This window comes from Nitrosopumilus sp. S4, from assembly GCF_054515835.1.
This window is the reverse complement of sequence record NZ_CM137258.1, coordinates 1,526,426-1,640,377: the sequence shown is the minus strand read 5'-3', so window position 1 is coordinate 1,640,377 and position 113,952 is coordinate 1,526,426. Positions and strand designations below refer to the sequence as shown.

The 113,952-nt window shown below is 32.8% G+C and carries 141 protein-coding genes and 4 tRNA genes (2 of these 145 only partly in view); 99 read left to right on the top strand and 46 right to left on the bottom strand.

The features are described from left to right. A protein-coding gene (locus ACX119_RS09850) for a copper resistance CopC/CopD family protein (protein ID WP_459351064.1) crosses the window boundary here: on the bottom strand, positions 1–542 show its 5' portion. It extends 2,239 nt beyond the left edge of the window; only the first 542 of its 2,781 coding nucleotides appear in the window; its start codon is at positions 540–542; its stop codon lies off the left edge, out of view. A gap of 93 nt (positions 543–635) precedes the next feature. On the opposite strand from ACX119_RS09850, the gene ACX119_RS09845 reads away from it, so the two are divergent. Next, positions 636–1,274, top strand: a complete 639-nt coding sequence (locus tag ACX119_RS09845) for a hypothetical protein (protein WP_459351063.1) — start codon at positions 636–638, stop codon at positions 1,272–1,274. Positions 1,275–1,287: 13 nt separating this feature from the next. Here ACX119_RS09845 and ACX119_RS09840 read toward each other — a convergent pair whose 3' ends face one another. Both ACX119_RS09840 and ACX119_RS09835 read right to left on the bottom strand, forming a co-directional pair. Continuing rightward, a complete protein-coding gene (locus tag ACX119_RS09840) occupies positions 1,288–2,148 on the bottom strand; it encodes a PEFG-CTERM sorting domain-containing protein (RefSeq protein ID WP_459351062.1) in 861 nt (286 codons plus the stop codon). A gap of 57 nt (positions 2,149–2,205) precedes the next feature. Continuing rightward, entirely contained in the window at positions 2,206–3,021 is an 816-nt protein-coding gene (locus tag ACX119_RS09835) for a CFI-box-CTERM domain-containing protein (protein WP_459351061.1), read from the bottom strand. Between the two features lie 114 nt (positions 3,022–3,135). Here ACX119_RS09835 and ACX119_RS09830 point away from each other — a divergent pair, with 114 nt between their 5' ends. The 7 genes from ACX119_RS09830 to ACX119_RS09800 all read left to right on the top strand — a co-directional run bounded on the left by ACX119_RS09830 (position 3,136) and on the right by ACX119_RS09800 (position 10,242). Next, complete coding sequence (locus ACX119_RS09830; protein WP_459351060.1) at positions 3,136–4,833, top strand: peptidase; 1,698 nt, start codon at positions 3,136–3,138, stop codon at positions 4,831–4,833. A 30-nt stretch (positions 4,834–4,863) separates the two neighbouring features. Then, entirely contained in the window at positions 4,864–5,070 is a 207-nt protein-coding gene (locus tag ACX119_RS09825; protein WP_297594429.1) for a hypothetical protein, read from the top strand. Next, complete coding sequence (locus ACX119_RS09820; protein WP_459351059.1) at positions 5,027–6,619, top strand: peptidase; 1,593 nt, start codon at positions 5,027–5,029, stop codon at positions 6,617–6,619. The genes ACX119_RS09825 and ACX119_RS09820 overlap by 44 nt, the downstream gene beginning before the upstream one ends. Positions 6,620–6,630: 11 nt before the next feature. Continuing rightward, complete coding sequence (locus ACX119_RS09815) at positions 6,631–7,917, top strand: peptidase (RefSeq protein ID WP_459351058.1); 1,287 nt, start codon at positions 6,631–6,633, stop codon at positions 7,915–7,917. Positions 7,918–8,043: 126 nt separating this feature from the next. Continuing rightward, the gene (locus ACX119_RS09810; RefSeq protein WP_459351057.1) at positions 8,044–8,802 is read left to right on the top strand and encodes a rhomboid family intramembrane serine protease; all 759 of its coding nucleotides are present in this window, start codon (positions 8,044–8,046) and stop codon (positions 8,800–8,802) included. Positions 8,803–8,835: 33 nt separating this feature from the next. Next, the gene (locus tag ACX119_RS09805) at positions 8,836–9,012 is read left to right on the top strand and encodes a tautomerase family protein (protein ID WP_297594436.1); all 177 of its coding nucleotides are present in this window, start codon (positions 8,836–8,838) and stop codon (positions 9,010–9,012) included. Positions 9,013–9,444: 432 nt separating this feature from the next. Next, positions 9,445–10,242: a carbon-nitrogen hydrolase family protein gene (locus ACX119_RS09800; RefSeq protein WP_459351056.1), complete on the top strand. Its 798-nt coding sequence runs from the start codon at positions 9,445–9,447 to the stop codon at positions 10,240–10,242. Here ACX119_RS09800 and ACX119_RS09795 read toward each other — a convergent pair. Then, complete coding sequence (locus tag ACX119_RS09795; protein WP_459351055.1) at positions 10,235–10,702, bottom strand: DNA topoisomerase; 468 nt, start codon at positions 10,700–10,702, stop codon at positions 10,235–10,237. The two genes, ACX119_RS09800 and ACX119_RS09795, sit on opposite strands and share 8 nt — an antisense overlap. A gap of 56 nt (positions 10,703–10,758) precedes the next feature. Between ACX119_RS09795 and ACX119_RS09790 the strand changes: the two genes are divergently transcribed. The 9 genes from ACX119_RS09790 (at position 10,759) to ACX119_RS09750 (ending at position 19,912) form a co-directional block, all read left to right on the top strand. Continuing rightward, positions 10,759–11,913, top strand: a complete 1,155-nt coding sequence (locus ACX119_RS09790; RefSeq protein WP_459351054.1) for a thiolase domain-containing protein — start codon at positions 10,759–10,761, stop codon at positions 11,911–11,913. A gap of 1 nt (position 11,914) precedes the next feature. Beyond that, on the top strand, positions 11,915–12,283 hold the full coding sequence (locus tag ACX119_RS09785; protein WP_459351053.1) for a Zn-ribbon domain-containing OB-fold protein: 369 nt from the start codon (positions 11,915–11,917) through the stop codon (positions 12,281–12,283). A 70-nt stretch (positions 12,284–12,353) separates the two neighbouring features. Next, positions 12,354–12,515, top strand: coding sequence for a hypothetical protein (locus ACX119_RS09780; protein ID WP_297594443.1), 162 nt, complete (start codon positions 12,354–12,356; stop codon positions 12,513–12,515). 145 nt (positions 12,516–12,660) lie between these two features. Further along, a complete protein-coding gene (gene nrdD / locus ACX119_RS09775; protein ID WP_459351052.1) occupies positions 12,661–14,754 on the top strand; it encodes an anaerobic ribonucleoside-triphosphate reductase in 2,094 nt (697 codons plus the stop codon). 215 nt (positions 14,755–14,969) lie between these two features. Then, complete coding sequence (locus ACX119_RS09770) at positions 14,970–17,621, top strand: adenosylcobalamin-dependent ribonucleoside-diphosphate reductase (protein ID WP_459351051.1); 2,652 nt, start codon at positions 14,970–14,972, stop codon at positions 17,619–17,621. Positions 17,622–17,666: 45 nt separating this feature from the next. Then, positions 17,667–18,785, top strand: a complete 1,119-nt coding sequence (locus tag ACX119_RS09765; protein WP_459351050.1) for a hypothetical protein — start codon at positions 17,667–17,669, stop codon at positions 18,783–18,785. A gap of 1 nt (position 18,786) precedes the next feature. After that, positions 18,787–19,455 carry a ribosome biogenesis protein gene (locus tag ACX119_RS09760; RefSeq protein ID WP_459351049.1) on the top strand — a complete coding sequence of 223 codons (669 nt, stop codon included), beginning with the start codon at positions 18,787–18,789 and terminating at the stop codon, positions 19,453–19,455. A gap of 22 nt (positions 19,456–19,477) precedes the next feature. After that, a tRNA-Gly gene (locus ACX119_RS09755) sits at positions 19,478–19,551 on the top strand. An 88-nt stretch (positions 19,552–19,639) separates the two neighbouring features. Continuing rightward, entirely contained in the window at positions 19,640–19,912 is a 273-nt protein-coding gene (locus tag ACX119_RS09750) for a ribonuclease P protein component 4 (RefSeq protein WP_459352032.1), read from the top strand. A 95-nt stretch (positions 19,913–20,007) separates the two neighbouring features. Here the strand turns inward: ACX119_RS09750 and ACX119_RS09745 are convergent, their stop codons facing one another. Further along, positions 20,008–20,541: an Lrp/AsnC ligand binding domain-containing protein gene (locus ACX119_RS09745; protein ID WP_459351048.1), complete on the bottom strand. Its 534-nt coding sequence runs from the start codon at positions 20,539–20,541 to the stop codon at positions 20,008–20,010. A 420-nt stretch (positions 20,542–20,961) separates the two neighbouring features. Between ACX119_RS09745 and ACX119_RS09740 the strand changes: the two genes are divergently transcribed. Beyond that, complete coding sequence (locus ACX119_RS09740; RefSeq protein ID WP_459351047.1) at positions 20,962–21,297, top strand: winged helix-turn-helix domain-containing protein; 336 nt, start codon at positions 20,962–20,964, stop codon at positions 21,295–21,297. Here ACX119_RS09740 and ACX119_RS09735 read toward each other — a convergent pair. Then, the gene (locus tag ACX119_RS09735; RefSeq protein WP_459352031.1) at positions 21,274–21,618 is read right to left on the bottom strand and encodes a hypothetical protein; all 345 of its coding nucleotides are present in this window, start codon (positions 21,616–21,618) and stop codon (positions 21,274–21,276) included. The two genes, ACX119_RS09740 and ACX119_RS09735, sit on opposite strands and share 24 nt — an antisense overlap. 318 nt (positions 21,619–21,936) lie before the next feature. Between ACX119_RS09735 and ACX119_RS09730 the strand changes: the two genes are divergently transcribed. From ACX119_RS09730 to ACX119_RS09700, 7 genes are all read left to right on the top strand, one after another. Further along, complete coding sequence (locus ACX119_RS09730; protein ID WP_459351046.1) at positions 21,937–22,128, top strand: hypothetical protein; 192 nt, start codon at positions 21,937–21,939, stop codon at positions 22,126–22,128. 245 nt (positions 22,129–22,373) lie between these two features. Next, entirely contained in the window at positions 22,374–22,538 is a 165-nt protein-coding gene (locus tag ACX119_RS09725) for a DUF1059 domain-containing protein (RefSeq protein ID WP_459351045.1), read from the top strand. Between the two features lie 138 nt (positions 22,539–22,676). Next, positions 22,677–23,162, top strand: coding sequence for a cupredoxin domain-containing protein (locus tag ACX119_RS09720; RefSeq protein WP_459351044.1), 486 nt, complete (start codon positions 22,677–22,679; stop codon positions 23,160–23,162). Positions 23,163–23,341: 179 nt separating this feature from the next. Further along, positions 23,342–23,794, top strand: a complete 453-nt coding sequence (locus ACX119_RS09715) for a 30S ribosomal protein S19e (RefSeq protein ID WP_459351043.1) — start codon at positions 23,342–23,344, stop codon at positions 23,792–23,794. A 7-nt stretch (positions 23,795–23,801) separates the two neighbouring features. After that, positions 23,802–24,083: a DNA-binding protein gene (locus ACX119_RS09710; protein WP_459351042.1), complete on the top strand. Its 282-nt coding sequence runs from the start codon at positions 23,802–23,804 to the stop codon at positions 24,081–24,083. 38 nt (positions 24,084–24,121) lie between these two features. Beyond that, complete coding sequence (locus ACX119_RS09705) at positions 24,122–25,198, top strand: zinc-binding dehydrogenase (protein WP_459351041.1); 1,077 nt, start codon at positions 24,122–24,124, stop codon at positions 25,196–25,198. A 7-nt stretch (positions 25,199–25,205) separates the two neighbouring features. Beyond that, the gene (locus ACX119_RS09700) at positions 25,206–26,063 is read left to right on the top strand and encodes an HpcH/HpaI aldolase/citrate lyase family protein (protein ID WP_459351040.1); all 858 of its coding nucleotides are present in this window, start codon (positions 25,206–25,208) and stop codon (positions 26,061–26,063) included. A gap of 14 nt (positions 26,064–26,077) precedes the next feature. Here ACX119_RS09700 and ACX119_RS09695 read toward each other — a convergent pair whose 3' ends face one another. After that, positions 26,078–26,689, bottom strand: a complete 612-nt coding sequence (locus ACX119_RS09695) for a transcriptional regulator (RefSeq protein ID WP_459351039.1) — start codon at positions 26,687–26,689, stop codon at positions 26,078–26,080. Between the two features lie 57 nt (positions 26,690–26,746). Here ACX119_RS09695 and ACX119_RS09690 point away from each other — a divergent pair, with 57 nt between their 5' ends. The 12 genes from ACX119_RS09690 (at position 26,747) to ACX119_RS09635 (ending at position 33,720) form a co-directional block, all read left to right on the top strand. Continuing rightward, positions 26,747–27,097 carry a response regulator gene (locus ACX119_RS09690; protein ID WP_459351038.1) on the top strand — a complete coding sequence of 117 codons (351 nt, stop codon included), beginning with the start codon at positions 26,747–26,749 and terminating at the stop codon, positions 27,095–27,097. A gap of 65 nt (positions 27,098–27,162) precedes the next feature. Then, entirely contained in the window at positions 27,163–27,306 is a 144-nt protein-coding gene (locus ACX119_RS09685; RefSeq protein WP_459351037.1) for a hypothetical protein, read from the top strand. A gap of 66 nt (positions 27,307–27,372) precedes the next feature. Then, positions 27,373–28,077, top strand: coding sequence for a tetratricopeptide repeat protein (locus tag ACX119_RS09680; RefSeq protein WP_459351036.1), 705 nt, complete (start codon positions 27,373–27,375; stop codon positions 28,075–28,077). 59 nt (positions 28,078–28,136) lie between these two features. Further along, positions 28,137–28,721 carry a riboflavin synthase gene (locus ACX119_RS09675; RefSeq protein ID WP_459351035.1) on the top strand — a complete coding sequence of 195 codons (585 nt, stop codon included), beginning with the start codon at positions 28,137–28,139 and terminating at the stop codon, positions 28,719–28,721. 78 nt (positions 28,722–28,799) lie between these two features. Further along, positions 28,800–29,465: a 3,4-dihydroxy-2-butanone-4-phosphate synthase gene (ribB, locus tag ACX119_RS09670; RefSeq protein ID WP_459351034.1), complete on the top strand. Its 666-nt coding sequence runs from the start codon at positions 28,800–28,802 to the stop codon at positions 29,463–29,465. A gap of 2 nt (positions 29,466–29,467) precedes the next feature. Continuing rightward, positions 29,468–29,884 (top strand): 6,7-dimethyl-8-ribityllumazine synthase, encoded by a 417-nt coding sequence (gene ribH, locus ACX119_RS09665; protein WP_297594485.1) that lies wholly within the window; start codon positions 29,468–29,470, stop codon positions 29,882–29,884. After that, a complete protein-coding gene (locus tag ACX119_RS09660; RefSeq protein ID WP_459351033.1) occupies positions 29,881–30,633 on the top strand; it encodes a GTP cyclohydrolase IIa in 753 nt (250 codons plus the stop codon). Before ribH ends, ACX119_RS09660 begins: the two co-directional genes overlap by 4 nt. Continuing rightward, entirely contained in the window at positions 30,627–31,817 is a 1,191-nt protein-coding gene (locus tag ACX119_RS09655) for an amidohydrolase family protein (protein ID WP_459351032.1), read from the top strand. The genes ACX119_RS09660 and ACX119_RS09655 overlap by 7 nt, the downstream gene beginning before the upstream one ends. After that, positions 31,804–32,460: a 2,5-diamino-6-(ribosylamino)-4(3H)-pyrimidinone 5'-phosphate reductase gene (locus ACX119_RS09650; RefSeq protein ID WP_459351031.1), complete on the top strand. Its 657-nt coding sequence runs from the start codon at positions 31,804–31,806 to the stop codon at positions 32,458–32,460. Before ACX119_RS09655 ends, ACX119_RS09650 begins: the two co-directional genes overlap by 14 nt. A 36-nt stretch (positions 32,461–32,496) precedes the next feature. Continuing rightward, complete coding sequence (locus ACX119_RS09645) at positions 32,497–32,754, top strand: hypothetical protein (protein WP_459351030.1); 258 nt, start codon at positions 32,497–32,499, stop codon at positions 32,752–32,754. Positions 32,755–32,851: 97 nt separating this feature from the next. After that, positions 32,852–33,409, top strand: a complete 558-nt coding sequence (locus tag ACX119_RS09640) for a hemerythrin domain-containing protein (protein WP_459351029.1) — start codon at positions 32,852–32,854, stop codon at positions 33,407–33,409. A gap of 2 nt (positions 33,410–33,411) precedes the next feature. Then, positions 33,412–33,720 (top strand): hypothetical protein, encoded by a 309-nt coding sequence (locus ACX119_RS09635; RefSeq protein ID WP_459351028.1) that lies wholly within the window; start codon positions 33,412–33,414, stop codon positions 33,718–33,720. Between the two features lie 52 nt (positions 33,721–33,772). Here ACX119_RS09635 and ACX119_RS09630 read toward each other — a convergent pair whose 3' ends face one another. From ACX119_RS09630 to ACX119_RS09610, 5 genes are all read right to left on the bottom strand, one after another. Beyond that, complete coding sequence (locus tag ACX119_RS09630) at positions 33,773–35,104, bottom strand: NAD-dependent succinate-semialdehyde dehydrogenase (protein ID WP_459352030.1); 1,332 nt, start codon at positions 35,102–35,104, stop codon at positions 33,773–33,775. A 161-nt stretch (positions 35,105–35,265) separates the two neighbouring features. Continuing rightward, complete coding sequence (locus ACX119_RS09625) at positions 35,266–35,781, bottom strand: transcription factor (RefSeq protein WP_297594501.1); 516 nt, start codon at positions 35,779–35,781, stop codon at positions 35,266–35,268. 26 nt (positions 35,782–35,807) lie between these two features. Next, positions 35,808–36,341, bottom strand: a complete 534-nt coding sequence (locus ACX119_RS09620) for a tRNA (cytidine(56)-2'-O)-methyltransferase (protein ID WP_459351027.1) — start codon at positions 36,339–36,341, stop codon at positions 35,808–35,810. Beyond that, positions 36,331–37,449, bottom strand: coding sequence for a GTPase HflX (hflX, locus tag ACX119_RS09615; RefSeq protein WP_459351026.1), 1,119 nt, complete (start codon positions 37,447–37,449; stop codon positions 36,331–36,333). The genes ACX119_RS09620 and hflX overlap by 11 nt, the downstream gene beginning before the upstream one ends. Positions 37,450–37,494: 45 nt before the next feature. Then, positions 37,495–38,535, bottom strand: a complete 1,041-nt coding sequence (locus ACX119_RS09610) for a PhoU domain-containing protein (RefSeq protein ID WP_459351025.1) — start codon at positions 38,533–38,535, stop codon at positions 37,495–37,497. A 90-nt stretch (positions 38,536–38,625) separates the two neighbouring features. Here ACX119_RS09610 and ACX119_RS09605 point away from each other — a divergent pair, with 90 nt between their 5' ends. The 9 genes from ACX119_RS09605 (at position 38,626) to ACX119_RS09565 (ending at position 44,026) form a co-directional block, all read left to right on the top strand. Next, complete coding sequence (locus ACX119_RS09605; RefSeq protein WP_459351024.1) at positions 38,626–39,099, top strand: PUA domain-containing protein; 474 nt, start codon at positions 38,626–38,628, stop codon at positions 39,097–39,099. After that, positions 39,096–39,437, top strand: a complete 342-nt coding sequence (locus ACX119_RS09600) for a nascent polypeptide-associated complex protein (RefSeq protein ID WP_459351023.1) — start codon at positions 39,096–39,098, stop codon at positions 39,435–39,437. Before ACX119_RS09605 ends, ACX119_RS09600 begins: the two co-directional genes overlap by 4 nt. 83 nt (positions 39,438–39,520) lie before the next feature. Further along, positions 39,521–39,847 carry a phage head-tail connector protein gene (locus ACX119_RS09595; RefSeq protein ID WP_459351022.1) on the top strand — a complete coding sequence of 109 codons (327 nt, stop codon included), beginning with the start codon at positions 39,521–39,523 and terminating at the stop codon, positions 39,845–39,847. Between the two features lie 105 nt (positions 39,848–39,952). Then, a complete protein-coding gene (locus ACX119_RS09590; protein WP_459352029.1) occupies positions 39,953–40,531 on the top strand; it encodes a RuvC family protein in 579 nt (192 codons plus the stop codon). 334 nt (positions 40,532–40,865) lie between these two features. Continuing rightward, entirely contained in the window at positions 40,866–41,336 is a 471-nt protein-coding gene (locus ACX119_RS09585; RefSeq protein WP_459351021.1) for a hypothetical protein, read from the top strand. A 17-nt stretch (positions 41,337–41,353) separates the two neighbouring features. Continuing rightward, on the top strand, positions 41,354–41,695 hold the full coding sequence (locus tag ACX119_RS09580) for a proteasome assembly chaperone 4 (RefSeq protein ID WP_459351020.1): 342 nt from the start codon (positions 41,354–41,356) through the stop codon (positions 41,693–41,695). Beyond that, entirely contained in the window at positions 41,688–43,019 is a 1,332-nt protein-coding gene (locus ACX119_RS09575; RefSeq protein WP_459351019.1) for a UbiD family decarboxylase, read from the top strand. The genes ACX119_RS09580 and ACX119_RS09575 overlap by 8 nt, the downstream gene beginning before the upstream one ends. Positions 43,020–43,073: 54 nt before the next feature. Next, positions 43,074–43,559, top strand: a complete 486-nt coding sequence (locus tag ACX119_RS09570; protein ID WP_459351018.1) for an acyl-CoA thioesterase — start codon at positions 43,074–43,076, stop codon at positions 43,557–43,559. 53 nt (positions 43,560–43,612) lie between these two features. Beyond that, complete coding sequence (locus ACX119_RS09565) at positions 43,613–44,026, top strand: hypothetical protein (RefSeq protein WP_459351017.1); 414 nt, start codon at positions 43,613–43,615, stop codon at positions 44,024–44,026. Between the two features lie 216 nt (positions 44,027–44,242). Here the strand turns inward: ACX119_RS09565 and ACX119_RS09560 are convergent, their stop codons facing one another. From ACX119_RS09560 to ACX119_RS09550, 3 genes are all read right to left on the bottom strand, one after another. Further along, entirely contained in the window at positions 44,243–44,464 is a 222-nt protein-coding gene (locus tag ACX119_RS09560) for a hypothetical protein (RefSeq protein WP_459351016.1), read from the bottom strand. A 162-nt stretch (positions 44,465–44,626) separates the two neighbouring features. Then, positions 44,627–45,310 (bottom strand): hypothetical protein, encoded by a 684-nt coding sequence (locus ACX119_RS09555; RefSeq protein WP_459351015.1) that lies wholly within the window; start codon positions 45,308–45,310, stop codon positions 44,627–44,629. A 5-nt stretch (positions 45,311–45,315) separates the two neighbouring features. Continuing rightward, on the bottom strand, positions 45,316–45,690 hold the full coding sequence (locus ACX119_RS09550; RefSeq protein ID WP_459351014.1) for a hypothetical protein: 375 nt from the start codon (positions 45,688–45,690) through the stop codon (positions 45,316–45,318). A gap of 97 nt (positions 45,691–45,787) precedes the next feature. Between ACX119_RS09550 and ACX119_RS09545 the strand changes: the two genes are divergently transcribed. Next, a complete protein-coding gene (locus ACX119_RS09545; RefSeq protein WP_459351013.1) occupies positions 45,788–47,461 on the top strand; it encodes a DUF5679 domain-containing protein in 1,674 nt (557 codons plus the stop codon). Between the two features lie 19 nt (positions 47,462–47,480). Here the strand turns inward: ACX119_RS09545 and ACX119_RS09540 are convergent, their stop codons facing one another. Together ACX119_RS09540 and ACX119_RS09535 are read right to left on the bottom strand one after the other, a co-directional pair. Further along, complete coding sequence (locus ACX119_RS09540) at positions 47,481–47,954, bottom strand: hypothetical protein (RefSeq protein WP_459351012.1); 474 nt, start codon at positions 47,952–47,954, stop codon at positions 47,481–47,483. A gap of 73 nt (positions 47,955–48,027) precedes the next feature. Next, positions 48,028–48,183 carry a hypothetical protein gene (locus ACX119_RS09535; protein ID WP_459351011.1) on the bottom strand — a complete coding sequence of 52 codons (156 nt, stop codon included), beginning with the start codon at positions 48,181–48,183 and terminating at the stop codon, positions 48,028–48,030. Between the two features lie 89 nt (positions 48,184–48,272). Here ACX119_RS09535 and ACX119_RS09530 point away from each other — a divergent pair, with 89 nt between their 5' ends. Further along, on the top strand, positions 48,273–48,482 hold the full coding sequence (locus ACX119_RS09530) for a hypothetical protein (RefSeq protein WP_459351010.1): 210 nt from the start codon (positions 48,273–48,275) through the stop codon (positions 48,480–48,482). Here ACX119_RS09530 and cyoE read toward each other — a convergent pair. The 3 genes from cyoE to asd form a co-directional block, all read right to left on the bottom strand. After that, on the bottom strand, positions 48,477–49,406 hold the full coding sequence (gene cyoE, locus ACX119_RS09525) for a heme o synthase (RefSeq protein WP_459351009.1): 930 nt from the start codon (positions 49,404–49,406) through the stop codon (positions 48,477–48,479). The genes ACX119_RS09530 and cyoE overlap by 6 nt on opposite strands. A gap of 2 nt (positions 49,407–49,408) precedes the next feature. Beyond that, positions 49,409–49,711, bottom strand: a complete 303-nt coding sequence (locus tag ACX119_RS09520) for an Lrp/AsnC family transcriptional regulator (RefSeq protein WP_459351008.1) — start codon at positions 49,709–49,711, stop codon at positions 49,409–49,411. A gap of 235 nt (positions 49,712–49,946) precedes the next feature. Next, positions 49,947–51,023, bottom strand: coding sequence for an aspartate-semialdehyde dehydrogenase (asd, locus tag ACX119_RS09515; RefSeq protein ID WP_459351007.1), 1,077 nt, complete (start codon positions 51,021–51,023; stop codon positions 49,947–49,949). Between the two features lie 84 nt (positions 51,024–51,107). Between asd and ACX119_RS09510 the strand changes: the two genes are divergently transcribed. The 5 genes from ACX119_RS09510 to ACX119_RS09490 are packed head-to-tail and all read left to right on the top strand — an operon-like array spanning position 51,108 to position 55,290. Further along, positions 51,108–52,187: a pyridoxal phosphate-dependent aminotransferase gene (locus tag ACX119_RS09510; RefSeq protein WP_459351006.1), complete on the top strand. Its 1,080-nt coding sequence runs from the start codon at positions 51,108–51,110 to the stop codon at positions 52,185–52,187. Continuing rightward, on the top strand, positions 52,184–53,023 hold the full coding sequence (locus ACX119_RS09505; RefSeq protein WP_459351005.1) for a cobyric acid synthase: 840 nt from the start codon (positions 52,184–52,186) through the stop codon (positions 53,021–53,023). The genes ACX119_RS09510 and ACX119_RS09505 overlap by 4 nt, the downstream gene beginning before the upstream one ends. Then, positions 53,020–53,991, top strand: coding sequence for a cobalamin biosynthesis protein (locus ACX119_RS09500; protein WP_459351004.1), 972 nt, complete (start codon positions 53,020–53,022; stop codon positions 53,989–53,991). Before ACX119_RS09505 ends, ACX119_RS09500 begins: the two co-directional genes overlap by 4 nt. Further along, positions 53,984–54,709 (top strand): adenosylcobinamide-GDP ribazoletransferase, encoded by a 726-nt coding sequence (gene cobS, locus ACX119_RS09495; RefSeq protein WP_459351003.1) that lies wholly within the window; start codon positions 53,984–53,986, stop codon positions 54,707–54,709. The genes ACX119_RS09500 and cobS overlap by 8 nt, the downstream gene beginning before the upstream one ends. Further along, the gene (locus ACX119_RS09490) at positions 54,706–55,290 is read left to right on the top strand and encodes an NTP transferase domain-containing protein (protein ID WP_459351002.1); all 585 of its coding nucleotides are present in this window, start codon (positions 54,706–54,708) and stop codon (positions 55,288–55,290) included. Before cobS ends, ACX119_RS09490 begins: the two co-directional genes overlap by 4 nt. Here the strand turns inward: ACX119_RS09490 and ACX119_RS09485 are convergent. Beyond that, positions 55,273–55,470, bottom strand: a complete 198-nt coding sequence (locus ACX119_RS09485) for a 30S ribosomal protein S27e (protein WP_459351001.1) — start codon at positions 55,468–55,470, stop codon at positions 55,273–55,275. The genes ACX119_RS09490 and ACX119_RS09485 overlap by 18 nt on opposite strands. Continuing rightward, positions 55,467–55,748, bottom strand: coding sequence for a 50S ribosomal protein L44e (locus tag ACX119_RS09480; RefSeq protein WP_297593571.1), 282 nt, complete (start codon positions 55,746–55,748; stop codon positions 55,467–55,469). Before ACX119_RS09480 ends, ACX119_RS09485 begins: the two co-directional genes overlap by 4 nt. Before the next feature lie 118 nt (positions 55,749–55,866). Here ACX119_RS09480 and ACX119_RS09475 point away from each other — a divergent pair, with 118 nt between their 5' ends. The 6 genes from ACX119_RS09475 to ACX119_RS09450 all read left to right on the top strand — a co-directional run bounded on the left by ACX119_RS09475 (position 55,867) and on the right by ACX119_RS09450 (position 62,645). Then, positions 55,867–57,582 (top strand): adenine deaminase, encoded by a 1,716-nt coding sequence (locus ACX119_RS09475; protein ID WP_459352028.1) that lies wholly within the window; start codon positions 55,867–55,869, stop codon positions 57,580–57,582. Positions 57,583–57,626: 44 nt separating this feature from the next. Then, positions 57,627–59,249, top strand: coding sequence for a thermosome subunit beta (thsB, locus tag ACX119_RS09470; RefSeq protein WP_459351000.1), 1,623 nt, complete (start codon positions 57,627–57,629; stop codon positions 59,247–59,249). Between the two features lie 39 nt (positions 59,250–59,288). Then, positions 59,289–60,152, top strand: coding sequence for an ROK family protein (locus tag ACX119_RS09465; protein ID WP_459350999.1), 864 nt, complete (start codon positions 59,289–59,291; stop codon positions 60,150–60,152). 122 nt (positions 60,153–60,274) lie between these two features. After that, the gene (locus tag ACX119_RS09460; protein WP_459350998.1) at positions 60,275–60,880 is read left to right on the top strand and encodes a hypothetical protein; all 606 of its coding nucleotides are present in this window, start codon (positions 60,275–60,277) and stop codon (positions 60,878–60,880) included. A 95-nt stretch (positions 60,881–60,975) separates the two neighbouring features. Beyond that, complete coding sequence (mtnA, locus tag ACX119_RS09455) at positions 60,976–61,968, top strand: S-methyl-5-thioribose-1-phosphate isomerase (protein ID WP_459352027.1); 993 nt, start codon at positions 60,976–60,978, stop codon at positions 61,966–61,968. A gap of 38 nt (positions 61,969–62,006) precedes the next feature. Beyond that, positions 62,007–62,645: a PqqD family peptide modification chaperone gene (locus ACX119_RS09450; protein WP_459350997.1), complete on the top strand. Its 639-nt coding sequence runs from the start codon at positions 62,007–62,009 to the stop codon at positions 62,643–62,645. Positions 62,646–62,647: 2 nt separating this feature from the next. Here the strand turns inward: ACX119_RS09450 and ACX119_RS09445 are convergent, their stop codons facing one another. After that, entirely contained in the window at positions 62,648–63,295 is a 648-nt protein-coding gene (locus tag ACX119_RS09445) for an SDR family NAD(P)-dependent oxidoreductase (RefSeq protein ID WP_459350996.1), read from the bottom strand. Between the two features lie 145 nt (positions 63,296–63,440). Between ACX119_RS09445 and ACX119_RS09440 the strand changes: the two genes are divergently transcribed. Then, positions 63,441–64,292: a cadherin-like domain-containing protein gene (locus tag ACX119_RS09440; protein WP_459350995.1), complete on the top strand. Its 852-nt coding sequence runs from the start codon at positions 63,441–63,443 to the stop codon at positions 64,290–64,292. Between the two features lie 208 nt (positions 64,293–64,500). Further along, positions 64,501–65,124 carry a hypothetical protein gene (locus tag ACX119_RS09435; RefSeq protein ID WP_459350994.1) on the top strand — a complete coding sequence of 208 codons (624 nt, stop codon included), beginning with the start codon at positions 64,501–64,503 and terminating at the stop codon, positions 65,122–65,124. A gap of 42 nt (positions 65,125–65,166) precedes the next feature. Here ACX119_RS09435 and ACX119_RS09430 read toward each other — a convergent pair whose 3' ends face one another. Further along, a complete protein-coding gene (locus ACX119_RS09430; RefSeq protein ID WP_459350993.1) occupies positions 65,167–65,406 on the bottom strand; it encodes a hypothetical protein in 240 nt (79 codons plus the stop codon). Positions 65,407–65,524: 118 nt separating this feature from the next. Here ACX119_RS09430 and ACX119_RS09425 point away from each other — a divergent pair, with 118 nt between their 5' ends. Then, positions 65,525–66,118 (top strand): hypothetical protein, encoded by a 594-nt coding sequence (locus ACX119_RS09425; protein WP_459350992.1) that lies wholly within the window; start codon positions 65,525–65,527, stop codon positions 66,116–66,118. On the opposite strand, the gene ACX119_RS09420 is transcribed toward ACX119_RS09425, so the two are convergent. Then, positions 66,082–66,573 (bottom strand): hypothetical protein, encoded by a 492-nt coding sequence (locus ACX119_RS09420; protein ID WP_459350991.1) that lies wholly within the window; start codon positions 66,571–66,573, stop codon positions 66,082–66,084. The genes ACX119_RS09425 and ACX119_RS09420 overlap by 37 nt on opposite strands. A gap of 40 nt (positions 66,574–66,613) precedes the next feature. Beyond that, a tRNA-Arg gene (locus ACX119_RS09415) sits at positions 66,614–66,688 on the bottom strand. Between the two features lie 44 nt (positions 66,689–66,732). Between ACX119_RS09415 and ACX119_RS09410 the strand changes: the two genes are divergently transcribed. Then, a complete protein-coding gene (locus ACX119_RS09410) occupies positions 66,733–67,914 on the top strand; it encodes an aminotransferase class I/II-fold pyridoxal phosphate-dependent enzyme (RefSeq protein WP_459350990.1) in 1,182 nt (393 codons plus the stop codon). On the opposite strand, the gene ACX119_RS09405 is transcribed toward ACX119_RS09410, so the two are convergent. The 3 genes from ACX119_RS09405 to npdG all read right to left on the bottom strand — a co-directional run bounded on the left by ACX119_RS09405 (position 67,898) and on the right by npdG (position 69,207). Next, positions 67,898–68,299 (bottom strand): pyridoxamine 5'-phosphate oxidase family protein, encoded by a 402-nt coding sequence (locus tag ACX119_RS09405; protein WP_459350989.1) that lies wholly within the window; start codon positions 68,297–68,299, stop codon positions 67,898–67,900. The genes ACX119_RS09410 and ACX119_RS09405 overlap by 17 nt on opposite strands. Beyond that, positions 68,283–68,450 (bottom strand): hypothetical protein, encoded by a 168-nt coding sequence (locus ACX119_RS09400; protein WP_459350988.1) that lies wholly within the window; start codon positions 68,448–68,450, stop codon positions 68,283–68,285. The genes ACX119_RS09405 and ACX119_RS09400 overlap by 17 nt, the downstream gene beginning before the upstream one ends. A gap of 85 nt (positions 68,451–68,535) precedes the next feature. Then, positions 68,536–69,207 carry an NADPH-dependent F420 reductase gene (gene npdG, locus ACX119_RS09395; protein ID WP_459350987.1) on the bottom strand — a complete coding sequence of 224 codons (672 nt, stop codon included), beginning with the start codon at positions 69,205–69,207 and terminating at the stop codon, positions 68,536–68,538. 50 nt (positions 69,208–69,257) lie between these two features. Between npdG and ACX119_RS09390 the strand changes: the two genes are divergently transcribed. Genes ACX119_RS09390 through ACX119_RS09365 form a run of 6 tightly spaced genes read left to right on the top strand, consistent with a single transcriptional unit; the run spans position 69,258 to position 73,626 of the window. Continuing rightward, on the top strand, positions 69,258–69,881 hold the full coding sequence (locus tag ACX119_RS09390) for a histidine phosphatase family protein (protein ID WP_459350986.1): 624 nt from the start codon (positions 69,258–69,260) through the stop codon (positions 69,879–69,881). Positions 69,882–69,937: 56 nt separating this feature from the next. Continuing rightward, positions 69,938–70,198: a heme transporter CcmC gene (locus ACX119_RS09385; RefSeq protein ID WP_459350985.1), complete on the top strand. Its 261-nt coding sequence runs from the start codon at positions 69,938–69,940 to the stop codon at positions 70,196–70,198. A gap of 2 nt (positions 70,199–70,200) precedes the next feature. After that, the gene (locus ACX119_RS09380; RefSeq protein WP_297593607.1) at positions 70,201–70,629 is read left to right on the top strand and encodes a cupredoxin domain-containing protein; all 429 of its coding nucleotides are present in this window, start codon (positions 70,201–70,203) and stop codon (positions 70,627–70,629) included. Between the two features lie 49 nt (positions 70,630–70,678). After that, on the top strand, positions 70,679–72,205 hold the full coding sequence (locus tag ACX119_RS09375) for a cytochrome c oxidase subunit I (protein WP_459350984.1): 1,527 nt from the start codon (positions 70,679–70,681) through the stop codon (positions 72,203–72,205). Positions 72,206–72,217: 12 nt separating this feature from the next. Next, positions 72,218–73,180: a plastocyanin/azurin family copper-binding protein gene (locus tag ACX119_RS09370; RefSeq protein WP_459350983.1), complete on the top strand. Its 963-nt coding sequence runs from the start codon at positions 72,218–72,220 to the stop codon at positions 73,178–73,180. A gap of 2 nt (positions 73,181–73,182) precedes the next feature. Further along, a complete protein-coding gene (locus ACX119_RS09365; protein ID WP_459350982.1) occupies positions 73,183–73,626 on the top strand; it encodes a COX15/CtaA family protein in 444 nt (147 codons plus the stop codon). On the opposite strand, the gene ACX119_RS09360 is transcribed toward ACX119_RS09365, so the two are convergent. Continuing rightward, positions 73,616–74,134 (bottom strand): hypothetical protein, encoded by a 519-nt coding sequence (locus tag ACX119_RS09360; RefSeq protein ID WP_459350981.1) that lies wholly within the window; start codon positions 74,132–74,134, stop codon positions 73,616–73,618. The two genes, ACX119_RS09365 and ACX119_RS09360, sit on opposite strands and share 11 nt — an antisense overlap. A gap of 96 nt (positions 74,135–74,230) precedes the next feature. Between ACX119_RS09360 and ACX119_RS09355 the strand changes: the two genes are divergently transcribed. The 3 genes from ACX119_RS09355 to ACX119_RS09345 all read left to right on the top strand — a co-directional run bounded on the left by ACX119_RS09355 (position 74,231) and on the right by ACX119_RS09345 (position 76,328). Beyond that, positions 74,231–74,833 carry an SRPBCC family protein gene (locus ACX119_RS09355; protein ID WP_459350980.1) on the top strand — a complete coding sequence of 201 codons (603 nt, stop codon included), beginning with the start codon at positions 74,231–74,233 and terminating at the stop codon, positions 74,831–74,833. 59 nt (positions 74,834–74,892) lie between these two features. Beyond that, positions 74,893–74,966: transfer RNA gene (locus ACX119_RS09350), tRNA-Lys, on the top strand. A gap of 105 nt (positions 74,967–75,071) precedes the next feature. Continuing rightward, positions 75,072–76,328, top strand: coding sequence for a hypothetical protein (locus ACX119_RS09345; RefSeq protein ID WP_459350979.1), 1,257 nt, complete (start codon positions 75,072–75,074; stop codon positions 76,326–76,328). Here ACX119_RS09345 and ACX119_RS09340 read toward each other — a convergent pair. Next, a complete protein-coding gene (locus tag ACX119_RS09340; RefSeq protein ID WP_459350978.1) occupies positions 76,325–77,368 on the bottom strand; it encodes a hypothetical protein in 1,044 nt (347 codons plus the stop codon). The two genes, ACX119_RS09345 and ACX119_RS09340, sit on opposite strands and share 4 nt — an antisense overlap. 88 nt (positions 77,369–77,456) lie before the next feature. Between ACX119_RS09340 and ACX119_RS09335 the strand changes: the two genes are divergently transcribed. From ACX119_RS09335 to ACX119_RS09320, 4 genes are all read left to right on the top strand, one after another. Further along, complete coding sequence (locus ACX119_RS09335) at positions 77,457–77,621, top strand: hypothetical protein (RefSeq protein ID WP_459350977.1); 165 nt, start codon at positions 77,457–77,459, stop codon at positions 77,619–77,621. Beyond that, positions 77,618–79,828 carry a primase C-terminal domain-containing protein gene (locus tag ACX119_RS09330; RefSeq protein ID WP_459350976.1) on the top strand — a complete coding sequence of 737 codons (2,211 nt, stop codon included), beginning with the start codon at positions 77,618–77,620 and terminating at the stop codon, positions 79,826–79,828. Before ACX119_RS09335 ends, ACX119_RS09330 begins: the two co-directional genes overlap by 4 nt. A 27-nt stretch (positions 79,829–79,855) precedes the next feature. Continuing rightward, positions 79,856–80,197 (top strand): DeoR family transcriptional regulator, encoded by a 342-nt coding sequence (locus ACX119_RS09325; protein WP_459350975.1) that lies wholly within the window; start codon positions 79,856–79,858, stop codon positions 80,195–80,197. Between the two features lie 148 nt (positions 80,198–80,345). Beyond that, positions 80,346–80,891, top strand: a complete 546-nt coding sequence (locus ACX119_RS09320) for a TBP family protein (protein WP_459350974.1) — start codon at positions 80,346–80,348, stop codon at positions 80,889–80,891. Here the strand turns inward: ACX119_RS09320 and ACX119_RS09315 are convergent. The 6 genes from ACX119_RS09315 to ACX119_RS09290 all read right to left on the bottom strand — a co-directional run bounded on the left by ACX119_RS09315 (position 80,888) and on the right by ACX119_RS09290 (position 89,953). Continuing rightward, on the bottom strand, positions 80,888–82,141 hold the full coding sequence (locus tag ACX119_RS09315) for a restriction endonuclease subunit S (protein WP_459350973.1): 1,254 nt from the start codon (positions 82,139–82,141) through the stop codon (positions 80,888–80,890). The genes ACX119_RS09320 and ACX119_RS09315 overlap by 4 nt on opposite strands. Next, positions 82,128–83,612 carry a class I SAM-dependent DNA methyltransferase gene (locus ACX119_RS09310; protein ID WP_459350972.1) on the bottom strand — a complete coding sequence of 495 codons (1,485 nt, stop codon included), beginning with the start codon at positions 83,610–83,612 and terminating at the stop codon, positions 82,128–82,130. The genes ACX119_RS09315 and ACX119_RS09310 overlap by 14 nt, the downstream gene beginning before the upstream one ends. Next, positions 83,602–85,044, bottom strand: a complete 1,443-nt coding sequence (locus tag ACX119_RS09305; protein WP_459350971.1) for a restriction endonuclease subunit S — start codon at positions 85,042–85,044, stop codon at positions 83,602–83,604. The genes ACX119_RS09310 and ACX119_RS09305 overlap by 11 nt, the downstream gene beginning before the upstream one ends. Further along, positions 85,041–87,779, bottom strand: a complete 2,739-nt coding sequence (locus ACX119_RS09300; protein WP_459350970.1) for a type I restriction endonuclease subunit R — start codon at positions 87,777–87,779, stop codon at positions 85,041–85,043. The genes ACX119_RS09305 and ACX119_RS09300 overlap by 4 nt, the downstream gene beginning before the upstream one ends. A 37-nt stretch (positions 87,780–87,816) precedes the next feature. Beyond that, on the bottom strand, positions 87,817–89,220 hold the full coding sequence (locus ACX119_RS09295) for an MBL fold metallo-hydrolase (protein ID WP_459350969.1): 1,404 nt from the start codon (positions 89,218–89,220) through the stop codon (positions 87,817–87,819). 172 nt (positions 89,221–89,392) lie between these two features. Next, positions 89,393–89,953 (bottom strand): HD domain-containing protein, encoded by a 561-nt coding sequence (locus tag ACX119_RS09290; protein ID WP_459350968.1) that lies wholly within the window; start codon positions 89,951–89,953, stop codon positions 89,393–89,395. A gap of 68 nt (positions 89,954–90,021) precedes the next feature. On the opposite strand from ACX119_RS09290, the gene ACX119_RS09285 reads away from it, so the two are divergent. From ACX119_RS09285 to ACX119_RS09265, 5 genes are all read left to right on the top strand, one after another. After that, positions 90,022–90,297 (top strand): hypothetical protein, encoded by a 276-nt coding sequence (locus tag ACX119_RS09285; protein ID WP_459350967.1) that lies wholly within the window; start codon positions 90,022–90,024, stop codon positions 90,295–90,297. A 51-nt stretch (positions 90,298–90,348) separates the two neighbouring features. Then, positions 90,349–91,752 carry a DNA-methyltransferase gene (locus ACX119_RS09280; protein WP_459350966.1) on the top strand — a complete coding sequence of 468 codons (1,404 nt, stop codon included), beginning with the start codon at positions 90,349–90,351 and terminating at the stop codon, positions 91,750–91,752. Between the two features lie 41 nt (positions 91,753–91,793). Further along, the gene (locus tag ACX119_RS09275; protein ID WP_459350965.1) at positions 91,794–92,618 is read left to right on the top strand and encodes a DNA methyltransferase; all 825 of its coding nucleotides are present in this window, start codon (positions 91,794–91,796) and stop codon (positions 92,616–92,618) included. A 44-nt stretch (positions 92,619–92,662) separates the two neighbouring features. Next, on the top strand, positions 92,663–94,321 hold the full coding sequence (locus tag ACX119_RS09270) for a DGQHR domain-containing protein (protein WP_459350964.1): 1,659 nt from the start codon (positions 92,663–92,665) through the stop codon (positions 94,319–94,321). A gap of 86 nt (positions 94,322–94,407) precedes the next feature. Beyond that, positions 94,408–94,596, top strand: coding sequence for a hypothetical protein (locus ACX119_RS09265; protein WP_459350963.1), 189 nt, complete (start codon positions 94,408–94,410; stop codon positions 94,594–94,596). 145 nt (positions 94,597–94,741) lie between these two features. On the opposite strand, the gene ACX119_RS09260 is transcribed toward ACX119_RS09265, so the two are convergent. Beyond that, on the bottom strand, positions 94,742–95,113 hold the full coding sequence (locus tag ACX119_RS09260) for a response regulator (RefSeq protein WP_459350962.1): 372 nt from the start codon (positions 95,111–95,113) through the stop codon (positions 94,742–94,744). A 178-nt stretch (positions 95,114–95,291) separates the two neighbouring features. On the opposite strand from ACX119_RS09260, the gene ACX119_RS09255 reads away from it, so the two are divergent. Then, a complete protein-coding gene (locus tag ACX119_RS09255; RefSeq protein WP_459350961.1) occupies positions 95,292–97,088 on the top strand; it encodes a sensor histidine kinase in 1,797 nt (598 codons plus the stop codon). On the opposite strand, the gene ACX119_RS09250 is transcribed toward ACX119_RS09255, so the two are convergent. The 3 genes from ACX119_RS09250 to ACX119_RS09240 are packed head-to-tail and all read right to left on the bottom strand — an operon-like array spanning position 97,089 to position 98,800. Further along, on the bottom strand, positions 97,089–97,646 hold the full coding sequence (locus tag ACX119_RS09250; protein WP_459350960.1) for a class I SAM-dependent methyltransferase: 558 nt from the start codon (positions 97,644–97,646) through the stop codon (positions 97,089–97,091). 38 nt (positions 97,647–97,684) lie between these two features. Beyond that, positions 97,685–97,846: a hypothetical protein gene (locus ACX119_RS09245; protein ID WP_459350959.1), complete on the bottom strand. Its 162-nt coding sequence runs from the start codon at positions 97,844–97,846 to the stop codon at positions 97,685–97,687. 39 nt (positions 97,847–97,885) lie between these two features. Then, positions 97,886–98,800, bottom strand: a complete 915-nt coding sequence (locus tag ACX119_RS09240) for a branched-chain amino acid transaminase (protein ID WP_459350958.1) — start codon at positions 98,798–98,800, stop codon at positions 97,886–97,888. Between the two features lie 99 nt (positions 98,801–98,899). Here ACX119_RS09240 and ACX119_RS09235 point away from each other — a divergent pair, with 99 nt between their 5' ends. Next, on the top strand, positions 98,900–99,106 hold the full coding sequence (locus ACX119_RS09235) for a hypothetical protein (RefSeq protein WP_459350957.1): 207 nt from the start codon (positions 98,900–98,902) through the stop codon (positions 99,104–99,106). 149 nt (positions 99,107–99,255) lie between these two features. Here ACX119_RS09235 and ACX119_RS09230 read toward each other — a convergent pair whose 3' ends face one another. Continuing rightward, positions 99,256–100,671 carry an amino acid kinase family protein gene (locus ACX119_RS09230; protein ID WP_459350956.1) on the bottom strand — a complete coding sequence of 472 codons (1,416 nt, stop codon included), beginning with the start codon at positions 100,669–100,671 and terminating at the stop codon, positions 99,256–99,258. A gap of 30 nt (positions 100,672–100,701) precedes the next feature. Beyond that, positions 100,702–101,727, bottom strand: coding sequence for a glycosyltransferase (locus tag ACX119_RS09225; protein ID WP_459350955.1), 1,026 nt, complete (start codon positions 101,725–101,727; stop codon positions 100,702–100,704). Between the two features lie 80 nt (positions 101,728–101,807). On the opposite strand from ACX119_RS09225, the gene ACX119_RS09220 reads away from it, so the two are divergent. After that, a tRNA-Val gene (locus tag ACX119_RS09220) sits at positions 101,808–101,882 on the top strand. Positions 101,883–101,992: 110 nt separating this feature from the next. Further along, the gene (locus ACX119_RS09215) at positions 101,993–103,090 is read left to right on the top strand and encodes a trypsin-like serine protease (RefSeq protein WP_459350954.1); all 1,098 of its coding nucleotides are present in this window, start codon (positions 101,993–101,995) and stop codon (positions 103,088–103,090) included. Positions 103,091–103,339: 249 nt separating this feature from the next. On the opposite strand, the gene ACX119_RS09210 is transcribed toward ACX119_RS09215, so the two are convergent. Then, complete coding sequence (locus ACX119_RS09210) at positions 103,340–104,365, bottom strand: hypothetical protein (protein ID WP_459350953.1); 1,026 nt, start codon at positions 104,363–104,365, stop codon at positions 103,340–103,342. Between the two features lie 311 nt (positions 104,366–104,676). Between ACX119_RS09210 and ACX119_RS09205 the strand changes: the two genes are divergently transcribed. Beyond that, the gene (locus ACX119_RS09205; protein ID WP_459350952.1) at positions 104,677–104,967 is read left to right on the top strand and encodes a hypothetical protein; all 291 of its coding nucleotides are present in this window, start codon (positions 104,677–104,679) and stop codon (positions 104,965–104,967) included. A gap of 178 nt (positions 104,968–105,145) precedes the next feature. Here ACX119_RS09205 and ACX119_RS09200 read toward each other — a convergent pair whose 3' ends face one another. Then, positions 105,146–105,295 carry a hypothetical protein gene (locus ACX119_RS09200; protein WP_459350951.1) on the bottom strand — a complete coding sequence of 50 codons (150 nt, stop codon included), beginning with the start codon at positions 105,293–105,295 and terminating at the stop codon, positions 105,146–105,148. Between the two features lie 334 nt (positions 105,296–105,629). Here ACX119_RS09200 and ACX119_RS09195 point away from each other — a divergent pair, with 334 nt between their 5' ends. The 7 genes from ACX119_RS09195 (at position 105,630) to ACX119_RS09165 (ending at position 109,049) form a co-directional block, all read left to right on the top strand. Beyond that, complete coding sequence (locus ACX119_RS09195; RefSeq protein WP_459350950.1) at positions 105,630–106,430, top strand: helix-turn-helix transcriptional regulator; 801 nt, start codon at positions 105,630–105,632, stop codon at positions 106,428–106,430. A 67-nt stretch (positions 106,431–106,497) separates the two neighbouring features. Next, positions 106,498–106,860: a DUF6659 family protein gene (locus ACX119_RS09190; RefSeq protein ID WP_459350949.1), complete on the top strand. Its 363-nt coding sequence runs from the start codon at positions 106,498–106,500 to the stop codon at positions 106,858–106,860. A 56-nt stretch (positions 106,861–106,916) separates the two neighbouring features. After that, complete coding sequence (locus ACX119_RS09185) at positions 106,917–107,903, top strand: cytochrome c biogenesis CcdA family protein (RefSeq protein ID WP_459350948.1); 987 nt, start codon at positions 106,917–106,919, stop codon at positions 107,901–107,903. Then, positions 107,900–108,037: a YHS domain-containing protein gene (locus tag ACX119_RS09180; protein ID WP_459350947.1), complete on the top strand. Its 138-nt coding sequence runs from the start codon at positions 107,900–107,902 to the stop codon at positions 108,035–108,037. The genes ACX119_RS09185 and ACX119_RS09180 overlap by 4 nt, the downstream gene beginning before the upstream one ends. Continuing rightward, the gene (locus ACX119_RS09175; protein ID WP_459350946.1) at positions 108,034–108,258 is read left to right on the top strand and encodes a glutaredoxin family protein; all 225 of its coding nucleotides are present in this window, start codon (positions 108,034–108,036) and stop codon (positions 108,256–108,258) included. Before ACX119_RS09180 ends, ACX119_RS09175 begins: the two co-directional genes overlap by 4 nt. A 40-nt stretch (positions 108,259–108,298) precedes the next feature. Beyond that, complete coding sequence (locus ACX119_RS09170) at positions 108,299–108,550, top strand: hypothetical protein (RefSeq protein WP_459350945.1); 252 nt, start codon at positions 108,299–108,301, stop codon at positions 108,548–108,550. A 40-nt stretch (positions 108,551–108,590) separates the two neighbouring features. Continuing rightward, complete coding sequence (locus ACX119_RS09165; protein ID WP_459350944.1) at positions 108,591–109,049, top strand: hypothetical protein; 459 nt, start codon at positions 108,591–108,593, stop codon at positions 109,047–109,049. On the opposite strand, the gene ACX119_RS09160 is transcribed toward ACX119_RS09165, so the two are convergent. Beyond that, positions 109,035–109,916 (bottom strand): radical SAM protein, encoded by an 882-nt coding sequence (locus ACX119_RS09160; protein WP_459350943.1) that lies wholly within the window; start codon positions 109,914–109,916, stop codon positions 109,035–109,037. The two genes, ACX119_RS09165 and ACX119_RS09160, sit on opposite strands and share 15 nt — an antisense overlap. Before the next feature lie 102 nt (positions 109,917–110,018). On the opposite strand from ACX119_RS09160, the gene ACX119_RS09155 reads away from it, so the two are divergent. The 6 genes from ACX119_RS09155 to ACX119_RS09130 form a co-directional block, all read left to right on the top strand. Continuing rightward, positions 110,019–110,321, top strand: a complete 303-nt coding sequence (locus tag ACX119_RS09155) for an ArsR/SmtB family transcription factor (RefSeq protein ID WP_459350942.1) — start codon at positions 110,019–110,021, stop codon at positions 110,319–110,321. Between the two features lie 25 nt (positions 110,322–110,346). Continuing rightward, positions 110,347–110,631 carry a hypothetical protein gene (locus tag ACX119_RS09150; RefSeq protein ID WP_459350941.1) on the top strand — a complete coding sequence of 95 codons (285 nt, stop codon included), beginning with the start codon at positions 110,347–110,349 and terminating at the stop codon, positions 110,629–110,631. Positions 110,632–110,666: 35 nt separating this feature from the next. Next, the gene (locus tag ACX119_RS09145) at positions 110,667–111,110 is read left to right on the top strand and encodes a hypothetical protein (protein WP_459350940.1); all 444 of its coding nucleotides are present in this window, start codon (positions 110,667–110,669) and stop codon (positions 111,108–111,110) included. Then, positions 111,100–111,456, top strand: coding sequence for a reverse transcriptase-like protein (locus tag ACX119_RS09140; RefSeq protein WP_459350939.1), 357 nt, complete (start codon positions 111,100–111,102; stop codon positions 111,454–111,456). The genes ACX119_RS09145 and ACX119_RS09140 overlap by 11 nt, the downstream gene beginning before the upstream one ends. A 66-nt stretch (positions 111,457–111,522) precedes the next feature. After that, entirely contained in the window at positions 111,523–113,619 is a 2,097-nt protein-coding gene (locus ACX119_RS09135; RefSeq protein WP_459350938.1) for a 4-hydroxybutyrate--CoA ligase, read from the top strand. A gap of 72 nt (positions 113,620–113,691) precedes the next feature. Beyond that, positions 113,692–113,952 carry the beginning of a 4-hydroxyphenylacetate 3-hydroxylase family protein gene (locus ACX119_RS09130; RefSeq protein ID WP_459350937.1) on the top strand. It continues 1,266 nt past the right edge of the window, so only the first 261 of its 1,527 coding nucleotides appear in the window; its start codon is at positions 113,692–113,694; the stop codon falls past the right edge of the window.

Genomic DNA, 113,952 nt, shown 5'->3' with positions numbered 1-113,952 from the left:
TCTATCTTGTTAATCTCTTCTCTAATTAGCTGCTTGTTTTGTGTTCCCCAAATTAATAATGAGGCAATCACTGCACCCAAAACAATGGTCTGTCCTACAAGACCTGGATATCTAGCACCCGCTTCTGGTAAAAATATCAATTCAGTAGGACTCTCTTTTCCAAGTAAGTCTGAAGAAATTACTACGTCTCCTACTGCAAACAAGAATGCATTAGGAACCAAATGACCATCAACTTTTGATAATACTTTGCTTGTTACAGTGTAAACTCCATCTTGTAATGGTGGAGTTGTTACGATTAGCGATTCTTCTCCTTGATAATATTTTGTGTCTTTGTTATCAATTTGATTTCCATCACTGTCGATAACTTTTAGCGTGCTAAACTCTATCTCAACTGGTTCTGAAAAGAAAACAATAACTTTTGTAGTTCCTGCTGGAGCATTTGATTCTAAACTGGGAATTGTTTCTAGTGTAAATGGATGTGCTGCTGCAAAAGGAATTGAAATTGATGAAAAAATTAGTAAAATTAAAAGAAATTTCATCATTTGATCTTCTGAGCACTAATGATAATTTAAACAGTTTTCATCTATTCGTTATTTGTACCAATTCACGTAAAGATAATAACGTGTAAACTCCATATGGTTATAGTGAAGATAGCACTTTTTGGATTTATTGCAATATTATTCTCAATAGGAATGATTGTACCTTCGTTTGCACATACAACAGTAGAGGTTGATAAATATCACATTGAAGTTGGATGGGGACTTGAACCTCCTGTTGTTGGAATTAGAAATGATATTGTTTTTAAAATAACTGAAGCCGGAGATACTGAAGGATCGCGAAAAGGTGTAACTAGTGCTTTTAAGAATTTAGAGGCTACAGTTGTTTTTGGTGGAGTTACAAAAATAATTGATGTAAGCGGTGATCCAAGACCAGGTTATTATTTTTCACCTATAATTCCAACTAAAACTGGTACATATTTTATGGATTTGAAAGGTGAAATTGCTGGAATTCCCATTGATGTAGAAATTCCAATTGAAGATGTAGAAAGCAAATCTGTTTTAAATTTTCCACCTCAAAGCAGTGAAAGCTCTGGTGATATTGCTGCACTAAAAAATGCAATATCTGGAATACAAAAAGATGTTACACAACTAAAGTCTGGTGAGATGACTGTAACATCTGATGGTGGTGCAGCATACGACTTTGCAATATTTGGTTTATCAATTGCAGCAGCAGCTATAATCTTGGCAATAATTGCTCTAGTAAAAAGAAAATAGAAAAGAGGAATTCCTAAAATCTTGGAACGACTCTAGATTTTGCAGTTACTGCGACAATGCTTATGATTGCAACAGCTAGTATCATCATTGCAATTGTACCAAATTCTGGAACAACGTTTGAGAATACTACTACTTCACCAATTGGTCCTGTCTTAGGATCATTAACACCATAACCTTGGAAGGTAATAGTGATGTTTACTGGATCAGAAGAAGCTAGTGCTGCTGTTTTGTGCATGCCTTTTCCATCGTGATGATGAGCACCTTTGTCATTTAGAACTTCTTTACCATTTTGTTTAACCATAATGTCGTGGTTAACATGTTCTTTAGAATCGAAAGTGATGTTAATTTCCATCATTTCGCCTTTAGTTGGTGCTGAAGTCCAAACTGAAACTTTAGTGCCATCAGATAACATTCCGGTAGCTGCTGCTGGACCTTCCATGTTCACCATTTTACCGTCACCGTTACCTTTTTCAGCTCCTACTTCTTGTACTATGATCAAACCTTGCATCCATGGATGAACCATACAGAAATAAGGAATTTCACCTACTGTCTCTGGAGAATATTCAAATGAATTTCCTGCCATTAACAGTCCTGTATCAAATTCTCCTGTTGGACCGCCTTCTGCAGTACCTGCTGTATAGGTATGAGCTGCAGTGTCAGTATTTGCCATGATTACTTTGCCACCAACATCAACAGTTGCAGTACTTGGAATGTAACATCCATCTGCAGTGTCCTCACATCCTGGAGCTCCAGAACCTGCTGCTGGTACAATTGTAACCTCTGAATGATCTGCGAAAGCAGCTGGTGTCATTGCGACCATACCTGCTGCAATAGCAAATAGTACGAAGAAAGAGCTAATTGCTTTAGTCTTCATTAAACATACTCCCTCTTCGGATACATAAAAACCTCACTGGAAATATCAAAATTAGAATTAATTTTTTCTAAATTGGTACAACTTTACAATTCCAAACACTGGAATTCCAATATACATTCCAATATTTAGTAAAACTATAGAGATTCCATATCCGAGCATTTCTTGCTCTGTATCAATATCTACATAATTTAGTAGAGATAATGATGATAACATTGGGGTTAGAGTCATTTTCATAATTTCTTTGAAAAATGGATTTTCTCTCTCAAAGTCTGCAACACTTGGTGAGAATGAGTAATACAGTTGATTGAATCCTGTCATAAATGCTGCACCTGATTTAGTTTTAAGAACTGTGTTGTCTCTGAGTTCTCTTAATTGTTGAACCCGTGGTGATAATTCAGAGCCAAATGTTGCTGTTGCAATCAAACAACCTCCATTTTCTTCATTTGTTTCATTATTGGGTGGTGTTGGTTGAGCATGTGCTTCACCTACTGCAATATCAAATGAAACTGTTTCAGGTGGAATTGGTTGGAATAATATTCCCTCTACTCCAACATTCATTGAATATACTCCGTCACCACGGTTAAAATCAATTGGAATTTTTACTTCACCTTCTGATGTATGAATTAACTGAGTTGGTCCAAAAACAGTTTCACCATCTTTTGAAACTACAACTGAATAATCAATATGTACTTGTGTTTTTTGTGTTTGAGGATTGATAAAATCAATATTTATTTTTGTTTGAGTATTTGGCTCGATTGGATCATATGTTAATTTAACATCAAGGGTTCCTTTGTCAGTTGACATAGTTTGTGATTCTGCAAAAGCTGGAATTAGTAATAGTGGAATTAATAATAATGCAAAAATAACTTTCATGATTTAATTTTTCGACTCAACAATAAAAATTCTACTCTATTTACTCACAAAAAAAATTATCATGCTTAGAAATGCTATGCCAGCTTTAAATATGGATTTTACTCACTTTATTTATTGTACAACAAGTTTTTCCTGCTAATTGCTATAGCTGGTATTTTTACAATTCCAGCAATTATTCCTGATGCATTTGCACATGGTCTTGGTGGAGATCAAGCAGAACCATTGAGTTTTGGAGGAATGGAAGTTACAGTTCGTACTGATTTGACTCCGTCAGATATCACAATTGGCGATATTGATGATGTAAATATGAAAATTAGATTCTTTGATACATTAACTGACACCACTTTAGAAAAAGTAACTTACAGAATTGAAGTTTGGCGCAGTGGAGAATTGCTAGCACGTAATCTATTCTATGATATGGATGGAAGACTAGATGTAGAAATTCGTCCAAAAGCTGATTGTACAAAGGATGAATTGTGGAAATGCACAATTTATGGTGGTTCTGAGCATGTAAGTGCACCTGGTGCATTATTTGTTCAAGGGGAATCATGTAATGATAATAACTTAGATACTTGTGCACGTCCAACAATTACAGGCCCTATTTTTGACCAAGGTGGATTATATAATATTCGAGTAGATATTGAGGCAGCAACTAGTCCTAAAGTAGTACTTGCAAATCGTCTCAGCTATGATACATTTGTAAGCATTGCACAAGAACAAGACTTTTTTATTCAAACTGCAAATGCTGAAGAAATTCCAATTACTGTAAAAACATACTATGATGAAGTAAAAAACTTTGAATTTGATACTAATGATAACTCCATTAATTTCGACATGCCTTTTGATTGGAATCCAGATTATGTTAATTTAGTTCAAGTAGTACATGAAGAAGTTCGAGTTCCAAAATCATTTGTACCATATGCAGAAGGAAAACAATTCAAAGGATATGTTAATGGAGTTGAAATTGATCAACGAGCTTTACTTAATGATCCATATTCTTATGATGATACAAATGTAATTCATTTTCTAGTAACTAAAAATGAATTACAAAAAATTAATGATTCACTAGGTCCTGCAAATCACGGTAGTGGTATTATGGAATTAAAATTGGTTCCATTAGATGAAGCTTCCAAGAGTTCTACAGAATTCTATCTAGTTGATTCAAAAACCTTTGAGCAAGTTCCAACTACAGTAAATATTTCATGGGATGGAAAATATGGTGCTAATCAAGAAATTCCATTTGAATTTACTTTCTTTAATGAAAACGGTGGATTGATTAAAGATGTCAGATATGGATATGCAGTTTTAGATTCTAATGATAAAGAAATTGCTAGAAATATTGGCACTGATACAGTTAGTCCCGGAATTGTTTCTATTGAAGGACTCGACATTCAAAGAATTTTTGTTCCATCAGAAGGTCAAATTAGAATTGATGTTTGGGTTTATGGAACAGGTTTAGATTATAATCCAAAATATGCAGGTATTGGATCTGCTATAATTGAAGTTGGTCCTGGTAGTATAATGACAACACAAAAAGAGCAAATACCATCATGGATTAAAAACAATGCAGGCTGGTGGGCTGATGGCTCTATAGATGATTCATCCTTTGTTCAAGGAATACAATACTTGATCAAAGAAGGAATAATGAAGATTCCACCAACTACACAAGGTACAGGTTTAGCTTCAAATGAAATACCATCATGGATTAAAAACAATGCAGGCTGGTGGGCTGATGGCTCTATAGATGATTCATCCTTTGTTCAAGGAATACAATACTTGATCAAAGAAGGAATAATGAAGATACAGTCATAGATTTTTAAATAAATTCTGTAAAGAGAAATCATGAAAGACATCAATGATATCATGCCAAAAATTCCTAACATGAGATGGGGAGCTTTGATGAATAAAGCACCAACTAATGATAAAGTTGAAGAAATGAACAAAATCTTTCCAAGTAATGGCAAATGGCACACTGTATTTGAAGAAAAAGATAGAATAACCATTGATGGAAAAGAAGTACGAAAAAAAGATCCAACCAAGTGGACATAGATTGAAATTTTATCTACTAGCTGTAGTTTTGATTTTTTCATTAATGTTTGTAGTAAATCTTGCATATGGACATGGTGTTGGAAGTGAAACATTTCCTCCAGTAGAACTTGATGGAAAACTAGTTACTCTAGAAGTCTCTTCTTCACAAAGTGATCCTGAAACTAATGATGATCAACAAGTCTCAATTTCATTAATTGATTTTGAATCTAAAATTACTCTAAGAGATGTTACATTTTTAATAAAATCAGAGCGTGGTGAAAAATTTCTTTTTGACCGTGAATTCAAAGCTGATAATGGGTTTATAGTTTTTAATTTTGTATCAGAAGATACTGATTCAATTATAGTTGAAGAAGAGAGTGGTAGTAATTTTTTTGGATCATTAATAGGTCTTGAAAGCAGAATGGTTCATGTCAAAGGACCTAAACTTAGTGAGGGTGGTTTATACAAATTTGATATTAAAATACTAACTGCTGATGGGTATTCAAAGAAATTAGAAAAACCTCTTGAATTTAATGCCGGAATTTCTATTGCTCAAACTACAAGGCATAATTTTGTGGATCCTAACTTTGGAGAACAAAATATCAATGTAATTACATACTATGATGAGATTTCAGATTTTAATTATAATCCAAACAAAAAAGAGATCAGCTACTCTATGCCTTTTGACTGGAGCATATCTAACATTAATCAAACATCAGTTGTTCATCAAGAACTAATAATCCCAAAAAACTTTGGTGACTTGTTAGTATCTGGATTTATTATGCATGTTAATGGGATACAATTATCTCAAGACATTGTCAATATTGATGATTTTTTCTCTGATGGAAGAATTGTTCATTTTATTATTTATCAAAAAGAGTTGATGAATGTTTTTGAAAGAAATACCATAGATGGCAAAATGAATTTTGTAATAACACCAGATCAACAAAAAACTCATTTAAGCTCAGTAACTGATAACGGTCAATTTAGAATTCTTGTTTCTTGGGAGCCAGAAGATCTAAAACCAAATGCTAATGCTAAAATTATTTTTGATATTACAGATATCTTCTTGAAAAATAAGCCTATATCTACAAACTATAAATTCACAATTACTCAAAATGACAAAGTAATTTTTGAACAAAACGGAGTTAGCACTGATTCTAAAGATGATCATAATGTAGTTGATGTAATGATTCCTGCAGATATTACTGGAATTGTATATCTTAATTTTGAAAACTTGGATGGAAATGAACGTGCAAGAACTTCCATTCCAATAGTAATTGATAGAGTCACAAGTAATGAAATTATAATTCCTGATTGGATTAGAAATAATGCATTGTGGTGGTCTGATGAACAAATTGATGATGTCACCTTTATTCAAGGAATTGAGTACTTGATTAAAAATAAAATAATTGTAATTCCTGAAACTCAAAAAGAGACAACAGAGTTACAATCAATTCCACCATGGATTAAAAACAATGCAGGCTGGTGGGCAGACGGTCAAATTGATGATGAAACATTTGTTCAGGGACTGGAATTTTTAATACAAAAAGGAATTATTCGTGTATGAAGGGTGATTGTTTGAAAATTGAACAAAATTACTTGAAAAGTAAATATCTGGATTTGAAAATATTATCAATTCATTCTAGAAATATTCCAACTACAATTATCTTACTTGGATTTTTCTTTATTTCTTTTTTGGTTTCAGAAACATTTGCAGATGTTTATGTTCCTTTACACGAATATCTTGGATACTTTGATGCCAATGGAATCTATACTGTAGTTGGAAATGTTAAAAATCAAAATGACTTTGCAGTAATTCCAATCATTACTGTAAATGTAATTGACGATTCACAAACAATCTCAAAAACCATTCAACATGTTCCGTTGGCATCTGGTAAAGAAATTCCATTTAAGATAAAATTTCCTGAACTGCAGGGAAATACACCCATATTGGAAAATCCAAGAATAACATATCAAAAAACTATAACAAATGATATTCCAATTCAAGTACTTTATGATGAAACTCTGATTAAGCATAAAGATGGACACATCACTGGAAGAATTCAAAATACTGGAGATAATACAATATTCTATCCAAAAATCTATGCGGTAGTACATGGATATGAAAATGTTCTAGATATTGCCCAGAACATTGAATTTATTGAAAAAATTGAACCTAATGAAATAATTGATTTCTTAATGTATCCTGATCCTGCAATTATAGATGATGTGTTCTACTATAGCTGTTTTGCACCAGTTGATACTACTGTAATTCCAGTAACTGCCAAGAAAAATGATGGATACTTTGATTTTAGATATGATTCTGGGGCTTGGTATTCAGCAGCCAAATTTAGTGATGATGGTACTACACTAACCATGCGTGGATACAACAGCTATCCACTTGATACTTATGCAAACTTTGAGTTTCCACCAATCTCTGGCCAAGAAAAATTTGAAGTAACAATTAATGATAAACCAATAGAGTTTATCCAAAGTATAGATGAGATGGGTCAGTGGCATGTAGCCTTTAATGTTGGACCTCAATCTCAAGGAATTTTAAAAATTACAGGATTTGAGAAGGGATTACCACCAAATATTTCTGATATTCCACAATTTATCAAAACCAATGCTCAATGGTGGGCAACAAATCAAATCTCAGACTCAGAATTTCTAGAAGGCATTGATTTTTTGTTTGAAAAACAAATCATTTCTCTTCCACAGCAGAAAATTGTTTCAGAATCTCAATGGACAATTCCACAATGGGTAAAAATTACTTCTCAATGGTGGAGTGAGGACAAAATCTCAGATGATGAGTTTCTAAATATGATTGAAAATCTTGTTAAAAGAAATATTCTTGTAATTTAATTGGTAGATTTGACTAATGACCATGTTATAATGAATAACTAATACGAAGAATCTTAATTTTTAACCTCTTTTTTATTTTTTTTAAAATAATCTTATTATACAAATTTCATTCTAGCTAAATGAGCAATGCTTCCATTAAGAGATGAAAATCCACACCCACCAGGATTCAAACCAAAAGTAACTATTGGATTAATGATAATTAATGTTACAATATTTTTGTATGAAATTGCTTTTACTGGGCAATTCTGGGAATTTTCTAATACACAAGCTGCGTTGATGTTTTTTGAGTGGGGTGCAGTTCCAAGCTGCATTACTGGCTTTTCATCTATGATTCAACCAGGAATCTCATGTCCTGACACTCCGTATTTTTCATTACTTAGTTCAATGTTCATGCATGGTGGTCTGATGCATTTGGGAGGTAACATGTTGTTTTTGTGGATTTTCGGTGATAACATTGAACTAAAGTTTGGTAAAGCAAAATTTCTTTTAATTTATCTTGCATGGGGAGCTGGTGCAGGGTTAGCTCACATTGTAATTGATCCAACAAGTTCTATCCCTGCAGTTGGCGCATCAGGAGCAATATCTGGAGTACTTGGAGCATACTTGGCAATATTCCCTAGAGTTCGAATTACCACTTTTCTTATGTTAGGCTTTTTCTGGAGAATGATGCATATTCAGGCAAAATGGTTCTTGCCATTTTGGTTGGTCTTCCAAAATCTATTGCCATTTTTCATTGGTGGCTTTGGTGTTGCAGGAGGCGGTGTAGCATATATGGCACACATTGGAGGATTTGCAATTGGATTTGCAACAGGATATCTATACAAAAAAACACACAGTTCTGAATATACATACGGTACAAGATATGGATACAGACCAGATTATTGAAAGAATAAATCACTGAGCCTGTTTGATTTTCTTATGCCATTGATTACAGTATCGATGTATCCTGGAAGAACACAGGAACAAAAAGATGAGTATGCAAAAGCAATTACAGAATCAGCAGTTAAGATTCTAAATACAAAAGAGAGTCACGTTATTGTTGTTTTTGAAGACAATCCAAAAGAGAACTGGTTCTTAGCTGGAAAACAATTGTAGAGTAGAATATCTACATCTAGTTTTTTATTATTTTGATAAAGAAGATTGGGCTAAAGTGCCCAATCCCTGGACGATGGTAAACTAGCAGATGACTCACTAAAGTAATACCACTAATTGTTTTGTATTTTTGTATAAAAGAGAATAGTAGGAATCATCAGTATGATCTAAATACTAAATTACAAAATCTTACTTAATTGGAACTCTCACCAATCAACTAATCGTTGCTGGTCTTAAGTTCCATGTTTACTTAATACTTTAGACATTTTTTCAAAATGAAAATTATTGACTGGAATAATTCCCCCAGTCTGGGCTGACATACACACTATGGTCGGTTTAAAATTCATTCAATGAATTTGCATAATAAGAAAATGGTACATTTAGTGGTTGTACCAATGGTTTATCCTTTTATTCTCAATTACTTTATCTCTTTTCATGAATGTAGCAGTTGTGCAATTCAAGGCATCAACTAACAAAGAAAACAATCTCAAAAAAATAATCTTGTATATTCAAAAAGCAGCCTCAAAGAATGCTACACTATGTGCATTCCCAGAATTTATGATGTTTTACACAAATTCCACTCAAACACCAAAGCAGCTTGCAAGCCTAGCTGAAACAATTAGTGGTAATTTTGTTTCAGCAATTGCAAATACTGCCAAAGAAAATAAAATTCAAGTTGTGGGATCATTTTATGAGAAGAGCAAGAAAAAAGATCGTGTGTATGACACTTCATTTGTAATTGACAAGTCTGGTAAAGTTATCTCTACGTATAGAAAAATTCATCTCTATGATGCGCTAGGATTTCGAGAATCAGACAAAATGACATCAGGCTCAAAGATTGCAAAACCAGTAAAGACTTCGCTAGGAAAAACTGGAATGATGATCTGCTATGATCTTAGATTTCCAGAGATGTCACGATCACTTGCATTAGCTGGTGCTGAAGTATTAATTGCACCTTCTGCATGGGTACAAGGCAACATGAAAGAAGAACATTGGATTACAATTAACAAAACACGTGCTATTGAGAATGGTTGCTATGTAATTGCACCAGATCAAGTTGGAAATATTTACTGTGGAAGAAGTCTTGTAGTTGATCCATATGGCAAGATCCTACTTGATATGAAAAAGAAACAAGGAATTGGTTATGTCAAAATTGATCTTAACAAAGTAAAGCAAACACGCAAAGTCTTACCTCTACTGAAAAACAGAAGAGCAAGCGTATATTCTATTTAGTAGTCTTTGGCTTTCTGCTCTCACAACTAAAGTTTGAGCACTGCTTTGTCCATTTCTGATTTCTTGAATATCTAAAAATCACCATTGGCCACATACATACCTCACATGGCTTCTTTGTGGCCCTAAGTCTAGCCTTTTGTAATAATGGAGATGATGCTTTGCAACCACCATAAAAGTTAGAACAACCCATGAACCGCTTTCGTGTAGTTCTAGATCTAATCACCATCAATTCTCCTAATTTGCATTGAGGACATGGAACCAGTCCATTTTTTGGAGAATTTGTTCCAAGTATCATGTATTTTTTGTCTCTTGAGGACCATGAGAGATACCCATTAATGTCCAAATACTGAATGATCTCTTTTTTGAAGACACTAGTTTTTGACTTTGACTTTTTTACAGTATGCCTAATTGTACTCTTTTTGATCTGTACAGTTTGTAGACTAGATTTCCTTGATGGCATTTTCACTGATGCTTTTACTAAAACAATTTTTATAGGGATTCGGGTCAGCGACATTTGTGGAAAAGGTTTGTGTTCTTGGCGCAGGTAGCACCAAATATGGAAAATTAAATGAAAGCATTGCCGATATTACTACTCAAGCATCAGTTTCAGCCATAGAAAGTGCTGGAATCTCTCCAAAAGATGTCAAAGCATCTTACATCTCAAACGTCTTTGGGGTAGCTGACAAACAGGTACATCTTGGACCTGTCTTAATGAGTAGATTAGGAATTCCTGATAAACCATCATTAACAATAGAATCTGCATGTGGAAGTGGCTCTGTATCATTTAGAGAAGCATATGCCAACGTTGCAGCAGGATTTTACGATTGTCTTTTAGTTACTGGAGTTGAAAAAGTAACTCATACAGGAACTGAATGGACTACAACTTACTTTGCATATTGTTCAGACTTTTTCTATGAAGGTCAAGCCGGTGCATCATTTCCAGGCTTGTTTGCATCTATGGCAAGAGCTTACTTGACAGAGTTTGATGCAACTGAAGAAGACTTTGCAGCAGTTGCAGTAAAGAATCATGATAATGGTTTTCTAAATCCTAAAGCTCACATGCAAAAGAAAATTACAATTGATGATGTAATGAAGTCTGCAGTAGTTGCTAGTCCTCTAAAACTTTATGACTGCTGTCCATTCTCTGATGGGGCAAGTTCTGTTATTCTCTGCTCTGAAAAGTTTGCAAAAGAACATGGTGGTGATTACATTGAAGTTATTGGTTCTGGTCGTGGTGGTTCACCTGCTGCATTGCAAGGACGTGAACACATGACAACAATTCCTAGTACAAAGATTGCAGCAGAAGCTGCATACAAAATGGCAGGAATCACTGCAAAAGATGTTGACTTTGCAGAAGTACATGATTGTTTTACAATTGCAGAAGTAGTTGATACTGAAGACTTAGGATTCTTTGATAAAGGACAAGGCATTCAAGCTGTTCGTGAGGGTAGAACAAAATTAAATTCTGATATTTCAATTAATCCATCAGGTGGTCTTAAATCAAAAGGACATCCAATTGGAGCAACAGGCGTTGGACAAGTAGTAGAAGTATTTGATCAACTAACTGGAAGAGCAGGTGAAAGAACTGTTAAAGATGCAAAGGTTGGTTTAACGCATAACTTTGGTGCAACCGGTGCAAGTTGTGCAGTTCATGTTTTCCAAAGTGTATAAAATGACTATTGAAGAACAACTTATCCAACATGCTAAAGAAGGTAAACTACTAGTTCACAAATGTACTGAATGTGGTTACCTTCATTTATCGACTGCCTATTATTGCCTAAAGTGCGGAAGCAAGGGATTTGAGGATGTTCTATTAGATGGTACAGGCACAATTGCCACTTATACCATTATTACAGTGGCTCCTGCAGGCTTTGAAAAATTCACACCATATGCCTTTGTTGTCCTAAAATTAGACCAGTCTGATTTGAGAATCTCTGGATTTATGGCAGGCATTGCAACTCCAGCAGATCTTCCAGTTGGAACAAAAGCCAGAATTGCTGGTTTTGAAGATAACTGTGGAATCATAATTAAAAAGCAGTAAAATTATTTGCTTGATTAATTAAAAAAATTCAAAATCGATTCTTAATTATTTTGTAAATCTGATCATTTTCATGTCAGTTGAAGTAACATGTGGAAAGTGTGGAGAAAAGATCACAAACATGAAGATGTTGAAATCTCTCAAAGATGTAATGAATCCTTATAGTGGGAAGTGTCCTTCTTGTGGACAGAAACTTTCAACGTCCGAGTTTTCACTTGATGTACAAGAAAATTGATCTTAAACTTTGAAATTTAATTAAGAATTTGAAAATCAAGTTTCTGATCTAAAAATCTTTGTTTTGAAATTACAAAATTGATCTAAAAAGACTCTGAAATGATCTAGTCATAAGTCTTATTTACTCGTTATTTTTTAAGTGATTCATGGAATTAGCCGAAGAAATCTCTGAACCAAAGAGAAGCGGCATCTTACAGTCTACATCAAAACGTGTCAGAATGATCTTTTCTGTCATGGCAAGTCCTAATAGAATCGATATCCTTCGAATCCTAAATTCCAAAGGACCATTGACCTATTCTGAGCTAAAATCATTAGCTGGATTCAAGTCCAAAAAAGAGAGTGGAAAATTTGCATACCATCTGAGAAAATTATTAAGACAATCCCTTGTTGCACTTAACAAATCTGAAAGACGTTACACAATTACAAATCTAGGAAAATTAGTTTTGAGTTTAGCAAGACAAATTGAAGAAAGATCAATTATTGAAAGTGGAAAGATGTATGTTAGAACATCACATGAATCAATTGAAGAATTTAATTCTCATAAAATTATTCAGTCGCTAGTTCGTGAAGGAAGCTTACCACTAGAACTAGCACAAAAAATTACTGAAGAAGTTGAAAATAGAATTTACAAATATCAGACTACATATCTTACAGGCTCACTAATTCGAGAAATGGTTAATTCTGTTCTTCTTGAGCACGGCCATGAGGAATATAGGAACAAACTTGCACGCCTAGGCCTGCCTGTTTATGACGTTCAAGAGATGATCTCAAACTTGGACAATGTCGACAATGGGGCTGAAGGTCTCTTGTTTAACACTGGACAGCGAGTATTTGCTGAACACTTGTTGACAAACATACTTCCAAAAGACGTAGCAGATTCTCATCTCTCTGGTGACTTGCACATTACTAATCCTGGAATTTGGTCTATGATTCCTGATACAATATTTGTTAACATTAAAGAATTAATTGAAGATGGAATTGATCTTGGTGGAAAATATCTTGATGTCTCAAGAATTTCTTCATCAAAACAACTTGATGAACTTACAACTGCATTATCTATTGCTATATCTCTTCTATCAAAGGAAGCATCACAAGAAATTGTGCTTGATGGATTAACTGCATTGTTTACAAAACATTCAAAGTCTCTTCCAGAACTCGAACAAAAATTAACTGATGCATTTGCAACAGCATCTACAACTTCAAAATATAACAAAACAAGTACAATTGTTTCAATTAGATTGCAATTAGGTACTGATAATAAAATAATTAATTCGATTATTAATGCATACAAAAATTACGTAAAGATTACTCCAATACCAAAGATTGGTTTGATAATTGATCATGACAAAGGAAAGATTACTGATGTTTCTGAATCAACTGCTGAAATTATTTCATTAGGTGGTAAGGTGATGTTTGCTAAAGGACAAACATCTAGCTTAGGTGTAACAAATGGATCAACAAAGACTACTAGCCCACTTTCAATTACATTACAATCCGTTTCAATTAATCTTCCTAGACTTGCATTTGAATCAAACAAAGATGAAACTTACTTTAGAGCAAGACTTGCATTACTAATGAAACCAGCACTATCTTCAATGGCATTAAGAAAGAAAGAGATCTCAGATCTTACAAGAAGAGGATTAAATCCAATACTTGCAAAGAATACACAATACATGCAAAGGAGTTCTGTATCCCTTGTTGTAAATTTGGTTGGACTAAAAGAAGCAGTCTTTAACATATTGGGATTCCAAGATAACAAAGAAGGCCGAGATATACTACACAAAGTCATTGAAACTGCAGTAGATGTTGGTGCCAAAAAAGGCAAGGAATTAGGTGATCCTGTGGCTATTTGCATGACTGAAACAGAAGGCTCTGTTCGTTTTGCTTCACTTGATGGAGAGAAATATGGCAAAAATTCCTCTCTGAATTCAATGGATGCTGACTATTATTCCCAAGGTGTGGTGATTAATTCATCTGAGATTTCTGATTTTACTGCAAAAAGTGAGCCTATTTCTGAATGCAACAAACTATCAAAGTTGCTTAATGGTGGCTTACTTGTAACATTGGATATTGACAAAGATGCAAAGCCTGAAGAAATCAAAAAATCAATCGAAAAGGCATCAGAACTTACAGCATCTTTCAAGCCTGTTAAGAAAATATCAATATGTGGTGAGTGTGGATTCAAAGAAGAATTATTTGAAGACAAGTGTCCAAAGTGCAAGTCACCATATGTTGTCTGAAATTCGTAAATGAAAAACTAGTAACGATCATTTCTTAAAACATTTAGATCATTATCCGTTCCGGCGATCATCGTCGTCTACCATGAATGTTATGCCAGTATGAAGTTCATAGTAGTGGTGTTAAAAAAATTGACTCTTTAATGGGTCAAGATCAAAACTTTTCGAGCACACAAGTTATATCCGCATCTTTCTTACCCATTGCGGGGAGATTATAATTGGATAATTCACAAATAGAAAATACCATCAATGAGATCCGTAAGCGCAGTGGCGCAGTAACGGCTTTCAATAAGAATAAAATTTCAAATGCCATCTTTAGGGCATTGGCTGCCACCTCTAAAGCCGACCGTGGTCTAGCCGATCAACTAGCAGGAAAAGTTGTTGATAAATTAGTAGAACAGGGATTTACTAGTTCTCGAACACCTACAGTTGAGGACATTCAAGATATTGTAGAGTCTACTTTAATTGATAGTGGAAATAGCGATATTGCCAAAGCCTATATCGTTTACAGACATGAGAGAAGAAAATTAAGAGATGAGAAGAAGAAGGTCTTAAATCTAAAAAATCTAGATCCAGTTTCTAAGAAATTTGATTTGAACTGCCTTAGAGTTCTAGCATCAAGATATCTTTTCAGAAATGGCAAAAATGAAATCATTGAATCTCCTACTCAGATGTTTGAAAGAGTTGCAATTCTAGTTGGAATAGGTGATATTCTTTATGATGCACAGCTATTTGACAAATCTGGAAATACTAAACAAGATGTAGAAGAAGCAAAATCTTATCTTGAGAAATTAGATGCCTTTGATTACAAATTCAAAGTAGGATCTTATTTCTTTAACAAGTGGCATTTTAGATCACTAATCAATCACTATGTCACACTTGCAGAAAAAGGTCAAATGAAGGTAAGCTTCAAAGATCTACTGACACTACTTGCAGCAAAGAAACTAGATAGTTATGAAGATAAAATAACTGAGTATCTTGAATTGATGACTGCACAAGACTTCCTACCAAATTCACCAACAATGATGAATGCAGGAGGAAGATTGGGACAACTATCCGCATGCTTTGTCTTAGGAATGGAAGATGGCATGGAGCAGATTATGAAGTCCACATCAGATGCAGCATTGATCTTCAAATCAGGCGGCGGTGTAGGAATAAACTACTCTGATTTGCGTGAAGAAGGTGATATTGTTGCCTCAACTTCTGGTGTTGCCTCAGGTCCGGTATCTTTTATGAACATCATCAATACCGTAACTGAAGTTGTAAAACAAGGAGGAAAAAGACGTGGTGCTAACATGGGAATCATTGAAGCATGGCATCCTGATGTTGAGAAATTCATTACAAACAAAACTGAACCAGGAATCCTAGAGAACTTTAACGTAAGTGTAGGAATCTGGGAAGACTTTTGGCATGCATTGGTAAACACCACTGATGGAAACTATGTCTTACGTAGTCCACGTGATAAAAAACCAGTCAAAGAAATCAATGCACACCAACTAATTGATCTAATTGCACTATCTGCATGGAAGAGTGCTGAGCCTGGTTTGATCTTCTTTGATCAAATTAACAAATACAATGTATTTGCCAAAGCTAGACAAGCACCACTAAGAGCTACAAACCCATGTGGTGAGCAAAGTCTCTATCCATACGAATCTTGTAATCTAGGCTCTATCAACTTGGTAAATCTTGTAAAACGCCAAGCAGATGGAAGTTATGAATTTGATTGGCAAAGATATGAAGAAACAATCAGAAAGACAACAAGATTCCTTGATAACATCATTGATGTAAACAACTATCCAGTACCAGAAATTAGTGTTGCATCAAAAGAATCCAGAAGAATTGGATTGGGTGTTATGGGAGTTGCAGATCTTCTATACAAATTAAGAATTCCATACAACTCAAAAGAAGGTTATGAGCTACAATCAAAACTCTCTGAAGCATTAACCTACTATTCAATGGAAGAAAGTGTTGCACTTGCAAAATCTAGAGGTGAATTCCCACTTTGTTCCAAGACTGAATATCCTGAAGGAAAGATTCCAGTTGCTGGATATTACGAGAAACCAAAAGAAGCTCACTCCTATGAATGGGATGCATTAATTGATAAAATCCAAAAGTATGGAATAAGAAATGTTTTGACAACTACAGTTGCTCCAACAGGAACACTGTCCATGATAGCAGACTGCTCAAATGGAATGGAACCTGCATTTGCTCTTGTATTTGAGAAGCGAGTAACAGTTGGAAGATTCTTCTATACCAACAAAATTGTTGAAGAAGTCCTAAAAGAAGAAGGCCTTTACAATGATGAGATTCTTGCAAAGATTGCAGATAACTATGGCTCCTTGAAAGGAATTCCTGAAATTCCTCAATGGATGCAAGATGTCTTTGTAACTGCAATGGATATTCATTGGGCTGATCATCTCATGGCTCAAGGTGTATGGCAAGACTGGATTGGAAATGCAATTGCAAAAACAATCAACATGCCATATGATGTAACAGCAGAAGATGTAAAATCTGCATATCTGCTAGCACATGAAATAGGACTAAAAGGAATTACCGTTTATCGTGACGGTTCAAGACACAAACAAGTACTTCACATGACAAGTGAAAATGCAGAGAAGACATTTGATGTAACCCCAAGTGAATATATCACTGAATATATCACTAGAAAAATTACAAATCCATACGTCAAATCTCAAGTCAATGCAGCACTTGCAATTAAAGTTCATGACGAAGAAATCAAATCAGAACCTCAGAAGGTAGAAGATATTCCCGAAGATCGTCTATGTCCAACATGCAAAAACAGCCTTGTCTTTGTAGAAGGATGCAGTATCTGTATTGAATGCGGATACAGTGGTTGTACTTCTGGATAATCACAGAATCACAACTTTTTTACTTCCTTTTCATTTTGAATCCGTGTGGTAAAGAAAGTTCTAGGCATAGCCGTAGGCATAGCAGTAATTATTGCAATAGCAGCTGCAGTTTTAGTCATTCCTAATTCCGAAATCATTACTCAAAAAACTAATGAAAAAATTGGTCTAGTAATTAATACTCCTACTCAATCTACATCATTACAACAACTAGACCAAGTCTTCACTGATGCATCAACTACTGGCATAGGTCGAAGCAATGTGTATCTTTTCTGGAACATTATAGAGCCTCAGCGTGGAGAATTTGATTGGAGTCAATCTGATATTATGATGGGATTAAATGAAAAAAATAATCTAAAAGTCACTTTGTTTTTCTCAGTTATCAATGGAGAAACACTTGGTCCATTTCCTAATTGGATTGGAAAACCATCAATTAATGCAATAGGTGAAGATAGACTAGTCGATGCACTTGATGCAATTTTATCTAGATATCACATTATTGATTCAGTAATTATTGCAGGAGAAACAGAATCCCAATTTAGATACTATGAACAAAATATTCCCGTTTACAAGAAATTCTTTACAGGAGTTTATGAGAAAATAAAGGATATACACCCAGATGTGAAATTTGGAAACTCCTTTGCCTTGCACCACACAATTAACAAAGACCTTTCAAGTATTGTGCAAGAATTAGCAATAGGTGATTTTGTTGCATTTTCATATTTTCCAGTTGATAGTCTAAATGATATTATAAAATCACCACAGGAAGCAAAAGATGATCTAAATCAAATATTTGAGATTGTTCCGGATAAAAAAATAGCATTGTTTGAGATTAGTTGGAGCACCTCTGATTTTGTTGGAGGAAGTGAAGAATCTCAGAGTGATTTTATGCAAAAATTATTCGAGTTCTACTCTGAAAATGAATCAAACATTGAATTTATGACTTGGTATAGGCAGTATGATAGACCAGAGAATACATGCGTATCATCACAAGAAGATATTGGTGATAAAAAAATTGAGGTTGGTGGTGGTTCAGGTTTAGGAAGTAGTGAATATGTTATTGAGAGATTGAACCATTACATTTGTCATGCAGGACTAGTTGATGTTAATGGAAATCAAAAATCAGGATGGAATGAATTTAAAAATCAAGTAGAACTGATCAATTAAGATGCTTTCTTTAATTCTAGCTGAATCTTCTCTTGAAACAATTCCAAATGAGATGAAAGATCATCCTTCAGTAATATCTCATGAAAGAAAACTTGGAAAAGACTATTCAGAAATTCTATTAGATAATTCTTGGCACTATGCTGCAATGAAAGGAATTGAAAATGAAATTAAAAGAGGAAGACCAGACCTTGTCCACTTTTCAATTTTAGAGGCTACAACAATTCCTCTTTACTATGAAAATAAAATTAAAATTTTCATTCACACCATAAATGATAAAGTAATTTCTGTTGGAGAAAATGTTCACATTCCAAAATCATATCATAGATTTGAAGGTCTTTTTGAAAAATTATTCTTGGAGAAAAAAATTATTGTTAATGACAAAGAATTGCTGTCAATTCAAGATCAATCTTTTTCTGAACTAGTTAATCAACTCAATCCATCAAAAGTTATAGGATTATCTACTACGGGAAAACCCAGTTCATTTGAAAAAATTAGTACTACATTAGAGAATAACTCATGTATTGTAATTGGAGGTTTTCAGAAAGGACATTTCTCTGATTCAATCAAAAACAAATTCACTGATCTATTTTCTGTAGGAGAAACATCACTTGAAGCTCATGTTGTTGTAGCTAGAATGCTTTACGAGTATGAAAAAACCATTTTTATGTAGGTCCAGAAATTTGCAATCTGTTGCAGTCATAGTATAGCCTGGTTAGTATTCGGGGTTTCCAACCCTGTGACGCGGGTTCGAATCCCGCTGACTGCATTTTATTCATACTAATGAGAAGCAATTTTTAGGTCTACAAGGTATCATTATTGTGAAACCATCAATTAGAAAAATTGCTATGGAGAGAATGCAAATTCTAATCGATAATGCAATTTCAAATGCATCTAAAGATCCTCAATTATCTCAGCGTCAAGCTTCCCTTGCAAGAAGAATTAGCTCAAAACACAAAATTAGAATGCCATATCAGCTTAGGATGGTTTACTGCAAAAAATGCAAGTCCTTTATTGCACCTGGAATAAATTCAAGAATCCGACTAGGAAGAGCATCTGTCAAGTCGATCAGAATCACATGTAATTTGTGTGGGCATACTTATCGCAAAATAATACCTCAATCATCTTAATGTAGAAAAAACTACAAAAAAACAATCCCAAATATTTGAACTAGAATTGCTATTATTGCAAAAATAATAATTTTAATTCCTAAACCCAGAAGATTTCAACTATCTGCTTCTTGTTCGTTAATTATGGTTAGAGTCATACTTGATTTAATGTGAGGAATAGATCTTATAGCTTTGGTGATGATATTTTCTAGGGTTTTATCATCTGGGGCTTCTATTTTACAAATTACATCATAGAATCCAAACACTACATCTGCTTCTTTTACTTCTGGTATGTGACTTAGATTCTTCAGTGTTGGAAATTCTTCCCCTTTATCACAATGAATAACAACATATGCTTGAGATTCGTTTCTTCCTAGCATCATTCCAATTAGCTTCTCAGATGTCTGAAACAATTCTCCTGATTCTGAGCGAGTCAAAGTTACTGTGGAATGAATTTTTGGCATCTTTCTAATTACACCTGTAACAATTTCCTGAATTTTTTCCTCTGTTTGGGTTTCAATTTGAACAATAATGTCGTATAGTCCTAGTGTTCCGTGAACCTCTTTTACAGAATCAATTTTTTTTAGTGATGCAATCACTTCTTTTTCAGAACCTAAATCACAATTCATCATAACGTAGGCTTTTGCCATTTTTACTTGACACATCCATAAACAGGCTCAAAATATGGTCTGAAAACCATGCTAGTATAATGTGAAATTAGAATAAAAGATTTTTTTAAAAATACTGATGAAAAAACATCATTTTCAAATTTATTCACAAAAAACCATTTTTTTTGCATATCATCTATTTTTCGCGTTTTGGTTTAGAGTGTGCTTTTATCATGTGTTTTTTGGTTCTCTCAGGATCAGTGAACTCCATATTGCAAATTGAACACTTGTTCGAAAATGTAGTTTCTCTCTTTAAGATATTTTTTACCCTGATTTTATTAAAGGATAATTTGGGCTTCATATTTGATTGAGAAATTTTTTGATTATAAGGAGTTGCTTAACATTGTTAATCAACCATCAATTTGTAAAAATAGTTAAAGGTTCATAATATGAATAGTATTATTGACCCCCTCTAAAAAATATAGAGATCGAATCTATATTGTTAAAGACATCATTCTTACTTTATCTGAGTATGGACAACTTAATCAGACTTCACTGTTTAGCTTTTGTGGATTAAATATTTCAAAACATAAGCAGATATTAGATAATTTAGAACTAAATGAAATAATTGAAAGAAAAGAAATTGCTGATGGAAAAAGAACAATTACGTTATTCAAAGTGACAAACAAGGGGATGGATTTTTGTCATGAGATCTTAGAACCATATGAAAATCTTTTTCCAAGAAGTGGTAAATCGTCTGACTCTTCATTGAATTTAGGATGTCTTTTCTTCATCTAAGTTATATTTTGATGAGATGTCTTTATCCAAATCTTCTCGCTTTTTCAAATAATTTGCATACCTTTTGTTCCAATTTGAAAGAGATCTAAATTGCTGCACGCCAGTTATCAACCAAATACCTGAAGTAACTAAAACTACTGCCAAGAAAACCATTAACAGTATTGCAAAATCGTTCTCATTTTCAACTAAATGAAAAAATTTTGGATGTGTAACTAGATACAGAGAGATCCCTATTGCAAGAGGGGCTAAAATTAGTGCTGAGAATGACACTCCGAGCATTAATCCTCTAAGTTGTTGAATTTTTTCAATAAATAGATCCATTGAGCTTAGAATGTTATTTTCCAGATCAGTCAAAGGATCTTACCTCAAAATCTTTTAGAAAATACTTTGCCATATCTATTGAATTGTTTTTAAAAATATAATTTTTATAATTTACCAAATCCCTTAACATATTCTCAATTCATAGATAGTATATAGCAAATACTTAACATTGTTAATCCATTTTTATAAAAAATCATCTTTCATGTGCTTTATGAGAAAAAAAGAAGATTCTGATGAAGAAAATATTGTTAATAGAAAAAATGATGACTGGTGGAGATTAGAAAAATTTCAGATAGGAAGGAGTAGATTTCCGTAACCATGACATTTTGCTGCAAAGGGGTTTGTGACGGAATAAAAGCAGATTCAATTCCAAATATTTCTCGTTATCAATCTGGTCAAAAGAGATGTTCTTTATGTGCAATTTTTTTGAATACTTCTGATTTAGGATGTCCATGCTGTGGTGCACGACTTAGAACAAAATCTAGGAATAGACGTGTGTATGAAGAATAAAATGTCATTAACATTGTTAAGCATGTTCTAAATATTAAATAAATAATTATAAAATAATGCAGAAGCAGACTACTCCAAAAGGGAATGAACGACTAACAAGATTACAATTCAGTTTTCTAGTTTTCATTTACTGCCATTAGACACTTGGTAATTCCCAAAATTGCTTCTGCAGAATTAATTTTACTAAGATTTTTAGCTAACAATGTTAACTGAAGTATATTAGAGATAAATTTAATCAAAAATTAGTGGTAAAATTAAGATGTAATGATTACGGGTTTGAATGTGACTTTGTCGCTGAAGGGGAAATTGAGCGAGTTATTGAAAACTTTGGTCAACACACCGAAGAAGAACATGGAATTGATTACTCAAAAGAAGCAATAATGCATGTAATTCTAAGAAAAACCAACTGAAATTGATTCAATATGAAAACAAAGCATGATGAAAAGTATAGATTTTATTATAAATATTTTTTTCAATTCCAATTTGAATTTCTCAAAGCTTAACATTGTTAATTATTGTATATATTCATCAAATAGCTTCTTTGAATATTGAAAAGTAAACAGAAAAATAAATCAAAATTATCTAAAGGTAATTTAATTTCTATATGCGTGATAACCGTTATTGCAGTATTTTTAGTATTTTATGTATTGAATTCATTTGTCCCAGTAAATTCTGAATCTGTTGTTTTTTCTCCTCCTTCTAACATATTTTTAAAAGCCGTAAAATCATCCCAAGGAGATTATTTTTATCAGTCAACTATAGGAGGTAAAACAGTTCCTTCTGTTCAAGGTAATTCACCATCAATTCAAGTATCAAAAGGAAATCTTGTTCAGATTCATTTGATAAATGAGGAAAAAAATGAATTTGGTTTGCCTTCCAAACACAATTTGAATATTGATGAATTTAATGTTCATACAAAAGATCTAGGATATTTTCAAAGTGAGTCTATTACATTTTTGGCAGATAAAACTGGCTCTTTTGAATATTATTCCTCTATTCACCCCAACATGAAGGGCATTATCGTTGTAGATTGAGAAATTGATTTTGATAATAATTCCACAAAATAAAGAATATTTTATTAATTTACAAAGATTCGATTTCATGCCCAAACTCTAAAAAAATCATAGATCGACTATTTTGCGTTGAGTTATGTTTAAGAAACTAGACTGAATACCTCAATGATTTATAAGACGATTCTCGATTTTTTGAGTTCATGGCAAAGGTTTACGACGTTCCAGCAGACGTATTGATTGGAAAATTAGCTGCAATTCTAAAGAATGAAGATATTCCAGCTCCTAATTGGATTCCATTTGTTAAAAGCGGAGCTCATGCTGAAAAACCACCACAAGACAGAGATTGGTGGTATACTAGATGTGCATCATTAATGAGAAAAATTTACCTTAACGGACCTATTGGAGTAAATGAATTAAGAAATGAATATGGTGGCGGTAAACCATCTGGTTATGGAGCAGCCCATCATAGAGATGCAGGCGGTGCAATTATCAGAAACGCAATTCATGGATTAGAAAAATTAGGTTACATTGAGCAAGTTGAGAAGAAAGGACGTATCGTTTCAAAACAAGGAATGCAAAAACTTGATAGACTTGCAACAGAAATTCTTAAAGAACTAATCGTTGAAAATCCTCAATTGAAAGTATACACATAGATTCAAAATGAGTTTTCCTGAACCTGACGAATTACCTCAAAGTAAACAAGATAATGAAGTAGCAGCACAAAAAGAACAAATTCTAAAACAAATTCTTTCACCAGAAGCACGGATGAGACTAAACAATATCAAAATGGTAAAAGCTGAACTGTGTGAATTAGTTGAACAATATTTGATCGGAATGGCAACTCAGGGTAAAATTAGAGGTCAGCTAAACGACGATCAATTAAAGCAAATATTACTTTCAATTCAACAACCAAAACGCGATTTTAAGATAAACAGAGTCTAAATCTAAAATTTAATTATGGGTAAGATCTGGGGTTAGTCATGAAAGCAGTAGTATACAATGAATATGCACCAGATGATAATTATGCTAAAATCCTCAAAGTCCAGGATATAGATGAACCAAAACCAAAATCCGATGAAGTAATTTTCACCAATAAGGCTTCGGCACTAAATTATAATGATATTTGGGGAATGAGAGGAGTTCCAGTAGCAGTTCCTCTACCACACGTTTCAGGTTCTGATGTAGCTGGAGATGTTATCGCAGTAGGCGAAGATGTACAAAATTTCAAAGTAGGTGACAGAGTTGTCTCTCACTCAAACTTGGCATGCAGAGTTTGTAAAGCATGTACTGATGGAAGAGAATTCGATTGTACCAAAAGGCAAGTTTGGGGTTTCCAAACTGGACCATTATGGGGTGCATACTCTGAACAAATTCATTTACCAGAAGTCAATGTTTCAAAAATTCCTGATAGTGTTTCATATGAAGACGCAGCAGCAGCTTCAATGACTCTTTTAACTTCATGGCATATGCTAGTTGGTAGAGCTAACATCACCCCAGGACAAACAGTACTCGTGATGGGTGGTGGTTCTGGTGTTGGAAGCTTTGCAATTCAAATTGCAAAATTGTATAATTGTGATGTAATTGCAACTGCAAGTCCAGACAAATTAGATAAATGTCTAGAACTTGGTGCAGATCATGCAGTAGACCACAGAAAAGATGATTGGCAAAAAGAAGTCTTTAAAATATCAAAAGAACTTGCAAAAACAAAAGGTGAAGCACCTGGAATTGATATTGCATTTGATCACATTGGTCAAACTCACTTCAACAAGCAGCTAACATTGCTCAAATATGGTGCAACTCTTGTTTCATGTGGTGCAACAACAGGTTACGACGCACAAATCGATCTTAGACACATATTCTTCAAAGGAATCAACGTCTTAGGTTCAACACAAGGAACAAAAGCTGAACTTGATCAAGGTCTTTACTGGATGGGTCAAGGAAAACTAAAGTCCATTGTCGACTCTGTCTACACATTTGAGCAAGCCGCAGAGGCTCACACAAAAATGTTAGATGGTAAATTCTTTGGCAAAATCTTAATGAAGCCAGAAGGCGCATAGTCATTTAATGACACAGCTTTTTCGCAGCCTCATTTTTGTTCCAGGGAACAATCCTAGGTTTTTAGAAAAAGCAAAAAAGCTTCAAGCTGATATTGTTTGTTTTGATTTAGAAGATTCAGTTCCAGATAATGAAAAAGTAAATGCAAGAAATCTAATCAAATCTGCATTAAGATCTAGAAAATCATATGATTCATCAATTTTTGTTAGAACAAATTCTCCAACATCAGGTAAAATTCCTTCAGATCTCAAAGAAATAGTCCAAAAAGGAATAGATGGAATTGTAATTCCCAAGGTTAACAATACCAAGGAATTAAAAAAAATTGAACAAATCCTATCAAAGCTTGAAAAAACACGAAAGCTAAAGCCAATTCAATTGATTCCATCAATAGAATCTGCTGAGGGAGTAGTCAATACCTATAACATTTCATCTTTTGGAAAAAGAGTATCAGCAGTAGTTTTTGGTGTTTTTGATTTGTTAAATGACATTGGAGTTGAATACACTAAAGAATCTGAAGGGGCAAAATATTCAAGGTCAAAAATTCCAGTTGATGCTCATGCTGCAGGAATTGTGGCAATTGATGCAATTTGGCAAGATCTTAAGGATGCTAAAGGATTAGAAAATGATTGTAAAATTGGAAAGAGTCTTGGCTATACTGGAAAAAGTGTAATTCATCCAGATCAAATCCCTATAGTCCATAAACTATTTCATCCAAACAAAAGTGAGATTTCTTGGGCTGAAAAAGTATGCAAAACATATCTCCAGTCAACCAAGAAAGGAAAAGGCGCAACAACAGTTGATGGAAAAATGATCGATGAGGTTCATTTCAAGCAGGCAAAAGCCCTTCTTGATTTGGTAAATAAATAATTTTTACGTTTAATTTATTCAAAAGATTGCAAAATTGCTTTCATGCTAGTGCTTTTTGAAAATATTTTTTTAGAAACTATTCCTGTAACTACTGTTTTGTCTTTTTTTATGTCTAATTTAATTTCGTGAAAAACACATTGTAGTTTAGATATTTTTTTACTCTCACTTAATATTTTTCCAGACTCTATAACTAATCCACTAAGTATCAAATTTTCAATTTTTCTATATCCCGAAGTTTTTGGCACTTTAGATTCTTTTAGAATTTTAGGAATGGTCAATTCATTTTCTAAAAGTTTTGAGATAATTTTTCTTGTTTCTATATCAGAAAAAGATTCTAAAATAAGATTGGACAAATCCTGATTTACTATGGTTATTATGAATTCATCATCCTTTTTTTTAACTTTGATGATTTTATTGATACAATCCTTCTCAAACCTTGAAACATTAATCTGAGAATTTCGTTTTAATACATTTGAAAATTTATCAAAATGCTCAATTGATAGTTTGATTGACATGCCATGCTCTAAAAATAATTCACGTTCTAAACTTTTGAGAACATCTAATTTCAATCCTTTTTTGATTTCCTTAGATAGTGATGTTGAAATTAGTCGATCAATGCCACCCATATGTTAATTCTATTTATGGAAAATATTAAAGCACCGCTTTATTTAGAATGAGTAGAGATGTCTAAATCTGTAATTGTTGTAGATGATGATGAGGATACGGTTCGATTATTTAGTGAATTTCTTGAGGAGCATGGCATATCAGTAGTAGGAAACGGATTTGATGGTGTTACTGCAGTAAAATTATACAAGCAAACAAAGCCAGATGTTGTTCTAATTGATCTTAACATGCCTAATGGAAGTGGATTTTATGCGATTAAAAAAATTCAAGATATTAATCCTAAAGCAAAAATTATTGCAGTTTCAGCAGATGGAAGCTATTCTACTGAAGAAAAACTAGAAAAACTCAATATTCCATTAATTCAAAAGCCCTTCAAAATGGATAAAGTCATCCAAATTATTGAAAATTAATTTCCCATTTTTGGGACTTTTCACATATTCTTATATTATAATGTTCATAAAATTTATTGATTAAAATGAGTAAACGTGTTACAATCATGATTGATGAAGATCTTGATAAAAAAATCAGATTAAGACAAGCAAAGCTGATTCAGCAAGAGCAATCATCATATAGTTACTCCAAAGTACTAAATGAAACTCTTCGTAAAGTTTTGAAATAGATTTTTTCAATTTTTTATCTTTTAGAATAGGTTAAAGATAATGAATTTTAATTAAATACAGCAAAAATGGTTAATCTTCTTGATCCCTCCAATGTAATCACCAGGATGTTTAATGCCGGAAAATATGAGGAAATGTATCAATATTGTCTAAAATTGCTTGAGAAAATACCAAATGATATGGTTGCCCTTCAAAATATCTCATTATCTCTAATTTACTTAAAAAAATATCAAGAAGCCATTACATATTGTGACAAAGTATTGGCAATAAAAAAATCTGATACTTATGCTCTTAAAAATAAAATCTATTCTCTTGAAAATTTAAAGCAATATGAGAAAGTAATTGAATTATGCCAAGAAATTCTATCATTTAATCCAAAAGATATTTGGGCTCTAAACAGTATGGGATTGTCCCTAAATGAATTAGATCGTCATGAAGAAGCCCTTGAGTGCTATGAGAAATCATTGAAAATTGACCCAAATGATGTTACAGCGCTAATGAACAAAGCCATTTCGCTTAGCCATTTAAAAAATTATGAAGAATCAATAAAATATTATGATAAGGCACAGTCTGTTGATCCCAACATTAAGGAAATTCCCATTGCCAAGTCTAGATTATTTGAAAAATTAAAAATGCCTGATGAAGCATTTTTAGCTGCACAGGGAGTTTTAAACAAAGATATGGAAAAAATAAAAGTTGATGCAAAAGAAAACAAATGCACTGTTTTTCATCAGTTTTGTCAAAATGAATTTGAAGAATATGATTCTAAATAATATACAAACAATATATTATATCTAAATCATTTTATACATAGAATCTATATTAAATTTTGATGTTTACTGGAATTGTTGAAGGTACAGGAAAAGTTGAAAAAATTTCAAAAAATACAAAAAATAGAAGTGCTATTCAGATGACTGTAAATCTAGGAAAACATTCTAAGGGATTAAAAATTGGCCAAAGCGTTGCATTAAATGGTGTTTGTCTTACTGCTACCAAATTATCAAAATCTAATTGTGTTTTTGAAATGATTGAGGAAACAACGAAAAAAACTGATCTAGGTAATCTCAAAGTAGGTGGAATTGTAAACATTGAACGCAGCTTAAAGGCAGGAGACAGACTAGAAGGACATTTTGTATTGGGTCATGTCGATGGTGTCGGAATTATTAAAAAAATAATTAAAAAACCAAAAGAAGTTCAAGTTTGGTTTGAGGTTCCTAAAAATCTTGCAAAGTATGTAGTAAAAAAAGGATCAATTGCTATTGATGGAATAAGTTTGACTGTTGTAAATGTCAAAAACACACTTGCATCTGTATCATTAATTCCACATACCATTGAAGTTACTAATTTTCACACCAAAAAAATAGGCGACAAAGTTAATATTGAAACTGACATTCTTGGAAAATACATTCTAAAGTAAAGCCAATTATCTACAATTTTAGTGGTAATTACCAATTTTTTAGTAAACTTTATAATTAGATCAAAGGGATTTTTGTTTATGACACTTGAATCTGCATTAGAATCTCTAAAAAGAGGAGAGTTTGTACTTTTGTTTGATTCTGCAGGACGTGAAAATGAAATTGACATGGTAGTTGCTGCAGAATTTGTTACGCCTGAACATGTTGCAAGAATGCGTCAAAATGCTGGAGGATTATTATGTATTGCAATAGATCATAATTTCGCATCTTCCCTTGAATTAAAGTACATGCACGAAATTCTCTCTGATTCTAACATTACAAACAAAGAGATGATTATGGGGTTGGCACCTTATGGTGATCATCCGACATTTTCCTTATCTGTAAACCACTATCAAACTTATACTGGAATTACTGATAAAGATAGATCCTTGACTATCAGAGAAATGGCAAACATATTCAATGTTGAAAATAAACAGAAAAAATTTGCATCATCATTTAAAACTCCTGGACATGTTCCTTTACTAATTGCATCCAAAGGTTTGCTTGCTGCACGACAAGGTCATACAGAAATGTCTGTATATCTTGCGCAAATAGCTGGTTTGACTCCTGTAACTGCAATTTGTGAAATGATGGATGCTGAAACATATGCTGCATTATCAGTAGATAAAGCAGAAAAATTTGCAAAACAAAATGGAATTCCATTAATTGATGGAAAAGAACTTTTAGAGTACGCCAAGGTGCATTAATTTTGAATATTGCTGTAGTTGTTTCGGAATTCAATAAAGAAGTGACATCTAGGATGTTATCTGTAGCTGAGGAAAAAGCAAATTCTTTGAAATTAAAAATAGTATATACTTGTAATGTCCCTGGGGCTTATGATATGCCCATAATTGTTGATTCACTCTTGAAAAAAAGCAATATTGATGCAGTAGTAACGCTAGGAGCCATAATTAAGGGCCAAACAAAGCATGATGAGGTAATATCCCATTCTACTGCTCAAGCCCTTACAAATTTGTCAATAAAATACCAAAAGCCAGTTTCATTAGGGATTTCGGGACCTGGAATGCAAGAAAAACATGCTTTTGCAAGAATTCGACCTGTTGCAGAACGTGCAGTTGAAGCAGTTGTAAAAATTTCTGATGAGCTAAAAAGGATACAAAAATGATCCAACTAAGTATATTGAAAATTAGTGGTTATGGTCCATGGACTCTAACTTTAGGCAGTGATAGGGAGCATGAATTACAAATGTTACAGGCTTCACTTTACAAAGAAGTACAAAAACTATTTTCTGAAAAAAACTGTCTAGTTTTTCTTAATCGTGCAGATGAATTTTTTGTAGTTTCAAACGGACTTGAATTAGAGGATCATGTTGAAATCCAAAATAAATTAAAGAAATTATTTGATATAAGATTAACAATTTCTATTGGATATGCTGATTCTCCATTTGATGCAAATTTGAAGGCATACGAAGGAAAGAAAAATGAAAATATTCTAAATAAGGAACATGATATTTTTGGTTTTGTTAATGGAAAATCAGATTCAAATGTTTCAATAATGCATCTTGACGTTGATGATCTTACTTCGAGAAGAAAAACAAATTCACCATATGAAATTTCCTCCACAATATTTGAACTCTATTCTAAAATGTCAAAATACTTCCTTCAGAAGAAATCATTGACTTTCTTTATGGGTGGAGATAATTTTATGGTAATTGCTTCTGATGATGCAAAAAATTCTGTTCAAAAATTTATTGATTTGATAAAAAATGAAGATAAAATTTCTTTGAACTGTGGTATAGGAAATGCAAAAACAGCTAGAGAAGCTGTAAAATTAGCCACAAAATCCCTTGATACAATACGAGAAATTCGAGATTCAGGTAAAGAAAAACCTGAAGTTTATGAATTATCATGTTAATAAAAAATATCAGCTTACTTTCAGGACCTGAATTAGAATATGTTCCAAGTAGTGATGTAAAAATTCAAGAAAACAAATTCAAAAAAATTCAATCTAAAATTGCTTTAGATACAAAGGAAGAAGCAATTGACTGTGAAGGATTAATCCTGGTTCCAGGATTTATTAACGCACATACTCATATTGGCGACTCTGTTGGAAAAGATACTTCTTTGAATAATACAGTTGATCAAAAGATCCATCCTGTATTTGGAGCAAAATCAAAAATTCTAAAAAATACATCTAATGATATTTTAGCAAATTTCATGAAAAATACCTGCTATTCTATGATTCGAAAAGGAATAACAACATTTGTTGATTTTAGAGAAGGAGGTCTGGATGGTGCTAATTTGCTTAAAAAAGTGGTTTCTGATATTCCAATAAGATCAATTATTCTGGGTAGGGTTGAATTCTATCAAAGTTCATCTGAGATTAAAAAAAACCAATCTTTTCCCAAGGAAAAAATCAAGGAATTATCTGAAATAATAAAAAATTGCGATGGAATTGGAATCAGTGGAGCAAATGAGAATAGTACATCAGTACTGAAACATTATTCGAAAACACCCAAAATAAGAGCTATTCATGCATCAGAAACCAAAGAGAGTGTTGTAAAATCAAAAAAAATCACAGGAAAATCTGAAACCACAAGGGCATTATTTCTAAAACCTCATTTCTTGATACATATGACTAATGCATCAAAAAGTGATCTAAAGGCTACTGCAAAAAAAACTAGAGGAATAGTAATTTGCCCAAGAGCCAATTCTTCATTAGCAGAAGGTATTCCAGATATAGAGATGATGCAAAAGGCAGGCTGTACTCTTGCTTTAGGCACAGATAATGTTATGATTAATTCTCCTGATATGTTTAGAGAAATGGATTTTCTATGGAAAGCAACTATGGGAATTAACAAAAAAAGAATTACTCCAAAAGAAATTCTTAAAATGGCAACGGTGAACGGTGGAAAAATTTTACAAAAAAACATTGGTCAAATAAAAACTGGACAAATTGCAGATTGTATCTTTTTAGATAAACATGCATTAGATTTAGAACCAATGCATGATCCACACGCATCAATAGTTCATCGAGCATCTGAAACTGCAATAAAAGCAGTAATGGTTAGGGGAAAAATAATTCATGGAAAAATCTAGGCCGTTAGTTATTTTAAGTGCAGCAACTTCTATTGATGGAAAAATTGCATCTAGAACTGGAGATTCTAAGTTATCATCAACATCAGATGTAATCAGACTTCATAAACTTCGTTCAAGTGTAGATGCCATTCTAGTAGGGAAAAATACTGTTTTAGTTGATAACCCATCACTCACTGTAAGACAGGTTAAGGGCAAGAATCCAATTAGAATAATTTTAGATTCTAAAGGAGAGATACCAAAAAATTCAAAAATATTACAAACAAGTAACAAAATTCCTACCATAATTGCAGTATCAAAAAAAATTAGCAAATCTAATTATGAAAAATTAAACAAGTTTCCTGTTGAAATAATTATTACTGGAACTAATTCTGTAAACCTAAACCAATTATTAAAAAAACTTTTGAAGAAAAAAATCAAAACAATTCTTGTCGAAGGTGGTGGAACTACTAACTGGGAATTCATTAAAGAAGATCTTTTCGATGAAATGATTATTACAATCTCACCATTTCTCATTGGAGGAATTGACGCAATTTCATTAGTTGAAGGACGTGGATTTGGAAAAATTTCAAAATCCCCTAATCTGCGTCTTAAATCAATCAAGAGGCTCAAAAACCACCTTGTTTTGCATTATGTCAAGGTGTAAGTTATTATACTTTATTTAAAATAAAATTACAAGAAATTGGCAGTAAAAAAGAAATCTACAACCAAAAGAAAAGCAGCACCAAAAAAGAGGGCTGCACCAAAAAAGAAAGCAGCACCAAAAAAGAAAGCTACTAAATCAAAATCAAAGAAACCAGCATTTGGTGGCTATGCAATTAGTTTTGCAGGTCGTAAAGAAACTGTAGAACAGGTTTTTGGAAATAAACCAATTGCACCAAGTGAAATGACTAAAAAGATTTGGGCATTTGTAAAATCAAAAAGCCTTTCTAATCGTTAAACCAACTTGTTAACGTTAACTCGTTAACTAATTTCTATCTTTTAATTATTTTTTAAAATAAATAAGATATAGATATTGGATTTTATTTTAAATTATTATGTCTACAGCATCTTTACGTCGTGATCATGAACTTATAGAAAAAGTAATCAAAGCAATGGAATCGACAATTCAACTACTCATAGATGGAAAACAAATTCCTGAATCAATTTTACTTCCTGTTATTGATTTTTCAAAAAACTTCACAGATGTTTGTCATCACAGTAAAGAAGAAAAATCATTATTTCCTGCATTAGAACAAGCAGGCATGCCAGCTAATATGGGTCCAATTGCAATGATGCTGATGGATCATCAGCGCTCTAGAGAAATTGGAACTCAAATGGAAGAGTCTGCAAAACTATATCTCTCATCAGGTGATTCAAGTAAATTAATTTCTGATATGCAACAGTATGTTGAACATATTACAGAGCATCTTTGGAAAGAAAATAATCGATTATTTATGATGGCAGAAGCTAGATTACAATATGTTGCAGAAAAAGTAGATAATGAATTGACTCAAATTGAAGAATCAAAACTCCAAGATTTAGGAAAAACTCGTAAACACTATGAAGAATTAGCTGAAAACCTCGCAAAAGATGTTACTCAAAAAGGAAATTAGTTTTGTCTTATAGTATATTTGGTCAAGTTGTGGGCGTAAGAAAATTCGTAAATGGTGATTTAGAATTAGATTTCTACCATGATGATGAGATTACCGAATATAGATCATCATCTGATCCAGGCAAATTAAGCAATTTTCCTATGAGTTTAGCTGAAACTATGGCTGCAACACTAGCTACTGATGTTTGTATTGAAATCTACTTTGGTGAAGATGGAAATCCTTCACATATTGAACTAGAAGAATGCGATGATGATGAGGATGATGATGAGAATGATGACGAGGATAATGACGAGGATGATGACGATGAATAATACTTGTATTTTTACAATGAATTATTTTAAAATATTTTAATTTTTTAAAAATTTATTCTACATAGTGATGATGAGTTAGATTATCATAAAATCTGACCGATTTTATATTCACAAATTCTAACATGCCATATCTGGATAATTCTCTACCAAAACCACTGTGCTTTATTCCACCAAATGGAATTCTAGGATCTGATATTACCACATTGTTTACACTTACGATTCCAGATTCTATTCGCCTTGACATTTTTTCAGCTTTTGCAAGATCCCTTGTCCAGATAGTAGCACCTAATCCAAATTCAATATCATTTGCCATTTTTATGGCCTCACTTTCATTTTCAACTATAGTAATTGGCGCTACTGGTCCAAAGGTTTCCTCTTTGGCAATTCTCATATTTGGTTTTACATTTGTAAGAATAGTTGGTTCATAGAAGAACCCTTTATCGCCCTTTCTGGAACCTCCCAATAATATTTCTGCACCTTTTTCTTTTGCATCCTCTACAATTCCTGAAATTGTTTCAAGACCATCTTTACTTGAGAGTGGACCCATATCAGTTTCCATTGACATTGGATCTCCGATTTTAAGCTGAGATGCTTTTTTGATAAATGATTCAATAAAGTCTTTAGCTATGTTTTTTCCAACAAAGAATCTTTTTGAGGCTACACAACTTTGTCCACAATTAATGAATCTGCCCTTAACAGCCCCTTCAGCAGCTTTTTCAATAATTGCATCATCTAATACGATGAAAGGATCACTGCCTCCTAATTCTAAAACACATTTTTTCAAATTTAATGCAGCCCTTTCTCCTACTTTCTTTCCTGCATTTGTACTTCCAGTAAATGTTACAGCATTAACATCAGAATCAATTAGATGGTTTGCTGATTCAACACTTCCTACAACTGTTTGAAAAATTCCATCTGGCATTCCTGATTCAGTAAATGCCTTCTCAATTTCAATCCCTGATTGCATTGTAACTCTAGAAGGTTTCATTACGATTACATTGCCTGCCATCAAACATGGTGCAGCAAATCTTAGTGCTTGCCAATAAGGAAAATTCCATGGCATGATAGAGCCAATTACTCCAAGAGGCTCAAATGTAAGGAAGCTTTTTCTTGCATCTGTGTTTAATACTTCATCTGAGAGAAAACTATCTCCATTATCTGCATAAAATTCTAAAGCCCAAGCACATTTTTCTACTTCTCCGATTGATTCCTTGAGTGCTTTTCCCATCTCTGATGTGGCAACTTTTGCAAGTTGTGTTTTATTTTTCTTCAAATATTCAACTAAATTGTAAATGTAACTTCTACGTTTTTCATAATCTTTTTTCCATTCAGGAAATGCTCTTTTTGCTTTTCTTACTAAATCAAAAACTTGATCATTATTCATTGGTGTAAATGATGAAATTTCTTCCTCCGTTGCAGGGTTGATTGTTTTGATTTGAGTCAAGGATCTTTCCAAGAATTTCTCCTATTTAATCTAATTATTTCAAATCCAATTTGGATTTTTAAAATCATTCCTAAAATTTGAATTTTTCAATATTCTCTAAATCAGAAAATTTGTTGCATGTCTTTTTTAATTTCATCAATTTTCTTGGAATATGCCTTTTTTGATTTATCATTCTTTTTTAGATTTAGAACATTACCACATGATGGACATTTGAACATACCCTCAAGTGATTCTTCAAATGTCACTCTAGGACAATCTTCATTTCCACAATGATAAAAGTCTGAAGCATTTTCATAATCTAATCTTTGTTGTAATCTTTCTGTAATCTTCTTTTTTTGATTTTCAATAAAATGCTCAACTTCTTCTCTTCTAGTTCTCCATCTGTAGACAAACCATCCTTTTCTTTCATCTTTTACTCTAATCCCTGTAATTAGTGATTTACCAAAAAGATCATAGAGTACTTTTCTAACCATGTTAATTCTAAGTCCAGTTGAACTGGCGATTTCTTCATCAGTTGCATCTTCTGCTTTTAAAAGAGATCTTGCTACTTTGAGATATTCATCTCCTCCAATCATTGAAGCAATTCTTACAAAAGGATCTTCGTATTTGTCTACCATCTCAAATCTTCCTCAATTTTCTATTATTAATCCCTTGTTTCTTTTACCTGTACGTTTTTTCCTTTTTTTGTAGGAATAATCTTCCTTTTTGCACCTGGAAATTCCTTTTCAAATTGTTCTCCATTCTGAATTCGATCTAGTAATATGGCTAAAGCACTAATTTCTGAGTGTGGTTGACTTCCAACTCCGACATTATGATCTGCTAATTCATAAATTTCTCTAGGAACTTTTTCTGCCCCTACAACAACTAACAAATTTTCTTCTTGTCTAAGTTGTTCTTGTACATTGTTAATACTTTCACCATACATCGAAAGATGGATTATTCTAAAATTTTCTTCTTTCTTTTTTTTAATAATTGATTTCCAGTTATCAATAAATTCAACAATAAAATCTCCTCCCCATGTCTCTTTTATTTTCTCAAGTGTATCTTTGATTTCAGGATTAACTTCAGTCATGAAAATTCTTTTTGCACCAAAAGCCCTTGATACTAATGCAACATGTGTTGTTACTCTATCATCTCTAACTAGACGTTGTCCAATTCTTACCACTTCAATTACCAAATGTCTTTTCAACTCCTAATGAATTAGTAGTTAATTTTGGTAAATTTTGACTTTGAATCACATCTCTGATTAATTTTTTTAATTCGTTGATATTTTTTCCTGAAAATGCTGATACAGAAACCCATTTTTTATTTTCAGCTAAATTAAGAACGTTAACTTTTTCTTCAATCTCATTATTTTTTAGTAAATCTGATTTATTTAGTGCATAAATCATTTTTTCTCTTTCTACTCCTAATTCACCAAGTGTTCTCATACAACTTGCGAATTTCTTTTTCAAATCAAATAGAGGATCACTAATGTCAATTACTACAATAATGATATCAGTATGCCCCAATTCTTCCAAAGTGGATTTGAATGCATCAATCATGTAAGCTGGTAATTTGCTGATAAAACCTACAGTATCTGAAATTAGAAATGATTCTCTATCTAAGGAAAATTTCCTTGTAGTTGTAGATAGAGTTGTAAATAGCTCTTTGCTTTGCTCTCTAGTTTCACCTGTCATTTTGTTAAACAACGTAGTTTTCCCAGCAGACGTATATCCTGCAAGAGAGATAGTTTTGAATCCCATTCGTTTTCTGCCTTGTCTATGAAGCTCTCTTTGTTTCCCAGCCTTTTCTAGTTTAGATCTAATTGTTTGCATTCTGTGTTTGATGTCATTATAGTAAACATCGACCTCAAATTTTCCAATTCCCATAAAACCTGGCTGCTCTCCCATATTTGAAAGACGAACTTTTTCTTTAGCCCGAACCATCTCGTATCTTAGCTGAGCTAACTTTACTTGCAATTTTGATTCTGCACTTGATGCTCTGCTTTCAAAAATTTCAAGAATTAGTGCTTCTCTATCTAATACTTCCCTATGTAATACAGAAGCAAGATTGTAGTTTTGACTTGGTTTTAGGATTTCATCAAAGACAATAACATCTGGTCTGATTTTCTCAGCAATTTCTTCCAGTTTTTCTAAAGCCCCTCCACTAATTCCATATTTTGGTTTTTTTAGAAAATTTTGTGTTATGGTGTGAACAACTTGATATCCGGCAGCATCGCATAATCCTTTGGCCTCACTGATTGCATCTTCCTTATCATATGTGATTAGTATTGCAGAATTCATTTTAATTCAAAATCTCTCTCATTAGCCGTTTCTTGATAAATTAACCTATTTTTTAAGGGTCTTTTCTATATTCATATTCAATACAATTTCTGCTATATCACTAGCATATTCTGAAATTCTTCTTATATTTTCCGTCATTCTTCTAACCCTGTAAATTTCTTCATCATCTTTTAGGGTTTTTGAGGCATCTCTAACTTTTTTCTCAAATTTTACAATTTCATCTGTTTTTTTAATTGTCTTTTCAGCCTGAGCATAGTCTTCTTTGAATAATGCCAAACATGAATCATCTAAAACTGAAAGACAAAATTCATTCATATCTTGTAATTTTGATAGAATCTCTTTTTTTACCGGTTTTTTGAATTCTAGAAGATCTTTTGCTATAAATGCAGCATGATCTCCTGTTCTCTCAATATTTTTTACAACTAATCTATAACCTAGACAATTTCTTGCGTTTCTAAATCCCATCTCTTTTAACATATGTTCATTTTGAATTGCTATCTTTAATTGACGAATTATGTAGAAACCAAATCTATCTACTTCATCATCTGTATTGATTACTTCTTGTGCAAGATCTAAATTATTCTCTTTAACCGCCAAAATTGCATCACTTGACATTGATTTTGCTAAGTGAATCATTCTTTTGAATGCCCCATCTACTGATAATTCAAGTAAATTAACTAAAACTTGAACTGTAATTCCTGCACTTGAATCAGAAATTATTTCAGAACCCATCAACATTCTCTTTACTGCTTCTTTTACCGTGTTTCTTTGGTTAGGGCTGAGCCTTCCGTTTTTTGGTTTTACATTTATTGTTTTGAATCCCAAAAAGTACAATGAAATTAATTTTCTAACAATCGATGATGCTTCTTCTTCAACATCAATCTCGATGACAGCATCCTCTTTTTTCTGGATACGTGATTCAAATTTTGGAGGATAAAGTTCTAGGGTTGCTGAACCTTTTCTTATCATTCTGATCTGATCACCTTGTTTTAGGCCAAGATCAAGAATCCATTGTTTAGGTAATGAAACTATATATGATGATTTTCCAGTAAATTGAATTTTTCTTGTTTCTTCTCTTTCTTCCATAATCTAAATAAAAAATTTGATTCTATATAGTTTGTGACAAAAAATATAGTATTACATTGAACTAATATTAAGTTCAAAATAACTATGTTTATGGATAATGTTTTGAAATTAAAGCACACCTTAGATGCCTTGTTTGGTAGTGGTGTCTCAAAACAACTACCCAAAGAAATTGAAATGACTTTTTCAAGAAAGACTGGAAGAATTAGAACTGTCTCTCATGATAACAAATTACTCTGTACTTTGAGAATTGATGGTGGACTTGCAATATCTCCTTATTTTGCACAAATTTTATTAAAAAATAAAAAATTTCGTGAGAATTGTGTAGAGGTAAATGCTGACGCAGCACCATTTGTAATGGATGGTAAATCTGTATTTTGTAAACATGTCGTGTGGTGTGGAAAAAATGTTCGAATATCTGCTGATACACCAGTAATATTTGAGGATAAAGTCATAGCAGTTGGAAGAGCAGTTTTGTCAAATGAGATGATTTCTGATTTTAAACGAGGCGTGGCCATTAAGGTCAGAGATAGTTTAAAAAGTCGAAATGAGGAAATAAAATCATGATGCGTGGTGGAAATCGCGAAATGCGAAGAATGATGGATAAGATGGGTCTTGATATGAGTGAGATTCCTAATGTTCAAGAAGTAATCATAAAGACAGATAAAAAAGAAATCATTGTCACCAAACCATCTGTAACTGAAATGAAGGCAAAAGATAATTCGATTTTTACAGTTACTGCAGATAGTTATGAGGAAAGAGAACTAGAGGTTCCAATTTTCTCTGATGAGGATATTCAACTAGTTAGTCAACAAGCAGGAGTTGATGAAGAAAAAGCTAGGGTTGCTTTAGAAGAAGCAAAAGGCGATCTAGCCAGAGCAATATTACTTCTGACAACTGGATAATTTACCATTTTTGTGCCTAGAAATCTGATAAAAATGAATGATTTAAGTAATGGAATAACCGAATTTTGGGTATAATGAGCAGTATGGCAGAATCCAAAGTTACGGGAATAATTAAGTCTCTTAATGAACTTGAAAATGACCTTGATTCTCTTACAAGCAAAGTTGCAGATATGAAAAAGCAACTTTCAATCAAAGCAACCAGTGAAATTGATTCACTATTAGAAAAAACACGAGAAATGGCTACAAAAGAGGCAGAAACTATGATTAATGCTTCTAAAGAAAAGGCTACAGCTGAATCATCAAAAATTGCTCAGGCTGGTGAGGCTAAACTATCTGAAACACAATCAAATATTGATGCAAATTTTGATGAAGCAGTAAAACATGTCGTGTCAACTGTTTTGAAGGCATAAAAATAAATCTCATTTTTAATCTTGAATAATATCGATCCCATACTAAATGCCCGTATTGGAATTGCTACTGTTTATGGTAAACCCTACTATAGATTTTCTACCTATCTGAAAACCCTCAATTTACCATTTGATTCTATTCTACCTGAAGAAATATTTGATTATTCTGGGAATCTAATCCTTACAACAAAGAAAGAATCTCCAAAAAAATGTGAAAAGGCTTTACTCCATGAAGATATTTTTGAAAATCATCCTACGGTAATTAAGGGATTAATGATGCAAAAACTAAATCTGGATTTTCTAGAGGAAGATCTTATTTTAGGTATTGACCCTGGAAAGAGAATTGGTCTGTCTATTTTTTATTATGGTAAAGAAATAGAGAGTATTTTTCACTCCTCTGTTGAAAATTTGGTTTCTCATGTAATTGGAGTTTTGGGTGGTCTTCGCGCAAAAAGAAAAATTGTTAAAATTGGGAATGGCAATATGCAAATTGCTAAACAAATTTCCACAATGCTTAATTTGAAATTCTGCTCATCTTATGAATTAGAATTTGTTGATGAAAGAAAAACCAGCTTAAAAATTAAGAATTTTAATCAGCGTGGAAAACGTGATATGCTTTCTGCAAAGTATATTTCTCAAAGAGATGGTCTTAGACATTCAATTTTACCTCTCTCAATTACTGGATAAAATTAAAATTTTAAAATTAAACATATGAAATTTTGAAATTGGTTCAAAAATAATCTCATCATTAATGATGAAAGTATGAGTTTCTTATGAATATTTCAATTTAATTCTAAAAAATTGAAATTTTTAGTCAAACAACTATATTGATACATGTTATTTTTTCACAAAATCTATCATAGAAACAGATATACATATTTATTGAAGATTTATTGGTTTTTTTTGAAACTAATAACTTTGATCGATATAAATGATAAAAAAATTACATCTTTTTAGATATATTTTGAATATTTTATCGATCCATCCTTATATAGTTATGAATTCTATATAAAACACCAAGATGACTTGTAAAGGAATTTGTGTTAGATATAAGGCTCAAAAGCCTGTTGGAACCGGAAGATATGCTTCTGGACAACGTCGATGCCAAATTTGTGAAATTTTCATCAAATGGGAAGGACTTTGGTGTCCATGTTGTGGATATAGATTAAGAACAAAACCACGTAATCTGAAATATAAAGCAAAATTACGAGCAAGGGTAGAGGCTGATTCTATTGAGGCTCAAGCAGTAGCAGATACTCAATCAAATGAGATTGAAGTTGAAGCAATACCCGCAAAATCTAAATCAAAAGCTAAAACTGCAAAAGCAAAAACCACCAAGTCAAAGGCAACAACAAAAACAAAAGAAAAATCTTCATGCACATATTGTGAAAAAATGTTTGTCTATGTAGACAAACACGAAAAAAATTGTAAGAAGAATCCAAATAAAGTTGATGCTTCCCACGAAAGTGAAACAATAGCAATAAAAGCATAAGACTTGTTCATAGCTTATTGAACTCTCCAAATGGATTTTTCCATAAATTGGTAAATTTGGAGAGCCGAAACTTTTCTTTAAACATTCAAAAATTTGATAATGGTTTTTTTGTATCTATTACTGAGGGTTCTAACAAATTAGGTTCTATGGTTGTATCCTTGGCTACAGGACCTTCACCAGTAACCACTACTGTAATTCCCTCCAAGACTGAATCCCTTTTTCTCAAATTGGTAGCTGAAAGAATAAGCACCAAGATGCGTGGCATTGCTATTGTAACTACATTTATCCAAAAGGAACTAAATCCTGATACTGCAAAAGGCTTAATGTCTGAAATAATGGACATGATTGAGAATGAGTGATTTAAGAAATTATATCTCAAAACTAAAAAAAAGCAAGGATCTTAAAATAGTAAAAACCAAAGTATCTACTAAATTTGAAATTGCAGGAATTACAGCTAAAGTAGATGGTTCAAATGCTGTATTATTTGAAAATATTAAAGAAAGTAAATTTCATTTAGTATCTAACTTAGTAGGAACTCGAAAAAGATTTGCTTTAGCAGTTGGGGCAACTGAGGAAAATATTCATCAAAAAGTAATTTCAGCTATTAAAAAAGCAAAGAGGCCAAAAGTTATTCCTAATGGAAAATTCATGGAAAATAAATCAAAAAATGTGTATTCTATGCCTATAGTTACTCATTTTGAAAAAGAATCTGGTCCATTTATCACATCCTCAATAGCATATGCAATTAATCCAGATACTGGAAAACAAAATTCATCATTTCATAGATTAATGCCAATTGATAAAACTCATTTTTCCATAAGAATGGTTGAGGGCCGTCATCTACATCGTTGTTTTACAGATGCAAAAGAACATGGAGAAGATCTTAAAATTGCTATAACTGTTGGTGTACATCCAGCAATTTCAATTGCTGGTGCATATCAAGCTGAATGGGGAAAAGATGAGATTGATATTGCAAATTCTCTTTTAGATGGAAAATTAACTTTATCAAAACTTCCATATTCTGGATTAAACGTACCCTCTAATTCTGAAATTGTTATGGAAGGAAAAATACTACGTGATAAAACTCATCCTGAATGGATGGTTGAAATGCTTCAAACATATGATCATAAAAGATCACAACCAGTTTTTGAACTTGAAAATCTTTACTTTAGAAATAACCCCATTTTTCATGATGTTTTATCTGGATACTCTGAACATAGATTACTAATGGGAATGCCTATTGAATCCAAACTAAATGGTGAATTGAAAAAAGCTTTTCCACAAACTATTCAGGTTTCCATGACAAATGGTGGATGTAATTGGTTACATGCAGTAGTTCAAATTAAAAAGAAAAATGAATCTGATCCTAAAAAAATTATTAAAAAGACATTTGAATCACATCGCTCTCTTAAACAAGTAACCATCGTTGATGAAGATATTGATTCTAATAATGCTGAATCAGTAGAGTATGCAATGGCAACTCGCTTTCAGGCCGATAAAGATTTAGTCATTTTGAAAAATGTTAGGGGGTCTAGTTTAGATCCTTCTAGTAATCAAAATAAATTGAAAACTGCAAAAATTGGATTTGATGCTACACGCTCATTTTCTAAGCGTCCAGAAGGATTTGAGATGGCCAAAATTCCAAAAATTGATAAAATTAAACTAGAAAAATATTTCAAATAAACACCATCACTGATTAAATTAAATGGGATGAGAATTCTATCCAAGTGAAATAAAGTGGAAACAAACCATACAATTAAAGAGAAAAGTCCTTCTGAATCACATGCCGAAGTTATAGTTAGGATGTTTCCATCTGATGCCAATCCAGCAGGAAATGTCTTTGGTGGTGAAATTCTAAAACATATTGATATGGTAGCAGGAATTGTTGCACAAAGACATTCTCAATCTAACGCTGTTACTGTTTCGATGGATAGTGTTAATTTCTTAAAACCTGTTTTTGTAGGAAATGTCCTCAAACTAAATGCTAGAATTAATTATGTTCATAACTCCTCTATGGAAATTGAAGTAAAAGCTGAAGCTGAAGACATAGTTACAGGTATTAGAACAGTCACTGGAACTGCATTTGTAACATTTGTTGCACTTGATAAAAATGGAAAACCAATGCATGTTCCAAAATTATCCCTAAAAACAGACGACGATAGAGCAAAATTTGAAGAAGGTAAACTACGAATGGAAAAGAGATTAAAAAATCGTAAAAAATAACAAACCTGTTTTTTATAGATCCATTTAAGAATAATGAAAATAATCTTTAGTTAATGTCTGAACAAGAAAAACCCAATGAATGGGATTCGTTGTGGCAAGAATACACAAAATCTCTAGAAAATTGGAAGACTCTATTTGAGCAAATTCAAAATGCTAGCAATGAAATGCAAGCTAAATTCAATGAAGTTTGGGAAAAAGCTACTGTAGAATCTAGTGCTGAAACAATGAAGCTATTTGGAGAAAACTGGCAAAAAGCATTGAATGATGCAGGAATGAAAAGTTTCAAAGACTTTAGTGAAAATTGGCAAAAATCACTTAATGATTCTAATGCCGCAACTTTCAAGCAATTTGCTGAAAATTGGCAAAATTCTCTTAGTTCATCTGCTCTTGAACAAATGAATGCATATGGTGAAATGATGAAAAAATTTGCTGAAACTTGGAGTTCAATGTGGCCAAAAACCAACTAGTAAAATGAATTGAGAGAAAAACTTCTCTTTTTTTGCACTTGTACTTCTTTAGAAATTCTTACAGCAATTGGCGTAACATCATATTTGTTTTATCTAAATGAACCAATTAATGGATTAATCTCAATGGTGGTTTTTGGAAAATTAATTATTTTTCATTTTATAATGGAGTATTTTGATAAAAAACATTCCAAAGAATTGAAGAAAATTATTTAAAAGTTAATTCTTAATTTCGTAATAATCCACTGAATGAGAAAACTGTCGGTTGTAATCCACTTCATTCCAAAATTTTTCCTCATCAATTCTTTTACCTTCAGAAATCCAAACATTCAATATTTTTTGCATAAACATTTGTGTAGTATCATCAATTTGTGGTCTTATCCCAGTATCTTTTTCAATTTTATCTCTTTCTTCTTTGAGTTTTTTTAAAACCTCTTTCAAATTTTTCCCATTAATTTGTGCAGCTTTTTCTTTTTTTTATTTGCATATCTTTTTTAAAATTAGAAAAAAATCCCATATTGTTTATCAGTTGTAGTTTTTAAAAAAGAGTTATGGATTAAATTTTTGAGATTCAAATTATTGATATTATTGCCTGATTTTTGATTATTTCCATGTAGTTAACTCCCTAATTTTCTCTCTAGAATCTTCTACTATTCTTTTAATTACTGGAATGTAAATTTCGGCGGTATATCCAATTTCTATATCATAATAATCATCAATGTCTATAAATGCAGATGTGACCACCTGATTTTCACTAACTTTAGGCTCATTATTTTGGATTCTTTTCTGATTAATAATTTCTAAAAATATTGGTAACTGCCTTTTTACTTCAAAATTTAGCTCATCTTTTGAACGTAATTTGTCGTTACTCAAATAGAATTTTATCTGTTGATAGATATCATCTTTGTATCTATTTGAAGCTCTAATCATTATTTTAATATCTGGTAATTTATTGAATTTCTTTCTGAATTCTAATATTCTTTTCATTGTTTTAGGTATGGGATTTTGATGTTCTTGATTTTCTTTATTAGAATACCACTCTGAAAATTTTATGGCATTAACATCATTCTTCTCTTTAGCTTTTTCATAAAATTTTTTTTGAGAAACAGTACCTGAAATAAATAGTCCAAAATCTCTATTTGCTTCTTCAAAAATTCCGTCAATTATTTTATTTATTGAATTTATGAATTCATTTAAAAAATAATTCACATAGAAAGGATCTGGATCATATTGTTGTATTTGTTTTAAATAAATTTCACAATTTTTTATTGATTCATCAATATCCATGTATTTTAATTAGATTCTTGTGTGGCATATTTGGATTGTGCTTTCAAGTTCATAGCAAGTTCTTTAAAAATTTCATTGACACTTACATCTACCAAATTGATGGTCGCATTTTCTTTCACAATTTGTTTTTCAAATTTTTCTTTAATTGCAAAAGATACTGATGACCAATGTAAAATTCCTTTCAATTGTTCTTCTACTGTAACATTAGTTGTTGGAAAATTTGCTGGAGAAAAAACAATACCATTAGTCCATTGCATTGTAGGAATTCCTCCACCTGATGATCTTGTACTAAATGCTATTTGTTTAACCCAATCATCAAAATGATATTCGATTACTTCATGAATTATCAACTTTTTCCATGGCTCTATAGAAATTTCCATTTGGATTTACTCAATTAATGCCAATTATAATCTTATTTTTGTGCCTATTTCTCTGTAAGTTCGCTTATTTAGTAGGAATTAATCATTATTTTTTATAATGGACAAATGGGCTGACTATCTAATTTCTCAAGTTAGCTATGACTCAAATCATTTGATCAATATAGCTATCCGCCACCAAGATTCTGAAAAAGGAATTACAGTTGGAAAACCAATTGATCGTTTGACTATAGCCTCTGACATCAAAAATGGCTTTACATATATCACAATTTACAGTGGAAATAATTCTTGGAAAAAAGGAAATAAAATCCAAACTTTTTCAATTAATGGTAATCCATATCTGAGAATAGATGGAAACAAAGTGAATTTAGATAATCTTGGTGATTTACCTCAGGTGCCAGTTGAAATTCAAAAACAACTTCAAGAATTAGAATCACAATCTGTAGAGACACCAGAACCAATTGCAGAACCTCCTCCCAGTCCTAGAGGTTCACTACCAAAACAATCAGCTGATGAGCTTCCACAAGAATTAGATCTTGCACCAGAACCAATTGCAGAACCTCCTCCCAGTCCTAGAGGTTCACTACCAAAACAATCAGCTGATGAGCTTCCACAAGAATTAGATCTTGCACCAGAACCAATTGCAGAATCAGAAGACGAGGCTACACCAGAACAAATTGCTAGACTGGAACAATTAGAAAAACAACTTCAAGAATTAGAATCACAATCTGTAGAGACACCAGAACCAATTGCAGAACCTCCTCCCAGTCCTAGAGGTTCACTACCAAAACAATCAGCTGATGAGCTTCCACAAGAATTAGATCTTGCACCAGAACCAATTGCAGAACCTCCTCCCAGTCCTAGAGGTTCACTACCAAAACAATCAGCTGATGAGCTTCCACAAGAATTAGATCTTGCACCAGAACCAATTGCAGAATCAGAAGACGAGGCTACACCAGAACAAATTGCTAGACTGGAACAATTAGAAAAACAACTTCAAGAATTAGAATCACAATCTGTAGAGACACCAGAACCAATTGCAGAACCTCCTCCCAGTCCTAGAGGTTCACTACCAAAACAATCAGCTGATGAGCTTCCACAAGAATTAGATCTTGCACCAGAACCAATTGCAGAACCTCCTCCCAGTCCTAGAGGTTCACTACCAAAACAATCAGCTGATGAGCTTCCACAAGAATTAGATCTTGCACCAGAACCAATTGCAGAATCAGAAGACGAGGCTACACCAGAACAAATCGCGCAGTTAAATGATCTTCAAGAACAAATTAATGAATTAGAAGATATGCTATCCTCAATTGTCTTTCCAGAAACAAAATCATTTGAAGAAGACGAGGCTACACCAGAACAAATCGCGCAGTTAAATGATCTTCAAGAACAAATTAATGAATTAGAAGATATACTTTCTACAAAATTAAGTTCTGATTTAATGAAATCTAAGAAAAAAACTACTAAAAAGAAATCCAAAAAACTCAAACCAAAAGTTGAAACTTTTGAAGTTAAAAAGAAAATTATTCCTAGAATCCAAAAGCAAAATAAAAAACTTGATTCTATGGAGAAAAAACTACATAGTTCAGTAAATCCACAAGATGTTACTCTAGAAAATAATTCTCCAGAGGCTTATTGTGTTAAATGTAAAACTAAGAGAAAAATTAAGAGTCCTCAAGAGACTACTATGAAAAATGGTAGACCAGCTACTACGGGATTTTGTTCTGAATGTGGATGTAAAGTTTTTAGAATTGGAAAAATGAAAAAATAAAAATAATTTACTGCTTTGATTACATTTGACCTGATTGCCAGGCTTGATTGAATTTTTTAATTGCCTCTTGATATGCCTTTATTGAATCATCACCCGAAGTTTTGAGAAATTTTTCCCACTGTTCATTGAATTTCTTAATTGATTCAATATTGGTTTCTTTGAAAATACTGTCTATCATCTTTGTTTGTTGTTTGATATATTCCGGACCTATTTCTTGCCAAGTATTTTCCCAACTTGAACTTACTTTTTTTAATAATTCAGCATCTGACTCAATAGCTTTTTGGCATGCGTCATGATATGTCATTAATGTTTCATTAGTTGCTTTTTGCCACTGTGCTAGAGATTCTTTCCATCCTGTTAAGGCAGAATTGTATTCTTTCCATGCTTTTTCAAATTCTGGTTTTTTTGATGGATTACTTGCTTGTTTTTTGGGTTTGGATGAGGTCTTTTTTACTGGTTTCTTTTTTGTAGTGCTCTTTTTCTTAGTAGCCATAATATTCTCTTAAAATAGTAGATGTTAAATCTTTCAAAAAAATTCTGAGTTTAAAACAACTTTTGAATATTAACTAAAATTTTGATGCTTTTGTATAATTTACTCTGTGTTCTAGATCTTTACCTTTGAACAATTTGTAGTGGTTTTTACAAAGATTCCTAGTTTCCCTAAAACTAATTTTTACAGTTTCTATGGCTTGTTGTTTACACTCTGAAATACTACATTGCATATTACAATTTTATTTTATTTCTTAATAAAACTTTGAAATTATGTAATTACCTATGCTAACTTTTTATCTGTGATTTAATTGAAAAAATTATGAATGATGATGAAAAAGGTAAAAGATTTTTAGAATTAATAGATGAGCAAAATAATATTCAATGGGGCATTGTTGCTAAATTATCCTCCTTAATTTCATCTAATTGGAATTCAGATGAAAGAAAAAAAGAACTTAAAGAATTAATTGAAAAGCATTCTGTTATAACTAAAGAACTAAACAGTCTAGATCAAAATAACAGTATTTTATAATGCTGAATCTACCATTAATGCAATAAATAATACTGCCAAATATGGACTGGAGAACTTAAACAATGTCCATGATGCTTTCTCCATTGGTTTTGCAATTACCCAAACAGATAGTGCTATCATTAATGCACCAGATGCAATTGCAGTCCACAAATATACTCCTCCTACCATAGCTTCTCCACTTTCTGTAGTGATAAAGAATGGAGCAATAGAAAATAATACCATAACCACAGTTGAACCAGCAATTGCTCTTGCCGATGTTTTCTCTGATTGTACTGCAGTTAACATTGGAACATTTACTTTATTGTAATCTTCTTTGAAATGTAATGTTAAAGCCCAAATGTGCATTGGAATCCAAATAAAGACTAATCCTGCCATAGCTAATCCCATTGTCCATAAATCTGACATACTTACTGCAACCCATCCAATCATTGGGGGTGAGCCTCCACATAATCCTCCTAGAATAATATTTGTCCTTGAATTTCTCTTTAATGCATATGAATAAACTAGAATGTTATTTGCCAATCCAAATGCAATGAATGTTGTAGCCCACAAACCTTGTTCTAATGTAGTAGTAAATGAAATTGCAAAAGCTAAAACTAATGATATACCTGCTAATGCTAATCCAAAGTTTCTTGCTTTTTCAGCAGGATGAATTCTTTTAGAAGGTAGGGGTCTTCCTTTTGTTCTTTCCATTATTGCATCTATATCTCTGTCATGATAGTTCGTCAATGTGTTAGCTGCAGCCGAGCCTGCAGCCACTGAAAATAACATGAAAATCCAAGTTGCCGGTGATATTTCAATTCCATAAATATTTGAGGCAGTTAATGCTGCTCCAAATGCAGTAAAAACTAACAAATACCAAATTTTTGGCTTTGTTAATTCATAGTATACTGCAACCCTGGATTCTGATTTTTGTTTTTGCACCGTTATTCACTATCCTTTGATGGCATATATGGCATTGCTTTCATTCGTGATTTCATTTCAATAAATGACTCTGAAGATTGAATTCCGTTAATTCTACCTATTTTTTCAGAGATCATCTTATGCATCTGATCTAAGGACTTTGAATACATTGTTACTAAAATATCAAACCTCCCTGTTACTTCTGCCACTTCACGTACTCCATCTATCTTGAATAACTCTTCAATAATGTGATCTCGTTTTTTTGTATCCATATTAATTCCGGTTAATGCTTTAACATTATAACCAAGCTCTACATCATTTACCACAATTGTAAATCGCTCAATTAATTTTCTCTTAACTAATCTTTTGATTCGTGAATATACTACAGAAGAATTTACATTAATTTTCTTTGATAATCTTGGAACTGAAATTGAGGCATCATTAGATAATTCGGATAAAATCTGTAAATCTAATTCGTCTACTTTTGCCGTTCAAAACACCTGAGTCGATCTAGATTTCTGGTTCTTATAAAGTTATTATTGAAAAAATTGCAAAAAAAATCTAAATCTTTCCTTTTTTGTATAACATTTCTGCTAATAAGACTGCACCTTTAGCTGAACCCATTTTTTTATTGTGTGAGAACAGCATGTACTTTAGCCCATGAACAAATAGTTCTTCTTTTTCTACTCTTCCAATTGTTGTCGTCATTCCATCTCCTACAGTTCTCTCCATTCTAGGTTGAGGTCTTGTAGGATCATCATGGAATGCATAATATTGTGCAGGTGCAGATGGTAATCCTATCACTGTACTATCTTTATTGTATTGATTGTATGTTTCTTTAGCCATTGCAGGATCAATTAGTTGTGTAGTTTCAACAAAAACTGATTCTGTATGCCCATCAATTACTGGAACTCTTGTACAAGTACAGCTGACTCTAATATCTGCATCAACAATTTTTCCATCTACCAATTTACCCAAAATTTTCCTTGTTTCAAGTCTTACTTTTCCCTCTTCTTTTGGGATATATGGAATAATGTTATCTGTAATTCCCATAGCTGATACACCTGATTTTCCACCGCCTGATATTGCTTGCATTGATGTCATCATTACTTTTTTTGCACCATATTTTTCAAGTAATGGCTTTAGAGTAATAGCTAATCCAGTTGTAGTACAGTTTGGAAGTGGAGCAACCCAACCTTTCCAATTTCTATTCTTCTTTTGAATATCTAGTAAATCTGATTGTTCATCGTTAATTCCTGGAATGAGAATTGGAACATCATCTTCATATCTATAGGCTGAACTAGTTGAGATTACAGGAAGGTCTGCAGCCATTTTTGTTTCTATAGCTCTAGCTGCTTCAGATTCTACTGCAGAAAATATTAAATCTAATTTTGATACATCTAATTCATCTATTCTTTTTACTGTCATTTCTTTGATATATTCAGGAATTTCTCCACCTACATCCCATGCAACAATTCCACTAGGATCTCTTATTGCATCCAGGTATTTTTTCCCAGCAGAACGTTCAGATGCTGCAATTTGTGTTACTTCAAACCATGGATGATTATTTAATGACTGGACAAATTCTTGACCAACAGAACCTGTAACACCAATTATTGCAACTCTTTTTTTATCCATATTTTGATAAATGATCGCTTTCAATTAATAATCCTTTACTGTTTTTACCAAAACATACTAAATCGGCTACTTCTATTTGGAACTGTGAAAATAACAACAAAATCTTCAATTCTTAATCACATTCCGGTAGAACATGGTGCCAGAAATCCACTAAATAATTCAAATTCTGTAATTGATTTTAGTTCAAATATCAATCCACTAGGAATGCCAAAATCTGTAAAAATGACTCTTCAAAAAAATTTGGATAATATTCAAAATTACCCTGATTTTGACTCTTCCATTGTTTTCTCAAGCCTAGAAAAATACACCCATTTACCCAGAGCCAATCTCACGGTAGGAAATGGCGCAATCGAAATTATCTATAATTTTTGCTTTGCATTTTTATCAAATAAAACATCTGTCTTAATTCCTATTCCAACATTTCAAGAATATGAAACAGCATCAAAACTACATAACTCAAAAGTTTTATTTTTAAAAACTATGAATTTGGAAGAGAATCTTGATTTATTTATTTCAAAAATTCCAAAAAATGGATGTGTATTTTTATGCAATCCAAATAATCCAACAGGTAATCTCTTATCAAAAAATAAAGTCCTTAAAATAATTAAATCAGCAAAAAAACTTTCTTCAATAGTATTTGTTGATGAATGTTTTATTGAATTAGTTCCAAGTCATAATGAATCTGTAATGTCTTATGTAAATGATTATGATAATTTGATAGTTTTACGTTCCTTGACAAAATCTTATGGACTGCCAGGAATAAGAATTGGTTATGCTGCAGGGTCTAAAAAAATTATTGAAATATTGGAAAAAATAAAAATTCCATGGAGTGTAAACTCTTTAGCACAACAGGCAGCTACTAGTGCTTTGAAAAATAAACTACATCTAAAAAAATCTAACACTCTAATTCAAAAAGAATTGAACTATCTTAAAGAACAATTTTCAAAATTAAATGGTTTTGAATATGTTGATTCGTATACAAATTTTATTTTAATTAAAACCATTTACAATTCAACTAATTTGAAATCAAAACTACTTAAACATAAAATTTTGATTAGAGATTGTAAAAATTTTAGAGGATTAAATAATCATTATTTCCGAATTGCAGTTAAACCCCACAAGGAGAATCTAAAACTCATTCAAGCTTTGGAGAAAATTATATGAAATCATTAATGATTCAGGGAACTTCTTCAGGTGCTGGAAAAACCACACTAGTTGCAGCACTATGCAGAATTTTTTCTGATAAAGGATATTCTGTTGCTCCGTTCAAATCTCAAAATATGTCTAATTTTGCCTATATCACGCCTAATTTTGAGATATCTCGTGCTCAAGCAATTCAGGCAATTGGAGCTAGATGCAAAATTACTCCTGATTTGAATCCAATACTGCTTAAGCCATTGGGAAATTACAATAGTATGGTGTATCTTAATGGCAAACGCTACAAGAAAATGCATGCCAAAGAGTATTATGAAAAATTTGTCAATTCTGATGGAATTAAAATTGCAACTAAATCTTTGAAGATACTACAGAAGAATCATGATTTAGTAATATTGGAAGGAGCAGGTTCCCCTGCAGAAATTAATTTACAAAAATATGATATTGCAAATATGAAAATTGCTAAGAAAGCAAATGCACATGTTTTATTAGTTTCCGATATTGATAAGGGTGGATCTTTTGCAAGTTTAGTAGGAACTATGGTATTGCTTGAGAAAAAATATCAAAAATTTGTTAAAGGATTTATCTTTAACAAGTTTAGAGGCGACATTAATGTCCTAAAACCTGGATATCAAAAATTAAAAAAAATTACGGGAATACCTGTCACAGGTACTATTCCACTTGTATCATTGAATTTACCTGAAGAAGATTCTCTAAATTGCAAACCTCAAGATTTTTCATGGAGTGATAAAAATATTTCAAAAATTGACAAAGAATTAGATGATTTGGCAAAAATTGTAAAATCCAATCTAAATATTAAATCAGTTGAGGCAATGCTAAAATGATTATAGAATCAATCTTGGTGGTCTCTCTTGCATTACTTCTTGATATGAAGTTTGGAGATCCAAAAAATAAGTATCATCCGACAGCTTGGATTGGAAAAATTATTGCTGTTCTTACACCGCTAGCAAAAAATCAAAATTCTAAATTAGAAATTATGGGAGGAATTTTCATAATAGTAATTACTTTAGGCATTGTAATTCTATTGATATCAACATTAACCGTTGGTTTATCATTACTCTCATCAGATATTTTCTCATTAATACTAACTGTCGTGATTGGTGGATTGCTTCTCAAAACAACAATTGCAATTCGTGGAATGGAAAACCATGCAAATGCTGTACTAGAATCACTTGGTAAAAATAACCTTGAATCCGCAAGGGAAAATCTATCCATGATTGTCAAACGTAATACTAAGAATTTAGACAAAAATCATGTGATTTCAGGCGTGCTAGAGAGTATTAGTGAAAATATTGTGGATGGAATTACAGGTCCCTTATTCTATTATGCTCTTTTAGGTTTGCCTGGAGCGTTTATGTATCGTGCAGTAAATACTGCTGATTCAATGATTGGATACAAATCTCAAATTTTTAAAAACATAGGATGGTTTGCAGCATCATGTGATACTATTCTTAATTATATTCCTGCAAGACTTACAGGATTAATTATGATTCTATCAGCTGCAATTTTACAAAACGATTGGAAAAAATCATTTAAAACTATGATTAGAGATAGTAAAAAAACTGAAAGCCCAAATGCTGGATATCCTATGGCTGCACTTGCAGGGGCCCTTCAAACTAAATTTGAAAAGATTAATCATTATGAATTAGGTAATGACGAAATTACATTAACAGAAGAGCATGTCTATTCAGCAATTAAAATAATGAAACTTTCATCAATTCTATTCTTTGGAATAATTACTATTCCAATAATTTCTATATTGTTTATTATGGGATGGTGGATTCATGCTTAAGGAAATTGGATCCGTATTTTCTTTTCTTACAATATTTCCATCATCAAACGCAACATTAGAAACAATTGCAAAATACATGTTTGTATTTCCAATTGTTGGAATTGTAATTGGATTAATTGTAGGTTCAATTGGATTGGGATTGTCCTTCTTTTTAGATCCTCTAATTGTTAGCTTGTTAGTAGTAGCATCTATTGCAATAATCACTGGAATTCATCATGCAGATGGATTAGCTGATTTTGCAGATGGTCTAATGGTAAAAGATACTAAAGAAAAAAAATTACAAGCAATGAAAGATCTTTCTACCGGTTCTGCAGGAATAGTTAGTATTGTTTTGTATTTACTTGGATTAATTATTACAATTTCATTAACAAGTGGATTTGATCTATTTCGTGCAATTTTGATAAGTGAAATTTTAGCAAAATTTTCTATGGTGTTGATGGCAAGTCTGGGAAATTCAGCCTCTCCAGGCTCAAATTCTCCATTTGTATCCATCATGAAGGATAAGAAAAAATTAACTGCAGCATTTATCATTATGATAATTCCAGTTGCACTACTTGGTGAAACAACTGGCTTTGTAATGTTGGGTGTGGCTGTAACTTTAACACTATTCATACTTGCAATATCCACTCGTAGTTTTGGAGGAATCACTGGTGATGTTCTTGGTGCAACAAATGAGCTTACAAGATTAGCTTCTCTTATGGTGTTTGTTTCAATATGATTGGTCTTGTGATGGCCGGTGGTAAAGGCACACGTATGAAATTATCTGAGGAAAAATTATTACTCAAATACAAAAAACCAATAATTCTTCATGTTATAGATTCACTAAAAAATTCTAACTGTTTTTCAAAAATTATTGCAATAACCAGCTCTAATTCTCCTAAAACTAAAAAACTCCTTGAAGAAAATAATATTGAAACATTTGACACATCTGGAATAGGATATGTTGAAGATCTAAATTCAGTTTTAAAAATTTTTAATGATTCTATATTTGTTACATCTGGCGATTTACCATTGTTAGATAATAAAGTAATTCAAAAAATTGTAAATAGTTATGATTCTCAAAATATTTGGACAAGCATTCTTGTTACAAACAAATTTCTTAATACTTTAGGTATTACTTCAGATTATTCTATAAATCTTAATGGTGAGAAATGCCATTACTCAGGAATATCTTTAGTGGATGCCAAAAAAATCACATCACTAGATAAGATTGATGAAAAATATATTGTAATTGATGACAAGAGAATTGCTTTTAATCTAAATACTAAAAGTGATTATGATTTACTCAGCACTGCCTGAGATTTTACCATTAATTTGAGCTTTTGAGCCTGTTGGTTCTGCAATTGCATTTCCGCATGAATTACATGATACTTGTGTTGATGCATGAGAGTATACTACTTGTAATTCTCCACATTCATTACAATTGACTTTTTGAAATTTACTTGCTGGTTTTGGAATTTCAATATGATCTTTCTTCATGCTGCTACCAACTCAAATTTCTTAATTCTAACGCCTTGTTTATTGTATTTCTTTTTGCAAACTGTACATGTCATAATAGGGGTAACTTTCTTGGTAACTTTTGCTGGCTTTGCTAATTTTGGGAATTTTTGTCCACCATACCCTTTTTTACGTTCTGCGTGTCTTCTTTCTCCTCGAGCAGAACCACGTCTTTTTCCAGCCTTGTAAATGGAGACCTTTTGTTCGGTATGTGTTTTACATTTAGCACAATACTTTCGGATCACCTTTGGTATGTTCATATCAACAAAACCTTTTCAACCGTAATTTAAGCATTGAATCTATAATAGGTTCAAAATTCAATAAATTATTGTGATGTCGAGCCTAGCAAATTCGATCTCTTCATTGAATTCTGTAGCAATGGGAGACAAAAGTGCCGATCTTGTTTTAAAAAACTGTAATTTGTTATCTGTCTACACCAGAGAAATTATCCCAAAAACTCAGATTGCAATAATTAAAGATAGAATTGCATATGTTGGTCCAGATGCATCTCACACAATTAATTCTAAAACAATAGTCATTGATGTAAAGGACAAATATGTTTCTCCAGGATTCGCTGATCCTCATTTACATATTGATCAATTTGTTTTACCATCTGAATTTGCAAAAAAATCACTTCTATGTGGTGTAACTTCTCTATTCTCTGATCCTATTGACATTGTTAGTGCAACCGGTTACAAAGGATTTCAGGAATTTCTTAAACTTGGAGAAGATCTACCAATCCGAATTTTCCAAGTAGTACCTGGTGGTCTTCCTGTTGATGCAAAATTTAGTAATTGTAAAACACTATCTCTTTCACAAGAAAAATCTGCAATAAAGCATCCACACGTTCTTGGAATGGGTGAAGTTTTTTCATGGACCAAAGTAACTCTTAGAGAACCTAAAACCATGAAATCACTTTCTACAATGCTAGAGTGTGATTGTATAATTAATGGTCACACTGCAGGCGCTAGTGAAAAAAAACTTAATGCATATGTTTCATCAGGAATCCTCTCTTGTCATGAACCAATAAATTTTGATCAAGTTTTGGAAAGATTACGTCTTGGAATGTGGATAATGATCAGAGAAGGATCCATTAGACGTGATTTAAAAGAAATAATTCCTCGTGTCTTATCTCATGGAACTTATCTTGATCGATTAATGTTTTGTTCTGATGGACTTGATCCATTAGACATTTTACATTTTGGTCACATTGATCACTGTATACGAGAATCAGTCAACCTTGGATTGTCTCCAATTGATGCAGTAACCATGGCTTCCAAGAATAATTTTGATTATTACAATATGGGAAAAGATCTTGGAGGAATTGCACCCGGAAAATTGGCAGATATTTTAATTTTTGATGATTTAAAATCATTCAAACCCAACAAAGTCTTCGTTGGTGGAAAGTTAGTGGTATCAAATGGTAACCTAGTAACTAAAATTAAGAAAAAACCTATCTCTCCTTGGATTAAAAAAACAGTAAAATTAAAAAAATTCTCTGAAAATGATTTTAAAATCAAATCAAAAAAGAAACAAGTTACTGCAAACACAATATTCATGCAAACTGAAATTATTACCAAACTGGGCTCAGCTAATCTATCATCTAAAGAAGGAAACATTGCAGCATCTGTGGATTCTGATGTTTGGAAGGTTGCCGCATTTGATAGAACTCAGGGAACCAATCACAATGCAATAGGATTTCTTGAGAATTTTGGCGCTGACATTGGCGCATTTGCTTCATCTTGGAGTTTTCATGAGAATGATTTGATAGTAATTGGTTCAAATGATTCTGATATGGCGCTTGCATCTAATCAGATTATCAAGAATCAAGGCGGTATTGTAGTAGTAAAATCTGGAAAAATTCTTGCATCAATGCCTTTGCAATTTGGAGGAATCATATCGACAGATTCTTTTGAAACGGTTTCTTCAAATTTTGAAGATATTACAAACTCTATTGTTGATTCAGGATGTAAATTTTCAAGACCTCACTTAATTCCACTATTCTTACCATTTTTGGCATTACCATCAGTAAGAATTCTGGCAGGTGGAATTGTTGATGTGAAAAAACGTTGTTACATTCCGCCGATCATCTAAGTAATGTTAAAAAGGGGGATTCAGGGGATTGTAGCTGAATCTAAATGGCATCAATTCAACAAGGACCAAATGGACCTGTATTGGTTCTCAAAGAGAGTGCATTACAGCAAAAAGGCAAAGATGCTCAACATAACAATATAGCTGCTGCAAAACTAGTCGCAGAATTGGTAAAAAGTAGTCTAGGACCACGAGGTCTTGACAAAATGCTAGTTGATTCTCTAGGTGATGTTACCATTACAAATGATGGTGCTACTATTTTAAAAGAAATTGATGTTCAACACCCAGCTGCTAAAATGATGGTTGAAATTTCAAAAACTGTTGATAATGAAGTTGGAGATGGAACTACTTCATCCGTAGTATTTGGTGGTGCTCTTTTAGCTAAAGCAGAAGACCTTCTCAAAAAAGATGTTCATTCTTCAACAATTATTGATGGATATCAAGCAGCTGCTGAAAAAACTCTAGAAATTTACTCTGAATTATCCAAGAAAATTAAACCTGATGATAAAGAATCTCTTCTTAAAATTGCAACAACAAGTATGCAATCTAAATTAATCTCTGAAGATAGTGATACACTATCAAAAATTGTTGTAGATGCAATTCTTAGAATTGCAGTAAAGAAAGGAGAGGAATATACTGTTGATCTTGAAAACCTTAAAGTTGAAAAGAAAGCTGGTGGTTCAATCCAAGACACCCAAATTGTTCAAGGAATTGTTTTAGATAAAGAAATTGTACACAGTGGAATGCCAACAAAAATTGAAAAAGCACAAATTGCATTAATCAACTCAGCATTAGAAATTGAAAAAACAGAAATGAGTTCTGAAATTCGAATCACTGATCCTACTCAAATGCAGATGTTCCTAGAAGAAGAAAATAGAATGCTAAAGTCTATGGTTGAGAAATTACATGATGTTGGTGTTAATGTTTTGATTTGTCAAAAGGGAATTGATGATATTGCACAACACTATCTTGCAAAGCATGGTATTATGGCAGTTAGACGTGTAAAAGAAAGTGACATGATAAAACTATCCAAAGCAACAGGTGGACGTGTTATTAATAATCTAGATGATCTTTCAGAAAAAGATCTTGGTACCGCAGATTTGGTTCATCAAAAGAAAGTAGAATCTGACAAATGGGTCTTTATTGAAGGATGCAAACATCCACAATCTGTAACTTTGTTGATTCGTGGTGGTTCTCAAAGAGTAATAGATGAAGTTGACCGTTCTATTCATGATTCATTAATGGTTGTAAAGGATGTAATTGAAAAACCAGAAATTGTAGCTGGTGGTGGAGCTCCAGAATCTTATGCTGCATCATTACTAAAAGATTGGGCAGATAATTTTGATGGAAGAGAACAACTTGCCATCAAAAAATATGCTGAAGCACTAGAAACAATCCCGTTAACAATTGCTGAAAATGCTGGCATGGATCCAATTGATACTATGGCAAATCTGAGAGCAAAACAATCTCAGGGCCGTAAATGGACTGGTATTGATGCAAGAAATACAAAGATTGCAGATATGATGATCATTAATGTAGTTGAACCAATTGTAGTTAAAGAACAAATTATCAAATCTGCAACTGAAGCTGCATGCATGATTCTTAGAATTGATGATGTGATAGCCGTATCTGGTGGTCCAGGTGGCGGCGGTATGCCTTCAATGGGTTAAAGCAATTAACTTAAGCAATATTATTTTAATAATTATTTGATGACTAAGGTTGGAATCGACTTAGGTGGAACAAAAACTGAAGTAATTGTTCTTGATGAAGAACTCAATGTTAAAGACAGAAAAAGAGCACCTACTCCAAAAGATGATTATCAAGAAATTATCAAAACTATCTCAACACTAGTTTCAGACGTAACAAAAAACATTTCTGATTTTTCTATTGGTATATGCACACCTGGTGCTATATCTAAGAAGACTGGATTAATAAAAAATAGTAATACTCAATGCCTTATTGGTAAACCAATCAAGGAAGACTTGGAAAATATTTTAGGAAAAAAAATTTCCATGGAAAATGATGCTAATTGTTTTACAATTGCTGAATCTAAAATGGGTTCTGCCAAGGGATATAGTTTGGTCTTTGGAGTAATAATGGGAACAGGTGTAGGTGGTGGAATTGTGTATAATGGAAATTTGCATACTGGTCCGACCAATATTGCTGGAGAATGGGGACATCATACTCTACATAGAAATGGAAATCCTTGTTATTGCGGTAAAAATGGATGTGTAGAAACTTACATCAGTGGACCGTCTTTGGAAAATCAATGGACCAAACTTACAGGCAAATCACTAACACTAATTGAAATTCTTGGAAATATTGATAACGATGTGGGTAGATCATGGAAAAACGAATTATTAGAAAATTTTGGATATGGATTAGCTAATGTTATTGATATTTTAGATCCTGATGCAATTGTTTTAGGTGGTGGATTATCAAACATAGATTTTCTTTACACTGAAGGAAAAGAATCTGTTTATTCCAAAGTTTTTTCAGATTCTATTGAGACTCCAATTTTAAAAAATAAACTGGGGGATTCTGCAGGTGTTTTTGGAGCATGCCTACTTTAAATAATTAATTCCATTTTGGAATCAATTTGGTGTAAAAATGTCGATTATAGATATATCTTAACTAATCTTTAAAAAATTGAGATATGTTGATTTCAAAAATTATCGGATTATTTTCCATTTTGATGTTATTACAAATATCCTTAGTTTATGCTGAAGAAGATTTACCAATTATTACAATAGATTTTGTTTCAGGGAATGTTATAGATTTAGATAAAGATTCTACAATGATAAGAGCTAATATTCAAATTGAAAATTACAATCCTCAAGATGGTTATCACTTCATGCAAATAATTCGATTAAGTGATGGGGAAATTATCAAGGATACTGAAATTCTACCCAAAGTTATTGAAGATGATTTGTTTGGAGTTCAAATTTTACACTATCTTGATCCTGATCAAAATGAAGAAGAAATTTTAGGTGACTATGGATTTAGAATTTACTCTGAATATGGAATTAGTGAAACTGTATCAACATTTTCCATTATCAAATCCAGTATGCCATTAGCTGTAACTCAAAATACTATTGAAGAATTAGAAATTCCTGAAGAAATTGTAGAACCAGAAAATATTGAAGAATTAGAAATTCTTGAAATGTCTGAATCTAAAATCCCTAGTTGGGTTCATGATATTTTTATCTGGTATGCTGAAAAAACTATAACAGAAAATGAATTACTTACTGCACTAGAGTATCTAATTTCACAAGGAATTCTTGATGTAAATTCTGATTAATTAAATATACCTACAAATTACATATTTTTGGGTTGGAAAATTCAAAAAATAATACATCCCTACGTACAGTAGAGTGGAAAAATAATAAGGTAATAATGATTGATCAAACCAAACTGCCTAATGAACTTGTTTTTGAAGAATATGATGATTTTAATCAAATAGCTAACGCAATCAAAACTCTAGTAGTTAGAGGAGCCCCTGCAATTGGAGTTTCAGGAGCCTTTGGTTTGGCATTAGCAGCATTACAAAGTAAGGCTACTACTAAAGATGAATTTTTAACTGATTTAGAAAACGCAAGAAAAATTCTTTTTGCAACTAGACCAACAGCTGTAAACTTGGGATGGGGATTAGAAAAAATAATGAATGTAGCAAATACCGGTAACACCATTGAAGAAATTAAAGAGTTAGTTATTTCAGAGGCCAAAAAAATGGCAGATGAAGATATTGAAATTAACAAAGCTATGGGAAAGAACGGCTCTGTTCTTTTTGATAATGATGATACCATAATGACTCATTGCAATGCAGGTGCCCTAGCTACTGTATCTTATGGAACTGCTCTAGGTGTAATAAGAGCAACACGTGAGAGTGGAAAAAATGTTAAAGTTATTGCAACTGAGACAAGACCAATCCAACAGGGTTCTAGATTGACTGCATTTGAGCTAAAACATGATGGATTTGATGTAAGTTTGATCCCAGATACTGCTGTAGGATATTCAATGGCAAATGGATTAGTAAACAAAGTTGTAGTGGGAGCAGATAGAATTGTAAAAACAGGTCATGTTTTTAACAAGATTGGAACTTATCAGGTAGCTACAATGGCAAAACAACATGGAATTCCTTTCTATGTTGCAGCACCACTCTCTACCATTGATTTACAAAACAAAGCTGAGGATGTTATTATTGAGATGAGAAAAGGAAGTGAAGTTACAGGAATTGGCGATAAAAAGACTGCACCTGATGATATCAATGTAATTAATCCTGCCTTTGATATGACTCCACCTGAACTAATCTCGGGAATTATTACAGAAAAAGGCGTGGCTAGGGCTCCTTATGAGGAATCCATTCCAAAATTATTTGAAGCTAATTAATAGAAAGTTTTTATTGTTTTTCTAGAGTCAGTTACACTATGAGTACTGTTTCTCCACAGGCAATTGAAGAATCATTAAAGCAATGCATGGATCCTGAAGTTCCACTAAATATTGTAGAAATGGGATTAATCTATGGAATTGATGTTGCAGAAAATAATGATGTTAATATCAAAATGACTATGACTACACAAGGTTGCCCTCTTCATGAAACTTTGGTTTCTGATGCAACAAGGTATGTCAAAAAAGTTCCTGGTGTAAATAATGTAAAAATTGACATTGTATGGGAGCCAGCATGGTCAATGGATAAAATGTCTGAAGAAGCTAAAATGAAAATAAAAAATATGAGTGCTGGGATGAATACTCCTGCACCAATTAACTATGAAACTGCATTACCACAAGGAGTTGGAAAACTAGTTCAGCAAGAAGACGGTTCAATGGTATTGGCCAATGAACATGAACAGGGATTTATGGTAAATCAAGCAATTGTAGACTTTTGGAAATCTTGTAATGGGCAACGTAAAGTTACTGATCTTGTTGAGGTATTTGCTCAGCAAACTGGACTACAAAGAAATCAAGTAGAAAAAGAAGTTATGCAATTGTTACAACAATTACGTGATGGTGGATTAATTGCAATTGCAGGACAACCAGATACGCCTAATGTTGAATTTAAAAAATAATACTAAAAAATATAGTTTGAATTTGCACCATCAAAGTTTATTGTAACACCTGATAGGTATTTTATCTTATTATCGATAATCGATTTTACAAAGTTTCCAATCTCTTCAGGCTCTCCTAGTCTTTTCATTGGTAATGATTCTTTAAATTGTTCAACATTGTCGATTAGTTCTTTGGTTCTATCTGTATTGATTGGACCAGGTGCAATGTTAATGCAACTGATATTTTTCTGGGCATATTCTTTACTCAATACTTTAAACACTTCACTAAATGCAGCACGATAAGCTGAAGATATTATCAGTTTAGAATTTGGCTCTTTTATGACATTTGAACTAATTAAAAAGATGTAGCCTCCATCACTTACATTGATATTTTGTAATATTGTACAAAATCCTAAAAATAATTGATTGTGATATATTTTCCAATCTTCTTCTGTAATTGTTGCAAATGGTTTTGGGACAGGACCGCCAGTATTTAACACAAGAATATCTGTTTGATTGTGATTTTTTACAAATTCCCTAACACTGTTCAAATCTGAAGTATCAATATCACTTTTTGATGCTGCAAAAACATCAATGTCAATTGATTTTAATGAATTTGAAATTGCTTTTCCTATTCCTCTAGAACCTCCGAGAACTATTGCTTTAGTCATACTAGTTTCAAAATAATCATTGATAATTAAATTTCTTTATCGGATTAAACTAAATTTCCAAAGATCTTTTCTTATAACTATTACTTTTCCTTGATACTGATCTTTTCTGCCTGTAGGTTATATGCTATTTTGAGATTTTCCAATCATGCAAAAACTATCCGGGCTGTTCTTGCTTGCAGTATTAATTTCAGGAACATTCTCTTCTGGTTTTGCTTTTGCTCAGGATCCAATAGCTAATGATGATACTGTCACTACATTAGAAAATACATCAATCATCATTCCTGTATTGGCAAATGACATTGATGCTGATGGGAATTTATTGACAATTACCTCTGTTATTCAACCATTTTCAGGCTCTGTTCTAATTTTGTCTAGCTCAACTCAGGTAGAATACACACCAAATAATGACTTTGTTGGAAATGATACTTTCTCTTATGTTGTATCAGATGGACAAGGTGGAAATGATACTGCTACTGTCACGGTAAACGTGGAACCAAATAATGATACTATAATTGAACAACTCTTAGCACAAATTCAAGATTTACTAGATAAAGTTCTAAATTTGGAAAATGAAATTATCACACTACAAGAAGAGAATGTTGCACTTGCTTTGAGAAATGCAGAACTTGAAGATATTATTGCTAATGGAACATCAACTGATGATAACAATGATGACAGTAATGATAAAGTAATTTTATGTCACAAAGGAAAGAACACTCTTTCAGTCTCTGAGAATGCAGTATCTGCACACCTAAAACATGGAGATGAGATTGGAAAATGTGATGTTGACTCAGACATCTATCCAAAAAAAGTGATCAAAAATGAGATTAAAGAATTAAAGTTTGAGTATAAAATTGCAGCAAAGGAACTAAAGAAAGAGTTTAAGGAACAAGAAAAAGACCTCAAAAAACAGTACAAAGATCTAAAGAAGGATAAAAAATCCAAAGACAAAAACCATGATGACGAAGATGATGAAGACGAAGAAGATGACGATTAGTCAGACACTTCATACCTAGAATAATTTTTAATTAGAAATTATTTACTAATGTTTCATCATAGTCTAAATATCACTCATCTAAACATACTAGTCAATTACCTGATCATCTGTTGATCACAAACTTTGAGTCACAGAATTATGAATCCATTTTATAATCACCCTCAGAATGAAATCCTACTTAGTTTTCTTATTGCCTTTTTTCTTACTCATGTTTAACCAAACCGTTTTTGGCTTAGATTCTTCTGTTCAAAACTCTACTGCTAATAATTCAACTTCAAACATCCCAATAGATTTAGCTCCTCACCAAATCACCAAATCATTTAATGAATTTACAGTGTTGATTAATGATCAAATCAGCAATAATCCATTGTCTCTATTTATTTTACAAAACATGGAAAAGCAAAAACTAGAACAGTCACAACCCCAAAAAATCTCTGCAAAGGTTGATCCATTAAGTAATACAAGAAAACTTGCCAATGAAAGTCTCCAAAATGATCTTAGATCAATGGAAAAAGAATCAGTCTATAATTCTCCACAAGTAGCATTTTCACGATTTATCAATACTGTAGATAATTCAGTAAAACCAATTTTCTGGGGACAATTTAATTTTACATCAAATTTACATGATGAGGGGTTAAAAGCAAAATTTGTATCTCTCAAAAATGGAGGAACTTCCCTTGATGCTACAAAAGAATTTCAACGAAAGGCATCTAGTTCTAGATCTGATATAATCCAGATTAATCAGGATTTAAACATGAAATATTCAAACTCATCAAAAATTATCCAAAGCCACTTTGATAAAAATGGAAAACTTCCTAGACCTAATGGTTAGATTCAAACTGAAATTTTGATTTAATTAGAAATTTTTTACTATTTAGATTTCTTTAATTTCTGTAATTGTTCCTAGAACTGAATCCATCTTGATAATGGCTCTCTTTTCATCCCAACCAAGTGCAACATACCAATCACCTGCATCATCATCATATTTTGTCTCTAGTGTTTTAGTTTCTTCAGGTTTAATGTTGTATTTTTTAGCAATTCCTGAAATAGCAAGTGCTATTGCATCTTTCTCTTTCTCAAGACGCCTCTTCATTAATCCAATTCCTGGACTCATAATTTTTGTTAATTTTATCATCTAATATAGTTAATTCATAAAATTAGCCTTAATGTTGAATTTTTCTAATTGATATACTTTACAAGATTTCAAATAACCCAATTATTGTGCAATCAACATGAAATTAATTCAAAGAATTTCAAATTCGTCATTTGTAAAACCTAACTCTCTAGTTTCATTTGTAATTATTCTAGCAGTAATTGGCCCAGTTGTAGTAGTATCTGCTGGATTTTGGGATGCAATATCTCATCTGCAAAAAGAACCTGAATTCTTTTGGAGTCCATCACACATTGTTGTGTATACAGGAGTTTCAATGACTGCAATTGCTGCAATAATGGGTTCTGTTCTTTTGATTCAAAAATCAGTTCATGGGTCTCTTAAAACTGGTATTAAACTAGTGATGGTAGGTTCTACTCTTCAGATAATTTCAGGATTTGGTGATTCACTATCTCATGAAGTTTATGGAATTGATGGATTGATATCTTGGTCTCATCAACCACTTGAATTAGGTCTAGTTTTAGCATCATTAGGTGGAGTTTTAATTTTAAAAAACAGAGAAAATTCTAAACTAAGAATATTACTTCCATTCTCAATTGTAACATTTTTGTTCTTTACAACTTGGCTTGTCTTTAATTTAATTCTAATTTTTGGACATACCATTCAATGTATTCCAGTCTATGAAATATTCTCATCAGGTTGCTCTATATTGTAATTTTTAATTTTAAAAAAGGCCATCACAATCACTGTAACTGCTCCAATAAATAATAAAACTCCTGCAGGAATCATTTGTTTTGAATTTGTATCACCAAACTCTATCTGCAAATTTATTGGATTCTTTGAAATGTTTGATATCTTTAAAGTATAAACTCCATCTTTATCAAAGTCAAAATATCCTACTGACATCTTTGTTTGAATCGTTTGCTCTTTTATTACATTATCATTAGTGTCAAGAATTTGGACAAATACCTCTTCTCCTTTAAATTCAGGCATGAAGACTTTGTAAAATCCAATATCTGCACCTACAAATTCTGAATTTAATTCAAACGAGTTTGATACTTTTAGAATTATTTCATCATGAATTTTTTCTGTATCTTCAAAAATAAACGCAATCCAAATTGCACCAACTATTACTAGCGTAAATCCAATTTTTATTAATGAAATCTTCAATGAATGAATGACAAATTTTTTACCTAATAAGATAATCTAAAGGGCTCGGAGGGCTTCGATCCCTCGACCTAGCGGTTCGAAGCCGCTCGCACTATCCAGGCTGTGCAACGAGTCCAAACAAGTAAGATTTTAACAGGCCTAAATATCTGTCTAGATACTTTGAAAGTATCAAAAAAAGTCGCAGGTGTAGAGTATGCGATTAGAGATATTGTTCTTGCTGCAAGAAAGGTACAGCAAAAAGGAATGCAAGTTGATTATCTGAATATTGGTGATCCTGTGCAATTTGGATTTCAACCACCTGATAATGTACGACAAGCTTTGATTGATGCAATTAATAGCGGTGAAAATTATTATTCATCCTCTGAAGGATTACTTGAATTACGTCAAGAGATTGCAAAGAAAGAAAATACCAAAGGACTCTCAATTGGGGCTGACGAGATTCTAGTTACTAATGGTGTATCTGAAGGACTCGATATGGTAATATCATCAATTGTTGAAGAAGGTGATGAAGTATTACTTCCAGGTCCATATTATCCTCCTTATGCCTCATACGTTCGATTACATGGTGGGATCCCTGTAGAGTTTGCAGTTGATTTGAATAATTCAACTCCTGACATTGAGGATATTAAATCCAAAATCACATCAAAGACTGTTGCAATTTGTTTGATAAGTCCTAATAATCCTACAGGCGTTGTATTTAATGAAAAATCACTAAAACAACTAGTAGATATTGCAAATGAGCACAATCTATACATTATTTGTGATGAGATTTATGATCAAATAATTTTCGATGAAAAATTTGTAGGAATTGGTAAAGTTGCAGGAGATTCACCTGTTATTGTTTTGAATGGTTTCTCCAAAGTTCATCTAATGTCTGGTTGGAGAATTGGATATATTGCATTTAATCAATCCCCCCAACTAGATGCATTACGAGAGAATCTTCCAAAACTAGCTAGAGTAAGAATTGCAACTAGTCTTCCTGTTCAATATGCTGCATTAGAATCATTACGTGGACCACAAGGTTACATTCAAGATTTTGTCTCTGAGGTTAAAAAGAGAAGAGACTTGGTTGTAAAACGTCTCAATGAGATGCCAGGACTATCATGTCCTAATCCAAAAGGAGCTTTCTATGCATTTCCAAAGATTGAAGACAAAAAATTTGGAACCGATAAAGAATTTGTCACCAATTTATTAGAATCAAAAGGTGTGTTAACTGTTCACGGATCTGGATTTGGAGAACAATATGGCAGTGGACATTTCAGATTGGTATTTCTTCCAAGTTTGCAAGTTTTAGATTCAGCAATGAATAAGATTGAAGACTTTGTTAGTAATTCCAAATAAAATACTTTGTTGGAGTAATCTCTATAATGCAATCAGTATCATCAAGTAACTCTTTTGCAGATTTATTCTCTAATGAATCAAAGTATTTTGCAAGTATTTTTTTTGCAATTCTCTTTACTTTAGAATTTTCTAAAATTAATTTTGCATCTCCTTGACCCATGACACCATAGATATCTGGTGCGCTAACTCCAACATCAATGCAAAATGAAACTTTCTTTGATTTTTTTGCATTTTTTGCCTTTATTGTTTTAGAATTTGTTCCTACATAGAATTTTTTTGCACTATACAAATACCAGACAGGTACAATATGTGGAGTTTTATCTTTGCCAACTGTTGCAAGTCGCAATATTTTTTGTGATTTTAAAAACTCATCTTTTTTGTTCATGTTTTCTAAATCCTAATGCTACCATAAATAACCCAAATGCAAGCATTGCCATTGAAACTTTTTCATTTGTAATTTCTGCATTAAACAAAAATTCTTCAAAAAAATCAATCCCCCAAACTAATAACTGCTGAATTATTACAATGCCTGCCATAACACTAAATAAAACGCCTATTGCTGTAAACCAATTCTTACCCCGTCTATAATATTCGTGACTCATGATAAATGAAAATGCAGACTTAGATAATTTTAATTCCAGGATTTTTTATCTTGTTTTGAATCATTGCATTTAGCAATAATGGTGTTGACATTTCTGCAAGATAAGACAACTCAATTGGTCCCAAGTAAATTGATCTTAAACCCTTGATTTCATCAATCAAAGTGTTTACTTTAGCAACTGAATCTTTATCATCGCCACAAACAAAAATATCATAATCTAACTCTAGTTTTGGATTAACTAGCTTTTTCTCAGAAATTACATGAAATGCTGATACTAGTTTTGATTTATTTTTCATATGGTTTGATACAAGCTTGTATGAGAATGGTTTGTTATCTTTGATTGATACACACTCAAAGCCAACATCTGTTTTTGTCATTGGAACTATTGGAGATACAACAACACAGCTATCACTGACTTGTTGTAAAATTCCTGAGCATACTGAATCAATATTCTCATATGGAATTGATAAAATTAAAACATCACTTTGTTTTGCAACTGAAACATTATCACTTCCCGTGATACTTCCCTTTATTTCCCCAAATGCTTCTTTTGCAAGATTTGTATATTCGACTGCTGATTCTGATGCTCTTGCAGCATCTCTAGATCCAATAATAACATCATGATTTTGAGACCATCTGAGTGCAAATCCTTTACCCATTCCACCTGTTCCGCCAATTATTCCGACTTTCATGATATCTATCTGACAATCTTATTATTATCTCTATTTGAATTTCGATCAAGTTGGGACAGATCATTTTTCTAAGGCATGGTCAGGCCAAAAATAATACTGAAAGAATTTTAGCTGGAAGAACAGATGGAATCCCATTAACTGAAACTGGAATTCAACAAGCAGAGCATACTGCTGAATTAGTTAAACACATGAATATCTCTGCAATTTACTCTAGTCCAATTCAAAGAGCAAAACACACTGCCGAAATTGTTGGTGAACATAATTCAATTGATGTTAAAATTGATGAGAGACTAATTGAGCTTGATATGGGAAAATTCACTGGAATGCCATATGATGAGATTTTTAATAGTCATGGAAATGTCTTTATGAAATTCTACAATGGAGAGTTAGAAATAGCTCATAATGGTGTTGAGACCTTCACTGAAGTCAAAAAGCGAGTTTTAGGAATAGTTGATCATGTAGTTGAAAAACATCCAGATGAAAATGTACTACTTGTTACACATATGGATCCAATCAAAGCAATGATATCTACAATAGTTGATTTATCACCTGCTAATCTCTTTGAGTTAATTATTGCAAATGCGTCACTTAACATATTTAGAGAAAAACAACGAAAGTTTTCCCTTTCAGGACTTAATGTAATGCATCCATCCAGATTCGATCAAGGATGGTAGCTAATAATCTTGAAAACCCTTAAATAGAAATTATTGACCACGTCAGTCAATCGCTAATGAAGGGTATTGTAGGATTATTCTTAGTATTGGCAGTTTTAGTATTAGTTCCAGCTTTAGAATCTGTATTTGCAGCAGGTGATGAACCGGGAGAATATCTTGATCGTAGAGTTGTCATTTGGAATTTGTTTTTTAGAATGATGACTGTGGCATTTACTGTGGGTGCAGTAGTTTCTGGCACAATTATTTGGCTTGTATGGAGATTCCGTGAATCACATCCAAAAGCAAAACCAACACCATATGAGGGGACTGACTGGTAGAAATGGGTGGACACTCTAACTGGCCTGAATGGATTTATGTTGCAGTAGTTATTGCATTAATGACTTGGGTTGGTGCAGAAGCTTGGGAAGCAGAAAGACTAGTTGAACATGTTCCTGAAGATGCTGAAGTAATCAAAGTAACAGGTCAACAATGGTTCTGGACTTTTGAACATGAAGATGGAACAAAAGAGATTGGTGAGCTACATGTTGAAGTTGGCAAGGCATACAAATTTGAAGTAATGTCCAAAGATGTTAATCACTCTTTTAACATTCATGATTATGTCGTTTTAATGGATGCAATTCCTGGTAGAGTAAACACAGTTTGGTTTGCACCAGATGCACCGGGTGTTCATGACATTCAATGCAGAGAGTACTGTGGATTAATTCACTATAACATGCGTGGAACACTATATGTGGAGGATCACTCTTGATAACGCTTTTATCACAACTTTCAATTGCTTTGTGTGGAGAGACTAACTAATGGTTCTAGAATTACAAAAGCCAAGACCAATCTGGCAAATTATGTTCTCAACACACCACACTGATGTTGGTTTACTTTATCTAATTTCATCACTAGCCTTCTTGTTCTTGGGTGGAACATTAGCACTTGCAATTAGAGCTGAACTATTCTTACCAGGTGCACAAATCATTGGCGATGCAATGACCTTTAACAGAATCTTTACAGTTCATGGAACTACTTTGATCTTTTTGTTTATCATTCCATTTGCATCTGCAGTAGGAAACTATTACGTTCCAATCATGGTTAGATACAAAGACATGGCATATCCAAAACTAAACGCAATTGCATTTTGGATGATTCCACCTTCTGGTGCTCTAATCTGGTTAGGATTTGCAGACTTTACATGGTATGCAACTCCTCCATACTCTATTATCAGTGCTCCCGGTCCTGCAGCTGACATGTGGATATTTGGTCTAAAGATTTTAGGAATATCATCAGTTCTTGGTGCAATTAATTTTGTAGTTACTATTCTCAAATGTAAACATCCAGACATGTCAATTGGACAAGTGCCATTGTTGGCTTGGTCATTTTTATCATCATCTTTGATTATCATTGTTGCAATTCCAACATTTGCAGCAGCACTTCTAATGCTTCTAACAGATAGACTTGGAGTTAGTGGATTCTTCAATCCTGCTATGGGGGGAGATCCAATTGCATATGCTCACCTATTCTGGTTTACATTCCATCCTGAAGTGTATGTATTGGTAATTCCAGCAATTGGTATGATGTATGAAATTATTCCAAGATTCTCAAGAAAACCAATCTTTAGTTACAACTCTGGAGTCTTTGCATTTGTGTTATTATCTATTGTAGGATTCTCATCATGGGCTCATCACATGTATGCAACAGGAATGTCATTTACTGAGAAAACTGTCTTTATGGTTGGAACCCTTGCTGCAGTTCCTGCATCTGCAATGCATGTGTTTAACTTTATTGCAACAATGTGGAATGGCAGAATTAAATTCTCAACACCAATGATGTGGGCAGTAGGTGGAATTGCATTATTCTTCTCTGCAGGTGCTGGTGGTGTAGTAAATAGTGCAATGCCATTGGACTTTACAACACACGATACCTATTGGGTAGTTGGTCACTTCCATCTCTTTGTGATGGGAACAATTGCATTTGGATCAATTGGCTATCTTTACTACATGTTCCCATATGTAACCGGTAGAATGTATAATGAAACTATGGGCAAGATTCACTTTATCTTATCATTTATTGGAACCGTACTAGTATTCTTTACACAACACGTACTAGGACTATATGGAATGCCAAGAAGAATTTTTGATTATCCACCAATCCCAGAATGGATTGCAATGAACCAAATCGCATCAGTAGGTGCAATGATTATTGGCGTAAGCATGGCAATATTCTTGGCAAACATGATCCACAGCTCTGGAAAAGGAAAACTTGCAGACATTCACGACCCATTTGGTCTTGGAGGCAAGTACTACTATCCATTTGAGGCAAAGAACCCATCACACTAGGAGAAAAATGAAATGAGTCACGATAATTCCCAAACAGTTTACAGAACAACACCAGCACGAACTGGAAAGATGATGGCAATCATGCTAGGTATCTGTATTGTTGGTGGGGCTATCTTCTTTGCAATGTGGGATTATTGGATTTCAGAACCAGCTCCAGTTGTTGCAATGATGGCAGGAAGCTCAGAAAAAGCAGCACCAGTGGCAGCAACTGGGAAAACCATAACATCAGATCTTGTGTTTGTTGAATCTTCAGACTTTAGAGTTTTAGCGTTTAATGCATTACCTGGAGAACCAGATAGTAATCCAACAATTAACATGAATGTTGGAGACAAAGTAATTTTTAATGTTGATAATGCAGGAAAATCATTTCATGCCTTTGGTGTTACAAAAGATACTGAAGGATTTGCAGGAATAATTCCTGGTAGTGAGATTGCAGCACCAACTAATCCACTAAAGCCTGGAGAAGGTGGAACTTCTGAATTTGTAGCAGGAGAAGAGGGAACATACTATTACATTTGTACTGTTCCTGGACACAGAGAGCAAGGAATGGTTGGAGAAATAATTGTTGGACCAGCACAGGGTGGTGGTTCTAAAATGGCAGCAGCACCAACTGGCGTATCTCATGACTTTACATTGGACTTTGTAGAATCAGCAGACTTTAGGACTTTGGCATTTAATGCATTGCCTGGTGAAGATGGTCATAATCCTGAAATTACAGTAAACTCTGGAGATGAGGTAACTGTTACTTCTAATAATTTAGGTAAATCATTTCATGCATTTGGAGTCGTTACAAATCCTGAAGACTTTAACAGCATTGTAATGGATTCTGCAATTGCATCAGCATCAAATCCACTAAAACCAGGTGAAGGTGGTACTGTGACATTTACAGCTGGTGCACCAGGACAATACTATTACATCTGTACAGTTCCAGGACATGCATTACAAGGCATGCAAGGAACCTTTATCGTAGAATAATTTTGGCAATTCAATATCTAGCATTAGCTACAATGATTGTGTTATACTCTCTAATGTTTATTGGAGGATATATCTCAGCAGCTGGACTTGGATTGACATGTCCTGAATGGCCATTATGTCCAAATGGAATTATGCCATCTGAGGAATACCTAATTGAGTGGACTCATAGATTAATCGCTGCAACTACTGGTTCACTAGTTATTGCTACTATGGTTGCAAGTCTGATTAACAAAAACTCTGATTTGAAAATAAAAATTACTAGCTCACTTGCAACAGTATTTGTAATTACTCAGATAGTACTTGGTGCAATGGTAATTGATCTTAAATTGCATGCAGTACTAGTTGCAGTTCATTTGGGAATTGGAATATTGTTATTCTCTATGGTATTACTAACCACATTGTTTGCATTTAGAATCTCAAGAATTCCTCTACAAACTAAAGTTTAGATTTCTTAAACATTTTTGGCAAGTAAATATACATCATCATACCTCCAAAACATAGCGCACCAACTGTTATTGCTGCAATAAAGATTACTCCGAATGGACTTTGTGTTCCCATGTTAAATGAATAAGTTAAAACTCCTGATTTTCCTCCCATATCATACAAGTCTATCTTGACAATATGATTTCCTTGATTTCTCCACACATAATCAAAATCCCAATGACCTCCTTCGACTGATTTTGGTGGAATTGTATCTACTTGTTGTTCATTAAAAAAAACTCTGATTCCCATTGTAAATCTATCCACTTCTTCAAAGTCTGAATCAGTTACTCTTACCAAAAATTGTGAAGGCTCACCAATCTGTGGAAACTCCGGAGCTGTAGCTACCTGAACTCTATATCCTGCATAAAATTCTTCAGCTGAATTAAACATTGAGTGACCATACGCATCACCAAATAATGGAATCAAAAATGCCAAAAACAAGATCAGATACATTGATCGCTTTTTAGTCATCTCAATAATGTTGATTTTCGGTGAATATATTGTAAATCAATTTCTTTCGGAAAATCTTCAAAACCTTTAAATCCTAATTGGCAAGACACAGAATCGTTGACACTCGTTTCAAAATCAATCGATATTAAAACACCTGTCGAGAATGTCTTTACCTATTTTGCAAGACCAGAACACGTTTCTGACCAGATAAAATCTGATGCTGTAGGCATGACTGTCATTCCTATGGATATCAAGGAAGGAATGGGTGTAGGTACAACCTTTAGAATTATCGGTGACTTTAGCGGAAAACGATTAGAGTGGGACTGTGAGACAACTGAATTTGTTAGAAATGAAAAAATTTCTGCAAAACAAATTGAGGGTCCATTTAAGAAATGGCAAATCACAAATGAATTCAAAGCATTAGGTGGTAATCTTACTAGAGTGACAATGTCAGTAGATTATGAGATGCCTTTTGGTCCTTTAGGTGCAATCTTGGATAAAGCAAAGTTTGCAAAATCAGCTGAGAAAGGAATGGAGACTGCTCTTTACAACGTTAGAGGTTTGCTAGAAGGAAATGGTTCAATTCCAGTTTACATCACACTTGATGCATACCAAAAACTATTAGCTGAAAAGAAAAAGATGAACGATGTTCCAGTTTCAACTGCACTAACTGCAATTCTTGAAAAGTACAGTGAAATCGAAGCTAAAGCACAAAACTAAATTTTCATTTATTTTAGAATCTTAAGATTAATAACAACTCTGGGCCTAGCTCCCTTGGTGGGTCTATGGCGCAGCCAGGTAGCGCACCGGACTCTTAATCCGGTTGTCGAGGGTCCGAATCCCTCTAGACCCGCTATCTTGAATTATAGAATCTTTTACAAAATTATATTACTTTACGAACAAAAGCTCGGGCATTCCATAACAGGGGTTTACTATCCAGTTATTCCTAGGGGGATCAATGTCTAAACAAAGTCAATCTATTTTCTCGCTTGCAAACCTTACAGCAAATTCACAAGAAGATCCACTTCAAGTATTTTACAGTGGAATTAAATCCCCTGAAACTAAAAGGGCATACAAAAAAACATTCAGAGAATTTCTAGATTCAATTCTAGATTTCAAAGGAACATTTGAAGAAAAAGCAATTCAATTTACTAATTTTGCTAGAGAAGAACCTGATAAACTAAAACAATTACTCAAAAATTATGCCATTCATCTCAAAGATAGGTCAGAAAAGCCAATTTCAAGTTCAGAATACTTGAATCCGAGCACTATCCCTAACAAATTCAAAGGAATCAAGAAATTTCTAAAGATGAATGAGATTCCATTAGAATGGACTAACATTGAGGCAATATTTCCTGAAATAAACAATCTTCATCAAACTCGTGGCTATACAACTGAAGAAATAAAACACATCCTTGATTATTCCACTGATTTATCAAGTGATTTTATTATTCTCGCTGAATCCTCCTCTGGAATGCGAGTAGGGGGATGGGAGAATCAAACATGGGGAAATATCAGACCCATCTATGAAGTAGTAAAGGGTGAATATTCACATGATTATTCCAAATCAAAGAGTGGCAGAATTGTTTGTGCTAGTATGATAGTTTACAATGATACATCCTCAAAGTATCTTGGATTAATCTCCGTTGAGGCTTGGGATAAACTACAATCATTAAAAAAACAATGGATAGAAAGAATGGGAAGAGAACCAAAACCCGATGATCCGCTAATTCTTACTCGCTTTAAGGATAACAGAGGCTTTTCTAAAAAAGGAATTCAGACCAAAATGTATCATATTATAAAACGATCAAATATTCAAAAGGGTCTCAAAAAAGACAAGCGAGCATACGAAGTACCTGCAACTCATGGAATGAGAAAAAGATGGAATAAGATAATGTCTGAGCAAAAAATTACTGAAGATTCTTATGCTAATTTAATTAGAAAAGAAAGATTATTTGGTCACAAAACTGGAATAACTAAATCAGATAATAACTACTTTTTTAGCGAAATTGAAGAATCAGTTCCTCAATATCTTAGGGCAATGCCAGATCTTATGATTTCAGATGAATACAGAGCTAAAAGAGAACTAGGATTAGTACAAAATGAAAATAAAAAACTAAAGCAAACACTTCAAGAGAAAAATATTGCCTTACAAATGGTTGAGGAACTAAAGGCAAAGTTTGAAAGATTTGAAAAATATGAAAAAAAATCTTAGGCTTTATCCCACGTTTCTGCACTCAAATTTCCAATGGTATTGATTTTTCTCATTTTTCTTTCAAACTCATCAAAATCAACACCCATTTCTTTGAAATCTTTCCTTATTCTCTCCTTTGTTTTTTCGGAAATGAGATCAAACGTCATACCTATAGGGATGTCTGGGAAAACCTTCTTTGATGCATCTAGTAACTTCTTTCTGTTCTCATAGTCAGGCATACTTGGTTTTAGCTTTGTTTTTTTGAGGATTTCTTTGTAAATGACAGTTTTTAATTCTGGTGAATTTTTGTACAATGTTCTATCCATTTCTGCAAAAAATCTATCATTCCAAACACTAGGATCTTCAGTTAGTCTTTTCATATTTTTTTCAAAATCTTTTCCTGTTAACCCATATGCCTGTGCTCCTCTCTTTTTCATATCAAGTAATGTTTCAAATGATCTTCGTGCTCCAATAGGTTCCTTGTGAAATTTTCTTTTTTTGTTTGTAGGATATGAATGAAGTTGGTGTGCAAGGTAATACTTGTCATCTTCAATAGCCCAATACATTGCATCAAGTAACATGAATTCAGTTAGCTTACTTGGTTCTTCATAATGTTGACGGTGAAGATTAAAAATTCTTAATGTATCTCTTATGTCTACATCATCAGACTTTTTTGCCTCTGCTCGTAGCACTTTGGCTCTATATTTTAAAAACTCAAGCATTCGCCTACTAAGTTGGTTATCATAAATTGGTTTTTGCTTAAGTTCCATTATCATATTTTTTCTGATTTCATCTAGTCCTTCTATCCAATCCATATCTCCTCTCCATTCAGTATTACCTATGTGACTGAATTCGTCTTCTGGTTCTCCAACGAAATATCTCCGCTCGAATTTTCTTATGTGGATTTTCTTTTCTTGAACAAGTCTGTCAATCAAATCTTTTGTTGCTTTGCTTTTTGGAATTTTTCCTTTGGTAAAAATAGAATCAAGTGAACAATTTGGATTATCTGCAATGAATTGAATGATTTTTTCTTCTCGCTCTTTGATCTTCTTTGTTTTCAAACACTAGTTTTTTCATTATCTCAAGAATAAAAAGCTCGACTGTATATCCAGCGGGATTTACCTATCCCGCATTCATAGGGTAGGTAAGATGGATACCATTCAATGCGAACATGTGCCTAAAATCTACAGGCGTCTATATCGATGCACATCTACAGGTAACTATTGTCTTGAATTATGCTCTAAATGTGCAGAAAATGAATCCCCTGAATTTCTGATAAAAGAAGAGTTACTTGAGGAGGATTTGAAAAATTGACAAAATCTGAATGCATTCAATCACTTAAGGAACAAAATCTAAAACTTTTCCCCTTAAAAGACAAAAGACCTGCTGTAACTAATTGGCAAAAATATATCGGTGATGTAAAAGAACACCAAGCATTTGGAATTGTAATGGGTGATGAATCAAATATTTTTGTAATTGATGTAGATGACTATTCATTATTCCCACACTTTGTACAATTTTTAGATAAAACTTATGTTGTAAAAACTGGAAAAGGATTTCACATATTTGTAAAAGCAAATAGTTTGCCCAATACAATGCGATTAGACAATAATAAAGATCAACATATAGACATTCAGTCTACTGGAAGTTATGTTGTTGGTGAGACTTCAAAACATTATGATAGAACATCTTGTGGAGATTATGTGGAAACAGGAAAAATATATACAAAAATTTCTAAAACACGAACAATCAATTATATTGATTTTGAAAAAGAAGTTAAACCAATTCTTGAAAAATTAGGATTTGATTTAATTAAAAAATCTATCAAAGAAGAACTATCAAATGCCATAAAACATGGAATAGTTAAGGGAAATAGAAACAACTCCTTATTCAAACTGTCTTGTAATATTCTTAAAACTGTTGGAGATGATGATATAGCATTTAACACTATTTCAACAATAAATGATAAATCTAAAGAACCATTAGATGGTCAAGAACTTGAACAGCTATTTCAATCTGCAATGACATATGTCAAAGATGAAATTCTAGAAAGTAATCAAAAATTCAAAATAAGTGATAGAATAGAGTATGAACTCTTAGACAAATCTCCTAAAGAATTACGGGCAATTACCTTAGATGATGATAAAACAAGGCTAATTCTTGTCTATTTGCCTGTAAAAATAGAAGAAAATGGAATAGAAACTTTTGATTCCAAGGCGTTTATAATATCAAACGGAATATCTGGAAAACAAATACGAGCGCTAGATGATACTCAATTTAAAGAACAATACACTAGCAATATTTTTTCAAGTTTTAAAATACTGAATAATAAATGGAAGAACAAAGACATTCAAAAATATATTCAATCTAATGATAAAGTAAATCCAAAAGAAGTCTTTGAATCTCTTCACAATCTTGAACTAAAATATTTTGAGTACGAATATGATTATGATTATTATTACAATCCATGTTGGATAACACATACATATTTTTACACTTTATTTGACATTACACCTTACAATGATTATTCTGGAATGAAGAATACAGGTAAATCAAAACATCTAAAATTCTTGAGGATGACATGTTATGGCGGAATCTCTTCTGGAGACGCTAGTATTTCCTCTATCTTTAGAACAATTCAAGGTACTGGAGCAACTTTGTTGTTAGATGAAACTGAAAATCTCAAAGGAGGCAAAGATGATAGAAGTGATTTTGAGAATTTACTTAGAAATGGTTTTTCAAAGGAAGGACTAGTCACTAGATCAAAAGAGGGAAAGAATAAAGAATTTCATCCAGAATTCTTTTCTGTTTATTCCCCAAAAGCATTAGGTCATATTCAGGGTTTGGACAATGTTTTAGAAGACAGATGTATCAAAACTAAACTTAGACGAACTACAAACAAGACCATTGCAGATAGTGAACCTGATGAAAACGATGATCCACAAATTTACAAAACAAGAGAATCTCTATACAGGCTATTCTTAGATTATGGCGATGAAATATACTCGTTAATTCCTAAAGCAAAAGATCTAATCAAAGAGTTATCAGGAAGGGAAATGAAATTATGGCTTCCAATAATTACTACGGCTTTATTTTATGAAACATATGGAGTAGTAGGAATCACTGATAAAATTACTTCAAAAATGCTTCATACTTCTGAAGATAAAAAAATATCCGACATTGAGGATAACCTTGACTTTAAGATTTTACAGATCTTAGAAAAACTAGAGTCAATTCCTACTCAATCACGCCTACTCTATAATGCAATTAATGATTCGTTACAAGAACAATGGAGATTGGAATCTCTTGGTGATGCTAAAATAAAACAATCTCTGGAAAGACTTGGGTTTAGGAATAAAAGAGGAAACAAAGGCGTTGTGTGGAGTATTGTATATGAAAAAATTCAAGAAGCAAAAGAACGAATAGGATTGATAGAACCTACACAAGCTACATTGTCAGATATTGATTATAGTCATAAAAGTGTAGGAAATGCAGGCAGTGTAGGTAGTGTAACCTCATGATAACGTGGAGATTAAGAGAAAAGAAAAATGACTAACAGTGGATTAGAGGATATTGGAAGGAATTATTTCAAACAAGAATATGTCTCAGAACTGCTTCCATTGGAAGATATTCCTAATTTCAAGCAGTTTTTTTGTAAATACTTGTTAGAAAAACAACACATTACTGAGGATAATTTAGAGGAAAGTTTTAGGAGATGGTGCAGACAACTCAGTAGTGGAAGAGCTTTTCCTGACATACGTAGATTTGCAGTGTACATACTTTGGTATTCCTGTGAATTAAGACAATATCATATTGCAAGATTATTAGCAGTAAGCACTAGAACAATAAGACGTGATCTAAGGGTCATTGAAAAACAAATGTTTCACTAAGCGGACATTTTTCCGGTTATTTTACGCCTACATAATGTCCGATTTTAAAAAATTTTCGAGACTAATAAAGTCCAATTTAGAGCACGTATCTAAGGGTTTCTTATGAATAGGATACTTTATTTTTAAACACTAGATCTACATTTGGATTGTGCAAAAACTAGAATCAAAACTAATATCAGACATTGAAATTTCCAATACAGTTTGTACAGCAGATCTTAAACAAGAAGTTGACATATCATCTTTTAATGAATATGAATTCCTTAATTCAAATCTTGATTTGTATTCATGTGGATATATCAAAGATGGAACAATGATTGGAAAAGTAATAGTATTTGGAAATGGAAAATTAATTTCAATTGGAACAAAAAGTCCTGACCAATCAAAAAAAGAATTAGAAAGAGCATCTCATATACTACAAAAATATAAACTTACAAAATACACAAAAATCAAATCTAATATTAGAAACATTGTTGCAAGATTCGATCTAAAAAGAAAACTACCTATTGAGAAATTAGCAAGAACAATTCCAAAAAGTTTGTATGAACCTGAACAATTTCCCGCATTAATATTTAGAATACATGGTAATTGCACCATAATGTTATTTTCTTCAGGTAAAGGAATTATAACAGGTACAAAATCAATTGATGAAATTAATACTACGTTTTTTGAAGTAAATCAAAAGATAAATAATTAATTTTTATTCAGTTTTACACTAGCAATTTTTTCTAGTAATATTTCTGCTGATTCATCATTTAGATCTTGTGAGATCAGTTTACCTTCAAATGCTTGTTTTAGAATAGTAGAATATAGTAAATCTACTTGTAATAACATTTGATGAATTATATTTTCAATATTTTTAATATATGAAAAAGACTGTTCTAATTCAACAACTATTTTTTGTTGTTTATCATTGGGTGGAATAGGTATCATTACCTCTCTAATATCTTCAAGATGAAAATTTTTGATGACACCACCTTTGATTTGTTGGGATATATCTAAATGATTAAAATAATTATGAAAGATATATTTTAGATATTTACGATTAATTGTTTTTTTTGGTTTTATCAATGCAACACTTACAAACAAACTAAATGGAATTTTTGTATCTACCAAAGCCATTCTCCCAATAGTACCACTTTTAGTAATCAAAAGATCACCGTACTCAGGTTTGCATCGTTTTATCAAAGTATCATGAGTTTTTTTTGAGACATACTTACAATTGTCAAAGTTAATTTTTTCATTTTGTATATCTTTTACTGAAATAAATGGAATTCCAGTAGCAGTATATTCAGGAGTAAAATGAGTTCCATCAGTAATTTTTATGCATATATCGTTGAGTTTTTTAGATTCATAATCAAAAGTTAAACTTTGAAGTGTGTTATTCAATAATGATTGCTCATATTGTTTTAATTGATTTTGTGTATGTTTTATCAAAGTTTTAATTTTTTTTAATTTAGAAAATAGATCATCAATTTTTTTAATTATCCTTTTTTGCTCTTCTAATGGAGGAAGTTTTATTTTTAATTCTTTAATTTGTCGTCCAGAAATTGCTTTGAAAGTAGTTCCAGTTCCAATAGTGTTTAAATTATTTTTAATAAGATTGAAAAAATAAATAAAAAATTTGATATCCATTTGTTTTATAAGGGGTCTAATAGATGCTAATCCTCTACCTATACAACATGGTTCACTACTTAAGTTAGTAGAACCAACTGGAGCTCTAACTGATAAAAGGAGATCATTTTTTTCTGCAATTTTCTTAGGTTTTGAACACCAAATTCTTGTTGTAGGATATAATTCACCAAAATCCGCTTTTCCTTGAAAAAATGGTAGTCCTTCTCCCACAGAATTATACGTGGATGATGGAGGGGATTGACCTAAAATAATTGAACAGACATTTTCTAGACTTGTTTCAATCCAACCTTTTGGAAGATTATTTTTTTCCAAGATTATCAATCAACTCATTTATTGAATCAAGTGCAGATTCCAAGTTCTCTTTGATTTCATCAGCAATAATTTCAGGTGGCGGTAGATTCTCAATGTCTTCTAATGAGTCATCTTTGAGCCAAAAAAGATCCCATGATGTCTTGTCTCTTTTGATTAAATCATCATAGGAATAGGCACGAAATCGTTCACTTTCCTTTCTTTTGAGGATATTTTTAGCATTATAGCACTTTACAAAGTCATCCAGATGTTCTCTACTCAATTGATTCTCTTTTAGTGTAAAGTGCTGATTTGTTCTAAAATCATAAATCCACATTTTTTCAGTCCATGCTTTGCCATCAGTTCTTGCAGGTTTTTTATCAAAGAATAATACATTTGCCTTTACACCACCTGCATAAAATATTCCAGTTGGTAATCTTAGCAAAGTATGACAATTCATCTGTTCTAACATTTTTTTCCTTACAGTCTCACCAGCACCTCCCTCAAAGAGAACATTATCTGGAACTACAATTGCACATCTGCCATTAACTTTGAGAATTGTTTTTACATGTTGTAAGAAGTTTAATTGCTTGTTTGATGTTGTTGTCCAAAAGTCATCTCTTTCATATGACATTGATTCTCGTTCTGCTTTACCAGATTCAGAGAATATGATATTGCTAGACTTTTTACCAAATGGGGGATTTGTCATTACAATATCAAATCTATCACCAGAATCTGAAATTAACGAGTCACCTGCAGTTATTTGACTTTCAGTTGAACCAATACCATGAAGATACATACTCATTGCACACAGCCTAACCACTTCAGTTACAATATCCCAACCCTTGAAGGTTTTCTCTTTAAGGAATTTTTTCTCTTCAGGATCTAAATTATAATTTTCTGTGAGATATTTGTGAGCAGACAAGAAAAATCCACCAGTACCACATGCAGGATCTCCAATGGTCTCCTTTGGTTTTGGCTGTATAACATCAACTATAGCTGAAATCAATGAACGCGGTGTAAAGTATTGACCTGCACCTGACTTTACATCTTCTGCATTTTTCTCTAATAATCCTTCATAAATTTCTCCTTTGATATCAATATCCATTCCGCTCCAGAGGATTTTGTCTTTGTCTTTTGAATCACCATCAATTAGTTTGACTAGTCTCTCTAGTTTTGCAGGATCTTGGATTTTGTTTTGAGATTTTCTAAAAATCACGCCTAAAAGTCCCTTTTCTCGGGCTAGATTTTCTAGTACATGTCTATAATGATTCTCTAAGTCATCACCAGTTTTATCAATTAATGTACTCCAATCATACTTTTTTGGAATGATTGATGGTTTTTTGAATGGTGGTTTTGTTTGCTCGTCTGCCATCTTCAAGAATAATAAATTAGTTAATTGCTGGACATAATCACCATAAGATACTCCATCATCTCGTAATACATTGCAGAAATTCCAAAGTTTTGCTACTACTACTGGTGCTTCATTTGACATTTTTCTTCCTCTTCGATGGTTTTTGTTTTTGTATTAACTGTTCTTTTTCTTGTTTTATTTTTTGAAGTAGAATTTCTGCTGGTTCATCATTAGGATCTTGAGGGACTAATTTTCCTTCAAATGCTTTTTTTAATATAGTAGAATACAATGTTTCTAATTTAGTTAATAATGAATTTACAACATTCTCAGTGTTTTTGATGAGTGAAAGATATAGTTCTAATTGAGAATGTATTTCTTTTTGCTCTTCAAAAGACATCAATGGTAATGGCATCATCATTAATTTAGTAGAATTAACATTTGCCTGCCCTACTTGTTGAGTTACAACAGAACTAACATATAATTTTCCAAAAATACTATTGATATAGTAGGATAACAAAGAAGGAAGAAATGTATTTTCAAGAAGTTTCACTCTAATAAGATATCCAGCAAATACTGCAGAGGGGTGATGATTATAATAAACTGCTGTTTTTCCTACAAGTTCTGCACTATTAGTTCTGTTGAATAAAACATCACCATCTTTAAGTTCAAATGTTTTAAAATGTTCCCAATTATTTGGATAATATTTTAATTTATTAAAATCTAATTTCCCATCTTGTATATTACCCATTCTTAAAACTGGAATTTTTGATTTTGTAGTTGTTGCTTTTTCAGATGTACCATATTGAATTTCTTTTGAAACATTTGCAATTTTTATCCAATTCCAATTATCAGGAATTTGAAAAAAACCAATTGTATTAGGCTCAATATTTTGCAATTTTTTATCCTGATTCTTTTTTTCTTCATCTATTTTTTTAAAAATATTATTTAGAGTAGGATTATTACACTCTCTCCATTTCTTTGTAAGCTTGCCCTCAAATGCAAATTTAAGTAATGTTTGTTCAAATTCATCTAATTCTATTTTGACATTATTAAGAGTAGATTTTATATTATCTAATTCTGAAAATAATACTTTTATTTTATTTACGATTCTTTTTTGTTCATTAAATGGAGCTATAGGTATCTGTAAATTTTTTAAATCATTAGAAGTTATTCCTGTAATTGTAGTTCCTTGTCCATTAAAAAAATCTGTTAATGTTTGTAGAAAATAAACAACATAAAATGGATCAACATCACACATTGTTCGTATTGCAGATAATCCCCTCCCAATACAAGATCTTGTTGGATTGAGATTAATTGCACCAGTTCCTGCTCTTACACATAATAATATATCATCTTTTTCAGCTATCTTTCTTGGAACCGTACACCATTTTTTGATAGTGGGATAAAGTTCATTGAATTCTGCTTTTCCTTGAAAAAATGGTAGTCCTTCACCTTTGTCATTATATGTAGAAGATGGTGGAGATTGACCTTGGATTAAAATTGTAAAATTATCTAAAGAAGATAAACTCCATCCTTTTGGCAAGTTTTTTTGTTCTAAGAGTAAAATACTCATTGATTAATCAACACCTCATGTAATTCCTCTAATATTTTCTCATAGTCAGTTCCAAATATTTGATAAAACTTCACTCTACCACCTTTTTGATTAAATGGAACATCATCTAGATCATCAATACTAATTGAAACAGAACTTGCAATGGAATTTTTTATCATCACAAGCCATTCTTTTTGTTCTGGGGTAAATCCCCTTCCAGATGATTCTTGTGAAACCAGCCATTTCTCAAATCTTGAATCAATAATTTCTGAAAAGGGCAATAGTGATGATTCCTTACCTGAGGAATATCGAATAATTGGAATCAAATCAGTTAGCATTTTGACTGGATTAGCCTTGACTTTGGATTTATCAAGCCTCTGATAGGCACCCCATAGAGTCTCAGGCGTGAGATTATAGGGAGGTTTTTCAATAGCATTTGCCAACTCCTTGATATCTGCAAATGTTACTTCTCTCATTTTGTATGGCTTTGAATAAATAATATCAAGGGCAGTAATCTGATCTTTATTTTTTTGGATAAACTCTGACCAATTCTCTATAGTCTTTTCATCTAGTTTGTGAACATCTGCAGAAAATCCTGCCTCTAGCAATTCATCAATAGATTTGTCATCAATTACTTGTTCATTTCTAGACTTTACATCTAAAATTGTTTTACGAAGTTTTGCTGAATCAAATACTTTGCATGCATCATTAATCATTTGTTTTGATACTGTTCTGATTTGATCTTCAGTTGGCTCATCAGTTTTGAATTGCTCTCTTGCTTTTTCTACCCGTTTGTCTGGATCAATTCCATCAAGTAATGTTTTTTCAATTTCAACAAGTGATTTTCCTTGACTTGTAATCTCATCTTTTTCATCTTGGGATAATTTTCTATTTAGTCTTGATAATCTATACACTAAACTTTCAATATCACCAGTATCAGCATTTTTATCAGTTGCTTTATCTAGTAATGCCTTAAACGAAACATTTGGTTTTGTAGATAATGAATGTGTATCACTCATTGCATGCTCACAAACACCTACTGCATCAATAATTACAAAGTGAGTTTTTGCTTTTGCATCTGGAGTTACTGCCATTAAATCATCAGGAGATATAGTTCTAGTTCCTCTACCTTTCATTTGATCAAAGTAGTTTTTTGTTCTAACATCTCGCATAAAGATAATACATTCAAGTGGCTTGATATCAGTACCAGTTGCAATCATATCAACAGTTACTGCAATTCTTGGCATTGGTGAATTTCTAAAACTCTTGATTAGTTTTTCTGGATCTTCTTTAGTGCGGTATGTAATTTTCTTGCAAAACTCATTACCTAATCCAAATTCTTCTTGAACAATTTCTGTAATGTCTTCTGCATGTGAATCATCTTTTGCAAAAATCAAAGTCTTTGGAACATTAGTTCTATTTGGAAAAATCTCAGGTAGTCTATCTTTGAAGGTACGAATTACTAGTCTGATCTGGTCTTTAGATACTACAGTCCTATCAAGTTCATTTTGTGCGTAAATTAGGTCATTATCAAGCATTTCAGCCTCTTGTTTACGCGTAAGGCGGTCTCTTTTTTCAATAAACTGTCCTGCATCAACTGTACTTCCTTGATTGGTGATTTTGGTGCGAATCTTGTATACATGATATCCAACATTTACTTCATCAACTACTGCTCGCTCATGATTATACCTCATAACCTGATTGTTATTGAAAAATCCAATTGTATCATTTGACGGAGTGGCAGTTAGTCCAATTAGAAATGAATCAAAGTAATCAAGAACTTGTCGCCATTTATTGTAAATGGAACGATGACATTCATCAATTACAATAAAATCAAACTCTCCAATTGGAATATTTTCATTATATTTTACATCTATAGGTGTTTCATCAGGAGGATTATCAAAAAGGGATAAATCATCATTTTCATCATGATATTCTTTTTCTCCTTTTAGAACTGAAAACATTCTCTGTACTGTAGATATTACAACTTTGGCAACAGGATCTATTGTATGTGATTGCAATTGTTGAACATTATACAAATCAGTGAATTTTCTACCATCATCAGGGGTAACATATTGTTGAAACTCTTTTAATGCCTGTAGTCCTAAATTATTTCTATCAACTAGGAATAATATTCTCTTTGCCTTTGCAAATTTGATTAAGCGATAAATTGTAGTGACAGCAGTAAATGTCTTACCAGAACCTGTTGCCATTTGAATTAATGCACGAGGTTTGTTTTGGGAAAATGAATCCTCCAAGTTTTTAATTGCTTCAACTTGACATATTCTTAAATTATCATAATTTAGTTCAGGAATTTCTTTTAGTCTTGCACGTAATGTCTTTTCTTCTTGTAGCCATTCTCGTAATTGTTCAGGTCTATGAAATGAAAATACATAGCGTGAGCGATGATTAGGATCACGTCTATCTGCAAATTTAGTTTCAATTCCTGTTGTTTCATACGAGAATGGTGGTCTAATTGGAGCAGATGTGAATTTTTCATGTAAACCATCTAGATACTTTTCAGATTGTTCTACTACTCCACTTAGTGTATGACCATACTTTTTTGCCTCTACAACTCCAACAGGTTGTGAATCAATGAAGAGGGCATAATCTGCATTATCCTTACTTAGTGGATATTCCCTTACTGCAACTCCTAATCCAGCACTAAGATTTCTATCCTCATAATCTTGAATAATCCAACCTGAATCAGTCAACATTTTATCAATGTCTTTGCGCGCTTTGTCCTCAGGATTCATAACATAATCACTTCATTTGATGTATTTATTCAGGGTCTCAAAGGTCATATCTTACTCCCTCTTGAACTATAGTCATATTTTTTGCAACTTTCTTGTATGCCTCAGGAGATTCTGTATGAACAGGATACAACATCTTTGCTCCAATTTCAGATACTGCATCAAGCAAGTCTTGACCTCTTGCATGACCTGAACAATGACTCTGAAATTTATGCATTCCAAAATGATTAATCCATGCATCCAGTCTCTCTTGAGATAATTTTTGCTCCTCATTATATGGCTCTGATGATGAGTGAATGTATCTGGCACCAGACTTTAGTTGCATATCAATTAGTGCAGTAAAGCTGTAAAATCCTATAGCACACAATACTTTTTCAGGTCTTTGAGCAATTTGTTCAGCAGTCCAAGTATTATGCAGGTCTAAAAATTCTCTATCTTTACCCTTGTAGTCTTTATCTGAATACTGCCCTGATCCTCTTTTAGGAAGATAAATGATAATGTCTTCATCATCAATGTTTGGTACCTTGAGATGTTTGTCTTGCGATAAATGCTTCAGAAAGAAAGCATCATTCATTTTTACAACAAATTTTCTTCCTGTCTCTTTTGCAATATTATAAAATGTCATTAGCCTATCTACATCTTTGAAATTAAAATCTGCAAAGACAAGATTGTTAGTTTCTTCAACTGTCTTTTTAGATTCTTGGTATACCTTTTGTTCTGATTCTTGTGTTTCTTTATCTGTAATTCTTGTTCCTTCAGAAATTAATGCAATTGGTTTTACTTCTTTTGCTTTGTCAATAAAGTCCTGAGTCATCTCTGGATGTGTTCCATGTAGTCTGATATCGCCAGTATATGCTATGGCACCTTCAGAAGTGTAAATGATAAAGCCATATGCACTAGGTACTGAATGATCAACATGGATTGGCTCTACTTCTAATGAACCAATTTTGAATTTATCACCTGTTCTAAATTCGTTAATCTTTCTTTGAATTGGAACATCCTTTGCACTATACGGTCTTGGTTTAAAATCAAGAATTTCTTTTTCGATATTTCTCTGGGCTCTCTCTGATAATGCTTTGAGAATAAGATGACATCCTGCACCCATGTGAATTGGAATATCTTCATGCAAAAATGAAATGTAATCAGCATGATCTGCATGTGCATGAGTTAGCAATACTGCATCAATGTCTGGTTCTTCTGGTTTACGTCCTGCCATTACCATCAAATCATCTCTGTATGCTCCCTTAATTTCAGGAACTAATCCCATAGTTAGAAAATCAACTATGCCATTAGAGGTTCGAGGGTTTAGATATTCTTCAAAATATGATGCTCTTCGAGAAAATGACTTGCCAAAATCTAGGAATACTTTGGTATCTTTGTCTTCAAGTAAGATCTTATTTCCACCAATTTCATTTACTCCACCATAAAAGGTAAGACTGGTCATAAAATGATGAATTTAAGATATTATTAAAAAGGATCTGTGAAAAACACCCCTAAAGTTTTTCTATGGACATAACACAAAAGCAATGTTTGATGTATCAAGATCTTGTCTGGTAATTTTAATCAACAATATCTGTTATCTATTCATTAATGATTATTCAGTATTTTGTTCAATTCTATGTCTTTACTTGTAATGATATTGGTCTTTGACCAAATCTACTCAAAACTAAATTTACACTTTCTAAAAGTGGTACTAATTTTGGATAGTTTGTATTTTCAAGTAGTTCATTTTTGATAATTGTCAGATAATGTCGCTTTTGTCGCACTTGACGTAGTTTTTGAGATTTTGATGCATTGTAATTTTTCAAATCACTTAGATTAGCTGAAATATCACACAATTTGATGAGTTTTGCATCAGCAGATGCTTCTTTGAGTTGTTTGACATATGCCTGCTCTCTCTTTTTTCTTGGCAAGGACATATCTTTGGATAGTGATGATACCAACACTGCAACTTTGCTACCAAACTGTTCATACAAATCATCAAAAGTTACATCAGTATTCTCAATAGTATCATGAAGCCAACCTGCACAGAGAATCTCCTCATCTATTACACCCAGACTTTTGAGTCTATTTGATACGTCATCAAGATGCTTTGAATAGGGAGTAACTCCATCTTTTCTAGTCATTTGTTTGTGTTTTTCTTTTGCATACAGTTCTGCATTTTTAACTAATTCCAAGAATATCTTATTCCAATTACAACAGTATTACCTTCAATATTATTTTAAATAAATTCCTTAAAATTTTAATGACTATAAAAAAAGCAATTAAAATTCTGGACTGGTTTATTGAACTACAAAAAAATAGGTCAGAGGGGTTTGCAGATCCACAGAAACTATGGAATCAAAACCATGATTTTATGAGGGATTTTGCCAAATCACTATCAGACTCTATCCAAAATGAAGTTGAAATCCTTCAAATCTTACGAAAAGAATTAGTTCCAAACTGTAAGCATCCAAAGAAGATGCAAGATATGGATTCAAATGGAAATCGATATTGCATGAATTGCAATATGGATCTCTAATTTTTTTGATTTTCGCGCAAAGTTTATAGCTTCCTTCACACAAAAGAAGCTGTGTTAAAAAAGAATTTTGTCTTAAATGACATTATTCAAGCTGATAGTAGTGAACTTTCTAAATATGTTAAACCTAATAGTGTAGCTCTAACCATAACCTCTCCTCCCTATAGGAATGCTATAGATTATTCTCAACATGTGACTAATGTTAAAAAATCACAAAATGTGTGGATGCGCGGAACTGGTACACAAACTACAGAAAAATACATGGAACTAATGGAGAAAATCTTCAATGATGTTTACAAGGTTACAAAAGAAGGAGGGTTTTGTTGTATTGTAATTGGAGATGAAGTGGTTAATGGAAAACTTTTGCCACTACCTTCCCTATTTTTAGATAGATTATGTTCACTTGAGAATGATGATACTCCAAACAAATGGAGATTTAGGGATATGATTATCTGGAACAAGGTTACATCAGGCAGAAATGGTGCAGGAAATCGATTTGGTTTATTTATTCAATATCCTATTGCAACCTATTATCGAGCCAATATTATGCATGAATACATTATTGTTTTGCAAAAAGGCAAGGTTCGTTCAGATATTTCAATCAAAGAAAAAGAAAGAGTTCCACTTAATAGAATTTTAAAAAGAGAAATAGCTAATTCAATTTGGAATATTGCTCCAGTTCCACCAAACTCAATTAATCATCCTGTACCATTCCCAGAACAAATCCCATTTAGATTAATCACATTGTATACCAAAAAGGGAGATGTTGTATTAGATCCAATGAATGGTAGTGGTCAAACAACTAAAGTTGCAAATCAGTTAGGAAGAAACTATATTGGAATTGATATAAGAAAAGAATATGTTAAAGAAGCAAAAAGTAGAGTTTCACAAAAATTGAAAATAAGTAATATGCTTATTCCTGTATATCATATTGAAGGTTGGGATGAAGAAGATCAAATTGGGTATTTTGAAACAAAAGAGATTGATCTATCCAAAAATATACCAACCGGTTACAAATTGATTCTAAAAACAGATTCTGAACGAAGTGTAAATGGAAAAACAGGCGTATATGCTTATTATAAAAATCCTGAATCAAATTATCTCTGTTTTATAATAAGCGCCAATGGAAAATTTAGTAGACTTAATCTGGGTTCATTAAAAGATTCTAAATCTATGTTGTATAATGTATTGACAAATTTACCGCATAAACCATTTATCAAAGCAGAACTCAATAGTGTTCTTGAAACTAGAATTGTCGAAAACAGACAACCAGTAAAGGCATGTATTGATATTCTAGAGCATCATTTAAACGCCGTAAAATCTGCAAAAAAAATTGCTTCAAAACAATATTATGAGTTAACTGCTAAGGGCAAAAAATTACAAGATAAAATCAAATTGAAATCTATTAGAAAGCAAAAAATAATTATGAAAAATAAAACTAAAAAACTCAAACTATAATACATGACATTATTAAACAAGTAAATTCAATTCAAATAAATTTGAATGATTTTGTTTTTAACCAAATTCTTTGTGAAGATAGTATTAACTTAGATAATTTCTTACCGTCAAACTCTGTAAATCTGAGTATAGTAGTTCCACCATACATTCATCTCAAAAAATATTATTCTGAAATAAGGGAATTAAAAAAATCTGATCCTAAAGTATGGGAAGAAAAAACACAAACTGGAAAATATCTCAAATTCATTGAAAAATCACTCGAAAAAATAGCAAAAGTTACCAAATCTGGAGGAATTTGTTGTCTGATAGTAAGTAATGATTTAGATCCAATTAATGATGTAGTTATTCCAATTGGAAATCAAATTTTTGTAAAAATTATGGATTCCAAAGATGTTTTAAAGAATTGGGACATTGAAGGGGAATTCATTTGGGTAAAAGCAAGTAAAGAATCTGTTAATGATGTTGAACCAATGGAATCCATTACCATGATTAGTGCTGATAAAACTCCCTTTTCAACTATTTACATTTTAAGAAGAAAAGGAGAAAATACTGAGTCTATTGGAATTCTTGATAGATTAGATTCTATCAAAATATCTGATAAGAAAAAGATGGAGATTTCTGACAGTATATGGTATGCACCATTTGAAAAATTTGATAAATTTCGTGACCAAATTCCTAAAGAAATTGCTCTTAGACTCATAATGGTATTTTCTAATGAGGGTGATCTTGTACTAGATCCGTTTGCTAGGTATGGCATCACAGCAATTTCTTCAAAAATTCTAAATAGAAACTATTACTGTTTTGATAAAAATCCTCAAAAAGTAAAAGAAACAAAAGCCCGAATTAAAAAATTTACAAATTTATGATATGCATATGATATTACATAACGCTTAACAACAGCTACATTTTAATGCAAAATACTTTGTCTGGCTCTGAGAATAATATCCATAGAGGATTAAAGAATAAAATTATAAAAATTCTTGAACGTTGTGATTTCGATAAATTAGATTCAGAATTACATGTTTCTTACAATAAACCTGACACTGATAATTTCTCGATGGATGTATGTGCAATACATGGGGAACATCTCATAATAATAGAATGCAAATCATCTGATGATAAACTAAAGGAAACTATTGATCATGCTCTTGTGAATTGGCAGAAAGTAGTAGATAACAAAATAAAATATGTTCTTTGTTCTGATCGTTCAACAATAAAACTAAATGATCTAAAAAATGTCAAACAGATCCATTATGGTATAGCCATTCAAAAAAGTGAAAGTAAAGAAGAAACAATTCAAAAGAGAATTGAATCAGAAGGAATGATTTTCTGGGGAAATGAAGCGGTAAATTACTTTTACAAAGCCTCAAAAATATTGTTGTCTGCAGAAAAATATGAAATTTTAAGAGAGTTTGGAGTAGAACCTGAAGTTGGAGATATACATCCGGAAGATGCTGTTAAACTAAAACAAGGTAAAAACGAAATTTATCTACTTGGAATTCACCCTTCAAGACTAATTGAAATGGGATATGTTTTTCGAAGAACTTCACACAGAACAAATTCATATCAACGAATCATAAAAGGAAAAAAATTAGAAGGTCTTAGTAAATTTTACAAGACTAACAAAGATCTACTTTTAGCTAATTCCGTCATTATCGCTTTTGATGATGATAGAAATATTCAAAAACAAATTAAGTGGGATCCCACTGACAAAAAATTGTATTTTCCAACATCTTATTGCTGTGCATGGATCATAGATGGTCAACATAGAATCTACGGTTTCAGTGATACAAAATACAAAAAAGTTACCAAAGAAAAAGAAAAAGAATTCAAAATACCTATAGTTGCATTCAAAAAATTAGAATTAGACAAACAAAGTAAAACATTTGTTGAAATTAATTATAATCAAAATAAAATTGATCCAGTTTTAATTCATGATCTTGCTTCTACATTCCCTTATCCAAAAAATGAATTGACTTGGGCAAGTCTAATTGTAAAAAAATTGAATGAAAGATCACCTTGGAAAGATATGATACAAACATCTCAAAATGAACCTAGAAAATCTATAAGCATTACAGGGTTTGTTAAACCTGTATTACTCAATACTCTTTTGGGCTATGATCCTAGTACTGGAAAATACACAGGTTCTTTGAATAAAGTATCTCCTCTAAATCAAAAGAAGACAACGTCAAGTAAGGAAAATAACAAAGCATTAGAAACTCAACTGTCTATACTTACAAGATTTTTTGAATCTGTGAAGAAAAATACCGAAGGTAAAACCAAAGCCACTAACAAATGGCTAAATTCAACAAATTATGCTGTAACTAGATTTTCTGGAGTAAATGCCTTATTGGTGGTTCTTAATGCAATTCTGAAAAAATACAAGTTTGCAAACGTGGATCTTGATGACTATCTGTCTGTTCTAAAAGATGTAGATTTTTCACAAAAAAGACTTTCAAAAATATCTAGGGGTTTTGGTCAGGTAGAAAAACTTAGTGAAGAAATAATTGATAAAATGAATGTTCATACAGGTGAGAATTTCAAACCAGAATATCCAAAACGTTACTAATAGAATATTTCTTTTAGAGTGAAAGATATCTTCTCAAAAATTAGATATTTCAATATGCTTAAGTTCATACGTTTTTTAGACATATTATGTCGGGATTTGGAGATTGTAGATGTTGTAAGAAATACAAGAAATTAACAACTCATCATGATAAACAACTAAATGAAAAAGTGATGATTTGTAGAGATTGTCATGATATCATAGAAGAATATATCAAAATCCAAGATAAAGTTCGTAAAGAGATAAAGAAACCAAAAACTAGAGCGAAACGATCCTAGCTCTACTTAGAAAAGTTTAAAGCTCAGTAGTTTCTATTATTATTGAATATGTATACTTCAAAGACTCTCGATTTAGACTCTTTTAATCCCTCTAGACCCGCTTTTAAATAATATCAAAGTTATCTATATGATATTTCAAGAAAAACTAGTGTTTAATTTCTGTATACTTTTTTGCAAGGTCTAGTAACTCATCAACACCTAATGGTTTTGAAATTACTCTGATTAATCCTTGTTTAATTGCCTCTTGACTCTTTGGTTCAAATTCTGAGAAGCCGGTGACAATTACCACATTTGCATTTTTATCAATCTCTTTGATTTGTTTGAATGCCTCATATCCATCAAGTATTGGCATATCTCCATCCATAATCACTAGGGATGGTTTTGATAGTCTGAATTTTTCAACTCCTTCTTGGCCATTTAGTGCAGTCTCAACTTTAAACTCATGTAATTCCAAGATTTCTTTGTAAATTCCAATTAAATCCTCATCGTCCTCTACTACTAGAACAGATCTTTCCATGCCCAAATAATACTCTCATACTATCCTATTAAAGACTCCGTCTGTAGGAAATATTACACATTGATGATTATGTAATTATTTTAGTCAAGAATTTTTGAGGTAAAAAGCAATTGAAGATTGATGAGAAGGTATATCCTTGTATACTAAACAAAAAATATGATGTTAAGAGGTTTAGAAATTGAGCACTGAACTAGTAAAGAAAACTTCTAGCAATGAGAATAGAACAATACTAATTGGTTTAGTTATCGTTTTGATTATCTTTACAGCTCTGTATCAACTAAGACCATTTTTAGATGATGAAGAATTCATGTGGATCTCAATTCCCACATATGCAATTACTCCTGCGATACTAACAGCATATTCTTCAATTCTTGCAATAAAATTATTCAGACAAAAACATTTTCAGGCAAAAGCTTTTGCAATATTTGCTGTAGGTGCGGCATTTTGGTTTGTCGCAGAACAAATTTGGCAAGCATATGATCATGTGTGGGAAGGCGAACCATTCCCATCTGAAGCAGACATCTTTTATGTTGCAGCCTATCCGTGCATGACTGCATTTTTATTCATCTCACTAAAGCCAGCAATGAAATCCATCAAAAAACCTGTTTGGTTGTTTGCCATCGGTCTGTCTTTTTCATTTTTAATTCCATCTGTATTGGCTGCATATGATGACATGGAAGGAGAAGACTTTTTCCCAACATCCATTGCATTAGCATATCCAATTTTAGCATCAATACAACTAGTTCCAGCAATTGTTGGAATTATGTTCCTAACTAAGAAAGGAGCAAACTTTTCTTGGATGCTAATCTTGTTTGGATTTATAGTCTACAATATCTCAGATACGTTCTTCTTATTTGCAGAATTAGATGGAAGCTACTATGATGGGCATCCCGTCGATTTAATGTATGTCTATAGCTTTGTGCTGTTGATTTTTGCATTTCATGTACGTCTTAAAATTGCAAACAATCCCACTGAAGAAAGTAAGGCAATGTTCTTCTCAGAAAATATTCAATTTGAGACAATTAGTCGATTTGGAATACCTTTGACTTTGGCAATTGTTTGTATGGTGATAGTTATCTCTCTAGTTGATGCAATCTTTTTGCAAACCGATGAGGAGTTATCTGCTCAAAACTTGATGGTTGGAGTTGTTGCAATGTTAGCTGTTTTTGCAGTAATTGTAATTACAATTAACAAAAATCTTTCTCGTCTTGTAAAAATGAGAACAACTGAGTTAATAGAACAAAGAGATAATCTTGAAAACCTTGTAGAAGAAAAAACACATGAGGTTCTTAAATCAGAGAGGCTATCTGCAATAGGTGAATTATCTGGGCGTCTTGCACATGACTTGAGAAATCCATTATCTGTCATGAAAATGTCAGTTGATCTTCTAAAACAAAATCCTGCTGATACTAAAATATCTGATGAAAGTGTAACTAAGAGAATTGATTTAATTGAGAAGAGCATTGATAGAATATCTCATCAAGTAGATGATGTTTTAGGATATGTTAGAAACTCTCCATTGAAATTAGTCTCTGTTAATGTTAAAGATTTGATTACAAGTTCTGCAGAAAAAGTTAATCTCCCAGATGATGTTACATTGGATATTTCTGGTAAAGATGTAAAGATTAACTGTGATCCAATAAAACTTGATGCAGTATTTATTAATCTAATTATTAACTCCATTCAGGCAATGCATGAAGGTGGCAAAATTAACATCAAAATTTCTGAAAAAGAAAAATATGCAATAATCCAGTTTATCGACTCTGGAGAAGGAATTTCTGAGGATAATATGGCAAAAATATTCGAACCTCTATTTACCACAAAACAAAAGGGAACTGGTCTTGGATTGGCAAGCTGTAAAAACATTGTAGAGCAGCATGATGGTGAAATCTCAGTATCTAACAATCCAACTACATTTACTATAAAAATTCCAACTACTCTTTCAATAGAAGTACCAAAACCAAAAACAACTTAGCTACTGTAACTTTCTTAGCAAAGTAAATCTACTCTTATCAGGATCAATTTCCTCATGCATATCCACATTGCTAACAATTTTTACCTTATAATTGAGCCATCTCTGTTTCATGTTGCGAAATTTATGAAACTCGTCAATACTCTTTTCTGATTCTTCAAATTTTTCACAATTCATAATGTATTTTCTTGCAACCCTATACATCTCTGAAACTCCTTTTTCTAGAGTCTCATCATCAAGATAATTCAATAATTGATGTGTAAAAACAAAATCAATCGATGAATCCTCAAATGGTAACTCTGTAATGTTTCCAATTCTAAATATTGCATTTGGTTGCTTTTCTCTTGCAATTTTTAATGCATTTTCGTTAAGATCTATTCCGTTGACTTCAAAGGTATCAGGAAATAGTCTTAGATCAATTCCTGTTCCGCAGCCAATCTCTAAAACACTAGTGCATCGAAGCGATACTGCCAAATCTCTTGTAAACTTTGCAAATTCTTCGTTATACCTTTCTTCATTTTCATCCGTGTATTTGTCCCAAAATTCTTTGTTGTAATTCACAAGACATTTTGATTATAGCTGTATTTGATATTAGTTGTTCAGTGTTGGCACTTGCAGGGAACAAGCTTTGTATCAAACGTGCAATCATGTGGACCATCTGATTTTCCTTGAGTTGGAATCTCCTTCATACAGTCATCATGCCTGCCTTTTCTGCAAAACCAGCAGATCTCCTCTGTATCCCCTGTTGCACAAGAGTCCATGAATAATTATCGTTATTTACAGGTAAAAAACTTCGTGAATTAAACAAATGTCAACCAAGGCAAGAATCTTTCATCTTTTGCCATTACTACATTTGAAAATGATTTTTGCAGCTGCTTTGTTATGCTTCCCATGTTGCCTGTTCCAATCTTTACCTTGTCCACTTGGGTTACTGATTTTACCTCAGCTGCAGTGCCTGTCATGAATATCTCGTCAGATGCATAGAGATCATCTCTTTCCAAATCCCGTTCTATTACAAATCCACCATTTTCTTCTATTAGTTGGATGATGCTGTCTCTTGTGATTCCCTCTAGTCCTCCAGCAGATAGTGGTGGTGTTTGAATAATGTCATCTTTTACAACAAAGATGTTCTCTGCACTTCCTTCTGCTATTTTCCCGTGTGAGTTTAACATTATTGCTTCATCATACCCATTCTCTAATGCTTCCATTCTTGCAAGTGCAGCATTTGCATAGTTTGATGCAGCTTTTGCTTGCATTGGTTGAGACCTTGAATCAATTTTCATCCAACTTGAAACTTTACATTTTGCACCAGAGAACTTTCCTGCCTTTGATTCTCCCATCTTCCATTCCCAACATGCAATTGAGACATCTACTTTATTCTCAGTGGGAGTAAGACCCATTGTTCCATATCCATAATATGCTAGTGGTCTGATATAGCACTCCTTGAGACCACTTGTCTTTACAGTTTTAATTACTGCATCTGAAATTTGTTTTTTAGTAAATTGCATTTTCATTGAATATAATTTGGCAGACTTGAAGAATCTGTCTACATGCTCTGGTAATCTAAAAATTGCTGAACCCTTTGGAGTATTGTAGCATCTAATTCCTTCAAAGATTGATGTGGAATAGTGTAATGCATGAGTCAATACATGAACCTTGGCATCTTTGAATGGTACTAGTTTTCCATTCATCCAAATTTTACCAACCTCCTTCATAGGAGAGGAAAAAAAACATGCTAATTTAAAGAATTATCTTTTGCAGTAGTATTTTGGCAAATTTGTAAAGTAAATAACTGATGAGTGGGAATTCCTATTATGGAATGGACTCTGGGCTTTGCAGCAATTGCATTGCTAGTTGTAGGCTTGGTTGGTCAGGCATTTGAGATGAGAAATATTCGCAAGTCCACATACAAAGACGATGAGCTAGCCTCAGCAAATATTTTTCTAAATAAGAAGAACTTCAAGTGGTACGCATTGCTTGGAATTGGAATTGTTTTGTGGTATGCAGCTGAGCGTATGTAAAATGATCTATATAGATCAGGTCTAAATACTAGAAATCCCTACTTAAAGTATCGCGTGTTTTGGGTAACGCCCGGACTAAATCTAGATAACGGTCCAAGAACAAACCCTTAGTGGTGGTACTGGTGAAAACCGGTAAAACCACACTTATCCTAAATAAAATTAATCTCTGAGACTTCTTTGTGTACTGCACTGATTGCCTTTCTAATATTATCATCAGTATCTTCTACTACAATAATTATCCTTGATGTCTCCTCTTGTGCATCCATGTTTAGTATGTTTAATCCAGCTTGGCCAATCTTTGCACTTGTTCTTGATGCAACCTGTTGAACTCTCCACATCTCATCACCAATCAATGTTATGACTCCTCGCTTGTAGGTAATTGTAGCTAGAGAATCAAAACCTAGTAGATATTTTTCATTTCTCTTTACATATTCTCCATCAAGAAACAAAATTCTTGAGAACTCTATTCCATCTTTTGTAAATGGTGATAGTATAATAAACTCGCTGTATCTCTTGTCTTTCTCAAGTGATGTTAATAGTCTTTGAATGCAGCTTGTTTCAATTCTAAATATTGCACAGTTCTCTTTTCCAGTAACTATCTTAATTGGATGGCCCTTTTGTTCATCTAATACTCTCTTTATTGTTGTAGTCTTTGATGGATTTTTCATGTTTGTAACTGTAATTGGCATATCTACTCCGTTTTCAACTATTTCTTTGATGGCAATTGGATCTAGAATTTTCATTCCAAACATGCCAGCTAGTCTTGCTTCGTTGTATGAGAGCTGTTTAACTTCTGTTAATCCTGATTCTACTATTTTTGGATCAGCTGATACTACTGAACTGTCCTTCTCAAAGTCTATTCTTGTTTGATATTTTTTGTAAAACAAGATTCCAAGATCAGCAGCTGTTCTATCAGAGCCCCCACGCTCATATGTAGTCGTAACATTTTCTACTGTCTTTCCAATGAATCCCCCAATAGATACGACTTCGTTATTCTCAACTAATTCTGCCATCTTGCCAATCTTTTCACGTGATTCAGAAATTCTGAAATTCGTTGATTCTATGTTATTATCAGTAATAATTGGCCAGTCCTCAAAACTTACTGCGTCACTCTTTATGCCATTGCTTCTTAGAATGTAGTTCATTACATGAGACATCAGTATCTCCCCAGAGAATGCTAATGCTCTTGAACGGATCTCGTCGGCAAACTCTTTGTTTGATAATGCCTCATCCAGTGCTTTTTGTGCCTTTTGTAGATGAGAATCAATAGTTTTCTTGCACTGATCCATATTTTCAGCATTTACCATCTCTAGAATCTTCTGATAGGTTGCCTTGACATCATCTAATGATGGAGTGGTGCCATTTTCAGCATTTTGTCCTTGTTTTATTATAACATCAGTTAGTGAGCGTTTTTTCCCATCGATGATAGTTAATGGTGCAGAAAACACTGCAATGACTTTGGAATCTTTTTTCAAATCATTAATTCTAGATACAATTCCTGGAATTGATGTTCCATTAGGACCAATGGCACTTCCTCCAAACTTGGCAACTACTAACTTGGTCATAGTACTTTTTCAAAGCTTAATGGCCTTCTATTAAGCATTTGATTGGATCATCTTTAAAATAATTTGAGATGCTTTTTCTGCTCCATTTGTATTGATTTGATTTCGCTTCTCCTCTAGTTTTTCTAAAATTAAAGAGTCCAGTCTTTTGACATCTTCAAAGGCAAATCCTTCTTCTCTGGCATTGTCTTCTTGCTCAAAATGACCTTTAATTGGAATAAATATTGAGGGTGTTCCATAATACCTGGCCTCATCTATAGTTGATTTTCCTGCTAGCGATATCAAAACATCTGCAGCATAGATATACTCATGCAGATTATTTACAAATCCTTCATTGCGTGTATTTTTGAATTCTTTACTAACTGCAGGACCTGCTACTAGAACTATTTGTAAATCTTGATTAATCTTTGATATTGCATCAAGGGCTTTTTCTATTAGAAAAATTCCTGAACTTGTTCCACCAATTGATATGAGAACTGTTTTTTTTGAAAATGAGAATTTTTCTCTTAGTTGCTCTCTTGTTGAATTTGTTTGTCTTATAATTGGTCCAACTCTTCTAATGTTATCATGATCATCTCCATCTTCAGGAAGAATTACTATATCACATTTTTTTATTATCTCTTTCATTGACTTGTTCATCTTTTTCTCAATTAGTGATGCTAATCCTTTGGTAAATCTAGTCTCTAAAATATCAGTGATTAGTATAGTTGGAGTTTTTTTGTTTTGTGCATTGCTTAGTGATGCAAAATCCTCATCACTAACTACTAAATCTGGTTTGTCACATTCCAGAATCTTTTGAGAAATACTTTTGCATTCTTTATAATATTGATAATAATTCCATAACCATTTTGCTGGATTTTGTAATGTTCCATTATTAATAATAAAATCTGGTGGATGATAAACATCCTGCACGTTAAAATCTAAATTCTTTAAGATTTTAGCAGCACCACTACCTGTAACAAAATTAGTTGAAATGTTTTGGAAATTATTTGCAATTGCAATATCTCTTGTCACATGACCTAATCCAATTGGACTGGAAAAAAAATTCAAAACTTTCATGAATTTCTTTGAAATTTAATCAAATTTCTAGATTCTGACTTGTCTCAAAGTTTAAATGGTTTTTAGAAAGGTAGGTTTCTGGGCTCATAGTCCAGGTCGGTTATGACGTCGCCCTTACACGGCGAAGATCCGGGGTTCAAATCCCCGTGGGCCCATTTTTCAGGTTTGACTTTACAAGAAATTTCAGTTTAAACCAATTTGAGCATAAAAAATGTAATAATGATTACAACCAAATGCTTAAAAATAAAATTTCAAATGTAAAAATATGATTAAAGCATTTCAGTATTTTGCTCTAGTTGGATTATTTTCAATTTTACTTACTAGTGGAATCACAGTAAACTCATCCGCATTACCTGATCATGTACCTGATATTGCCAAAGTCAAAGTGGGACAATTTACACAAACAATTATTCAAACAGATAACTTACGAGCAGTTGTTCAGCCACTATACACAACATACGGTGATCCTGCAAATTATTTGACTAATCCTGGTGGTCCACTTGATGGTGCAGGACTCTTAATTTTAACTCGTTCTGATGGAATTTTTGGATGTACTGGTGGTTTGTTATGGACTGGAGAACATGTTCTAACTGCAGCACATTGTGTAACTAATGATATTGGAAATAATGTATTGCAATCAGGCACTGTAACATTTGAAGGTGATTCAGGAACTGAAACAATTGCAATTGATGCAACTGCAACCAAAGTCCACAATCAATGGAATGGTGATGTTCTTAAAGGAAATGATGTTGCAGTATTGAAGCTTGTATCTGTACCAACTAATGATGTTACACGATATCAAATTGACAGGGATGGTTCAAACGATGTAGGTGCAATTGTTGAAAAAGTAGGATACGGACGTTCTGGAAATGGCAATGATGGGGATATTCTTGATTTTGGAGATAAACGAAATGGACAAAACCAATATGATGATGTTGCCGATACAATGCTCAAGGCATTGGGGTTAAAGGCAAAAGCACACTTTGTTCCAGGTTCTGTTTTACAATATGATTTTGATAATGGTATTCCAAGCAATGATGCGTTTGGATTCTTCTTTAACAATAACGATTTAGGATTAGGCTCTAATGAAGTCAATTCAGCTTCTGGAGATTCTGGAGGTCCAGCAATTAGTAATGGTGAAATTATTGGAATTACATCATATGGAGTTACTTTGACTTTTAATGATGGAACAACTTCTGATATTAATAAAATTTTAGATAGTTCCTTTGGTGAATTTTCAGGTGATACTAGAGTTTCAAAATATGCAGGATTCATTGATAATTCTGTTGCTGGTGGAACTGATGATGGTGGTAGCACTGAACCAAAATGTAACAAAGGTATGCAAAAACGTGGATTGTGTTAGATAATTTTCTAAATTATTTTTTCATATTATCTGCGCCCATTTTTATACCTAAAACAGTAGATAAACCCATCATGGTTTGAGGGCTGATTAAAATACAAATAATTTGTATGTTGGAGTAACACAGACTGATCAAATTGTTGTAATTGATACAAATAGTCTGCAAATTATTGATAGATTATCTCTTGGTGAAATTCTTTTTGGATTGAAGTTCCAGTAAATCAGTAAGATGAATTAAAAATAAAAAAGAAATTATTTTGTAAGTACTATGGAGTAGCTTACAGTGAATGGTGTTTCATTCATAGTGTGAAGTGCCAAAGCATTTCCTGAGAACATTGTAGAGCCAGCAGCCTTTGATGGTACCAATATTAGTGCATAATATGTTTCTCCATCAGGAGTCCAATATGGGCGTTTCATTAATTCAGCTTTTGACATTGGTCCAAGTAATGTGACAATCTGAACCGGCTCAGATGCATCATATGTCAGATGACCTGCAAATGATTTCTCACTAGGTCCTAACAGAACTGCAAGCTGATGGGTTTCATGTCCAACACCAGGATCTTGTTTTGATGTTATAGTTCCTTTTACTACTCTTTCACCTGCAGTTGAATGCTCAGTGTATGTTACAGAGTAGCTTACAGTGAATGGCTCTGAGTTCATTGTATGAAGTGCTATTGCATTTCCTGAGAACTGCCATACTCCTGAAGAAGTTTCTCTATCTACAAACGTCAAACCATACTTTGTTTTACCATCCATAGACCAAATTGCTTGTCCTTTATCCATTCCCTTTTTCAGTGGACCATGTAGTGCTACAAGCTGAACATTCTCAGATGCAGAATATGTAATAAATCCACGATAAGTGTTCTCACTTGGGGGAAGAATTATTGCAAGTTGATGATTCTCATGTCCCTGACCAGGATCTTGTACTGATGTGATAACACCATTTACAGTCTTTGGTACTTTTAATTGGGCTTCTTGTTTTGCTTTCTCCATTGTTTCAGCTTTTGCGTCTTTCTTTGGTACTTCTTTAGCTTTTTCAGCAGATTCTGTTTTCTTTTCAGATTTTACCTCTTCTTTCTTTTTTGCCTCAGTTTTTACTTCTGGAACAGGTTCAGAACAGAGTCTATCACCGCAGACTTTTTTTGAATTAATTACACTTGATGAAGTTCCTTTGCTTTTTAGAGCATCTGCAGAACCAATTAATCCCATTGGGGCGGCAATTGTACCTGTAAGTAGTACAGCAACTGTGAAAATTGCTAAAAGTATTGTTTTTGTCATTATGGTATCATTTTCTATACGTTATAAAAAAGATCACAAACTAATCAAAATTCATTATCAAAAAGCATGCCACAAACTGTCCGTTATAGCCAAATATTTTTTTCCTGTTGACTAATCATGCAAACTGCTATCCAGTGCAAAGCCGTCCAAAAATCATTCCTGCAATCAACTCTAGTTAGAAGAGAGAATCAAATCTCTTTTCTATCTAGAGAACAAATAAGTTTTGATGATATTATGGGATTCTCCGACATCATTGATAATCCTTTGAGAAATTTTACTTATCAAATTAAGAGGAGGTGTATTTGATAATAATGAAAACAATGATGGCAATATCTGTAATGACAATCTTGGCTGCAGGAATGATTACTCCTGTATTACAAGACGTCTATGCATATCCAACTAAAGCACAACTAAGTGATGAAAAACTCAAAGCAAAATCATATGGTGTTAAAACAAAAGATAAGATACCATTCAATGATCCACATACTCTTAAGCATGATGCATTTGGAAATGTAAAGAAAGAAGAAGTAAAGACATACAAGAAAATAGTTGAACAATACAAGGCAAAACAGATTCTCAAAAATCTCTACAAACTAGGATAATTTTTTCCTATCTTCATCTCTTTTTCCTCAGAAATGATCAATTAACCCATTTGAAACCCATAACATGCCAAAAATTGTCACACACCATGAAAGATTCCTGTTTCTAACAATCCTACTATTTTTAGAATTGAATTGGCCAAAGCCTGAAATTTGATTAATTATAAAAAAATTTTTGTTGCTAGCCTAGTAAACCGCTAGCAACAAAATATGCACCAGCACCCATTCCCATTACGGCACCCATTGCCATACAAATAAGATCAAACTTTACGACCTTTTTGAATGGGGCATGTACCATCTTATCCCATGTTGAGATTTGTTTTGTATTCATGATTAGTAATACTCATAGAAATTCATCAAATTTGGTAAAACTACTCAATGACTGGTAAGCTAATTTGTTGACCGGGTTTAATGATACTAAAGGACCAACTATACTCATGAATACCTCATGTAGAAAATGCGGCGCAGCACTTAAGCCAATAAAGAATTGTATTGGCTGTGATCAAAGCATACAATTTGAATGCAGTAAATGCCAAACACAAACTGAGGTTCAAATTCACTCCTTATGCATATATGAAAAGCCAAAGATGAGCATAACCTCATAGTTTTCTTAGTTTTAGCTTATTTTCCACTAGTTTTTTAGTAAAAACAACTTTACATCTTTGTTGACAGACCTGATTGATGAGACTGCAGATTATGTCTTGGAGCTTGCTAGTCCCCAGAGATTGAATATTCTGTTTGGACTATTAAGCAAAAACCTGACACCTACTGCTTTTGCAAAAGAGATCAAGGCAACAAAGCAAGAGGTTCATAGAAATTTTGTTAGACTAGAAGATAGTGGATTGATAAAAAAGAACGTTGATGGAACCTATTCATTAACCACATTTGGACAAACTGTTTGCACACAAGTTCCATCACTAGTATTTTTACTGCAGAACAGAAAATACTTTGAAGAGCATAACTTTGGCGATGTTCCACAGAAATTTCAGATGCGCTGTGGTCAACTTGCAGTTAATCAGCACATAAAGGGATTCTCTAAAGTACTAGAGCAGTGGAAGACTGTATACAAAAACTCCAATGAATATATCTATGAGATACTAGCTGAAGTCCCACTTGACTTGATTGAGCCACTTGTAAAGCAAGTAAAAAAAGGAGTGAAATTCAATTACATTTTCTCTGAATCTGCAATTGTTCCAAAAGGTAGAAAGGCATTGCTGAAAAAACTGGGATACGACAAACTAGTAGAGAAGGGACTAATTGAGAGAAAGATGGCAAAAAATGTTCAAACTATGATTGTCATGAATGAAAAAGAAGTCTGTATAATGTTTCCAAACAGTGATGGCGAAGCTGATCTTAGTGAGATGTTTTACTCCGATGATCCTATGTTTCATGAGTGGTGTTTAGATTATTTCAGGTACTGCTGGTATGGCTCTGATGTATTTAGGGAAAGTAAGTTAAAAGAATAATTTCATTCCTGAATACTGATAATCCAAAAAATAAAACTCTAATTACTTTGAATATTTATAATACTTATTGGATTATGAAAAGTTCTGCTCTGAGATTTTAGCAAAGAATCCTAAGATTAGATTTGCAGCAGTATATGATGAATGGGCTGTAAAAGTTGCTGGTGGAATGAGAGATGGTGTAAAAAGTATGCTCTCTGATCATGCAGAGAATCAATTAGTTAACCAGTCTATTCTTGATTGGAAATCAAGAAAAGAGATGGCAAAGTATCTTGGAAAAACAATTTACACATTATCCGATTATGAAAATATTAAACGATTCTCATTTTATCTGGGTGATGACTTTTTACTTCTAGTCAGTACTGCAAAAGATGCAGAGACTAATGTTGTAGTTGATCAAGTAATCAAACTTTATTATGAAAATCAAGAATGACTGTCTAAAATTTTTATTTGATCTCGAATTAAATATTTGATATAACCAATATTAGCATGTCAGTACAACTAGCACCAAAAAAATTACTAATTTTTGCTCTCTTTGTAATGTTTTCACTAATCTTTGTTGGTGGAATATTTTCTGCTACTAATGAAATTGCTATTGGTGCAGGTCATGAATTATCATATCCTTCTTGGTTGATTATTGCATATCTTGCTGGATTATCTATGATTATTCTTCCTTGTACGCTTCCTCTTGTATTCATCATAATTCCACTCAGTATGGGAAAAGGAGGAAAGAAGGGTCTTTCAATGGCATTATTGTTTGGAGCAGGATTGACAATTACTATTGCAATTTATGGTATTGGAATTGGTGCATTAGGAGAATCTACAAATCTAGATCAAATCTCAATTTACATGTTTTTGATTGCAGGTATTGCAGCTTTTATTTTTGGATTATCACAATTGAAACTCTTTGAATTAAAACTTCCAACATACTCTGCTACTCCAAAATTTATTCAGAATCGTGGAGACTATTCGAAATCATTTTTCATGGGATTGCTTTTAGGTAATGCAGGAGTTGGATGTCCTAATCCAATGTTTTATTGGCTTTTAATTTATGTTGCAAGTACTGGAAGTATCGAAATTGGAGCAAGCCTTGGTGCAGTACATGGTGTCGGAAGAGCAATTCCATTAATTTTACTATCAGTTCTTGCAATACTTGGCGTAAATTACACAAAAGGAATCACTACAAACAGAGAAAACATTGAAAAAATTACTGGTTGGATGCTAATAATTTTAGGTGCATTTTTAATTATTCAGGGAATTCCAGGCGGTCATGAATGGTATGAGAGTACCATGATACACATTGCATGGAATAATTTAGTGTCTATGACTTCTCTTCCACCAGAATTTCATATAAGTCAGCATACTCATGATTATAAAATTTGGATATCCGAAGAGTTTGTTCCAATATTATTTGGAGCATTAATTATATTTCCAATAGCATGGTATTTTACTAAAAGGAGAAAGATTACATCATGAAGGATCCAGTTTGTGGAATGGATGTAGGAGATAAAGGAGAATCACTAGTCCATGATGGTAAGGAATATCGTTTCTGCTGTGCAACATGTAGATGGGCCTTTGAGAAGAATCCGGAACAATTTTTAGAGAAATGAAAGTACAAGTTCTGACTACTCCTGGGTGTTCTAATTGTAATGTTTTAGAAAAAATGTTAGAAAAACTTGGAGTATCTTTTGAATTAATTGATATTACAGAAAAACCAGAATTTCTAGAAAAATATCCTATATTTACAGCACCTGGATTGGTGATTAATGAGAAATTAGAGTTTACAGGTATTCCGAAACCTGAAGAACTTGAAAAAAAACTTTTTTTATAACAGGTAATGTTTTTTACTCTGCAAAAATTTGTATTCTCAAATGACAGACTATTCTATGAATGAAAAAATGATAATTGTTCAATATGGTATAAAAAAATATGAAAAAGAAGAGGAATTAATTGAGAAATTACAATCTGTTTTGTCAGAAAAAGATATTCATCGAAGTATTGACACCCTAATTGGAACACAAAAGGTTCGACGTATTGGCCCTGAAATCCTACAAAACAATGAAAGCCATACTGAGCTGCCTGAATTGCCAGAAAATCTTAAACCAGTAATTGATAATCTTTAAGCTACTAAATTCTTAAATTACTCCAGATAATTCTTGTGATATGAACAACTTTGTTTTGTTTTCAAGTTTATTGACAGTTAGTATTCTTTTATCCTTTTCAGTTGGCTCTGCATCTGCACATCCACATGTTGGACAAGTAATGATTAATGGCCACACACATGAGCCACAAACAGAAACCTACCCATTAAATGATATGATGGCACTTGAAAAATCAACCATATTCTTTCATGCTTCTCCATCCAACACTCTTCCATGGGGATTTGTTGAAGGAAACGTTGCAAATCATGTGGCAGGATATCCAGTAATAATTCAAATCTTCCAAGATGATATGGCTGTTCATTTTGCACAAGCCGATGTTGCAGAAGATGGTGATTATGAATACAAATTCAGAGTACTAAATACTGAAAACGGTAAAACAACTAAAATCTTTGAAGGAGATTATTCAGTTAGAATCTTCAAAGTTGTATATCTAGATCATGATAACTTAGAATCCACGTAGTCCCTGTGGTCTCATGATCTCTGGATGTTGCTTCATCCAATCTATTTTCTTTAGCATCTCTTGTTTGTCTTGAGGAAAAGTTCCTTTGATTGTGTATGCATTAGAGCCATGATTTGCCCTAAACACAATCTCATCTTTTGTATCTATCTGACTGATTAACTCACGTAGCTCCTCTAGTGATTCATCATCATCAATTCTAACAAATTCTCCTTTGTATTTTTCTAAAAATTCTTGCTTTATTCCATTTTCTAGATACAGTGTTAGTGCTCCCACATAATTTGGTGAGCATGCACTGATTACTTCGGCTGTTCCCTTGATGTGCTCTTTAGAATACTTTCTACCACCAAGTCCCAAAATTACCATACATGACATTACATATCCTGCATCCTTTGCTTTGTTGACTGACTTTATGATGGTTTTAGCTAGTGCTCCCTTTGTTACTTTCTTTAGAACAATATCTGAACCACTTTCTATTCCCAAATAAAACATGTCTAGTCCTGCATCATTCATCTTCTTGAGTTCTTCGGGTGTCTTCTTTAGAATGTTCATCGGCATTGCATAGCAAGAAATTCTTTCAATGTTTGCAAATTTTTCTCTAATGTATTTTACAATTTTAATCATATACTCTGCATCAAGATTTAGTGCATCACCGTCTGCAAGAAATACTCGTCTAGTATCAGGGAGATATTTTGCCATCATATCGATCTCTTCTTTTACTTGCTCCCATGGTCTCTCTGAGTATTCTTTGGATCTGTACATGTCGCAAAAAGAACACTCGTTAAATGAACAACCAAGAGTAACTTGAAAAATCAGTGATCTAGCTTCTGATGGTGGTCTATACAGTGGTGCATCATAATTTAACATCATTTCTTATTCAAAGAAAATTGTTTGATTTGTTTTTTATACTTTCTAGTTTTAATTACACACAAAATACCTTTTAGGAGTAAACGAGAAGAATTTTCATTACTCATGGCAAATGATCCTGATGCAAAAAGACTACTTTGGTTTGTTTTTGTAGGCTCACGTGGGGGACTGAATAGATTAAAGATTATCTCACAATTAAAGCAAAATCCAAAAAATACGAATCAATTAGCAAATGATCTTGGTCTTGATTACAAGGCAATTCAGCATCATATCAAAGTATTAGAAAAAAATAACTTGATAACTAAAGTTGGAGAAAAGTATGGTGTGCTATACTTTATCTCTACATTTCTTGAGGTAAACATGGAGACATTAGAAGAAATTGAAGGAAAATTGGATAAAAGTAAATAAAAGCTCAAGAGGTGTTTTTGACTAAATGGAGTCAACCTCACTAGTTTTGTCGATTGTATCAATTGCAAATATGGGTATTCTTGGAATTTTAATTTGCATTTTTGGCAAAATGTATGGCAAAACTAGAGCACAACTCCCATTGGGTATGATTGTAGTTGCAGCAATGCTGTTTTTACATAATGTCATTGGCGCACTTGCTTACTTTTCTATGGAGGAGATTTTCTCACATGAGATTTTCCCATACATGCTAGGAGTTGGAATAGCAGAACTTGCAGGCCTGTTAATATTTCTAAAGATAACGCTTGACTAATCTTAGTTTATTTGGAACAGTAATGATTTGATGATGTGCTTCAAGAGTATCTGAAATTAAATAAAAATATTCTAATTGCATTTGCTGCATCAATTACAATTTCAGCAATAATTGCTCAACTGTTAGCAGAGCAAGCAGCATATCTTAACACAACTTATACTACAATTGCAGATTATGTGATTTATTTTTCTTTATTTAGTGGCTTATTCTATCTTGACAATAGAAAAAAATATCGACTTGAATCAGGAGGAATTGATTCAAAAAAACTAAAGTATGATCTTAAAAAATTAGTTACATCACTTGGCATTGCAGAAATTGTATATACTGCAGTAAGGTGGATTTTGCAATATTACTTCTTAACAATTAACTATGATCCATACTTGGCATCAATTGTTTCACAAGGATTATCTACAATCATTTACATGTTAGTAGTGAATTTTATTGTTAAGATAACGAGGTTGTACAAAGATGGGAATTAGTGTTTACGTTGATGGCTCTGGAGGCCCTGGTGGTGGATTTGGTTACTTTGTCAAAGAGACAGGTGAGTCATTTTATGAAAAAAAACCAGAGATAACAAACAATCAAGCTGAATACATGGCAATAATTTCTGCACTAAACAAGTTTGCAAAATCTAATGAAGAGATTACAATTTACAGTGATTCAAAAAATACTGTAAACCAACTTAATCATGAATTTGCAATTAATAATGAACAGCTTCGTGATTTGGCACGTGAAGCTTGGTCAATAATGGGTAAAATTTCAAATCTCTCAATTGTTTGGGTTCCAAGAAAAGATAATCTTGCAGGAAAGATGCTGGGAAGCTAGAAAAACAGAGATCAGAAATTTCTATGAATAACTTTATTATACAAATTCCTTTGATCCAACATAACTATGGCTGAATCTGTGATTTTATCGCCAAAATCAATTGCAGTTATCGGAGCATCTGACAAACGAGGAAGTGTCGGTGCTACTATTACATCAAATATTATGAATGGATTCAAAGGAATTGTTTATCCTATTAGCCCATCACGTGATACTGTCTTTTACAAAAAAGCATACAAGAGCGTTTTGGATGTTCCTAAACCTATAGATCTTGCAGTAATTGTTATCAAAAATACCCTTGTGGGACCAGTTCTAGAGGAATGTGGAAAGAAAAAGATCAAAGGTGTTGTAATCATTACAGCAGGATTCAAAGAAGTTGATGAGGAAGGAGCTAAACGTGAACAAGAAATTAAAGACATTGCAAAAAAATACAAAATCCAAATCATTGGTCCAAACTGTCTTGGTGTCATGAATCTTGATCCCAAGACAATGATGAATTCTACTTTTCTTAAAGTTACACCAAAGTCTGGAAAGATTGCACTAGTGTCACAAAGCGGTGCAATTTGTGCAGCACTAGTTGAAGATGCTAGTGCTCAAGGAATTGGATTCTCTGCAGTTGTAAGTCTTGGAAATAAAGCAGTAATGAGTGAAGTAGATATTCTAAAGGTTCTTGCCAACCACAAGCAAACAAAAGTTATTGTTATGTATCTGGAGGACATGGGAGACGGACAAGAGTTTCTCAAAGTTTGCAAAAATATTACTAAAAAACTCAAAAAACCAGTACTTGTATTAAAATCAGGCAGAAGCCCAGAAGGCGCAAAGGCTGCAATGTCTCATACTGGTGCTCTGATGGGATCAGATGAAATCTATGATGCACTACTAAAGCAATCAGGTGCAATACGAGTAGATACAATGGAAGAATTATTTGATTATGCAACTGCATTCTCAAAACAACCATTGCCATCAGGTGGTGATCTTGTGATTGTTTCAAATGCAGGAGGTCCTGCAATCATTTCAACTGATGCATGCTCTAAGATGAAAATCAAGATGGCTGATATTTCTAGCATTAGGAAAAAAATTGATCAGGTTATTCCTCCTTGGGGAAGCTCTAGAAATCCCGTTGATATTGTAGGTGATGCTGATTTTAATCGATTCCACAATGTACTTGATAGAGTACTAAAACATCCAAAAGTAGGTTCGGTAATCTCAATGTGTACTCCTTCTGGAACTCTAAACTATGACAAACTGGCAGAAGTAATTGTCGAAATGTCAAAAAAATACAAAAAGACAATGCTTGCAAGTTTGATGGGATTAGATGAGGGAATTACAAATAGAGAAATTTTAGCAGCAGGTAATGTTCCATACTATACATATGCAGAAGGCGCAATTCGTACTCTAGCATCAATGATTAGATTTTCTAATTGGATCAAAGCTCCTGATGGAAAGATTACAAAGTTTAAAGTAAACAAAGCAAAGGCAAAGAAAATTTTTGATAAAGTAAAAAAAGAAAAGAGACCAAATCTACTAGAAGAAGAAGGACAAGAGGTTCTCAAAGCTTACGGATTACCACTACCAAACAGTGCATTAGCTAAAACAGAAGATGAAGCAGTAAAAGTTGCAAAGAAAATTGGATATCCTGTTGTGATGAAGATTGCATCTCCGCAAATCATTCACAAGTCTGATGCAGGTGGTGTCAAAGTTAACTTGACAAATGATTCTGAAATAAGAGATGCATTCAAAACAATTATCAAAAATGCAAAAAATTACAACAAGAAAGCCGAGATCAAAGGCGTACTAATTGTAGAGATGGTAAAAGGCGGAAAAGAACTAATCATAGGCTCAAAACTTGAACCTGGATTTGGTTCTGTCATTATGCTTGGAATGGGGGGAATCTATGTTGAGGTTCTCAAAGATGTTACATTCAAGCTTGCGCCAGTAACAAATCTTGAAGCTGATGATATGATCGCATCAATTAAAACACAAAAACTACTACAAGGAGTTCGAGGCGAAAAGCCTTCAGATATTGCAAAACTTTCTGAATGCATTCAAAGACTATCCCAACTAGTTACTGACTTTAAAGAGATCAAAGAACTTGACATGAACCCTGTACTAGTCATGGAAAAAGGAAAGGGCTGTCGTATTTTAGATGTCAGAATTGGCCTTTAATTGAGAATAAACCTGACTATTTCTTATTCCTAATTTAGAATATTTATACCCGAGAATGGTGCATTAAATTACATGGCTAATGTCTTAAAGACAATTAGATCAGGGGAAGATTACATTGAGAGCTTGAGAGGACGTGATCTAAAAGTTTACTTGTTTGGAGAATTAGTAAAAGAGCCAGTCGATCATCCTATGATTAGACCATCAATTAACGCAGTTGCAGAAACTTATGATCTTGCAATGCGAGAAGAAGCATTAGCTTCTGCTGATTCATCACTTACTGGACTTAGAGTTAACAGATTTTTACACATTGCAGAGAGTGCACAGGATTTGGTA

Bases quoted from the DNA above. Each gene is read 5' to 3' on its own strand.
- ACX119_RS09845 (WP_459351063.1), top strand. From the start codon at position 636: ATGGTTATAGTGAAGATAGCACTTTTTGGATTTATTGCAATATTATTC.
- ACX119_RS09840 (WP_459351062.1), bottom strand. From the start codon at position 2,148: ATGAAGACTAAAGCAATTAGCTCTTTCTTCGTACTATTTGCTATTGCA.
- ACX119_RS09835 (WP_459351061.1), bottom strand. From the start codon at position 3,021: ATGAAAGTTATTTTTGCATTATTATTAATTCCACTATTACTAATTCCA.
- ACX119_RS09825 (WP_297594429.1), top strand. From the start codon at position 4,864: ATGAAAGACATCAATGATATCATGCCAAAAATTCCTAACATGAGATGG.
- ACX119_RS09820 (WP_459351059.1), top strand. From the start codon at position 5,027: ATGGAAAAGAAGTACGAAAAAAAGATCCAACCAAGTGGACATAGATTG.
- ACX119_RS09810 (WP_459351057.1), top strand. From the start codon at position 8,044: ATGCTTCCATTAAGAGATGAAAATCCACACCCACCAGGATTCAAACCA.
- ACX119_RS09805 (WP_297594436.1), top strand. From the start codon at position 8,836: ATGCCATTGATTACAGTATCGATGTATCCTGGAAGAACACAGGAACAA.
- ACX119_RS09800 (WP_459351056.1), top strand. From the start codon at position 9,445: ATGAATGTAGCAGTTGTGCAATTCAAGGCATCAACTAACAAAGAAAAC.
- ACX119_RS09795 (WP_459351055.1), bottom strand. From the start codon at position 10,702: ATGCCATCAAGGAAATCTAGTCTACAAACTGTACAGATCAAAAAGAGT.
- ACX119_RS09785 (WP_459351053.1), top strand. From the start codon at position 11,915: ATGACTATTGAAGAACAACTTATCCAACATGCTAAAGAAGGTAAACTA.
- ACX119_RS09780 (WP_297594443.1), top strand. From the start codon at position 12,354: ATGTCAGTTGAAGTAACATGTGGAAAGTGTGGAGAAAAGATCACAAAC.
- nrdD (WP_459351052.1), top strand. From the start codon at position 12,661: ATGGAATTAGCCGAAGAAATCTCTGAACCAAAGAGAAGCGGCATCTTA.
- ACX119_RS09760 (WP_459351049.1), top strand. From the start codon at position 18,787: ATGCTTTCTTTAATTCTAGCTGAATCTTCTCTTGAAACAATTCCAAAT.
- ACX119_RS09750 (WP_459352032.1), top strand. From the start codon at position 19,640: ATGCAAATTCTAATCGATAATGCAATTTCAAATGCATCTAAAGATCCT.
- ACX119_RS09745 (WP_459351048.1), bottom strand. From the start codon at position 20,541: ATGGCAAAAGCCTACGTTATGATGAATTGTGATTTAGGTTCTGAAAAA.
- ACX119_RS09735 (WP_459352031.1), bottom strand. From the start codon at position 21,618: ATGGATCTATTTATTGAAAAAATTCAACAACTTAGAGGATTAATGCTC.
- ACX119_RS09730 (WP_459351046.1), top strand. From the start codon at position 21,937: ATGACATTTTGCTGCAAAGGGGTTTGTGACGGAATAAAAGCAGATTCA.
- ACX119_RS09715 (WP_459351043.1), top strand. From the start codon at position 23,342: ATGGCAAAGGTTTACGACGTTCCAGCAGACGTATTGATTGGAAAATTA.
- ACX119_RS09710 (WP_459351042.1), top strand. From the start codon at position 23,802: ATGAGTTTTCCTGAACCTGACGAATTACCTCAAAGTAAACAAGATAAT.
- ACX119_RS09705 (WP_459351041.1), top strand. From the start codon at position 24,122: ATGAAAGCAGTAGTATACAATGAATATGCACCAGATGATAATTATGCT.
- ACX119_RS09700 (WP_459351040.1), top strand. From the start codon at position 25,206: ATGACACAGCTTTTTCGCAGCCTCATTTTTGTTCCAGGGAACAATCCT.
- ACX119_RS09695 (WP_459351039.1), bottom strand. From the start codon at position 26,689: ATGGGTGGCATTGATCGACTAATTTCAACATCACTATCTAAGGAAATC.
- ACX119_RS09690 (WP_459351038.1), top strand. From the start codon at position 26,747: ATGTCTAAATCTGTAATTGTTGTAGATGATGATGAGGATACGGTTCGA.
- ACX119_RS09685 (WP_459351037.1), top strand. From the start codon at position 27,163: ATGAGTAAACGTGTTACAATCATGATTGATGAAGATCTTGATAAAAAA.
- ACX119_RS09680 (WP_459351036.1), top strand. From the start codon at position 27,373: ATGGTTAATCTTCTTGATCCCTCCAATGTAATCACCAGGATGTTTAAT.
- ACX119_RS09675 (WP_459351035.1), top strand. From the start codon at position 28,137: ATGTTTACTGGAATTGTTGAAGGTACAGGAAAAGTTGAAAAAATTTCA.
- ribB (WP_459351034.1), top strand. From the start codon at position 28,800: ATGACACTTGAATCTGCATTAGAATCTCTAAAAAGAGGAGAGTTTGTA.
- ACX119_RS09660 (WP_459351033.1), top strand. From the start codon at position 29,881: ATGATCCAACTAAGTATATTGAAAATTAGTGGTTATGGTCCATGGACT.
- ACX119_RS09655 (WP_459351032.1), top strand. From the start codon at position 30,627: ATGTTAATAAAAAATATCAGCTTACTTTCAGGACCTGAATTAGAATAT.
- ACX119_RS09650 (WP_459351031.1), top strand. From the start codon at position 31,804: ATGGAAAAATCTAGGCCGTTAGTTATTTTAAGTGCAGCAACTTCTATT.
- ACX119_RS09640 (WP_459351029.1), top strand. From the start codon at position 32,852: ATGTCTACAGCATCTTTACGTCGTGATCATGAACTTATAGAAAAAGTA.
- ACX119_RS09630 (WP_459352030.1), bottom strand. From the start codon at position 35,104: ATGAATAATGATCAAGTTTTTGATTTAGTAAGAAAAGCAAAAAGAGCA.
- ACX119_RS09625 (WP_297594501.1), bottom strand. From the start codon at position 35,781: ATGGTAGACAAATACGAAGATCCTTTTGTAAGAATTGCTTCAATGATT.
- hflX (WP_459351026.1), bottom strand. From the start codon at position 37,449: ATGAATTCTGCAATACTAATCACATATGATAAGGAAGATGCAATCAGT.
- ACX119_RS09610 (WP_459351025.1), bottom strand. From the start codon at position 38,535: ATGGAAGAAAGAGAAGAAACAAGAAAAATTCAATTTACTGGAAAATCA.
- ACX119_RS09605 (WP_459351024.1), top strand. From the start codon at position 38,626: ATGGATAATGTTTTGAAATTAAAGCACACCTTAGATGCCTTGTTTGGT.
- ACX119_RS09600 (WP_459351023.1), top strand. From the start codon at position 39,096: ATGATGCGTGGTGGAAATCGCGAAATGCGAAGAATGATGGATAAGATG.
- ACX119_RS09595 (WP_459351022.1), top strand. From the start codon at position 39,521: ATGGCAGAATCCAAAGTTACGGGAATAATTAAGTCTCTTAATGAACTT.
- ACX119_RS09585 (WP_459351021.1), top strand. From the start codon at position 40,866: ATGACTTGTAAAGGAATTTGTGTTAGATATAAGGCTCAAAAGCCTGTT.
- ACX119_RS09575 (WP_459351019.1), top strand. From the start codon at position 41,688: ATGAGTGATTTAAGAAATTATATCTCAAAACTAAAAAAAAGCAAGGAT.
- ACX119_RS09565 (WP_459351017.1), top strand. From the start codon at position 43,613: ATGTCTGAACAAGAAAAACCCAATGAATGGGATTCGTTGTGGCAAGAA.
- ACX119_RS09555 (WP_459351015.1), bottom strand. From the start codon at position 45,310: ATGGATATTGATGAATCAATAAAAAATTGTGAAATTTATTTAAAACAA.
- ACX119_RS09550 (WP_459351014.1), bottom strand. From the start codon at position 45,690: ATGGAAATTTCTATAGAGCCATGGAAAAAGTTGATAATTCATGAAGTA.
- ACX119_RS09545 (WP_459351013.1), top strand. From the start codon at position 45,788: ATGGACAAATGGGCTGACTATCTAATTTCTCAAGTTAGCTATGACTCA.
- ACX119_RS09540 (WP_459351012.1), bottom strand. From the start codon at position 47,954: ATGGCTACTAAGAAAAAGAGCACTACAAAAAAGAAACCAGTAAAAAAG.
- ACX119_RS09535 (WP_459351011.1), bottom strand. From the start codon at position 48,183: ATGCAATGTAGTATTTCAGAGTGTAAACAACAAGCCATAGAAACTGTA.
- ACX119_RS09530 (WP_459351010.1), top strand. From the start codon at position 48,273: ATGAATGATGATGAAAAAGGTAAAAGATTTTTAGAATTAATAGATGAG.
- asd (WP_459351007.1), bottom strand. From the start codon at position 51,023: ATGGATAAAAAAAGAGTTGCAATAATTGGTGTTACAGGTTCTGTTGGT.
- ACX119_RS09505 (WP_459351005.1), top strand. From the start codon at position 52,184: ATGAAATCATTAATGATTCAGGGAACTTCTTCAGGTGCTGGAAAAACC.
- ACX119_RS09500 (WP_459351004.1), top strand. From the start codon at position 53,020: ATGATTATAGAATCAATCTTGGTGGTCTCTCTTGCATTACTTCTTGAT.
- cobS (WP_459351003.1), top strand. From the start codon at position 53,984: ATGCTTAAGGAAATTGGATCCGTATTTTCTTTTCTTACAATATTTCCA.
- ACX119_RS09490 (WP_459351002.1), top strand. From the start codon at position 54,706: ATGATTGGTCTTGTGATGGCCGGTGGTAAAGGCACACGTATGAAATTA.
- ACX119_RS09485 (WP_459351001.1), bottom strand. From the start codon at position 55,470: ATGAAGAAAGATCATATTGAAATTCCAAAACCAGCAAGTAAATTTCAA.
- ACX119_RS09480 (WP_297593571.1), bottom strand. From the start codon at position 55,748: ATGAACATACCAAAGGTGATCCGAAAGTATTGTGCTAAATGTAAAACA.
- ACX119_RS09475 (WP_459352028.1), top strand. From the start codon at position 55,867: ATGGGAGACAAAAGTGCCGATCTTGTTTTAAAAAACTGTAATTTGTTA.
- thsB (WP_459351000.1), top strand. From the start codon at position 57,627: ATGGCATCAATTCAACAAGGACCAAATGGACCTGTATTGGTTCTCAAA.
- ACX119_RS09465 (WP_459350999.1), top strand. From the start codon at position 59,289: ATGACTAAGGTTGGAATCGACTTAGGTGGAACAAAAACTGAAGTAATT.
- ACX119_RS09460 (WP_459350998.1), top strand. From the start codon at position 60,275: ATGTTATTACAAATATCCTTAGTTTATGCTGAAGAAGATTTACCAATT.
- mtnA (WP_459352027.1), top strand. From the start codon at position 60,976: ATGATTGATCAAACCAAACTGCCTAATGAACTTGTTTTTGAAGAATAT.
- ACX119_RS09450 (WP_459350997.1), top strand. From the start codon at position 62,007: ATGAGTACTGTTTCTCCACAGGCAATTGAAGAATCATTAAAGCAATGC.
- ACX119_RS09445 (WP_459350996.1), bottom strand. From the start codon at position 63,295: ATGACTAAAGCAATAGTTCTCGGAGGTTCTAGAGGAATAGGAAAAGCA.
- ACX119_RS09440 (WP_459350995.1), top strand. From the start codon at position 63,441: ATGCAAAAACTATCCGGGCTGTTCTTGCTTGCAGTATTAATTTCAGGA.
- ACX119_RS09435 (WP_459350994.1), top strand. From the start codon at position 64,501: ATGTTTAACCAAACCGTTTTTGGCTTAGATTCTTCTGTTCAAAACTCT.
- ACX119_RS09430 (WP_459350993.1), bottom strand. From the start codon at position 65,406: ATGAGTCCAGGAATTGGATTAATGAAGAGGCGTCTTGAGAAAGAGAAA.
- ACX119_RS09425 (WP_459350992.1), top strand. From the start codon at position 65,525: ATGAAATTAATTCAAAGAATTTCAAATTCGTCATTTGTAAAACCTAAC.
- ACX119_RS09405 (WP_459350989.1), bottom strand. From the start codon at position 68,299: ATGAACAAAAAAGATGAGTTTTTAAAATCACAAAAAATATTGCGACTT.
- ACX119_RS09400 (WP_459350988.1), bottom strand. From the start codon at position 68,450: ATGGCAGGCATTGTAATAATTCAGCAGTTATTAGTTTGGGGGATTGAT.
- npdG (WP_459350987.1), bottom strand. From the start codon at position 69,207: ATGAAAGTCGGAATAATTGGCGGAACAGGTGGAATGGGTAAAGGATTT.
- ACX119_RS09385 (WP_459350985.1), top strand. From the start codon at position 69,938: ATGAAGGGTATTGTAGGATTATTCTTAGTATTGGCAGTTTTAGTATTA.
- ACX119_RS09380 (WP_297593607.1), top strand. From the start codon at position 70,201: ATGGGTGGACACTCTAACTGGCCTGAATGGATTTATGTTGCAGTAGTT.
- ACX119_RS09375 (WP_459350984.1), top strand. From the start codon at position 70,679: ATGGTTCTAGAATTACAAAAGCCAAGACCAATCTGGCAAATTATGTTC.
- ACX119_RS09370 (WP_459350983.1), top strand. From the start codon at position 72,218: ATGAGTCACGATAATTCCCAAACAGTTTACAGAACAACACCAGCACGA.
- ACX119_RS09360 (WP_459350981.1), bottom strand. From the start codon at position 74,134: ATGACTAAAAAGCGATCAATGTATCTGATCTTGTTTTTGGCATTTTTG.
- ACX119_RS09345 (WP_459350979.1), top strand. From the start codon at position 75,072: ATGTCTAAACAAAGTCAATCTATTTTCTCGCTTGCAAACCTTACAGCA.
- ACX119_RS09335 (WP_459350977.1), top strand. From the start codon at position 77,457: ATGGATACCATTCAATGCGAACATGTGCCTAAAATCTACAGGCGTCTA.
- ACX119_RS09325 (WP_459350975.1), top strand. From the start codon at position 79,856: ATGACTAACAGTGGATTAGAGGATATTGGAAGGAATTATTTCAAACAA.
- ACX119_RS09310 (WP_459350972.1), bottom strand. From the start codon at position 83,612: ATGTCAAATGAAGCACCAGTAGTAGTAGCAAAACTTTGGAATTTCTGC.
- ACX119_RS09305 (WP_459350971.1), bottom strand. From the start codon at position 85,044: ATGAGTATTTTACTCTTAGAACAAAAAAACTTGCCAAAAGGATGGAGT.
- ACX119_RS09300 (WP_459350970.1), bottom strand. From the start codon at position 87,779: ATGAATCCTGAGGACAAAGCGCGCAAAGACATTGATAAAATGTTGACT.
- ACX119_RS09295 (WP_459350969.1), bottom strand. From the start codon at position 89,220: ATGACCAGTCTTACCTTTTATGGTGGAGTAAATGAAATTGGTGGAAAT.
- ACX119_RS09285 (WP_459350967.1), top strand. From the start codon at position 90,022: ATGACTATAAAAAAAGCAATTAAAATTCTGGACTGGTTTATTGAACTA.
- ACX119_RS09270 (WP_459350964.1), top strand. From the start codon at position 92,663: ATGCAAAATACTTTGTCTGGCTCTGAGAATAATATCCATAGAGGATTA.
- ACX119_RS09265 (WP_459350963.1), top strand. From the start codon at position 94,408: ATGTCGGGATTTGGAGATTGTAGATGTTGTAAGAAATACAAGAAATTA.
- ACX119_RS09260 (WP_459350962.1), bottom strand. From the start codon at position 95,113: ATGGAAAGATCTGTTCTAGTAGTAGAGGACGATGAGGATTTAATTGGA.
- ACX119_RS09245 (WP_459350959.1), bottom strand. From the start codon at position 97,846: ATGGACTCTTGTGCAACAGGGGATACAGAGGAGATCTGCTGGTTTTGC.
- ACX119_RS09240 (WP_459350958.1), bottom strand. From the start codon at position 98,800: ATGAAGGAGGTTGGTAAAATTTGGATGAATGGAAAACTAGTACCATTC.
- ACX119_RS09235 (WP_459350957.1), top strand. From the start codon at position 98,900: ATGGAATGGACTCTGGGCTTTGCAGCAATTGCATTGCTAGTTGTAGGC.
- ACX119_RS09230 (WP_459350956.1), bottom strand. From the start codon at position 100,671: ATGACCAAGTTAGTAGTTGCCAAGTTTGGAGGAAGTGCCATTGGTCCT.
- ACX119_RS09225 (WP_459350955.1), bottom strand. From the start codon at position 101,727: ATGAAAGTTTTGAATTTTTTTTCCAGTCCAATTGGATTAGGTCATGTG.
- ACX119_RS09215 (WP_459350954.1), top strand. From the start codon at position 101,993: ATGATTAAAGCATTTCAGTATTTTGCTCTAGTTGGATTATTTTCAATT.
- ACX119_RS09210 (WP_459350953.1), bottom strand. From the start codon at position 104,365: ATGACAAAAACAATACTTTTAGCAATTTTCACAGTTGCTGTACTACTT.
- ACX119_RS09205 (WP_459350952.1), top strand. From the start codon at position 104,677: ATGAAAACAATGATGGCAATATCTGTAATGACAATCTTGGCTGCAGGA.
- ACX119_RS09200 (WP_459350951.1), bottom strand. From the start codon at position 105,295: ATGAATACAAAACAAATCTCAACATGGGATAAGATGGTACATGCCCCA.
- ACX119_RS09185 (WP_459350948.1), top strand. From the start codon at position 106,917: ATGTCAGTACAACTAGCACCAAAAAAATTACTAATTTTTGCTCTCTTT.
- ACX119_RS09180 (WP_459350947.1), top strand. From the start codon at position 107,900: ATGAAGGATCCAGTTTGTGGAATGGATGTAGGAGATAAAGGAGAATCA.
- ACX119_RS09175 (WP_459350946.1), top strand. From the start codon at position 108,034: ATGAAAGTACAAGTTCTGACTACTCCTGGGTGTTCTAATTGTAATGTT.
- ACX119_RS09170 (WP_459350945.1), top strand. From the start codon at position 108,299: ATGACAGACTATTCTATGAATGAAAAAATGATAATTGTTCAATATGGT.
- ACX119_RS09165 (WP_459350944.1), top strand. From the start codon at position 108,591: ATGAACAACTTTGTTTTGTTTTCAAGTTTATTGACAGTTAGTATTCTT.
- ACX119_RS09160 (WP_459350943.1), bottom strand. From the start codon at position 109,916: ATGATGTTAAATTATGATGCACCACTGTATAGACCACCATCAGAAGCT.
- ACX119_RS09155 (WP_459350942.1), top strand. From the start codon at position 110,019: ATGGCAAATGATCCTGATGCAAAAAGACTACTTTGGTTTGTTTTTGTA.
- ACX119_RS09150 (WP_459350941.1), top strand. From the start codon at position 110,347: ATGGAGTCAACCTCACTAGTTTTGTCGATTGTATCAATTGCAAATATG.
- ACX119_RS09140 (WP_459350939.1), top strand. From the start codon at position 111,100: ATGGGAATTAGTGTTTACGTTGATGGCTCTGGAGGCCCTGGTGGTGGA.
- ACX119_RS09135 (WP_459350938.1), top strand. From the start codon at position 111,523: ATGGCTGAATCTGTGATTTTATCGCCAAAATCAATTGCAGTTATCGGA.